This is a genomic window from Acinetobacter sp. CY79 (assembly GCF_059515845.1).
The window spans coordinates 1-115343 of sequence record NZ_JCAKMY010000006.1 but is presented as its reverse complement, the minus strand read 5'-3'; the positions used below and the strand labels follow the sequence as shown (position 1 = coordinate 115343).

Here is a 115343-nt window from a genome sequence, read left to right as displayed (position 1 = left end):
TTTGACTTGTGCCAACAGTGGATAGTAATGCTGAGTCAGAGCATCTCCATTAAAATCGATTATTTGGTTCTGATCTGTTTTAAATTGGTAGATCACTTCATCTGTCGGTATGAATTGGATTAAGGGTAATTTTTGTTGGTAAGTACCGCATTGACTCACTTGTTGAGTTGATTCAAATGCTTTTAAATTATTTTTAATTTTATAATGGTCAAGTCCATAGTTATAAATGATCCAAAATAAAATTGTAGATAAGAAAATCAGGGCGATCGAAAACTTCAGATCAAATTTGTAGTATCGACACATGATGGCAATAGCGCTAAGGCTCAATACAGCAACGATGAAGAAACTGGTTTCTAGAGTCATTATGATTATAATATCTGATAAAAATGAAAGTTTAATGGTCAAAAAAAGAGTGTATTACCACACTCTTTTAATCATTCAAAATTGAACTGTCAATCAGATCTTGTCGTATTCAAGTTCAAAGCCTGAAGATAAAGACATTGATTTAGGCTTAGAGACGCATTTCAATCCCTTGATTTGCAAGATAAGCTTTTGCTTCAGGAATCGTGTGCTGACCAAAGTGGAAAATCGAAGCAGCCAATACCGCATCTGCGCCACCGTGAATAATACCGTCGGCTAAATGTTGTAAGTTACCGACTCCGCCAGAGGCAATCGTTGGAATGGTGACACGATCATTGATTTGACGCATGAGGGCTAAGTCATAACCTGCTTTGGTGCCGTCAGCATCCATAGATGTAATCAGAAGTTCACCTGCACCGAAATCTGCCATTTTCACAGCCCACTCAATCGCATCAATGCCTGTTTCTTTACGACCGCCATGGGTAAAGATTTCCCATTTATTGTCACCTGTTTTTTTAGCGTCAATGGCTACCACGATACATTGAGCACCAAAGCGTTGAGAGGCTTCTTGAACAAATTCAGGGTTATAGATGGCAGCAGAGTTAATGCTGACTTTATCTGCACCAGCATTGAGTAGTAAACGAATATCTTCAACTTTACGGACACCACCACCGACGGTCAGTGGAACGAATACACTTTCCGCCATACGTTCAACGGTACGGTATGTGGTATCACGACCATTTGAGGTTGCTGTGATATCTAAAAAGGTAATTTCATCTGCGCCTTGTTCGTTATAGCGACGCGCAACCTCAACGGGATCACCAGCATCACGGATATCTAAAAACTGAACACCTTTCACTACTCGACCGTTATCTACGTCAAGACAAGGAATAATTCGTTTAGCAAGCATAATTTTTTCCAAAAATAACAGCCGATTATGAAACTTCCAGCTAGAGGTGCTACACCTTCTCAGTAGGAGCGGTTATTCTATCAAAATTATGTAAGTTTTTTTGCAGGTTTTGTATGTCGGTCTATACCACTTTGACTTTAAAGGAAGTTCAGGATTTTTCAGCGCCTTATGGATTAGAGGTGATTGACCTGATTCCGATTCAAGGAGGTATCCAAAATACAAACTATTTTTTGGTCTGTGACAACGCTCAGCAATATGTTTTAACGATTTTTGAAGAAATGGATCAGCAGGGGGCAGGCGAATTAATCCCTGTACTCGAACATTTAGGCAAAGCGGGTTTAGCGGTTCCCGTCCCACTGAGTCATAGTGGTCGCTCGATTCAAACTTTAAAAGACAAACCTGCACAAATCGCACCGCGTATGTTGGGTCAACATCCCATGCCATCGACCATTGGACAAGTCACTGAAATTGGTCGTGCTCAGGCGCAAATCCATGTGGCGTTAAAAGATTTCCCATTGGAGCGTGCTGAATATCGTAATCATGCGTATTGGCGTAGTGTTGCTCGAGAGATCAAGCCGACGTTGAGCCCAGCAGATACAGTGCTTCTGAATAATGTATTGGGTTTATATGATGCGTTAACAGCGATGTATCCGAACCGCCCAACTGGTTTTATTCATTCGGATTTGTTCCGCGATAATACTTTATTTGAAGATGATCAATTGACCGGTATTTTAGATTTTTATGAGTTGAATAAAGATGAATGGTTATTTGATATTGCCATTAGCATCAATGACTTCTGTACCAATTATCCTGATGTCGATTTAAATGAAGCCAAGGCTCAAGCTTTCCTTGAAGCCTATGAAACAGTTCGTCCGCTGACTTCAGATGAAAAGTCTTGTTTAGAGCTGTATTTGGCGATGGCGGCAGGACGTTTTTGGATGATGCGTTTACAAGTGGCTCAAAAAAATGCAGCACTTGGGCGTACAGGTGAGGATATTTTGCAGAAAAATCCTTTAGAAATGCGTGATATGCTGGTTGAACGCTTAAAATTTGTTACTGCTTAATAGTTTAAACTGCTTGAAAATAGGAATAGAAAACACAATGCGCGATCAAGGTCGGTTAGTAGAATGGTTTGATGATAAAGGCTATGGTTTTATTCAACCGAATGATTCATCCAAAGATCGCGTGTTCTTACATATCAAAGATTTTGCCCGTCAAGGTCCACGTCCGATTACAGGATGTGCCTTGGAGTATGTGGTGCAATTGGATGGTCAAGGGCGTTATAAAGCCAAACAAGTAACGTATTTGAAAGCATCGCAAACGCAAAAGAAAAGTCATCAACAATCAAAGCCTCAAAAAAATAAATCAGCAAATAATCTACAACCGATGCAAATTGCATGTGTCACTTACATCGTAATCATTGCCTTAATGACGATATCAGGTGTACTAAACAGTATGGTATTGCTGTTTATTAGTATCATCAATGCATTAACCTATTGGATGTATGCGCAAGATAAAGAAGCAGCGCAGTCAGGAAACCGTCGTGTTCCTGAAAATACATTGCATACTTTGGCATTTTTAGGGGGTTGGCCAGCAGCATGGTTGGCACAACAACGTTTGCGTCACAAAACACAAAAACAACCGTTTCGTAAAATCTATTTCTGTACTATAGCCTTTCATATACTGTTGATTGGATGGCTAATTTCACCATTCAATACGTTGAATTTTTAATAAGACATGATTTTTAATAAGACAAGGAGACCTAAACAGCATGCTTAAGGCTCAAGTTTAAGAAGATTTGTTTTTAAATTTATTAAAGTTTAAATACAACATACACATGCATTTACAACATAAAATGATAAGGATAAATCATGAGTTATTCAGTAGATAAAGATTCGAACAGAACGCTGACTATTGCTTTATATATTCTTTATATTGTTGCAATTTTCTCAGCAGGTATTTTGGCTATCGTGGCTTTAGTCATTAATTATATTAAAAGAGGCTCAGTTCACGGCTCAATTTTCGAAAGTCACTTTACTTGGCAAATTCGCACCTTTTGGTGGTATCTGTTCTGGAACATTATTGCTTTTGTGCCTTTTATTTTTCTATTTTTTACCAGTGATAATCCAAATGCATTTGCAGGTGTAGCTTTAGGTGCAACAACGTTTTGTATCGCTGTCATTGGTTTATCTTGGATTTGGATTGTGTATCGTGCTATTCGTGGGCTGATTAAGGTCAATGATAATCAGCCGATGTATCGTTAAAGTGTATTTATAAAATAAAAATGTGTTTATAAAAATAATACCGATCAGGAGATAAAAATGATTATTGAGCATGTGCATCTACAGATTAAAGCTGACCAAAGTACGGCATTTGAGCAAGCCTTTCAGCAGGCAAAAGAGATTATTGACCCAATGCCGGGTCTAAATGCCGTTCAATTGATTAAGAATATAAACGATGATCATCGTTATATTTTGATGATTTTTTGGGATCGTCTAGAAGACCATACTGAAGGCTTTACACAGTCTGAGGCCTATCAGCAGTGGAAAGCATTATTACATCCTTTTTATGATCCGCATCCTGAGGTTGAATATTATCAACCGTGCATGATGTTGAAGAAAAAAGAGCGCCCAGACTAAATCAAGTTTTTTTTAAAAACTTGGGGCGCCACTCACTTAAGATCACACTGAGCACAATCAAAAATCCTCCAACTAAAGCTAAAGCAGGTAATCGCTCACCTGCCAAACGTCCAAACAGTGCTGCCCAAATGGGTTCACCTGCATAAATGATCGCAGCTTGTGAAGGATCGACAACGCGTTGAGCCCAATTCATTGCCAATTGAATACAGGCACTGGCGATACCCAAAGCAACTAAAATTCCAATCAATTGCCCATTAAATTGAGGCATTGTTGTCTCGCCGAGTAGGGGAGCCATAATAAAACAAATGAGTGACGCGAAGATCAGTTGCAGTGCCGTGACTCGACGGATATTCACTCGACCTGCAAAATAACTGATGAGGATGATTTCAAAGGCAATTGCTATCGAACCTAACAGTGTGAGTATTTGTCCATAGTTGAGTTGGATTGCACCAAAGCCATTGCCAGTGAGGAAGACCAATCCAACAAAAGCCAATCCAGCACCTAACCACGTCATGATATGTGGTTTATTTTTAAAAATGAGCCACATGATGATTGGAACAAGTGGAACATACAGTGCTGTCAAAAATGCAGACTCGCTACTGGTAATGGTTTTCAATCCAACGGTTTGAGTTCCATAACCAATGGCAATCACCAGCCCAATGAAAAATCCCGCTATCCAATCTAAACGCGTAAAATCATGTAGAGAGCGATAAGAAATCAGGCTCACGGCGATTGCAGCGGCGGCAAAGCGTAAAGCCACAAATAAAACGGGACTGCTAAAATTCAAGCCATATTGAACAGTGATAAATGATCCACCCCAAATCATAGTGATGAAAATCAAGACCAGTTGTGGAGCTTTAGATTGAATCCAAGGAGAGATAGAAGAGTGCATGAACGTTGTGTTGTAAAAGTTAGAATGCGATAAGTCAAAAATAATAAAAACAAAAAAGAGGTCTTTTGACCTCTTTTGAGCACTAGCTAGAGACTATTAAAGTATAGCCCTTAGAAAGAACGATCATCCCACAAAGCTTGAGCTTCACGAAGATTTAAAGTGCCTTCATAGATCGCACGACCTGTGATCGCACCTAAAATACCTGGCTGACCTTTTAAGTTACGTACGTCATCAAGATTGGTCACACCGCCAGAAGCAATCACAGGTAGACCTGAATAAGTTGCTAAGTTCACAGTTTGCTCGATGTTGACACCTTGCATCATACCATCACGTGCAATGTCAGTATAAACGATGCTAGAAACACCAGCATCGGCAAAACGCTTCGCTAGATCAGTTGCTTTAACGTCAGTGACATTTGCCCAACCGTCAGTCGCGACCATACCATTCATGGCATCAATACCCACAATGATATGACCTGCAAATTTCTTACAGGCTTCTTCAACAAAAGCAGGCTCTTGAACAGCTTTAGTGCCAATGATGACAAAAGTCACACCCGCTTCTAAGTAATGCTCAATGGTTTCTAGCGAGCGAATACCGCCACCGATTTGAATCGGTAAATCTGGTTGTGCTTTAGCAATCGCTTCAACCACAGGCTTATGAATTGGCGTACCTGCGAAAGCACCATTTAAATCAACTAAATGTAAACGACGCGCGCCTTCATTGACCCAATGTTGTGCTGTTGCTACTGGGTTATCAGAAAAAACGGTATCGTCTTCCATGCGACCTTGTTTGAGACGGACACATTTACCATCTTTCAGGTCAATTGCAGGGATGATCAGCATGCTTTCGCTCCTGGCCTTAATTTCATTGAATTAGTTGTGTGTCATCTTAACAAAGTATTGTTAAAACGCTAAGCGTCGAATTCATGCTTTATTTTATTGGGTCGTATTCTTAGTTTTAATGAAGTATTTGGAATATGCTTAGGCAGATGTCCTAATCTTAATAATTCTTCAAACACTAAAACCGGTGCATAAGCATCCGCAGTGGCATAATCAATTTGTTCAGGACTTAAAACTTTCTTAGCCCAATTGGATGTACTGACTTTTTTACTTTTTTGAAAATGCACCTTAAAAAGCAGTGCCATGGCATTTTTGAGTCCGACTGGATTACTCAAGCCAAAAGCACTAAAGCATTTTGAAAGTTCAATGACACTATTGAGTTCAATCCCTTTTTTTCTAAAAAGATGAGCATCATTTTTCAATCCAAAACCCACTTTGATTTGATCACGACTCTCTAATATAGGCTTAAGAAATGAAAGTATTTCATCATTGACATGAAATAAATAAGCCTGTTCAGCGCTTGCAAGTTGGATAAGATGAGGGCCAGTCGAAGCTTCACCTTTGACAAAGGTGGGTTTCGACTCGCTATCAAATCCTAAAATGGCACAGGCGCTCAACTCATTTTTGATCTCTAAACATTGATCAAATGAATGGATGACCGTTATTTGATCTGCATCAAGATTTTTGAAACGTGGTAAACATTTAATTTGTTCAGACGTTGGAAGGACACCTTCTTTTGAATCCACATGATTTTGATGCATGGTCGATATTAAATTGATAGAGAATATTATTTATAGCAATATTTCATCCTATAATGGAAGGCATCATGCAGCTAATGTGCAGAGTTGAGGAAAATAATATGAATAGTCCCGATGATGATTTATTTAGTGAAGGTGCTAAACGGATTAAGCAGTTGATCAAAGAAAAAAATATTAAGCCAACCGATATTGTTAATGCGCTAGGGGTGTCTAAAGAGGCAGTGTCAAAGTGGGTGCAAGATTCAGCGACTCCGAATGCGCAGAATTTAATTGAGCTTGCAAAGCTACTCAGTGTGACTGAGCGTTGGATTGCAGAGACAAAAGATACTAAAAAATCAGAATCATTTGATCAATCGAAGCAAGGAATTTCACTGAAAGAGGCTTCAGCAGATCAACTCATTCGCGAATTGAAAGCACGTTACGCGGAATTAAATCTCAAAGCTGAAATTAAAGTAAGTGTAGAACCTATTGAAGGGGGATTTGTCTCTAAAGAGGGATTCGAAGATTAAAACAGCCCACAAAAGTGAGCTGATATGCATCTAGGTTTTTACTCTTGTTGGTGTTGTTGAATCTGTTGATATTGTTGCATTTGGGCACGTTCTACATAGTTTTGATAGCTTGGAATAAAAATTGCTGCAAGTAAACCTAAAGGGAATATTGCAATGTAGAGCCAAGCAAGAATCTTTTCCCAAGTTGCTGTTGAACGAGGTGCTCCATAATTGTTAAGACCTGCATCACCTTTGGCAAAGATTAGATAAAGTATAAGAATAAGATTAGCAACTGGGACGAGTACTAATAGCGATAGCCAGCCTGAATGATTGCGATCATGTAAACGGCGGATTGCAAATACAAAAGTAACGTAGAAAGCCCCAATATAAATAATGATAAATGGAATGAACGCTACTAGAGAGATATTTTCAGGCTGTAGAGATGTTCCAAAAATCATGGCTGTGATGCCAAGAAGCATTAAAATAATAATCGAGCTGAGCATGGTCCATCCTAAATAAGATAAACGACCAAAACGTCCTGATGCACTCAGGGGATTATCATTGGAATTATTGTGATTCATTTTTATCTTCCCAGTTGTAGAAGTGTTTTAAGAAAAGTGAATGGTTAAATTTATAATCAAGCTAAGGCTTTACCGATGCCTATCTCAGTAATAAAGGTAAAACTGTAAAAGCCAAACTCACGATAACGAATGAAGCGATAATCAGATAAAGACAAGCTAAAATGGATTCCCAAAGTTTAGTCTCTCGTTTATGTCCATATTGATTAGGGTGTAAACTGCCTGGAGCAAGTATCAAATATAGACCCGCCAAAATATTGATAAAGGGTATTACAAGTAATAAACACCACCATCCTGAATGATTGCGATCATGGAAGCGTTTGATACTAAAAAGTAGAAAAGGAATGATCCAAATAAGATTCAAAAACGTCCCTAGTGAAAAGAAATCAGTGAGATAAGCATCACTGTCCAGATCTTCAAGTGTCATTGGCGTTAAAGTGGCTATTAATATGACGATTGCGATATAAATAAGACCAAATAAGATTGACCAAGCCAAATAGTTAAAGCGACCAAATCGACCTTCTAGGCTCCAAATAGAGGGTTGAGGGGTTGAGTGTTGTTCTAAAACCATCACATCTGAAAATGGTGGTGGGGTTTGTGATGGATTATCAATTTTATGATCTTTCATTTAGGTGCCTATTTATTGTATGGAAATAAAATTTATATTTAGAAAGCAAAATTTTTTATTAGTATGAAAAATTAAATAACACGAAATAATTTCTAGAGAACTTCACAGGTCAATACATAAAAGTGACCTGTGAAGCTCAATAGCTAAGAGATTAAATCTTCCATTCCACAAAGTTTTTTAACAGTTGTAAACCAGCTGTATGACTTTTTTCAGGGTGGAATTGCGTTGCGAACAAGTTTTCTTTGTGAATCGCTGTACAGAAATCGATGCCATAGTTACATGTCGCAGCAACGATGTCTGATTGTTTTGGTTCTACATAGAAACTATGCACAAAATAGAAACGCGCATCCTGATCAATGTTATTCCACATCGGATGGTTTGGATCTACTTGATGTACTTGATTCCATCCCATATGTGGCACTTTCAAACCGTCTAAATCTGGAAAACGTTTAACCACACCTTCAAAAATACCGAGTGCATCAGCACCGCCATTTTCTTCAGAGTGTTGCATCAATGCTTGCATACCCACACAGATCGCAAGAACAGGCTTATTGAATACAGCATTTCGTACGACTTCATCAATTCCTGCTTCATGCATGCCTTGTATACAGTCACGCATAGCACCGACACCAGGGAATACAATTTTATCTGCTTGTGCAATTAACTTTGGGTCATTGGTCACATCTACAGTCGCACCAACGTGTTCTAACGCTTTGGCTGCTGAGTGAAGATTTCCCATGCCATAGTCAAGAAGGGCAATACGGGTCATTACAATGTACCTTTAGTTGAAGCAACAGTATTTTCAGCACGTGGATCAACTTCACATGCCATACGTAATGCACGCGCAAATGCTTTGAATACACTTTCAATTTGGTGATGGCTGTTTTTACCTTTGAGGTTATCAATGTGAACCGTCATCAATGAGTGATTGACGAAACCTTGGAAAAACTCAGAGAATAAGTCCACATCAAAACGACCAATCATGGCACGTGTAAATGGAATATCCATAAACAACCCTGGGCGACCAGATAAATCAACAACAACGCGGCTTAAAGACTCATCTAAGGGCGCATAGAAGTGACCATAACGGCGTAAACCTTTTTTATCACCCAATGCTTTGGCAAAAGCTTGACCGAGCGTGATACCACAGTCTTCTACCGTATGATGATCATCAATTTCTAAGTCACCGTCGCAATGGATATCAATATCAAAAAGGCCATGGCGCTTGATTTGATCGATCATATGGTCTAAAAAAGGAATACCTGTATTGAGGGTGCCTTGACCCGTACCATCAAGATTCACGCGAACACTAATTTTGGTTTCGTTTGTGTTTCTTACCACTTCACTGATACGTTGCGTCATAGACACGTTCCTCAAAAACGTTAAAAATGATGAATGTAGATACTTCGCTGGAACGAAAGTCCCAGCATATTAGATTGCTCAGGAGGGTTAATCAATGCCTATAACAGTACATGCAAAAACTTCACTGGATAATCAGGAAGTTCGTGAACAGCTTGAGCGCTTATATGACACCAGTCCAGAATTTAGTGATGGTCAGGATGCCGTTGAACAACTTGAGCAAAACCTCACACAGTATACAATACTTTACACCGCAGAATTTAATACAAAAATAATCGGTGCTGTATGGGTCACGGGACAAGGTGAAAGCCGAACGATCGAAAATATCGTGGTACATCCAGCCAACCGTGGTCGTGGTGTAGCTGAACGCTTAATCAGTGAGGTGTGCCGATTTGAAGAAGAAAAGGGGGTTCAAAAATTCGAGCCAGGCTGTGGAGCAATTCACCGTTGTTTGATGAGTCTAGAAAAAATTTAATTGATGGCATGCAATAGTTTTAAATTATCTGTTTTCGTTTTAGAGTTTCATTTAAGCGAATGAGCTAGAGACATGTTCATCTGGCCCTACTATTTTGAAAGGCAAAATTGATAGATTTGAATCTGATGGAAATTTAAGCGTTCTGACTGAGTTTGAGTAATATTTGTTTTAAAAGTAGCCACTTAAAAGGTTTTTTGCAAATCAGACTTGACGCTAACTCGCTGAAACTGTTTAATACGCGTCATCGGCGTGATAGCTCAGTAGGTAGAGCAACGGATTGAAAATCCGTGTGTCCCCAGTTCGATCCTGGGTCTCGCCACCATATTTAAAAAATCTCTGATAAATTCAGAGATTTTTTTTGCCTATAATTCGTGTATTGTTTGCCTAAATAGTATGCGAACGAATAAAATAACGCTGAATTATATTGACTAATGTGCCGAGTTACGGCTTAATACACGGCATCGGCGTGATAGCTCAGTAGGTAGAGCAACGGATTGAAAATCCGTGTGTCCCCAGTTCGATCCTGGGTCTCGCCACCATATTTAAAAAATCTCTGACAAGTTCAGAGATTTTTTTTGCTTAAAATTAACTCATTTAATGGATTTAAAGTGATTTCATTGTTGAGTCTTGGATTTTATTGAAATAAATTTTAAAGTTGTTAGACACTTTTTTATCGCAGTCGATTGCTAAGGTGTAAAGTAAGCGAAAACAATAAGAAATATATAAAATGAAAGATCTATTTTCCAGCGACAGCGTGCTGTACCGCCAAGCTAGACCGACTTATCCGAATGAGGTCATAGCAGGAATACTGAAATATGTTCCAAATACTCAATTCGCTTGGGATTGTGGAGCAGGGTCAGGGCAATTCACTCAATTAATAGCTCCTTATTTTGAACAAGTGGTTGCAACGGATCTCAGCGCACAACAATTACAGCAAGCTCCTTATTTTGATAATGTCAGCTATCAAGTCCAATCTGCTGAAAAAACTGTTTTTGCAGATCAAAGTTTTGATTTGATTACTGTGGCACAAGCTATTCATTGGTTTAACTTTGATGCATTTTATCAAGAAGTGAAGCGTACGCTTAAAAAAGATGGCGTATTAGCGGTGATTGGTTACGGCACACCGCATTTGAAGCAAATTGAGCTGCAAACTGAGCTGAGTGCCTTGTATCACCATACCTTAAGTGGTTATTGGGATATGGAACGCCGTTATATTGATGAGGAATACAAAACCATTCCTTTTCCTTTTGAAGTTGTAGCGGATCAGCAGTTCACGATGCAATTTAACTGGACCAAATCGCAATTCATCAGCTATTTAAATACATGGTCTGCAATTAAGCATTACCGAGAGCAAAATCAGGCAAAAAGACAATCTGATCTTTTAAGTTCATTTATGCAGGGCATCCATGAGGACGAGCAAATAGTTGTGGAATTTCCCATTTTTTTGAAAGTTGGCAAAATCAAAAAAGAATTAAAAACAAAAAAATCGAATATTACTCAAGCGCACCTTCAGAAAATTTTTACTCGACAAATGCTTAAGTTTTGTTAACTTAAATAGATTCTTTATTTCTTTCAAGATTTTTAGAAACTAAAAAAAACGCCCAATTGGGCGTTTTTTTATGATCTGAAATCTGAAATTAAGCAGATTTAGCTTCAGCAGCTGCAATCAGCATCTGACCTTTTTCTTCGAAGTTAGAGTGCCAAGAAAGCGCTTCACGAAGAATGTGAGGAGTTTGACCACCACGTTCGCATGCACGGTTGAAGTAATCGTTCAATGCATCTTTATACATCGGGTGTACACAGTTGTCGATAATTGCGCGAGCACGTTCACGAGGTGCTAAACCACGTAAGTCTGCTAAACCTTGTTCTGTTACCAATACGTCTACATCATGACCTGTGTGGTCAATATGAGAAGCAAATGGAACAACAGAAGAGATGTCGCCACCTTTTGCAATTGATTTGGTGACGAAGATTGCAATGTGAGCATTACGTGCGAAGTCACCTGAACCACCGATACCATTCATCATTTTCGTACCACATACGTGAGTTGAGTTTACGTTACCGTAAATATCAAACTCTAATGCAGTGTTGATGCCGATAATACCTAAACGACGAACCAATTCAGGGTGGTTTGAAATTTCTTGAGGACGCAACACAAGTTTGTCTTTGTATGCTTCAAGGTTGTTAAATACTTTTTCGCCATATTTAGCAGAAAGCGTAATTGAAGAACCTGATGCGAATTTCATCTTACCCGCGTCAATCAATTCAAACGTACAGTCTTGTAGTACTTCAGAGTACATAATCAAGTCTTCGAAGTTTGAATCTTTAAGACCAGTCAATACCGCATTGGCAATCGAACCGATACCTGCTTGTAAAGGACCTAAGTTTTTCGGTAAACGCTCTTCCGCCACTTCTTTTTCGAAGAATGCGATCAAGTGGTTTGCAATCCCTTGAGTTTCATCATCTGGTTCAGTCACAGTTGATGGTGAGTCATGATATTCGTTATTGATCACGATACCGACAATTTTAGACGGGTCGATATTAATCGCTTGAGTACCAATACGCTCATCCACTTTAGTCAATGGAATCGGTTGGCGTGTTGGACGGTACGATGGAATATAAATATCGTGTAAGCCTTCAAAAGCAGGGCTTAAGTTGGTGTTGATTTCAACAATCACTTTTTCAGCAAAAATTGCAAAACTTGCAGAGTTACCTACGGATGTTGTTGGGATGATGCCACCATCCTCAGTAATTGCAATCGCTTCAATAATCGCAATATCTGGTTTTTTCAATTGCTTGTTACGCATCTGTTCAACCGTTTCAGACAAATGCTGATCGATGAACATCACTTCGCCTTTGTTGATGGCTTTACGTAATGTGTTATCCACTTGGAATGGAAGACGACGCGCAAGTACACCCGCTTCAGTCAACTGTTTGTCTAAATCGTTACCTAAAGATGCACCTGTAATTAAAGTGATTTTAAGTGGATCAACTTTAGCACGTTTAACCAACGCCAAAGGAACAGCCTTAGCTTCACCTGCGCGTGTGAAACCACTCATACCTACAGTCATACCATCTCGGATAAATGCAGCAGCTTGTTCAGCGTTCATGACTTTGTCATGAAGGGAAGCTAATCGAATACGATCTAAAGACATAGTTTAAGCTCAATTCTTGTTCAAAACTAGACGGATTGTACCGTCCCAAAACAAGATTGTGCATGGCTGTTAGGCTAAGGTCTAATTTTTTCAGGAAATGGAGGTATAAATTTTGGTAATGATTTTTAAGTGGTTGAAATTCATTGTAATTATATAATTATAATATAAGTGTTTAAATATCAACCGTTTAAAAATTAATCACTCTGTAAAATGTTGACCTAAACTTTGTTTGATTTTTTGTAAAGGCGTGATTTGTTCGATCTCATCTTCATTTATGCTTTGCAATGGCAGTGAGATGATTGTCTCCAAACCGCCTTCAAGACGGTTTCGAATAATCAATTCGCCTTGATGAATATCGACAATTCTTTTCACGATAGCAAGACCCAATCCGCTGCCCTGAATAGTTCGTGCTGCATCACCTCGAACGAAGGGTTGCATCAGTTCTTCGATCTGATCTTCAGGGATTCCTTCACCCTGATCAGCCACTCGAATATGAACTTTTTCATTTTCAAAATGAGCTGAAATTTGAATGGGTTCAGAGCCATAGCGTTTAGAATTATTGATTAAATTACCAATTAATCGTTTGAGCGATAGACTTCGGGCTTCAATGGTGGGTAATTCTTGTGGCTTAAACTCGATTTTTAAAGGTTTGAACTGCTTTACTAATTCATTGAGTAGCGCATTGACATCGGTATCTTGAAGTTCTTCATCTGACCCGTCGCGCATATAAGAGATGAATTGATTCAAAATCGCATCCATATCTTCAACATCATAGATTAAGCCTTCTTTGAGAAAATCTTCATCAGGCATCATTTCTGCGCTTAAACGAATGCGTGTCAGTGGGGTTCGGAGGTCATGAGAAATACCTGCCAACATGATTTGACGATCACGCTCGGTTTGCTCAAGGGTGTAAATCATATGGTTGAATGCTTGGTTCACTTGGCGAATTTCAAGCGGTCCATGATTGGTTTCTAAATACGGTGCTTTACCTGTTTTACTATAATTATTGGCTGCATTCTGCAAACGACGTAGTGGACGATTCAACTGTCGAACCAGCGTTAAAATAATAATGGCTGAAATCAGTGGTACACCTAATAGCCAAGCGAGAATCAGTTCAGGGCTGTAGTTGGCATAGGTCTTAAGAGGCTCTTGCACCCAATTGCCATTCATTTCTGGAGTTTGTATCCAGATACGCGGACTTGGTTTAAATTGGAAATACACCGTGACATTCGGCACATCCAGCTCTTTTGCGAGCTTCTGCTCAATTTGATTGGTGAAAAACTCCGCAATAAATTTTTCTCTCAAATTTGGATATTTGGCTGGATCAGTAACATATTCAATCCCCACACGTTTTTTTAACCATTCATCAGTGTCAAGCTCTTGATTACCATGAAAGATCTTAAGTTCAGGGTTATTAATAATCTCAAGTTCAACCGCTAAATAGCGTGCATGTTGTTGGATTTCAGGCAGGTACAGTGTTTTCCAAAAGAACCACAGTGACATAAATAGGCTGAAAAATACGACAAACAGTACCAAGACTGTGGTACGCATGGCCGCAGAGCGGGGTTTGATTTTGTCTAGAAAGCGTTCCCACTTGGTCCGTTTCCTTTCGGAGTAGGTTTCAAAGTCATTGAATTTTTGTGGGTCAACCGGTTCTAGTTTCACACCAAATCCTATTTGTATCGTAATTATGGACTTCATCCAAATGGCATTGGATACGCGTTAAAGTCATACGCAACTGTCCGAGGCAGGAAATATTTATTCAGTCTTGTTTCTGCGACTTAGAATGAAAGGTACAGAAATACGCCGAGTTTTGCGTATGACAATGGTTTTGCTTACTTTTGCCTAAACAAAAGTAAGGCCAACCGCAGGTTAAACGTTAATTCAAAGCTTGAGTGATAAGACACCGATGTGCAAACCATTTTCTAAGTGAATTACTCAGCACCATCTGGAACGAAGACATAACCCACGCCCCAAACGGTTTGGATATAGCGTGCACGCGCTGGGTTTTCTTCAATCAAACGACGTAGGCGAGACACTTGAACGTCAATTGAACGCTCCATCGCGCCCCATTCACGTCCACGTGCTAAGTTCATCAGTTTATCGCGGGTCAATGGTTCACGTGGATGTTGAACCAAGGCCTTAAGTACTGCAAATTCACCTGTGGTTAAAGTCACGACCTGACCTTCACGGGTCAATGTGCGAGTCGATAAATCAAGTGACCACGGTCCAAAGCTGACCACTTCCATATGCTGACTTGGTGCACCCGGTACTTCACGGACTTGGCGACGGAGTACTGCACGGATACGCGCTAATAACTCATTTGGATTGAATGGTTTTGGCAAATAATCATCGGCACCAGCTTCAAGCCCTGCAATTCGATCTGAGTCACTACCACGTGCCGTCAACATGATGATGGGTGTATCGATATTTGATTGGCGTAAACGACGACAAATACTTAAACCGTCTTCCACTGGAAGCATAAAATCAAGAACGATTAAAGAAAATAATTCACGTTGTAACAAACGATCCATTTGTGTTGCGTCATGTGCCGTTTTTACAACAAAGCCTTTGTCTTCTAAAAAACGCTGTAAAAGGGTACGTAAACGTACATCATCATCGACAACTAAAATGCGTTCGACGCGGTCGGTTTCATTGTGTACAACATCTGTGTTTTCAGCAGGTACAACCAAACTCATGATGCACTCCCTTAAAGTTGTATTTATAAATATTTGTTAATCTCAGTATACTGCTTAAGTTCTTGTTAAGACTATGTATCAAATTGCTCAAAATTACAATTTTAAGGCGTTTTTGAAACCAAATAACAACATCAAAAAAACTGAGGAATCATATCTAAAGTTATAGACAACAACGTCTCATGTAGCAATGGATAAATGATGGAGAATTTGAATAAGCGATTGTTTATGCATCATTATTCTGTTTTTTAGGCGGTTATCTTAAGTTTGCTACGTAAATTAAAACAATCTAAATCAAAAGCAGAATATTACAGATACAAAATGAACCATGATGAAAGGTCCTTATTTTGTAATTTTCATTCAATTGATCGCATATTTTGTGATGCAATTTATTTTTAATCGTCAAAAAAAAGCTGAAATTTAAAGTTTAATTAAAATTTCCATTGTAAATATTCAAAACAATTGTGGATTTTATAGTCTTGGTCTTTATAATCACTAACTTTTAGTCCTTATCCTTGTGGAATTTAACACGATGACTGACTTAGTTCAGCAGTTGGCAAAAGAAATTGCCGTACGTCCAAACCAAGTAGAAGCTGCCATTAAGCTGATAGATGAAGGTTCGAGTGTTCCATTTATCGCACGTTACCGTAAAGAAGTAACCCAAGGCTTAGACGATACGCAACTCCGTCAACTTGATACGCGCTTAACGTATTTACGTGATTTATTTGAACGCCGTGAAAAAGTCATTGAATCACTGAAAGAACAAAATAAATTGACTGACGATTTACTTGCTCGAGTAAACGCAGTTGAAACTAAAAATGCATTAGAAGAAATTTACGCGCCGTACCGCCCAAAACGTACCAGTAAATCATTTAAAGCCAAAGAAGCTGGCTTAGGTCCGATTGCGACAAAAATTCTGTCTGAAAATATTGATCCTGCAGAAGCTTTATCAGGCTTTAGCCATGAAGATTATGCTGACCTTGAAAGCCAATTAGATGCGATTCAACACATCATTATTGATGAATGGGCGCAAAATATTGGATTAACCACCGAATTAAAATCAACATTTGCTAAAACCGCTGTACTTAAAAGTTTAGTGGCAAGTGAAGAGAAAAAAGAAGTTGGCAAGAAATTCCGTGATTACTTTGATTTCTCTGAAAATCTGAATAAAGTACCTTCACATCGTCTGTTAGCGATGTTGCGTGGTCGTCAAGAAAACGTATTGGGTTTAAAAGTGGATGGTCAAGATGATCTTCCATTGGCTCGCATTGAAACTGAATACGATCTTGAGTCTGTTCAACCTCAAGCCCGTCAAGACTTCCTAAAACAAACGGCAAAATTGTTCTGGTTAGGTAAAACACGCCCAGCGATTGAACACTCTCTATTAACAGAAAAACGTCTTGCTGCTGAAACTGAAGCAATGGATGTATTTGCTGAAAACTTACGTCATTTATTGTTGTCTGCACCTGCGGGCGCTCGTACAACGTTAGGCGTAGATCCTGGTATTCGTACAGGTGTGAAATTGGCTGTTGTGAATGCATCAGGTGATGTTCTTGCACATAGCACGATTTATCCATTTGCACCAAAAGAAGATAAAGCAGGTTCATTGGCTGAACTTGAACGTCTTTGCCGTGAATTCAATGTTGATTTGATCGCGATTGGTAATGGTACAGCAAGCCGTGAAACAGAAGCGGTTGTTGCTGAGATGATGGCAGCGAATCCTGATCTTAAATTGACACGTGTTTCTGTTTCAGAAGCGGGTGCATCGGTTTATTCAGCGTCTGAGTTGGCTGCGGCTGAACTTCCTGAATTGGATGTGACGATTCGTGGTGCAGTGTCTATTGCACGTCGTTTACAAGATCCATTGGCTGAGCTTGTGAAGATTGATCCTAAATCAATTGGTGTGGGTCAGTATCAACATGACGTGAACCAAACTGGATTGGCGAAAACACTTGAAGCTGTGGTTGAAGACTGTGTGAACTCTGTGGGTGTAGATGTTAATACAGCATCATCTGCAATCTTGGGTTATATCGCAGGTTTGAATAAATCAATCGCACAGCAAATCGTAGATTTCCGTAAAGAAAATGGTCGTTTTGACAACCGTCAAGCATTGAAAAATGTACCACGTTTAGGCGAGCGTACATTTGAACAAGCGGCTGGTTTCTTGCGTATTCAAGATGGATCAGAGCCATTAGATGCATCTGCAGTTCACCCAGAATCATATGCATTGGTGAGTAAAATTGCTGCAGCAAAAGCAACGACTGTAAAAGACATCGTTGGCAATACTGAAATCATTCGTCAAATTGATGCTGAAGCATTTGTTGATGACAAATTTGGTTTACCGACAATCAAAGATGTACTTTCAGAGCTTGAAAAACCAGGTCGTGATCCACGTCCAGAATTCCGTACTGCGAAATTCCGTGAAGACATTACCGATGTTAAGCAATTGACTGAAGGCTTACAGCTTGAAGGTGTTGTCACCAATGTAACGAACTTCGGTGCATTTGTGGATGTTGGTGTTCATCAAGACGGTCTAGTGCATATTTCTGAACTTGCCAATGAATTTGTTGCTGATCCACATAAAATCGTGAAGCCAGGTCAGATCGTTCAAGTGCGTGTATTACAAGTGGATGCTGAGCGTAATCGTGTGAACTTGTCTATGCGTCCTGAAGGTTCTGAAGCACCTGCAAAAGCACCGCGTCAACCGCGTCGTGAAACGCCAACAGGTGAGCAACGTACTGAACGTAAACCTCAAGCGAAACGTCCTCAACAAGCACGTCCACAAGGTGATCGTCCGCAACAGAATAAGAAGCCACAATCGGCTAAACCTCAAGAAGCAAAAATTGGTGGTTTAGGTGCATTGTTACTTCAAGCAGGGATTAAAGGTTCGAAGTAATCTTTAATGACTTAATAAGAAACCTCCCAATCGGGAGGTTTTTTGATGCTTTAAAATTCAAGCCAAAATTAATTGATCATTGGCACAATCCAACTGGTAATAATCAGCAAAATACCAAAGTGCCCGAGCTTACGAGACACTTTGACAAAAGTGGGAACAGGCTGTTCAAGCTTATGGGCATAATCTTGCAGATTTTGTGCATTGGTACTACGGCTATGCCATAGGAAAATTGCCAAGTCGATACAGATTAAAAGTGTGCCTACATCGGCAACCAAATCCATCACGACAAAATCTTGTGTATACAGCGCTATACCCATTTGATAACAAATAAAAACCGCAAAGGCGATCGCTGCATACTGTAAAAATAAAGTGAGAGTGCGCATACCAATTTAAAGATGAAAAGTTTGTAGTTTTATAACACAAAAGTAATTTTTTATATAAATTCATGTGAATGTTCTATTAGTGTGCTTACATGAACAAACCATTTAATTTTAAAAGGTTTTTTCAATGATGATTTATTTAAAAAAAATATCGTATTCATTTGTCGAACAATTTATTAAAAAAATAGAAATAATTCCGATACTAATATTGTCAAAAAAGCGGCTTTAAAATAAAGTAAAAGCTCTAAAAATGTGAATTGCGTCACATAATTTTATTTTCATATTTTTAGAATAATTACAAGCAAAATCAACTATATATATTTTGAGAAAAACAATAATGTCCCAGTCAATCCCCAAGAGAGGGTTTCATTCTAATGATCTGCTTTCAGGTCTCGTCGTATTCCTCGTTGCTTTACCACTATGTTTAGGTATTGCAAGCGCCTCCGGAGCACCTTTAATTTCAGGTGTGATCGCGGGTGTAATCGGTGGAATCGTGGTTGGATTTTTAAGTGGATCACATATCAGTGTATCAGGACCTGCAGCAGGCTTAGCTGCGATTGTACTGTCTTTACTTAGTCAACTGGGTGGGAACTATCAGGCTTTCTTGCTGTGTCTGGTCTTAGCAGGTGTCATTCAGGTGGCATTTGGTCTATTCAAGCTTGGTTCATTTTCAAACTTCATTCCAACCAACGTGATTTTAGGTCTTTTGGCTGCGATTGGTATCATTTTAATTTTGAATCAAATCCCTTATTTAATGGGGATTAAAATAGACTTATTCAAAATGCATTGGCAAAGTGGTTGGTCTGCATTAATGCCTCATTTTGACTATGGTGCAGCACTGATCGGTATCTTAAGTGTGATCATTATTTTAGCTTGGGATAAAACACCCTTAAAGAAAACGCCACTCCCTTCAGCGCTGGTGGCTGTTGTTTTTGCAGGTGTCCTAAATTATATCTTTATTCAAACGAATTCGAGTTTAGCTGTTCGTGAAGAACATTTAATACGACTTCCTAATGTCTTTTCATCTAATGAAACCATTTTTAGTTTTCCTGATTTTAGCTTTTGGAATAACGCGATTATTTATACGGGTGCGATTACATTAGCAGTCGTGGCTTCTATTGAGACTTTACTCAACTTAGAAGCGGCCGACAAAATGGACCCGCAAAAAAGAGCATCACCGCCGAACCGCGAATTATTTGCGCAAGGCGTGGGGAATACATTCTCAGGTTTGATTGGTGGCATGCCGATTACTTCCGTGATTGTGCGAAGTTCAGTGAATGCGACCAGTGGTTCTAAAACGAAATTTTCTGCTATTTTTCATGGTGTATTGTTGGCGGTAGCGCTGATCTTACTCACGCCATTGATTAATGTAGTGCCACTTTCAGCATTAGCGGCAATTTTGATTTTAACCGGAATCAAGCTGGCAAGTCCTGCACTGTTTAAACGTCTTTATAGTGAAGGCTGGAAACAATTTCTGCCATTTATCGTGACTGTAGTTGCGATTATTGCCACAGATTTATTGAAAGGTATTATGATCGGCTTGGTGGTGAGTCTGATCATTATTCTGAAAAATAATTTAAAACGTGGTGTGCGTGTGATTCATGAAACACATTTACATGGCAAGATTACACGAATTGAATTGGCTCCAAACGTATCGTTTTTAAACCGTGCAGCATTGGTTTCAGCATTGGAAAAACTAAAATCGGGTGAAACCGCGGTGATTGATGCTTCCAATACCTATTATATCGACCCCGATGTTTATAATGTAATTAAAGACTTTAAGGATGGCACGGCTCAAACCAATCACATTGAGCTGAAGTTGATTGGCTTTAAAGCGCATTATCCAGAAAGCGTAGAAGATGAATTGGATGTGAATGTCAGCACTAAAGAAGTTCAGCGTCATTTAACGCCTAAACAAGTCTTGGAATTATTAAAAGAAGGCAATCATCGCTTCGTGAATCATGAGCGCTTACATCACAATATTGCACGTCAGATTCAAGTGACCTCTCAGGCGGGGCAGCATCCTTTTGCTGTTGTTTTAGGTTGTATGGATTCTAGAGCGCCGACTGAACGTATTTTTGATGTGGGGATTGGTGATTTATTCAGCCTACGTATCGCAGGTAATATTGCGGGGCAGAAAGTCTTAGGTTCACTTGAGTTTGCTTGTAAGAGTAAGGGTTCAAAGTTAATTGTGGTGTTAGGGCATACAGACTGTGGTGCTGTGACTTCAGCATGTCAACTTTATGAGCAAAACCAAGACATTACTAAATTGACTGAAACTCCGAATGTGCAACACTTCTTAAAGCCCATTATGGAAGCGGCACATACAGTAAAAAATGAACAGCCAAGCTACCAGTTAACCAGTAATTTTGTGCATGCAGTAACGGTATTAAATGTTCAAAATAATATTCGATATATTCTTAAAAATAGCCATGTACTTAAGCAAATGGTCGATGATGGTGAGATCTGTATTGTGGGTGCGATTTATGATGTGCGCACAGGTAAAGTTGATTTTATCTAATTGCTAGATTCTTAAATCAAGTGATGAAAAACCTCCATTCGTGGAGGTTTTTTTATATTTAAGTTCAAGATACAAATAGCCGAACAAAATAACAGATCATGAGAGTACGTATGCTGATCTCAGATATAAGTACAAGTCGAGGGAAGTTCGCCTACTTTAAGGGATTTTGAATTTGAATCATGAGTTGTTTTGCATCGGTATTTGAAAATGATTTTCTCTTTGGAAATTTCAACTGTACAAAGAAACCCACGCAAATGATCCATAAACTCAGTTGTGCGAAGAAATCTAAGGATACGATTTGATGTGGAATAAGTTCAAAAATATTTACACTGACCAATAACGTACACACGAAGAAGAACAGTTTGAATAATAAAATTTTTAGCATCACGGTTACTCATGATTTCTAATCCATTTCAGTATAAAAAAGTTTTATTAAACCAAAATTAAAAAAGACCCATCATGTTGGTGATGAGTCTTCAATCATACGAATTTTATAGTTATGAACTTTTTATGATGGCGATTACCAATGTTCACCCGGAAACAAACGCGCATAAGCACGTTGCACAAAGTTTAGTTTTTCAGTTTGACCAACCGATGCTGATGAACTCGGAAATAGGTTGTAACCAATCGACATGAGTTTATTGTTGATATCAGGCGCAATGGCATAGGTAATCGAAGCCAAACGTCCAAGATGAGTCGCCACTTTCTTCGGGCGCTTCACGATCGCATATGCAATTAAATCTGCTGCTTGCTCCGGAGAAAGAGCTGGTACATATTTGTAGATCTTGGTTGGGGCGATCATGGGTGTGCGCACTAGTGGCATATAGATCGAGGTAATCGCAATCTTATGAGAATCAACCTCTGCTGATAAACAGCGACTAAAAGCATCTAGGGCTGCTTTGGATGCTACGTAAGCGGAAAAGCGAGTCGCATTTGCCAAGACACCAATTGAGCTAATATTAATGATCTGTCCTTGGCGACGACTCATCATTTGCGGCAGGATATTTAGAATTAAACGGACCGCACCGAAGTAATTCAGTTGAATCGTACGTTCAAAGTCATGAAAACGATCAGTCGATTCGTGTACAGCACGACGAATAGAGCGACCTGCGTTATTAATTAAAATATCGATATGATCGACAGAATCTAAGATTTGTTTAGATAAGTCGTCAATGGCATGCATGTCATTTAGATCACAAGGGAAAATACTGGCTTGTCCACCTTTGGCTTCAATCTCTTTTTGCGCATCAATCAATGCATCTACCGTACGAGCAACCAATAAAACATGTGCTCCAGCATCTGCAAGTTTATGAGCTGCAGTCAAACCAATGCCACTAGATGCACCTGTAATGAGGATCACTTTTCCATGGACTTTACGTTTAAAAAGCTGCTCTAGTTTTTTATTCATTGCACTATCCTTGTTCGATCCGAATTCAAATTCTGGTGATATATTTTTTAATCTAGGGCTGAGTTTTTTTTGAAAAAAACTAAATTTTATCTACAGAAGATGATAGCTTAGAAAATGAAAAATTATCAATAAGCATATGAAATAGAAAAATATTTTAGAGTAATTGCTCTAATTTAGTGTTCTGATTGATTTGGTTTATATCATAAAAAATAATGCATAAAATGAAATAATCATCTTATGCATTTCTAAGCTTAAATTGATATTTTTACTAGTTTTATTCAATTAAACTTGAGTGAGTGCCTGCTCCAAATCAGCAATTAAATCATCCGCATGTTCAATGCCAATCGACAAACGAACCATATCAATGCTGACGCCTGCAGCTTTTAATTCAGCTTCATTGAGTTGGCGATGTGTGGTTGTAGCAGGGTGACATGCCAAACTTTTCGCATCACCAATATTCACCAAACGGGTGAAGAGTTGTAGCGCATCAATAAAGCGTGTACCACCTGCAAGACCATCTTCAACCCCAAAAGAGAGAATGGCAGAAGGTTTTCCTTTGACATATTTCTGTGCCAAAGCATATTGAGGATGGTCTTTTAAACCTGCGTAATTGACCCATTTTACTTTTGGATGTGCCTTTAAGTATTCAGCAACTTTGAGCGCATTTTCAGTATGACGTTCCATCCGAAGGCTCAGAGTTTCTAAGCCTTGTAGAATTAAGAACACGTTGTGCGGGCTAATTGCTGCGCCAGTATTACGTAATGGTACAACGCGCGCACGTGCAATATACGCAGCTTCACCCAATGCTTCGACATAATTCACGCCGTGATAACTCGGGTCTGGTGTATTCAGTACTTTAAAGCGTTCAGGGTATTTGCCCCAAGGGAATTTACCACTGTCGACAATAATCCCACCAATCGAGTTACCGTGACCGCCAATATATTTGGTGAGTGAGTGAACAATGATGTCTGCACCAAAATCGAAAGATTTTTGCAGGACTGGGGTTGCAACTGTGTTGTCAACGACAACAGGAATGCCATATTCATGCGCGATTTTAGAAATTGCTTCAAGATCAATAATATTGCCTAGCGGGTTGCCAATTGATTCTACAAAAACCAATTTGGTTTTTTCATCAATCAAACCACGTAAAGCCTCGGGATCTTGATAATCAAAGAAACGAACCTCGATGCCTTGCTTGGGTAAAGTGTGTGCAAATAAATTATATGTACCGCCATACAAGGTTGATACGGAGGCAATATTATCACCTGCCTCTGCAATGGTTTGAATGGCATAGGTGATGGCTGCCATACCAGATGCTAAAGCAAGTGCACCTATACCTCCTTCAAGCGCAGCGATACGCTGTTCTAATACCGCAGTCGTTGGATTCATAATGCGGGTATAGATATTACCCTGAACTTTTAAATCAAATAAATCAGCACCATGCTGGGTATTATCAAACGAATATGACGTGGTTTGATAAATCGGTACAGCAACAGCCTTAGTGGTTGCCTCTGGGGTGTAGCCTGCATGAATGGCGAGAGTTTCGTCCTTGTATGTCATTTTAATTTCATCTTGGTGAGTTAGTTTTGAACGATATTAGCATTTATGTTGAGCAATTAAAGTCCTTATTTATTGAAATCTTTATGTTTAAAGTTGATAAGGCTGAAATATTTTTAAGTGAAAATGCATGAAATTCAATATTGATGTATTTGTTCAATTTGTGAGCGAAAAGTTTTTTACAACAAAGTGATCAACTTAATTAACATGCCTTATTTTTTTGGTGTATTCATCGTATAATACCCGATTATTTTTTCGCTCATTTGAGCCGGGGCGCTTCATCCCCGAAATTGGTTTTCTATTGAGGAGTCCTACGTGGCCCAATATATTTACACGATGAACCGTGTGTCGAAAATGGTTCCGCCTAAACGCGAAATCTTAAAAGACATCTCTTTATCATTTTTCCCAGGCGCTAAAATTGGTGTTCTTGGTTTAAACGGTGCGGGTAAATCTACCTTGCTTCGTATTATGGCGGGCGTAGACAAAGATTTCTCTGGTGAAGCTCGTGCACAACCCGGTATTAAAATCGGTTATCTTGAGCAAGAACCACCTTTAGATGAAACTAAAGATGTTCGTGGTAACGTTGAAGATGGTTTACGTGAACCACTTGATGCGTTAGCACGTTTAGACGAAGTTTTCGCTGAATATGCAGCTGAAGATGCTGACTTTGATGCGCTTGCAAAAGAGCAAGAGAAGTTAGAAGCAATTATCCATGCTTGGGATGCGCATAACTTAGGCAACCAAATGGATCAAGCAGCTGCTGCGTTAAACCTTCCAGCTTGGGATGCAGACGTTAAGTTGCTTTCAGGTGGTGAACGCCGTCGTGTTGCACTTTGCCGTTTATTGCTTTCTAAACCTGACATGTTGCTCCTTGATGAACCAACGAACCATTTAGATGCATCATCTGTATCTTGGTTAGAGCGTTTCTTGAAAGACTTCCCTGGTACTATTGTTGCGATTACGCATGACCGTTATTTCTTAGATAACGTAGCAGAGTGGATCCTTGAGCTTGACCGTGGCATGGGTATTCCTTATCAAGGTAACTACTCTTCTTGGTTAGAGCAGAAAAATGCGCGCTTAGAACAAGAGAACAAGCAAGAAGAATCTTTTGCTAAAGCACTTAAGAAAGAGCTTGAATGGGTTCGTTCTAATGCAAAAGGTCAGCAAAAGAAAAACAAAGCGCGTATGGAGCGTTTTGAAGAGCTTAACTCGCGTGAATTCCAACAGCGCAATGAAACTTCAGAAATCTACATTCCACCTGGCCCACGTTTAGGCAACAAGGTGGTAGAAGTTGAAGGTATCAGTAAGTCATTTGGTGACAAGTTGTTGTACAAAGATTTGTCATTTGTTGTACCACCAGCTGCAATTGTGGGTATTGTCGGTGAGAACGGTGCGGGTAAAACGACACTATTCCGTATGATGACTGGCGAACTAGAACCAGATACCGGTTCTGTGGTGCTTGGTGAGTCGGTTAAAGTGGCTTATGTGGGTCAGATCCGTGACACATTAGATAACGACAAAACGGTTTGGGAGGAAGTTTCTGGCGGTTTAGATATCTTAAAGATTGGCGAGTATGAAATTGCGTCTCGTGCGTACATTGGTCGCTTCAACTTTAAGGGTCAAGATCAGCAAAAGCGCGTAGGTCAATTGTCAGGTGGTGAGCGTAACCGTTTACAACTTGCGAAAATCCTACAACTGGGCGCAAACGTGATCTTACTCGATGAACCATCAAACGATTTGGATATCGAAACCTTACGTGCGCTTGAGGATGCAATTTTAGTATTCCCAGGTACTGTAATGGTAATCTCGCATGACCGTTGGTTCCTTGACCGTATTGCAACACATATCTTGTCATTTGAAGGTGAAACACCTGAATTCTTCCAAGGCAACTATGCCGAGTTTGAAGAATATCGCCGTAAACGTGATGGTGATGATTTAGTTGCTAAGCGTCAAAAATATCGCAAAATCGGGAGTTAATTTACTTCTCGATTGATAAAAAAACCAGCCTAAGGGCTGGTTCTTTTTTTAGTGCGTAGGTTGTAATAATTTAGGAAATAACCAAGTTACTCAAGGCTTTTTCAAGGATATTTTTAGCATCACGATGACCTTGGCTGGCTGCTTGATCAAGCCATTTTTCAGCCTGCGTATAGCTTCGATCTAGTCCGAGTTGCCCATTTAAATAGCTCAGCCCCATTTTATACTGTGCTTCTTTATCGCCCCTTAATGCTGCTCGTAAGTAAAACCAAACAGCATTACGTGCGTCATCTCCATTGCAGTAAGTCGCTTCATGATGACTGATACATCGATTAAAGCGCTCTTCATAATCATGTGCTTTAATTAATTCAGACATGGTTTCTGAGCTACTGTTTAAATGATTTGAGAAAATATTCTGAATATAATCTCGAATACGTTTAGAAAGAGTTGAAATCATCTATACCTCCTCGCATTCCGTGCATGGCTGGATTTTGATTGTTTATTTTTATAACTACACAGTAGTTTTAACCTAATCCATATTTTTAAACAATAAAAACTTATTAAAAATACGAGTATTTTGTAATTTAATCTTTTGGAAATAAAAACTTAAAGCTTTAATCACGACTTAATTTTTGATCCTAATCCAATATTTATTATTCGAAAAGCATATATGAAGTTATCTAAATGGAAATATTTGTGATAAGTATATCAAGCTATTCTCATCAGTATGTAAGATCAACTTTCAAATGAAAAATTATAAATGGGTATAGAGTCGATGATGGATATACATTAAGGTTATGATCATAGTCATGCGGTTGTCACTGAAAATAATGCACAAAAACTGACATTCGCTTTAATTCTCACCTCAACCTTTTTAGTCATTGAAATTATTGCTGGTTTTGTCACGCAAAGTCTGGCACTACATCTCTGATGTGGCGGATATGTTTAGCGATGCTGCTGCATTAGCTATTGCACTTGTTGCAATCAAAATTGCTAAATTACCTGCGGATAGTAAACGCACTTTTGGCTATCAGCGTTTTGAGATTCTAGCAACTCTTTTTAATGCCTTGATGTTGTTTGTGGTGGCGATTTATATTCTGTATGAAGCTTACCAGCAATTTTAATCATCCGCCAGAGATTCAAAGCTTAGCCATGATGGGGGTGGCAGTGATTTGGCTTGTGACCAGTCTCATTTCAATGAAAATATTATTCTCAAGTTCCTCAGAAAGTTTAAATATGAAAGGTGCTTATCTATTTCACAGGTTGGATTTGGGTTGATATGCTTATAGCAGTGCTTATGAGTTTTTGGGTGATTCCAAGAACTTAGATTCTATTGAAACAGAGTATTTATATTTTATTGGAAGGTGTACCCGAAGAAATCGATATAAAACATCTGCGAAATGATTTATTAAATTTAAAAGATGTTCAAAGTATTCATTAACTTAAAGTCTGGGCAATTACCTCTAAAAAATATACATCTCACTATACTTTCTTGGCGCCCTATACGAATAAAAAATGAATTTTATGCTGAAGCATCAGAAATGCTGACGTATCAACATGCCATTACAGAAATGACTTTACAGATTGAAGATGATGAATGTATTGCACAGTCACATCATCATAATGATTTGCGTAGGTGATAAGGATGCCCCTTACATCAACACTAATCTGTGTATTTAAAAAATAAACTTGAGTACCTTGGGAGGTACTCAATTACTCAAACGCAAAACTCAATTAATTTTCCCATTCATGATGACAATCGCGACACTTCCATTTTTTTTGCGATTGCATAAATGCCTGCATTGATATTTTGAAATCAGGAAGATCACGCCAAAACAGAGCACCAGCTACGATCCCCACCACAAAAACAACAACCGTTGCGATTTGTAGTGTTTGACCTGCACCATCACCAAAAATCATCATCACTAAACTGCTGACGATCAGTAGTAATAAGATGAAGATCGTAGGAATAAGTACGATTAAGCTTTTAGGTACATTGGGTCGTACAGCAGGACTGTTCGCACTTGCAAGAGGCATGATCTTGCGACTTTGGCATTTAGGGCATTGGTATTGCATGATGACTCCACAATTCTTTTGATCAATTCTATAACATTGCAGCAAAATCTAAAACTTAGAGATAAAAAAAAGCCACTGATGAGTCAGTGGCTTTTTCAGAATTTGGCGTCCCTACGGGGATTCGAACCCCGGTTACCGCCGTGAAAGGGCGATGTCCTAGGCCTCTAGACGATAGGGACAATATCGAGGCAACACCACTTCATCTTTTGGATTGAAGTACTAAGTTATTCGCTTAGCTGGTGTGAGCGCTATATTAGGGATATCGCGCTCTTCCGTCAACACTAAATTCAGTTAAGCTTCATCAACTGCATCATTTTTCGGCAGTTTTAAGCTTTGATTGAGTTTTTCCCAAACTTTTGCTTCTTTTTTGCTCGGGCCGCCAACAATCTCTAAAGCATGACGTAAACGTGCGAACGTTAAATCGGGACCAATCGTCACCATGGATTGCATCACAGGGGTTGACGAGGTTGAGCCTGCAATTGCAATAAAAAACGCTGGCATGAAATCACGAAGTTTGATGTCCATTTGATTCGCTAAATCCATAAGCGTTTGGCTGACAGTGTCGTTGTTCCAAGTGAACAGACTTTCTAAACGCCAAATCGCAAATTGTAAGCTTTGACGAACTTGTTCTTCTGACAATTTTTTGCTTTCAAACTGTTCTTTATTCAGTGTTGGGAACTGATTGAAATAGAAACCTGCCCAATTTACAGCTTCAGACAATAGATTGATGCGGGGTTGAATCGCAGCAGCGATCTGCTCTAAAGTCTGACGGTCAGACTTCCAAGCCAATAGCGTGTCTAACAACTGACCCGGCGTTAATGCTTTGATCCATTGACCATTAAGCCAATTCAATTTTTCTACATCAAAAATTGGACCGCCGAGCGAGACACGATTGATGTCAAAGTGTTCAATCATTTCAGCCAAAGTGAATTTTTCACTTTCGTCTGGCATTGACCAACCCATACGCCCAAGGTAGTTCAATAGCGCTTCTGGCAACACACCGATGTCTTTGTAGTAGTTAATCGACGTTGGGTTTTTACGTTTAGACAATTTTGATTTGTCTGGGTTACGCAGCAATGGCATGTGACAAAGCACAGGCATATCCCAACCGAAGTATTGATATAACAACTGATGTTTTGGTGCAGAAGGAATCCATTCTTCACCACGGATCACATGGGTGATTTGCATTAAATGATCATCAACCACGTTTGCCAAGTGGTAAGTCGGCAACCCATCGGTTTTGAGTAGAATTTGCATGTCGACTTGTGCCCATGGAATTTCAACTTCACCACGAAGCATATCGTTAAATTTACAAATACCTTCCGTTGGTACTTTCATACGTATCACATGCGGTTCGCCCGCTGCTAGACGCGTTTCTACTTCGTCTTGAGATAAAAGAAGACCACGGCCATCGTAACGAGGTGATTCGCCACGGGCTTGCTGTTCAGCACGCATTTGGTCTAATTCTTCAGCTGTTGCGAAACAGTAGAAAGCATGGCCTTGTTCAACAAGGTCGACTGCGTATTGCTTGTAAATGCCCATACGTTCAGATTGGCGGTAAGGTGCATGAGGACCACCGATATCTGGGCCTTCTGACCAATTCAAACCTAACCAACGCAGTGAATCTAAAATCATTTTTTCAGATTCAGGTGTTGAACGTAGCTGATCTGTATCTTCTATACGAAGAATAAACTCACCGCCATGTTGTTTTGCAAAACAGAGGTTAAACAAGGCGATATAAGCAGTACCGACATGAGGAAAGCCAGTAGGAGAGGGTGCAATACGAGTACGAACGGTCATAATCGAAAATTATTCAAAATATAAATTAGAACTATTATAACGAAAAAGCCCTGTCACTTTATGATTTATTCATCAATAAAGGACAGGGCGGATAAAAAACTTTTTGGGGGAAAAGTTTTCTAAACGTTACACTTTATTACGAGCTTTGTTGAGGGAAAATAGCCTGCACAAAACGTGAAAAACGTTGATGTTGATTCGCTAAAAAATTCTGTGTAGGTGCGGATTTTAAATTGGTTAGTGCTTTAATTTGATCGTTCTCATTTAAACTTTTATTCGCAGAGCGATCGCGCTTTTGCTGAGAAAGTGCTTTTTCAATCGGCGAGAGTTGTTTCTCAAAGCTTAAAGGAACTTCAACAGACTTTGCTGTTTTTTTTATGGCAGCAGCTTGAGTACCTTGTGTTCCAACCATACATAATGCACTTAAGCAAACGGCTGTAAAAACTTTTAATTTCATTTCCAATCAATCCCCTAATTTGTATTGTTGTAAAATTTATACTTTATGGTATCCATTCTACTCATTAATGCAAGAAAAGTACAAATAGTTCACACAAATTTACAAATGATAATCATTATTAAAGATATTTAAGAGCTCATTGCATTATTAAATTACACTTGCATTATTCTGCATAAAAAAGATGGAGATAAAATGAAGATACAATCTTGACGCAAATTTAGATGGACCTTGAATAACGAAAATAAGCATGATTGAAAACGGATATCTGAATATTTTACAAAAACTCATTTAGCTTTTAACTGTTTGAATTTAAATTTGAAAATACAAAATAGTGCAGTTCAATCGAAATAATTCAGGAAACTTATTTTGTGAATGAGTAATCTCTAATGAATTGCTGATTGAAACTGAATAGGAATGATTGAATAGATCGGAATAAAAAGTTTATGAAGGTCTTTATCCTTTTCATTCATATTCAAATCATAAAATCGTATAAGTTATATAAACTATTAAAAAAGCATAAAGTTATTTAAAAACAATAATTTAATTTCATTGATTTATTTGGCTATATTCCAGACTGTGTGAGTAATTGCAGTTCAATATGTAATTCCATATATTGGCTCTAATTTATGAAGATTACAGATTGTGTTGCTATGAAACTTCAAATCAAAACTATTTTCTCCTCATTATGTCTGGCACTAAGTTTGTCAGGCGTTGCGGCATCGACTCAAGCAGCAGAACGCGAATTTTTAAACGTGTCTTACGATGCTACACGTGAATTTTATGATGAGTTTAATGATTCTTTTGGTCAGTATTGGAAATCACGTACTGGACAAAGGGTTAATTTTAAACAGTCACATGGCGGTTCTGGTAAACAAGCGCGTTCCGTTGTGGATGGTTTAAAAGGCGATGTTGTAACACTCGCTTTAGCCAATGATATTGAAGAAATTGTAAAATCTGGTCAAATTAAGGCAGGCTGGCAAAAAGAATTCCCGCATAATTCTGCGCCATATACTTCAACGATCGTATTCATGGTGCGTAAGGGTAATCCTAAACACATTAAAGATTGGAGTGATTTAACCAAACCCGGCGTAGAAATTATTACGCCAAACCCAAAAACGGGTGGTTTGCCACGTTGGGTATACCTGTCTGCATGGGGCTATGCACTGAAACAACCTGGTGGTAATGAAGCTAAAGCCAAAGACTTGGTGACTAAACTATATCGCAATGTCAAAGTGATGGATTCTGCTGCACGTGCTTCAATGACAACATTTGCAGAACGTAAAATTGGTGATGTATTACTGACTTGGGAAAATGAGGCTTTGGTTACACAGAAAGCTTTAGGTAAAGATAAGTTTGATATTGTTTATCCTTCAATGTCGATTTTGACAGAGCCATCTGTGGCAATTGTTGATAAAACGGTTGAGCGTAATGGCAATAAATGGTTAGCTACGGGCTACATTAATTATTTGTATTCGCCACTCGGTCAAGAAATGGCAGCAAAACATTTCTATCGTCCACGCAATGCACAAGTATTAGCAAAATATAAACATCAGTTCCCAACGATTAAAACATTTACGATTGATGACGTGTTTGGTGGTTGGGCGAAAGCACAACAAACCCACTTTGTGAATGGGGCTACCTTCGATCAAATTTATAATAAGCGTTAATTCAGCCCTTAATTTTATGTTCTTAAAAGCCAATCATTCGTGATTGGCTTTTTTTATTAAAATTGATCGAGCTGTTTGTTTTTCTCAATTTTAGGTTTTAAGCGTAGAGAAATTTTTCAATATTAGGATCGAAATTTAAGATGACCCATCATTTTGTGCAAAAGTAGTGTCATGAGAAACGGTTTTGCCTATAGAAAGTAATATTTTCCTACAAAAAGACGTTTGGAGCTTTTCTAAAACAAGGTAATAATGTGCAGTTACATTTTTCATGGTTTTGAATAAACAATTATGTCGCATATTTCTGTATTACTTCACGAAACTGTTGATGCCCTCGTGGCGGATCGCAATACAGGAATTTTTGTAGATGGTACTTTCGGACGTGGTGGTCATACGCGTTTATTACTGTCTAAATTAGATGAAAATGCGCGTGTTTATGCATTCGATAAAGATCCACAAGCACTTGCTGTTGCAGCAGAACTTGAACAAGAAGATCCACGTTTTACGATTATTCATGCCAGTTTTGCAGATTTGAAAAATGAAATGAATCAACGGGGTATCGAAGAAGTTGACGGTGTGATGGCGGATTTGGGGGTATCATCACCACAACTGGATCAAGCTGAACGTGGTTTTAGCTTCATGAAAGATGGTCCACTCGATATGCGTATGGATAACTCGCAAGGTGTAACAGCAGCAGATTGGTTAGTTGAAGTGTCTGAAGAACACTTGGCCAATGTGATTTTTCAATATGGCGAGGAACGTTATAGTCGTCGTATTGCAAAAGCCATCAAAGCTGCAGGTTATATTGATACCACAGCCAAATTGGCTGAAATTGTTAAAGTTGCCCATCCGAAATGGGAAAAAAATAAGCATGCTGCAACGCGTACTTTCCAAGCGATTCGTATTGAAATTAACAAAGAGCTGGACGATGTACATGAGTTTTTACCGCAAGCGCTAGATTTGTTAAAATCTGATGGACGTTTGGCTGTGATTAGCTTCCATTCTTTGGAAGATCGAATTATTAAACAATTTATTCAAAAAGAATCGACTTTAGCAGAAGATACAGGTTGGGGAATGCCTCAGAAAATTGAAGAGACACGTCGTTTGAAAAAGATTGATCGTGTACGTGCCAGTGAAGCGGAAGTGAAAGAAAATCCACGTTCACGCAGTGCATGGCTTCGAGTGGCAGAACGCATTAATAAATAAAGGCGACGCATGAAATCTGAAATATTAGAAGAACAAGATACAAATACTTTGGCGAGAAAAAAAGTATTGGTTTACATCATCTTGACCTCGCTAATTTTAGTGAGTGCCTTTATGGTGGTGTATCAGGTGTATTTGTATCGTCATGATTTTCGTGAACTTAATACCCATATGCGTGAACGTGAAGACATTAACGCAGAGTGGGGACGTTTGCTGATTGAACAGCAAACTTTTGGTGCAACTGCACAGATTGGTACGCGTGCTGTAACGCAATTACGTATGTATTCACCACCGACTGCACAAACGGTGGTGATTTCTTTACCCACAAAACCAGAGCAAAATAAATAGGCATGCTGAATGGTCGATAAACGGACAACAAAACAACCACGCAAAAAACAGCAGTCGATTTCAGAAAAACCGACGATTGCAGTGGATATGTGGCGTTTTTATTTAATGTGGGGCGTCGTATTATTTTGCTTCGTCATGTTGGTCGCACGTGCATTCTATGTGCAAGTGATCAATAAGGATTTTTTGCAAAATAAAGCCAATGCCAAGATTTTAAGAACAGAAAAAATGAAAGCCATGCGCGGTGTGATTAGCGACCGTAATGGCATTCCTTTGGCGATCAGCACCCCGATTATGAAGGTGGTGATTGATCCACAAAATTATTATGAAACCAAAGATACCTTTGATCAAATCACTGCAGAATTAAAGAAAACACCTGACAGTCGAAAGCTTAAAAATCAGTTGCCGAAAGAAAATCTAAACTTAGATGAACTTGCTGATGCCGTGGGTATTGATCGTGCCGATTTAAAGAAACGTGTGAAAGAACGTTCGCGTTCACGTTATTTAGTTCTGAAAAAAGAAGTACCACCGCCTCAAGCAGATTTATTAGTACAGCGTAATTTTGCTGGTGTTTATGCTGAAAAGTCATATAAGCGTTACTACCCACAACCACAACCCAATGCTCAAATTATTGGTCTAACCAATACCGAGGGTACAGGCATTGAAGGTTTGGAAATGCAGCTCAATAAGCGCCTAGCAGGTGTGGATGGCGAGCAAAAACTGGTTCGTGATAAACATGGTAACCGTGTGCGAACGCCTGAAGTGATTAAAGAGGTTGAAGCAGGCGAAAACATTACCCTCAGTATCGACTCACGCTTGCAATACATTATGTATCGCGAATTGACGGCTGTAGGCGTAGCAAATAATGCACGCTCTGCTACAGCAATTGCTGTGGATGTAAAAACGGGTGAAATTTTGGCGATGACCAGTTGGCCGTCGTATAACCCGAATGATAAAAATAGTCTTTCCAATAAAGATGCGATGCGTAACCGTGGTGCTGTGGATTCATTTGAACCGGGTTCAACCATGAAGCCGTTGACCGTGGCGATGGCACTTGAAAGTGGGAAATATAAACCGAATTCTGTTGTGAATACCACACCAGGTTCAATGCGTGTGGGCAATCATACCATTCGTGATACGCATAACTATGGTGCGTTGACACTGGGCGGCATTATTCAAAAGTCATCAAACGTCGGTGTTGCGAAGATTGCACTATCACTGCCATATCCAACTCTTCCAACCTTCTACAAGCGTTTAGGTTTTGGTCAGCGTTCAGCAGTGAAATTTCCAGGCGAAAGTCCAGGTCTGATTTTGCCTCCAAGTAAGTGGAATGTCTCTGAAGTCGCAACGATGTCTTATGGTTATGGTCTGAATGCCACGGTATTACAGTTGGTTGATGCCTATGCGATGTTGGCGAATAAAGGTGTAAAAATGCCTTTAAGTCTTTACAAATTAGATGCTCAGCCAAAGGGTGAGCAGATGATTGAGCCTAAAATTGCAGATGATGTTTTATTGATGATGGAAACTGCAACTTTGCCGGGCGGTACAGCAACCCGAGCAGCGATTCCAGGTTATCGTGTTGCAGGTAAAACAGGTACGGCGCACAAGTTACGTGCAGACCGTAAAGGCTACTCAACCAATGAATATCGTGCCTTATTTGCAGGGGTTGCGCCTGTCAGTGATCCACGCTTAGCCATGATTATGGTCGTTGAAAATCCGAAAGGAAGTTATTTCGGTGGTACGGTATCCGCACCTGTATTTGCGAAGGTGATGCAAGAGTCGTTAAGACTGTTAAATGTGCCTTTAGATAAACCTTTAGATACTCCAAAAATCCAGTAAATAGGTGATGAATGTCCATTACATTTCAAGATCTTTACACCGTTGAACAAGCGCCTGAATGGATGAAATCATCCTTTCAGGGCTTTAGTCTGGATAGTCGAAAAATTACTTCAGGGCAAATTTTCATTGCCCTGACTTCATTTTCACAACCTGAAAAAACGGCAGAATTTGCACAAAAAGCACTGGATAATGGTGCATTAGCCGTGATTTCAGAAACTGAACTAGCGCTTCAACCAAGTTTAGTTGTTCCCAATCTTCGTCATGTGATGGGGCAATGGCAAAAACAATATTTACAGGCGACTGATCCTGTTCAAGCGACTCGAATTATTGCGGTGACGGGAACCAATGGCAAAACCACGATTTCACGTCTTATTGCTGAATTATTGATGTTGCAAGGTCAGAAATGTGCCGTGATGGGAACGACAGGCAACGGAATTTTACCTGAGCTTGAGTCTTCTTCGCATACCACATTAGATGCTTTACATTTACAAACAGCTTTACATGATTATGCGCAACAAGGCGCTGAGTTTGCTTCAATTGAGGCAAGCTCACATGGTTTGGAGCAGGGGCGTTTAAATGGCTGTGATATTGAAATTGCAGCATATTCCAATTTAAGCCGTGATCATTTGGATTATCACGGAACGCTTCAAGTTTATGCGGAAGCCAAAGCTGCGTTATTTAAATTTGAATCTTTAAAAGTTGCGATTATTAATATTGATGATCAGCATGCACATATTATGCTCAACGCTGCTCAGCAAAATCCGTCAAAACCACGAATTTTGACTTATTCAACGACGCAAACTGCGGATTACCAAGTTCAAAATATTCAATATAGTCTGAGTGGTGTGAACTTTAAATTGGTCACAGCACAAGGCGAATTTGACGTACATAGTCCATTGCTCGGTCATTTTAATATTGAAAATATTGTGGCCAGCCTAATTGCAGCGGAGCAGGCTGGTTTTGATCTCTGTACATTAATTGAAGTCGCACCTCAATTGAAAGGCGCACCAGGTCGTATGCAAGTGCTACGTGATGGTGAAAAGCTATTTGTGGTTGATTATGCGCACACTCCTGATGCATTAATTCAAGTGTTGATTACCTTGAAACGTCATGCTTCAAACGATTTGTGGGCAGTCTATGGGTGCGGTGGTGATCGAGATCGTGGTAAACGTCCACTGATGACACAAGCGGCTTTAGATTATAGCGATGTGGTTCTGATGACCTCAGACAATCCAAGAACAGAAGACCCTGAGCAAATTTTTGCAGATATGAAAGTAGGGATTGACTTGAATAGTCGTACCGTACATGAAATTCATGATCGCCGTGAAGCCATCAAATTTGCTGTCAAAAATGCCAAAGATGGCGACATTGTGGTGATCGCAGGTAAGGGGCATGAAAACTACCAAGACATAGATGGGGTGCGTCATTGGTTTGATGATGTCGTGGAAGTTCAATCTGCGATTGATGCTCAGCCTCACGATACACATTCAGCATATCCAGCGTAATAAGGAATCCATATGCATACTTCAACAACCAGCACGGCGACATTAGTCCCTTGGACAGCAGAACAATTAAAAGATGCAACTCAAGGGCAATGGCATAACGATAAAGTGCCTTCTGGTGAGATTAAACGGATTTTGACTGATTCACGTGATGCAGAACATGGAGATGCATTCTTAGCACTCAAAGGTGAACGCTTTGATGCGCATGATTTTATTGCACAAGTTGCAATACAGGGTTGTGAAATTGCGATTGTCAGCCAACCGATTGATGCGGATATTTGCCAGTTGGTGGTTGAGGATACGCGCTTAGCACTCGGTCACTTGGGGGCTTATCGTCGCCAAAAAAATCCGCAGTTGAAAGTGATCGCACTCACAGGCAGTAGTGGTAAGACCACCACTAAAGAAATGTTGGGCAGTATTTTAAATCGAATTGCCCCGACCTTAATCACGCGTGGCAATCTCAATAATGATTTGGGTGTCCCGATGATGCTGTTGGAGCTTCGCCCAGAGCATCAATATGCGGTCATAGAGTTGGGTGCAAGTCATCAGGGTGAGATTGATTACACCTCAAATCTGGTTCAGCCTCATGTTGCAGGGATTATTAATATTGGGACTGCACATTTAGGTGAGTTTGGCGGCCGTGATGGAATTTGTCGTGCGAAGTCTGAAATTTATGCGCATATTGCTGAGACAGGCACATCCATTGTTCCTCGTGCAGATGACTTTGCTGAAACGATTTTAAAATCCGTGGTGACAGATCAAAAGATGAGTTTCGGTCAAGGTGGGGATGTGTATGCAACTGAAATTCAACTTCATCCTCAATCTGCGACTTTTACATTGAATACACCAAATGGATCACGCCAAGTCGATTTGCCATTTGCAGGTGAGCACAATGTCCAAAATGCAACAGCAGCAACTGCCTTTGCATTGGCTATAGGAATATCTCTAGAGGATGTCGTTGCAGGTTTGGAAACTGCGACAGGCGCTAAAGGTCGTCTGAACTTTATTCAAAAAGATAAATACTTATTTATTGATGATACCTATAATGCCAACCCCACTTCGATGCGCGCGGCGGGTGAAGTCCTTGCTCAACAAGAAGGTATTCGTGTCATGGTGACAGGTGATATTGGAGAGCTTGGATCTGCTGCTGCGCGAGAACACTATATGCTCGGTCGCGATTTAGTTTCGCTTAAAGGTTTGAACTTTGTTGTCGCTGTCGGAGAATTTGCCCCTGCAGCACAAGAGGGTGCGCGTAGTACGCAATATGGTAAAAAAATGCAGGCTTTCTTAAATCAAGAGCAAGCTTTGCCATTTTTAGTTGATTTAATTAAAACACATCAGCCTCAGTCCATGAGTTTCCTATTTAAAGGTTCTCGTTATACCCATATGGAAACGTTGATGACTGAATTGATGGAGAAGATCTAAATGCTGTTATGGTTATTTGAGCAACTGGCGGGCTATCACAGCTCGTTTAACGTGGTTCGCTATTTAACGTTACGTTCATTGCTGAGTGTCTTGACAGCATTGGCGATTGGATTGGCGCTTGGACCCATGATGATTCGTAAGCTTCAAGCATTGAAGTATGGTCAAGCGGTCAGCTCTTATGCCCCTGAAGGTCATGCCAAGAAAATGGGTACACCAACGATGGGCGGGATTTTGATTCTCCTCTCCATCGGGATCTCAACATTATTGTGGGCTGATTTATCCAACCCCTATGTTTGGATCGTTCTAGCCGTGATGGTGATTTTTGGTGCTGTGGGCTGGGCAGATGACTGGATTAAAGTTCGTTATAAAGACAATGCGGGTTTACCTGCAAAGAAAAAATTCTTTTGGACTTCAGTGGGTGCACTCGGCGCAGGCATCGCGTTGTATATTATCGCCCAGCAAGAAGCAAATCCTGTCAATACTGCCAACATGTTGGATTTGCTGATTCCATTTTTAAAAGATTTTAGTATTCCATTGTCGGCAATTCCATTGGGTATTGGCTTTATTATCTTTACTTTCTTGGTGATTAACGGTGCGTCTAATGCTGTGAATTTAACCGATGGTTTGGATGGTTTGGCAATCATGCCCATCGTACTGGTTGCTGCAGGATTGGGTGTATTTGCGTATCTAGCAGGTGATGTACGTTTTGCTAATTATTTACATATTCCTTATGTGAGAAATGCATCGGAGCTTGTGGTGATTTGTGCTGCCATGATTGGTGCAGGTTTGGCTTTCCTTTGGTATAACGCACATCCAGCTCAAGTGTTTATGGGTGATGTCGGTGCATTATCATTGGGGGCAATGCTCGGTACGATTGCAGTGATGGTACGCCAAGAAATCGTATTCGCGATTATGGGGGGTGTATTTGTGGTGGAAGCGATTTCAGTTTTCTTACAGATCGGTTCATTGCGTATGCGTCAAAAGCGAGTTTTCTTGATGGCGCCATTGCATCATCACTATGAGAAAAAAGGCTGGCGCGAGACACAAGTGGTGATTCGTTTCTGGATTATCACAATTATGCTAGTAGTTTTAGGTCTAATGACTTTAAAATTACGCTAAGCCTCAATACTTGAAAAAGTCGGCAATTGCCGGCTTTTTTATTGCCACATAAAGCCAATCCTTTGGAGAAAAAGATGAATCTGCTGATGTGTCCTGTGTGTCGTAAGGCATTAGTGCTCAATGACAAAACGTGGCGCTGTGAAAGCAATCATAGTTATGATGTTGCCAAACAAGGTTATGTGAATCTGCATGTTGTGCAACATAAGCACAGTAAAAATCCAGGGGACACGCCTGAATCTGTGCAAGCACGCCGTGATTTTTTAAGTGCTGGATTTTATGCGCCATTGCAAAAAGCAGTGGTGAAGAAAATTCATCAGCTTAAAATTGAGAATCTGCTCGATATTGGTTGTGGTGAGGGGTATTACACTCATGCGATGCAAGCTGAGGCGATCCAAGTGGTGGGTGTAGATATTGCAAAAAATGCGGTGCAAATCGCTGCTAAATTAAATAAAGAAGTCACTTGGGTGGTGGGGACTGGCGCAATTTTACCTGTGCTGGATCAATCTATAGATCTATGTACCAGTTTATTTAGCCCAATTCCAGAACAAGAAATATTGCGTGTCTTAAAAACGGATGGTCATCTCATCGTGGTCACACCAGCACCTCAGCATTTATATGCGATGCGTGAAGCCTTATTTGAAGAGGTCAATCCACATGAACCACATAAATTTGTACAGCAATTAAAAGATCATTTTGATTTAGTGGACGATATCGTTATTGATGCACCCTTTGAATTAAATCAGCAAGGTTTAAAAAACTTAATTGCAATGACACCATACGCTTACAAGGCTAAACCTGAATTACGTAAAGCTTTAGAAGAAAAGCAACATTTTGCACTAGCAGCACAATTTCAAATCTTTGTATTTAAAAAGAAGCCAATTGAAGCATAAAGAACTTAAAAATAAAAAAGCCCTCATTGAGAGCTTTTTTATTGAACTTAGGATCACTGTACTTAAGATCACTGTACTTAGGACTATTGGACTTCGTTAATTAAATTTTCCAACGAATCCTGTTTTGGCGCTTCTTTTTTCGGTGTTTGGTTTAAAGCAGGCGGTGCTGTTTTAATAGGTTCCAAATCTTGTTCTTCACCTGGTAGATCATCAAAGTCACGAGTTTCATTGCGTGTTGGCGTTACAGGCGTCGGGCGATAGATCGGGCGAGCCAGAGGAGGGGATGCCGGACTTGAATCTTTTTCTACTACAGTGGCTGTAGGACTATGACGCTGATCACGAGTTAAAGGTGCTTTGGCATTTTTATCTAAAGCGACCCAAGCATGTGGTGTTCCTGCAAGTGCCTTGCTCATGAAATTGCTCCAAATAGGAAGCGCTGCAATACCACCATATTCTCGACGACCTAAAGTTGAAGGTTGATCAAATCCAACCCAAGCAACAGTCACCAATTTTCCATTAAAGCCAGCAAACCAAGCATCTTTTGCATCATTGGTTGTTCCCGTTTTGCCACCAATATCATTTCGACCTATTTTCAACGCCGCACGACCTGTACCATGCTGAATCACATCTTTCAAAATATTCGACATGTCAAAAGCAGAACTTGATTTTAAAATACGTTGCGCTTGACGGTATTGGCTTTTTTCTTCTTTGGTGAGCGTAGGTACTTTTTCTTCCTGTTCTAAAGTTTGGTTGTTCACTTCAATCACTTCATCATCAGGCGTTGCCTGTTGTTCATCAGTATTTTCTTTCACAGGTTTAATACATGAAATACATGCATATTCGGGTTTTGCTTGATAAATCACTTTACCGTAAGCATCTTCAATACGACTGATGAAATGAGGTTGGATACGAAAACCACCGTTGGCAATGGCTGAGTAACCTGTTGCCATTTGAACAGGAAGTACTTGAGGCGTCCCTAAAGCAATGGTGTAATTACGTGGAATTTGATCTTCTTGCAGGCCAAAGTCCATAAACAACTGACGGGTTCTTTCAATACCCACAGATTGTAATAAACGAACTGAAACTGTATTACGTGATAAATAAAGCGCACGACGTAATGGGATCATTCCCAAATAACGCCCATCCGAGTTACGCGGTGACCATTTTCCAATGGTGATCGGGTTGTCACTGACCATGCTGTGAGGGGTCATACCACGCTCTAAAGCCAAGGCATAAACAAATGGTTTAATAATTGAACCTGGTTGACGCCAGCCTTGTAAGGCACGGTTAAATTTAGATTGATAAAAATTATAACCACCGACAATCGCAATGATTGCACCATCATTTGGATTCATCGCGATCAATTGACCCTGTACTTTAGGCAATTGCACCAGTGCCCATGAAGTCTTTGCTTCATTTGGACGAAGTCGAACAATATCTTTTACTTTCACAATCTGAGAAGCACGACTGGGTGCACCACCTACACTATTTGCATTGCGATAGGGGCGTGCCCAAGACATGCCCGACCATGGCACAGTGACCGTTTTTCCATCTTGCATTAAGGCTTCGAAGGAATTGGAATTGACCTTGGTGACTTCAACAGGGTAAGTGTTTGCAAATGCCATGAAATTTTTCAAGGGTTCGTCATGCGCTTCTGCACCACGCCAACCATGGCGACGGTCATAGTCCTCTAAGCCACGTTGAACCGAATCTTCAGCATATTGTTGACGTTTAGAGTCAATAGTCGTATAGACCTTGTAGCCTGAATCAACTGCAAGATCACCAAACTTACTCACTAACTCAGAGCGTACCATTTCACCGACATAGGGGAATTTATTACTTAATCCTCGATCGGGCATATTCAAGACTACAGGTTCTGCCACAGCAACTTTATATTGATTTTGATTGATATAGCCGAGTTGCAACATACGTCCTAAAATCCAATTGCGACGTTCCAAAGCACGCTCTGGATTGGCAACAGGATTATATTTTGAAGGGGCTTTCGGTAAGCCAGCAATCATTGCCATTTGAGCAATAGATAAATCAGCTAAGCTTTTGTCATAGTAAATTTTAGCTGCGGCAGCAATACCGTAGGCATTTTTGCCTAAGAAAATTTTATTCACGTAAAGCGTTAAAATATCTTCTTTACTTAAGTTTTGTTCTATTTTTCGAGCCAAGAAGATTTCAGTCAGTTTACGCTTAAGTGTTCTTTCAGGCGTTAAGTAATAGTTCTTTGCCACCTGCATCGTGATTGTGGAGCCACCTGTTTGCACATCTGAGCCAGTTACGGTTTCGCTCAATGCACGCCCTAGACCTTTAAAACTAATTCCACTATGTTCAAAGAAAGACGAATCTTCAGCAGCCAGAAAAGCATGAATAAATTCTTCAGGTATTTGATTATATTCAACAGGAACAGAAAGTTTTCCGCCATATTCAGAAATAAGTTGATTATCTGCTGTATAAACTTGTAATGGCTTTAACAAAGGTGCTTTTTTTAATGAACTCATTTCTGGTAGCGATGGAGCGATGTACAAGTACATACCGTAAAAACCCATTGGTACGGTCAATAAAATTATAATAATCAGCAAAAAAAATGGATGAATGTTTCCACAACAAGATAGCTTTTTCATAACAAGTAAGTTTTAATAGGTGCTAAAGGCAAACTAATTGATGGTCAGTATAACTTCTCATTTAACGGAATGTTAGTTGAGTTTTATATCCGTAAAAAAATTAGACCGTGAGTCTTTAGTTTGTATAGTTGTTGGGGAAAAAAATAATAGGAATTGCATCGTGCTTAGACTTTATCGTAAGCCAAATAAGGGGTTAATGGGAGTAGATATTAGTTCTACTTCTGTAAAGTTATTGGAACTGTCTGTTAAAAATGGTCGCTATTGGGTAGAAAGCTACGGCTTAAGCCCGCTGATCGATGGCAGTGTGGTCGAAAAAAATATCTTAAATGTTGAAAACGTTGCGGATGCTTTAGAGCGCGCAATGAATATTGCAAATCCACAATCATCGAATGCAGCCATTGCAGTCCCAACCTCTATGGTCATTCATAAAGTGATTGAGATGGATGCTGACATGACCGACGATGAACGTGAAGTTCAAATTCGTATGGATGCTGAGCAATATATTCCTTTCCCATTGGATGAAGTCAGTCTTGATTTTGAGGTGTTGCCTGACAAACTGAGCTCATCAAGCCGTGTCAATGTCTTGTTGGTTGCGACGCGAACTGAAAATGTGGATTCTCGTGTAGAAGTTCTTGATTTAGTTGGTGTTACACCCAAAATTGTGGACGTTGAAAGTTATGCTTTAGAGCGTAGTTTTGAAGTGTTCTCTGATACTTTGCCGATTGGTGTAAATCTAGTGGGTATTTTAGATATCGGTCATACTATGACAACACTATCGGTGATGCAAAACGGTAAAATCATCTATACACGTGAGCAAGTTTTTGGCGGTAAGCAACTGACTCAAGACGTTCAAAATCGTTATGGCTTATCGTTTGATGAAGCGGGTCGTGCTAAAAAAGATCGTACTTTGCCAGACGATTACGAGTCTGAAGTATTGATGCCATTCCTAGATGCAGTTGTTCAGCAAGCTGCACGTTCTTTGCAATTCTTTTTCTCCTCTTCGCAATTTAATGAAATTGACCATATTTTGTTGGCTGGTGGTAATGCAAATATCCCAGGTCTACAAAAGTTAATGCAGCAAAAGCTCGGTTATCGAGTCACAGTTGCAAATCCATTTTTACAAATGGGTTTTTCTCCTCAAATTGATCTTCGAAAAATTGAAAATGATGCTCCATCACTCTTGGTGGCGTGCGGATTGGCATTGAGGAGTTTTGATTAATGGCTAAAATTAACTTACTCCCTTGGCGCGATGAGCTAAGAGAACAACGAAAAAAACAATTTATCACTGTTTGTATCGCTGTTGCGTTATTGGCAATTGCGACCATCTTAGCGACATGGTTCTATCTTGATCAAAAATTGAATGATCAAGAGCAAGCGAATCAATTGGTGGTCAGTACCAATCAAAATCTCGATACACAGTTGAAATCACTTGATGGTCTGCAAGAGCGCCGTAATACCGTAATTGAGCGAATGAAGTTGATTCAAGGTCTTGAAGGACAAAGACCTGTAACTGTTCGATTGGTAGATGAACTGGTTCGTATTATGCCAACGACTGTGTATGTGACTAAATTTACGCGTACAGGGGATAAATTTACAATTGAAGGAAAAGCTGAGAGTCCAAATGCAGTTGCAGAATTACTTCGTGGCTTAGAAGCTTCGCCATGGTATCGCAATGCATTCATGAACTCATTTTTAGCGGCAGCAGAAAATAAAGAGAAAGTTGCTACTTCTGTTGTGCCTCGTGTGGAAGAGTCTTATGGCACATTTGTTGTCACTGTAGATTTGGGTGAAATCGCTTTGCCAGCTCAAGATAACTCAGCGAATAAGGGGGCTGTACCATGAGTCGTGATGATTTAGATGAACTAGATTCAACATTAGATGCTCCCAAAAAGAAGCCGATGAGTGTCGATAAATTTTTTCAGCAATTCAATACGCTAGACACCAATAATTTTGGTGGTTGGCCAATGTCCGTCAAGATCACCTGCTGGATATTTTTGTTCTTTTTGGTCTGTGCAATTGGCTATTTTTTAGCAATTAAGCCCAAAATGGATGCGATAGATCGAGCGAATGCTCAGGAACAAAATTTGTTAAATGAGTTTAAAGAAAAAGATTCCAAGCTGAGGAATTTACAGCAGTATCAGGCTCAGCTACAGCAAATGGAAGCCAACTTTACTCAGCAATTACAACAATTACCGAAAGACACTGAAATTCCAAGTTTGGTTGAAGATATCAATAGAACAGGGGTTGAAGCGGGTCTCAAGTTTAAAAATATTCGTCTTGAAAATGAAGTGACGCAAGAATTCTTTATCGAACAGCCGATCTCTATTGAAGCAACTGGTGATTATCATTCATTTGGTAATTTTGTCAGTGGTATTGCAACCTTACCTCGAATTGTGACCTTACATGATTTTGAATTAAGTGCTTCGGCTTCGAAAGAAAATAAATCGGATATTCCAGCTGTAGATTACAAAATTCAGGCGAAGACTTACCGTTATGTTGCTACAGCGAATGATCTACCTGCTGCTCCAGCTTCAGCGGAAGCACCAGTTGCACAGACGACAGAGGAGCCGAAGTGATGAAAACATTAAAAAGTTCGTTATGTCTAATGACATTGGCTTTGATGGTTGGATGTGATTCTAGAATTGATGCTGTTAATCAAGAAATGGCCAATATTCGTAGTCAGCCGCCATTGCCGATTGAGCCTGCACCTGTATTTAATCCCGTGCCTGTTTTTCAATATTCAGCACAACAGTTACGTAGTCCAGTATTACCGAATTCATTGGCAAATGAGTTGAAGGTGATGTCAGGTAAACGTGTTTATCCTAACTTTTCAAGACCACCTCAGCCTTTAGAAAGCTATCCATTAGAAACGTTAAGTTTTAAAGGGAGTCTGGTCGGTAAAAATGGTCAAATTATTGCGTTAATTAATTCGCCTGACGGTGAGATTGAAAAAGTTCAACGCGGCAATTACATGGGCGTCAATCAAGGGCGTATTACACAGATTACGCCGACTCGAATTGACTTATTGGAAATCGTACCAGACGGCCGTGATGGATTTATCGAGAGACCAAGAAGCTTGGTTTTACTTGGTCCAGTCGATTAAGATAAGGAATAAAAATGAAAAATAGTGAGCATAATTTTTTGGGTGGGGAAGGTTTTTTCATGAGTTCAAAACTTCGTCAATTTGCATTGGCAACAATCAGTATTGCAATTACACAAGTTGCTACGGCACAAGTCACCATGACCAATGTCGTACCCATGCAAGTGCCTGGACAAGGGACTGAAATTCGTGTGATGTTTAATGGGTTACCACCTCAGCCACAAGCTTATCAGGTAGAAAATCCAGCTCGTTTGATTTTGGATTTTAATCAGGCGAAACAAACCTTAAGTAAAACGAGCATCCCTGTTTCAACCAATGAAGCAAGCTCAGTGGATATTGCATCTGATGATCAACGTGCACGTCTCACTGTAAATTTGAAACAGACAGGTCAATATACAACGCGTGTTGAAGGGAATACTTTCATTCTTAAGATTAATAATGACAGTGCTCCATTAGCAACTCCTGTTTTAGCTCCAGTACAACAGCAACCCACTCATGGATTGGCTGACATTGGTTTCCAGCGTGGTGGAACAGGTGAAGGACAAGTGATTTTGAATCTTCAGAGTGCTAATACACCTGTAGATGTCAAACAACAAGGAAGCAAAGTTGTTGTACGCTTCTTAGGGAATAAAATTCCAGCGCATTTAATTCGTCGACTTAATGTAAATGATTTTGCGACGCCTGTTTCTACAGTTGATGCCTATAATGATGGCTCAAATGGTGTGATTACGATTCAAGCATCGGGTAGCTATGAATATATGGCTTTTCAGGCTGAAGATAAGCTTACGATTAGTTTGAAACGACCTGAGGAGAAAAAAGGGGTTGTGAGTTCTCAAAAAACCACAAACTATGTAGGTAATAAAATCTCTCTTGATTTCCAAGACATTGAAGTAAGACGTGTTCTGCAATTGTTGGCTGATTTCACTGGAATCAACATGGTCGCGGCAGATACTGTGCAAGGAAATATCACACTTCGCTTAAAAGATGTGCCTTGGGATCAAGCACTTGATATTATTCTAAAAACTAAGAATCTCGATAAACGTCGTAACGGTAGTGTGATTTGGATTGCGCCTGTTTCTGAGCTGATTAAAGCCGAAGAAGATGAGGCGAAAGCGATTGCACAAAGCGTAAAATTGGCACCCCTTCAAACTGAATATATTCAGCTGAATTATGCCAAAGTCGCTGATATTGAAAAGTTGATTACCCAAGGTAGAAATAGCTCCAATAGTGGTAATACAAATAATGCAGGTGGTGGAAATGATCCGCTTGGGGATAGTGTTGGATCACTTTTAAGTCCGCGTGGAACAGTTTCAGTTGATCCACGGACCAATACTTTAATTGTGAATGATACAGCTCAAAAAATTGATCAAATTCGTAAGATGATTGATCTACTTGATGTATCTGTGAAGCAAGTGATGATTGAAGCACGCATTGTTCGTGCAACCACCGACTTCTCAAAAGATATGGGTGTGAAGTGGGGGGTAGCTACGACAGATCGTATTGGTAATAATGATATTATTATTGGTGGTAGTGATAAGACACTTTGGGATATTAAGACGCCAGATGATGATGGCAAAGTGACTATTGAACGCCCACAGAACTTAAACGTAGATCTTGGTGTCGCAAATGCTGCAGGTAAAATTGCCTTTGGTTTGATCAATATGTCTGATTTCATGTTGGATCTTGAGTTGTCAGCATTACAAGCTGATGGTTATGGTGAAGTGATTTCAACACCGAAAGTCTTAACTGCAGATAAACAGCAAGCTAAAGTGGCATCGGGTTCTCAAATCCCATATCAATCTGCTGAAGGCGGTGGGCAAAATGCCGTGTCTACAACTGAGTTTATTGATGCGACATTGAGCTTAGATGTCACCCCAAGTATTACCCCTGATGGTAAAGTTCAAATGAAATTGAACATTACTAGTGATACTCCAGGAGCACCAACGCCAACGGGTCAGTTGACGATCAACAAAAATGCAATAGAAACCAATGTGCTTGTTGATAATGGTGAGACCGTGGTATTGGGTGGTATTTTTGAACAAGAATCACGTTCTGTACAAACTAAAGTACCATTCTTAGGTGATTTGCCTGCGATTGGACGTTTATTCCGTCGTGATTCTAAATCTGATAGCAAACGTGAGCTGTTAATCTTTGTGACACCAAGAATTGTTAATGACAGTCAATCTAGAAATCATTAATATACTTTCAATGAAAGCAATTCAATAGGTGACTCCTTGCAAAGCAAAGAGTTTGAATCCCTACCGAATATCTATTTGGTAGGGCCCATGGGAGCAGGAAAAACAACTGTTGGTCGACATCTGGCAGATCTACTTCATCGAGAATTCGTTGACAGTGATCATGAAATAGAAAGAAAGACTGGAGCGACCATCCCATGGATATTTGAAAAAGAGGGTGAGCAAGGATTCCGTTCAAGAGAATCTTTAGTCATTGATGACTTAACATCTAAAAATAATTTGGTTGTTGCAACGGGTGGTGGTGCTGTTACACAGGCGATAAACCGTAAAAACTTAAACCAACGTGGTATCGTGATTTATCTATATACCCCTGTAGAAATCCAATTACAACGCACATACCGTGACAAAAATCGTCCTTTGTTACAGGTGGAAAACCCTGAACAAAAGTTACGTGATCTCCTTAATGTTCGTGATCCTTTGTACCGTGAAGTTGCTCATCATATTATTGAGACCAATCAAGGTGCTGCACGAGATTTGGCTCAAAAAATTTTACAATTGATTATTTCTAAAGAAATTTCAACTATTTAAAAGCGACTGGTATTTTGATCATGCAAACCCTTTTTGTTGAATTAGGCGACAGACGTTATCCTATTTTCATTGGCAGTCATTTAAATCCCAAAGAATTACTCGAACCTTATATACATGGTCAGCAGGTCATGATTGTGACCAATACAACGGTTCAGCCGCTGTATTTAGAGAAGTACGTTGCTGCTGTTGAAGCGTTAGGAAAAAAGGTTAAAACATGTGTTCTGCCTGATGGTGAGAAATATAAAAATAGTGAGCACTTAAATCTCATTTTTGATGCGCTATTAGAAGCAGGTTTTAATCGTGATTGTACCGTGCTTGCATTAGGTGGTGGTGTCATTGGAGATATGGCAGGTTTTGCATCCGCATGTTTCCAGCGTGGGGTTTATTTTATTCAAGTGCCTACAACCCTATTGTCACAAGTCGACTCAAGTGTCGGTGGAAAAACAGGAATCAATCATCCTTTAGGTAAAAATATGATTGGTGCTTTCCAGCAGCCTCAAGTGGTTCTTGCGGATATGGCACAGCTCAAAACTTTACCTGAGCGTGAGCTATCAGCGGGTCTGGCTGAAGTCATTAAGTATGCGTTATTGGGTGATATCGAGTTTCTTGCATGGCTTGAAGCACACATGGATGGGCTGGTTGAGCAAGATCCAGAGCTTTTGGCTGAAGCAGTCTATCGTTCTTGTGCACATAAGGCACGCATCGTCGCGAACGATGAAAAAGAACAGGGGGAACGCGCTTTACTCAATCTTGGGCATACTTTTGGTCACGCGATTGAATCTTATCTAGGTTATGGTGAATGGTTGCACGGCGAAGCAGTGGCTACGGGTATGGTCATGGCAGCGGATTTATCTCATTTGATGGGATGGATAAGTGAGCAAGAGCTTGAACGTACAAAAAAAATCATTCAACGTGCAAATTTACCGATAAAATGCCCACAGATTCCTTTAGATGACTTTTTAGCTTATATGTCTCATGACAAAAAAGTGCTGAATGGTCAGCTACGTTTGGTATTAATGAAAAAGCTTGGGCAAGCGATTATTACCAAAGAATTTGATATTGAACTGATGAAACAAGCGATTATTCGTAATCAAAATTAGAATAAAGGTAAGGTATGGCGACAGTAAAACAATCACATTGGCAAAGTATTCAGCATAATATTTGGTTGATTGGTGGTGTACTGTCGCTTATTTTTGCCATTATTTTTTGGATGATGACGGATACCAGAAAGCTGACAACACAGTCAAAAAAGGTTGAGGATACGCCCGTCAGCATTCAACCTGAAAAAGTCGCTGCAACCACGAATTTAGGTGGCTTAACAGAACAAGTTCGTCCATTACAAACAACGACTCGATTTATTGCATCTGGAAATCATTTGGCAGAATTTCGTGGAACGAAGTTTATTCAAGAGAATCATAAAAATTATACGGTTGAATTATTTAGATCGACCAACGAAGATATTGTGAAAAGTTTTCTTCTTAAACAAATAGATCGTAAAGGTCTCATTTACTTTCGCTTAAGTGGAGAAGATCAAGTAGAGCAGTATGTCTTGGCTTTTGGACAATTTAAGAATGAAAAAGATGCTAAGGATCAATTACAGAAACTCCCGATTCAATTTCCACCCTCAGTGAAGCCGAAAGTTGTTCAATTTAAGCAATTTGATGGATATGTGAATGATTTGGGTTCTGAAGAGTTAGTGGGATCTAATAAGATCTATGAAGTGAAATTAAAATCTGCACCTGTTCCGATTATTGATGAAAGTTTATTGGCACGATTATCACCACCATCAAATACGGTTGATCCAGCAAAGGCAACCACCAGCACCACCATTACGCGTAAAGATCAAACGGGTAAAGTTGTGGATGTACAACGCTCTCAAACATCTGTTGATACGCCTAAACAAACTGAAAATAAACCTGCAACGACTGAAAAGAGAGTGGCTGATCAGCAAATCAGTGATCCATTTAATTAAAATAGTTCTAAAATAGCGCAATTTGCTGTATATAAAATACTAATCGCCCATTTTTAGTGCGATTATGTTGTCTTAAAATAATGCAATAATAATTTACTGAATATAGATCACCAATTCTAAATTAATAAAAGTGAATTATAAGTTTGGCATAAATATTGCTTCATTAGAGCGCTGGTTCTAAGCATTGTCCCTATTATGGAGCGAAAAACTAGAAGCAGTGACCGATTAAAGGATGTATCGCTGCGTTAAATAAGTGCAATGAACACAACTTATTTTAGGCATAAATTCACAATCACGAATGAGAAATGCGAATACAAACAAGACATCGTAAATGAATAATTGAACAAGATTTGCCCCTAGGGCCATGTTGATAAGAAGGGTACGCTATGCACATGCCATCGCCTAATACTGTAGCTCCCGCTAAAGGTCTATACCAACCGGATGAGTTTAAAGATAACTGTGGTTTCGGATTAATCGCCCATATGCAAGGCGATGCGAGTCATGATTTAGTCAAGACCGCTATTCATAGTTTAAGTTGTATGACGCACCGTGGTGGTATTGCTGCAGATGGCAAGACCGGTGATGGATGTGGTCTGCTTTTAGCGATGCCTAAAGCATTCTTTCGTGCTGAAGCAAAAAAGCTCAGTGACATTACCTTAAGCGAAATCTTTGCTGTGGGTACGGTATTTCTCAATCTTGACCCTGCAATTGCGGCACATTCCAAACAAGTACTTGCAAAGGAAATCGAATCTGAAGGTTTGAAAGTATTGGCATGGCGTGTTATTCCGACCAATGTGGATGCTTTGGGATCGATCGCTTTACAATCGATGCCTGCTTTTGAGCAAATCATTGTGAATTGTCCAATGGGTGTGACTGAGGTTGAATTCAACCGTAAATTGTTCCTAGCGCGTCGTCGTGCAGAGCAGCATTTAACGCAAGACACGTCTTTCTACGTCACTACATTATGTTCGACTGTGATCAGCTATAAAGGCTTAATGATGCCTGAAGCAATCGCAGATTTTTATACTGATCTAGCAGACCCATTATTAGCATCGCATATTGTGGTATTCCACCAACGATTCTCAACCAATACGCTTCCACGTTGGCCATTGGCACAACCATTCCGTTACTTAGCGCACAATGGTGAAATCAACACGATCACTGCCAACCGTAACTGGGCAATGGCACGTACGCCTAAATTTGAAAATCCATTGCTTCCGGGTTTAACTGAGCTAAACCCAATTGTGAACCGTACAGGTTCGGACTCTTCTAGCTTAGACAATATGCTTGAGATCTTAGTGGGTGGGGGTATGGACTTGTTCCGTGCGCTACGCATGCTGGTGCCACCCGCTTGGCAAAATGTTGAAACTTTAGATGCAGATTTACGCGCATTTTATGAATTTAACTCTAAACATATGGAAGCGTGGGATGGTCCTGCAGGTCTTGTGATTCAAGATGGTCGTCATGCGATCTGTATGCTAGACCGCAATGGTTTACGTCCAGCGCGTTGGGTGATTACCAAGAATGGCTATATCACTTTAGCCTCTGAAATTGGGGTTTGGGGATATCAACCAGAAGATGTAGTGTCTAAAGGTCGTGTCGGTCCGGGTCAAATCTTAGTAATTGATACCTTCACAGGCAAAATGCTGGATACCAAAGATGTCAGCAATCACTTGAAAAAAATGCGTCCATATCGTGAATGGTTACGCGAAAATTCTGTACGTGTACACGGCAGTCCTGAGCTTGAAGAATACTTATGTGATCAAGGCTTAAAAGGCGATGATCTAAAAGCAGCTCAGAAAATGTTCATGGTGACTTTTGAAGAGCGTGATCAATTGCTTCGTCCAATCGCTGAAAGTGGTCAAGAAGCGGTTGGTTCGATGGGTGATGACACCCCAATGGCCGTATTGTCTCGTCAAGTGCGTCATGTGACGGATTATTTCCGTCAACAGTTTGCTCAGGTGACCAATCCGCCGATCGATCCTTTACGTGAATCGATCGTGATGTCACTCGAGACCTGTTTGGGTCGTGAGCAAAATGTGTTTGAGCAAAGTCCAGAGCATGCAGATCGTCTGATTATTTCAAGCCCTGTACTTTCAAATTCGAAAATGCATCAAATCCGTACGCTGGGTCGTAAAGGCTATGAGATCGCAGATATCGATTTAAACTATCCAGAAGAAGAAGGTTCTGAGGTTGCAATTTCACGGATTTGTGAACAGGCTGCACAAGCGATTCGTCAGGGTAAAACATTATTGGTGATTTCGGATCGTAAAATTCGTCAAGGTTTCTTACCTGCCAATGCGGCAATGGTCACTGGTGCAATTCATCACCATTTAATTCAAGTTGGCCTACGTACTGATGCCAATATTATCGTTGAGACAGCGCTTGCGCGTGACCCGCATCAATTTGCTGTGATTCTAGGTTTTGGTGCGACTGCGATTTATCCATATTTGGCGTATGACGTGATCAATGACTTGATTGCTAAAGGCGAGTTATTGGGTGATCCCATTCATGCTCAGGCGAATTTCCGTAAAGGCATTGAGAAAGGCTTGCTTAAAGTCCTGTCTAAAATGGGGATTTCCACTGTTGCCTCCTATCGTGGAGGTCAGTTGTTTGAAGCGGTGGGGCTTTCAGATGAAGTGGTTGCGAAATGCTTCAAAGGCGTTCCAAGTCGTATTAAAGGTGCAACATTTGTTGACCTTGAAAATGATTTGAAAAAATTGGCTGACTTGGCTTGGAAATCTCGTAAGCCAATCGAGCAAGGTGGTTTACTCAAATTCGTATTCGATAAGGAATATCATGCTTTTAACCCAGATGTGATTAATGCTTTGCATAAATCTGTACGTTCAGGTCAGTATGCTGACTTTAAAGAATATGCAGAGTTGGTGAATAACCGTCCTGTTGCAACGATTCGTGATTTACTCAAACTCAAAACAGACCATTCAATTCCACTCGATCAAGTGGAAGCAGTTGCAGAAATCCTGCCACGCTTTGATTCGGCAGGCATGTCACTTGGGGCGTTGTCACCTGAGGCACATGAAGCAATTGCCATTGCCATGAACACCATTGGGGGTAGGTCTAACTCGGGTGAGGGCGGTGAAGATCCTGCACGTTATGGCACCATTCGTAACTCGAAAATTAAGCAAATTGCATCCGGTCGTTTTGGTGTAACACCAGCGTATCTAACCTCAGCTGAAGTGTTACAGATTAAAGTTGCACAAGGTGCAAAACCGGGTGAAGGCGGTCAGTTACCGGGGGGTAAGGTCAATGGCCTCATTGCACGTTTACGTTATTCAGTGCCAGGTGTGACATTGATTTCACCTCCACCGCATCATGACATTTACTCGATTGAAGATTTATCACAGCTGATCTTTGACTTAAAACAAGTCAATCCTCAAGCCATGGTGTCAGTCAAACTGGTGTCTGAACCAGGTGTCGGTACGATTGCCGCAGGTGTGGCCAAAGCCTATGCCGATTTCATTACCATTTCAGGTTATGACGGTGGTACAGCAGCATCACCATTGTCTTCAATTCATCACGCAGGTTCGCCGTGGGAATTGGGGTTAAGTGAAGCACATCAAGCATTACGTGTGAATGACTTACGTGGCAAAGTACGTGTACAAACCGATGGTGGCTTAAAAACGGGTCTGGACGTAGTCAAAGCTGCAATTTTGGGTGCTGAAAGTTTTGGTTTTGGTTCAACACCAATGATTGCATTGGGTTGTAAATACCTTCGTATTTGCCATTTAAATAACTGTGCAACAGGTGTTGCGACTCAACAAGACCATTTACGTCAAGAACACTACATTGGTGAGCCTGAAATGTTGATTAATTTCTTCCATTTTATTGCGGAAGAAACGCGTGAATGGCTCGCGGCACTGGGTGTTTCAAGCTTAAAAGATTTGATAGGTCGTACTGATTTACTGGAAATGCTTCCAGGTGAAACTGAAAAACAGGGACATTTGGATTTAACTGCACTGCTTGAGTCACATCCTGCGGCTGAAGGTAAGGCACAGTACTGTCAAGTTGAAGGCAATGCCCCATTTGATAAAGGTGTGTTGGCTGAGAAAATGGTGGCTGAAATGCTACCTGCGATTGAAGCGGGTACAGGCGGTGAATATCATTTCACCATTGGTAACTGTGACCGTTCAATTGGCGCACGTATTTCAGGTGAAATTGCACGTCGCTATGGCAACTTAAGTATGGAAGCCCATCCGGTAAAAATGAATTTAACCGGTACTGCGGGTCAGTCTCTCGGTGTGTGGAATGCGGGTGGTTTGCATATCAAACTTGAAGGTGATGCAAATGATTACGTGGGTAAAGGCATGGCAGGTGGTCGTATTTCAATCTTCCCACCCAAAGGTTCACCATTCCAAACCCAAGAAACCGCGATCATTGGTAATACGTGTTTGTACGGCGCAACAGGTGGTAAGTTGTTTGCAGCGGGTACAGCAGGTGAGCGTTTCGCTGTGCGTAACTCAGGTGCATTTGCTGTCATTGAAGGTGCGGGCGATCACTGCTGTGAATATATGACTGGTGGTATTGTGACTGTACTGGGTAAAGTAGGTCATAACTTCGGTGCAGGGATGACCGGTGGTTTCGCGTATGTGCTGGATTTAGAGAATGACTTTGTTGACCATTACAACCATGAGCTGATTGAACTGAATCGTATCTCGACTGAAGCGATGGAAGAACATCAAGGATTCTTAAGTCGTATTTTAGATGAACACATTGCTGAAACAGGTAGTGCTTGGGCGTACAAGATCCGTAACGAGTTTGATTTCTATAGTCGTAAATTCTGGCTGGTGAAACCAAAAGCTGCCAATTTGCAGACGTTATTAAAAACAACTCAAGCTGATCCACAATAATTTCACGACGAACAGATAGACAGGCAAGTGTAGCTGATAGATAAACAGACTGCACTGACCCACGGAGAGAGACATGGCAGAGCGCCTAAACAATGACTTTCAATTTCTGGATGTCGCACGCCAAGATCCAGAGAAAAAAGATCTCAACGTCCGCAAAGCTGAGTTTGTGGAAATTTATAAACCCTTTACAACGGAAGTGGCTGCAAACCAAAGTCATCGTTGTTTAGGGTGTGGTAACCCGTATTGTGAATGGAAATGTCCAGTTCACAACTACATTCCCAACTGGTTAAAATTGATCGCAGAAGGACGTATTTTCCAAGCGGCTGAACTGTGCCACCAAACCAATACTCTGCCAGAAGTGTGTGGTCGTGTTTGTCCACAAGACCGTCTGTGTGAAGGGGCATGTACCCTAAATGATGGTTTTGGTGCAGTCACCATTGGTAATGCAGAAAAATATATTAATGATACAGCCTTCGCTTTGGGTTGGCGTCCTGATATGTCACAAGTGAAATGGACAGACAAAAAAGTTGCGATTATTGGTGCAGGGCCTGCGGGCTTAGGTTGTGCAGATATTTTGGTTCGCGCTGGGGTAAAACCAATCGTATTTGATAAGCGCCCTGAAATTGGTGGCTTACTGACCTTTGGTATTCCAGAATTTAAAATGGAAAAAGACGTGATGAAACGCCGTCGTGAAATTTTCACAGGTATGGGTGTTGAATTCCGTCTCAATACTGAAATTGGTACAGATGTCACCATTGATCAATTACTCGCAGAATATGATGCTGTATTCATGGGTATGGGTACCTATACCTACATGAAAGGTGGTTTTGCAGGTGAAGATCTTGAGGGTGTTTATGATGCGCTTGATTTCCTGATAGCCAATGTCAACCGTACTCAAGGCTGGGAAAAAGATCCATCTGAATACATTAGTGTTGAAGGCAAAAAGGTGATTGTTCTTGGTGGTGGTGACACGGCAATGGACTGTAACCGTACTTCAATTCGTCAGGGCGCAGAATCAGTAACCTGTGCTTACCGTCGTGATGAAGAAAATATGCCAGGTTCACGCCGAGAAGTGAAAAACGCACGTGAAGAAGGTGTTGCTTTTGCATTTAACCGTCAACCGATCGAAATTGTAGGTGAAAATGGCAAAGTGACCGGCGTTAAAGTGGTGACCACTCAATTGAGTGAGCCAGATAGCCGAGGTCGCCGTAGTCCTGAACCGATTCCAGGTTCTGAAGAGATTTTACCTGCCGATGCCGTGCTTCTAGCATTTGGTTTCCGTACCAGTCCTGCAGATTGGTTCACTGGTGTAAATATCGGGTTAGATGGATCTGGTCGTGTGGTGGCAGCTGAACAGCAAGAATATAAATTCCAAACTTCAAATCCCAAAATCTTTGCGGGTGGCGATATGGTTCGCGGTTCTGACTTGGTGGTAACAGCCATTTGGGAAGGTCGTCAAGCCGCTGAAGGTATACTCGATTATTTAGAGATTTAATCTAAATCTGATCAATCACTACAAAAAATCCCACATTTGTGGGATTTTTTGTAGTGATTGATCCATATTGTCCGACATTCAGCTGAACGCATGTGATATGAAGGTGGTTTTAAATATTCAATAAAAACAGTAATTAATGAATGATAAAAGCATTGAAATTGATGATTTAGTGTAGCTGTATTGGCAAAATGTTTATTTTGACGGATTCACTGATTTTTTAGGCAATATACAATTGAATCGCTTATGACAGTATATAAAAAACAAAAGTCAAAGTAGGGTACAGCGATGACACTTACTCAAGTGGCGCAAGAAAAATCATACCTAAACCGCCCGAAAGCGTTGGGTATCAAAGTCCGTCGTCTCAGTTATAATCCAAAAGCAATTAAGCGACATTTCTTTGCTGATTCTCCAGTGATGTCACATTTACTGACTGCACTCTCTTCAACCTTTCCAATAGGTGAGCAGTTCTTTGTACACAGTGTGCGTAATGTTCGTGACAAAGTGACGGATAAAACCTTGCAAGCACAGATTGCCGCGTTTATCGGTCAGGAGGCGATGCACTCTAAAGCACATGCAGAATTTAATGATGCATGGCGTCGTGACGACTACCAGCTCGATAGTTTTCAGGCATGGCTCGCACGTCGTGATGAATTTATCCGTACAGTCCATCCTAAATTACAACTTGCGATTACCTGTGCATTTGAGCATTTCACTGCATTGCTCGGTGGCTATATCTTACGAAATCCACAAGTATTAAGCACTTTAGATGAAGATGCGATGAAACTTTGGGTGTGGCATGCGATTGAGGAAATTGAGCATCGTGCTGTTGCATTTGATGTTTATCAGTCTGTGTATAAAGATGACAAGGTTCGCCGTAGCGTCATGCGTAGTGTTACGACAGGTTTTGCAAGCTTAACGTTTTATTCTGCAAGTCGTTTATTTATTCAAGATCGACGTAAAAGTTTACCGAAAGTTTCGGGCAATCTTTATGGTTTTTATCTCATCTCAAAAATGCTCATCGAGCTCATTCCTGAATATTTGTCCTATTACAAAAAAGATTTTCATCCCTCAGAGATTGATTACACAGAGATAGTGAGCTATTGGAAAGAGAAATTAGCCGTAGATTATCAAATGGAAAGTTTCCAAGAAGACTCGCAACCTGCCATGCTGTATAGCTAAGCTTGAATATCAGTGGAATAAAAAAACCTCACATTGTGAGGTTTTTTTATTCGCTTGAATGAGATTAGTTATTGAATTGATCATTTCTAAATTGTTTGATTTTACGTTGTCTCTGCCAAGGTAATGGTCGATCAATGGCTTCTGATACATCACCTGAAGTCGATCTTAAACGTAAATGAATGGCGGCCTGTGCAATAAGATTGGCTGATACGGGCGCTGTAATAAAAGCTAGTAACGTAATCAGTAATTCTGCAAAACCTAAACGACCATGGAAAGCAGCATAAATCATGGCTGCAATCAAAAAACTACCTAAACCCAAAGTACTGGATTTGGTCGGTGCATGTAAGCGCATGAAAAGATCGGGCAATTTCACCATCCCAATACCGCCCACGATGGTGAAAAATGCCCCGATGATTAAGAAAAGAGACACCAAAATTTCCATCAAGAGTTGAGTTGTCATTATAGTGCTCCTAGTCGATCACATGGCCGGTCGTGAAGTAACGCGCCAAAGCGGCGGTTGAAACAAATCCAAGCATAGCGACCAATAAAGCGCCTTCAAACATGGATGTGGTTGCCCAATAAATTCCAAGGATCACCACCAGACAGGTCGCATTTAAAAATAAGGTATCCAGTGCCAAGAGTCGGTCTACGATGGAAGGACCAATCACTAGACGGAACAAACATAGGAGCATTGAAATCGTCACTGCGATCAAGCAAATACCCAATGCATACGGCAATATGGTCATGCGTCCTCTCCTTGTTCAACACTAAAAATAGCCATTAAAGGGGCTTCATAACGTGCTTTGATCTCTAAAATATCAGCATCTGGATCATCGGTACTGAGTGAGTGAACCAAGATATCACCACGTTCTTGATCGATACCCGCGCTGACCGTTCCAGGCGTTGTGGTGATAATCATTGCAAGTAATGAATTTACTTGTTCATGATCAGTATCTAAAGGCACACGAAACCATTTAGGATGGAGTTTGTCTGTTGGCCCAAGTACCTGCTTGGCTACACGCACGTTACAGACAATAATGTCCCAGAGCACCACAAAAGCAAGCTTGATGGCCAAATCCCAATGAATATTGGGTGTGCGTACAATAAAGGGTTGAATCATTTTTGGGATGATGAGTGCCAAAATACTCGCGACGATAATATCGAATAATTCAGCACTATTTCCAAGCATCAACCAGCTCATCGCCACAATCACAGAAACAAATGGATGGGGCAAAATTCGGTAAAATAATGAATTTTTGGGTTCCATTTATTGCTCCATCGGCTTCAATTGAGACAAGTCTTGTTCTTGTTTCACGTCTTGCTCTTGTTGTTGAATTTGACGCTGTTTGTACTCAGAAATATGTTCACCGTCTAAGGTTTTTTCACTGATGATATAAGGGATCAATCGAGCATTGGGATCTGCGGATTCACCATTATATTTAGTTTCAGGTAAATAGTGAGGATCAAAAGGCTGAACACTAATCACTTTATTTTCATTGTCTAACTTCAGTACAGCATCATAATACAACTGAGGATTTTTTAACTGAGCACTGGTTTTTTCAAGGTATTGCATAATTGGATGCGCAAATACGACATACAACATTAAGCCTGAAAGCATCAGATAAATGGTTTTATCATTTCTGAGCGGTGCTCGATTGGGTAAGTTGGCATACTCTTCAAAAGCTTTTTCTTTTGGATCTGTTTCTGGCGCAGTTGACCGCCAAAACAAAACAAAACCAACGCGTGTGAATGCAATAATGCTCAGCAAACTGACGATTAAAATCGTTATGATAATGGTCAGTTGATAAGGCGAAGAATGAGAGGCTTGTAAAACAAAGACTTTACCAAAGAAGCCACTAAAAGGAGGCAATCCTGCCATCATCAATGCAATGATAAAGAAGCAAATGGACACTAAAGTGTTTTGTTTCATCACCGGTGCATTTTTGAAATGATCTTTAAATTGACCACGCTGAGAAGTAATCCAACCACTGAGTAAATAAAATGCCGCAGCAATAATGGTACTGTGTACAAGATAATAAAGTGCTGCAGTCCAAGCATCAGTGGTCATCAAAGATAAAGCAACGATGATGGTCCCAATTGAAGATAAGATCATGAAGCCAATGAAGCGTCGTAAACGCTCTGAGCCAATAGCGCCAATGACACCATAAACGGACGTGATCAAGCCAATTGGAAGCAAGATATTACTGAGAATGTTCTGAACGTATTCATCATTAAAGACCGTGCCATTTACACGCAAAATCGCATAAATGCCAACTTTGGTCATGATGGTAAAAATGGCTGCAACAGGCGTTGTGGCAACGGCATAAGTTTTCGGTAGCCAAAAACCAACAGGTAAAATCGCAGCTTTAATCGCAAATACAACAAAAAGGAGGAAACCACCTGAAACGGCCAATTGGTATTGATCAGGCTCTAATGTTGGCAAAAGTCGGCTGACATCTGCCATATTTAGACTACCCACACTGCCATAAATCATCCCTAAACCAATCAGGAATAAAGCTGATGCGAGCAGGTTAATGGTGACGTAATGCACACCCAGTTGGAAACGTACTTTACCTTGTCCATGCAGTAGTAGCACATAAGATGCCATCAACAAGACTTCGAAGAACACGAACAGGTTAAATAAGTCACCTGTTAAAAATGCGCCACACAGTCCCATCATCAGGAAATGACACATCGCGTGGAAGTATCGACCACGTTCATCCCATTCCTTACTGGCGAACCAAATTAATGGCAGGGCAAGGGCATAGGTCAGTATCAACATAAATGCCGATAGTCGATCTAATACCAAGACGATACCAAATGGTGCATTCCATTCACTGAGTTGGTAGACGATGACCTGTCCGTTATTTGCCATCAACAAATAACTGATCGCCGTAACAAAACCGAGTGACATCGAGGTGAAACTGATGCCACGACGCCAAGGTTGACGCCAGTCATGTGCTAAAGAACCTGACCCTGGATTACCCAGCAAAAGCAGTATAAAGGCTGTAAATCCGGGAATTAAAATACTCAGAATTGGAGCGTGACTTTGCCAAAATTCGATAAAATTCATCATTAAGGCTCATCCTCACGTGGATCGAAATGTATCGGATCCTCTTTGGAGTCGACATGATCTGTACCTGATTCATAGCGACTACGTAGAGCCAATTGCACAATAAAAGCAGTCGTAGCAAAGCCAATTACAATTGCAGTCAACACTAAAGCCTGAGGGAGTGGGTCAGTGACTTGAGTGGCATGGGTTAAAATGGCAGGAGAACTCATTTGAACGCGCCCCATGGCGAATAAAAATAAGTTCACTGCATAGCCAATCATTGCCAAACCTAGTACCACTGGAAATGTACGTGCACGTAAAATTAAATAAACACCTGTAGCAACCAATAGTCCAATAGCAGATGCGAGTAAAAATTCTAAACTAATCATTAATTACCCCTTAGGAACTGGACCTGTAATACTAGTGTTACGGGAGTCACCAAGGACAGAAATCATCAACATGGTTGCACCCAGTACAGTGACATAAACGCCGACGTCAAATGCAGCGGCTGAAGCCAAGTGCATTTTTCCAAGCAGGGCAGGTTCTACAAATATGTGTGCACTGGTCAGGAATGGTCGATCCCAATACCAAGCCGCAACACCGGTGAGTCCTGCAAACATGAGTCCAAATCCAATCCAGATTTCGTATAAACGACCTGATTTTGCACGTAATAACTGTTCAGCTTGATCTTGACCTAAGGCGATATATTGAATCACCAAAGCCATAGAGGTAATTAAGCCTGCGATAAATCCACCGCCCGGTAAGTTATGACCACGAAGGAAAATGTAAAGACTGACCACTAAAGCGATGGGTAATACCCATGATGCAGTAATACGAAGCATCAATGGAGAAGGATTAAAACGATAGCTTAAGCCTTGGGTAATGGTTGTACCGTGAGCACGCATACCATCCATCATGCACAGTGCGCCAATCGCAGCGATGCCGAGAACAGTGATTTCACCGAAGGTATCAAAACCACGGAAGTCGACTAGAATGACATTGACCACGTTCGAACCCCCACCGAGAGGGATGGATTGCTGCAAGAAGAACCACGAGATTGAATTATGGTCACGTGTCATGACGAGCCATGCAATCCAACCTATCCCTAAACCTGCCACAATCGCAATCAAGGCATCTCGCCAACGACGTGTTATCGAAGATTCATAAGGTGTAAGTTGAGGAAGCAGTGATAAGCTCATTAGTAGAAGAACAGTGGTTACCACATCTACCGTGATTTGCGTCAAGGCTAAATCAGGCGCTGAAAGCGTCAGGAAAACCATGGTGACGACGAGACCGACAGCACCACTGATCAGCACCGCTTTAATACGTTCGTGATGGAACCACAACATCATCCAACAAGCTGAGAACAGTAATAACCAAAGCACAATGGCAATCAATGGTGCATGAGTCAGTTCACGAGCCCCGGTACTTAAACCTTGATTAAGCAATGGAATCGATGCCATCACGACAGCGAAAATGACGATGAGTAAAAGATAAGTTTGTAGCGAGCCTGTTTCAGTTGCGCGTTTAAATTTACGTGACTGGATGAGAAGTTGTTTCAGGAAACGCTCAAATAATAATTTGCCTTGAAACGCTCCCAACGCTGGGTCCAAGTCAATATCACGGAGTTTACCGCCTTTGGCCAATGCAAAGTAGAAGATGACACCACCAACCAATGCAATCGCACTCATCAGCAAAGGCACATTAAAGCCATGCCAAATTGCGAGATGAACGCCTTCAAATGCAGGCTGATTAATACTTGCTCTCGCTCCGGCATTGACAATATTTTCAAGCAAGAGGGCAGGAATGATCCCGACTGCAATACACAATGTTGCCAATAAAATGGCAGGTGCACGCATACCGACATGCGGTTCGTGCGCATCTTTCTTTGGAACATCACGACCAATATCACCATCGAAGAATACGCCGTGAACCAAGCGCACTGAATAAGCGACAGCAAATAAACCTGCCAGCGTTGCGACAATTGCAGCAGTGACGACAAATCCACCTGATAAATTCGCTAAGAGTTCAGTAAAGAACATTTCCTTCGACAAGAAACCATTGGTGAACGGTACGCCTGCCATTGCAGCAGCCGTGATCATGGTCAATGTTGCTGTAAATGGAAGCAGTTGCCAGATGCCACTGAGTTTACGTAAATCACGTGTACCCGTTTCATGATCGATAATACCCGCGATCATGAACAATGCCGCTTTAAATGTCGCATGGTTAATAATATGGAACACGGCAGCGGCAACGGCTAATGGAGAGCCAATCCCCAATAAACAAATAATGAGACCCAAATGACTAATCGTTGAATACGCCAATAAGCCTTTTAAGTCTTCTTTAAAGATGGCAAAGAATGCTGCCATACACAGCGTGAACAAACCCACCGTGGTGACTAAATTATGGTAAAGCGCTGAACCAACAAAAATTGGCATTAAGCGTGCTAGTAAGAAAATCCCAGCCTTAACCATCGTTGCTGAATGTAGATAAGCAGACACTGGCGTTGGCGCAGCCATGGCATTTGGAAGCCAAAAATGAAATGGGAATTGCGCACTTTTGGTGAAAGCACCTAAAAGAATCAGCAATAAAATCGGAGCAAAATAAGGGCTGGCTTGGATCATTGGCCCCATAGTGACCAGTTGGTCAATTTGATACGTCCCTGTCACTTGCCCAATCAGGATAAAACCACCCAGCATGGCTAAACCGCCCATGCCCGTAATGGTCAGTGCCATACGTGAGCCACGTTGTGCAGCTTCGTAATTACTCCAATAACCGACGAGTAAGAAGGACGAAATGCTGGTGAGTTCCCAGAAAACCAAAAGAATAATTAAATTATTAGAGAGAGAAATACCCAACATCGCTGCCATAAAGAGCATGAGTAAGGCATAGAGCTTACTTAACGAATTTTTTGGATTTAAATAATAGTAAGCATAGATATAAATCAGCGTACCAATGCCTGTAATTAATAGGGCGAAAATTAAGCCCAAGGCGTCTAAGCGAAAGCTGAAATCGATTCCTAACTGCGGTAACCATTGCCAACTTTCTAATACGGGAAAGCCATCAAATACTTGTTTTGCCTGAGCCAGTAATAATCCAAAACTACTTAAACTGACCCCGATTGCCCCTAAAGCTGTTACCCCACGCGAGAATTTTTGCAGCCAAAGGACGAGAAACGTGCCAAGTATTAACGGTAACAATATAATAATCGGTAACACACTCATATCCATAGTGTTGATATAGGTCGAAACCTATGATGAGTCTTAATCTTTCAATGATTTGAGGATAGCAAAGAGACATCCAACTGCTTAAATATTGAAAGCCGAACTGTATAAATGATTTTAAGCCAAGTTGTGTTGCGCAACCTGAGAAATTAAATGTGAAAAGATTGATATTTTTCACAAAAAATGAATGTTAATGATATTATTACATGAGCAAAATAACATCAAACTTTTTTGCATTCACCATACAAGAATATCGCATTTCATTCAAAGTGTTGTGACTATTTATCTATTTTATGGTCAAAACACTTTTCATTGTTAGCGTAATTTACATTACAGTTTTTCTTTAGATAGTTGATCGTCTCCACCCAAGAGTTTGATCAACTCTTGTTGTTGTTCTGCATTTAGATTTTGAAAATGTTCAAACATTTTTTCGACGTCTGAACTCGGATCAGGTTCTTGCAGAACGTCATCGCTGATATTGAAATCTTGCCCCAATAAATTTTGATAAATAGAATCCATTGAGATTTTTGAAGAAGCTAAGTCGATTTCTTCTATGTGTTTATTTTCCAATTTTAAATATTGATATTGTTCTGCATGTTCTAACAAATCATCGCTGGTGCCTGACACGATGATTTGAATATTCGGAAAGGCTTGATTTAAACGCAATAAAATATTTTGAGTGGAATATTGATCCAATTGAGCATCAATACTGTCGATCAATAGAATGCCATTGCCCTCGAGACAAGGGAATAAACTATTCGGATTTAATAAACTTAAACGACGGACAATGTCACCCACTAGAGCAACCCAATTTTTTATGGAGTTCGACAGTTGTTGATACGCGATGTATTGATTGTTATAGCACACCATCAATTGTAATTTAGGTTGATATTCCAAATACAGATCCGTAATGTCTGGAATCACAATATTTAAAGCTTTTTTAAGCGCATTTAAACTCGGACTGTGGAGTTGCGCGTGGGCTTGAAATAAGCTTTTCGTGAATTCAATACTTTTATCATCATCTTCAATAATGCTTTGAGTTGTACTTTTTAATGCTTTGGCATCTATGAGAATTTGTTGAAATAGATTCGCAGCTTGTGCATTTTCAATATCACTAATTTCACGGAACCATTCAAAAAAACGAGCAAAAGTCGTATAGGGAAGAACAACCAGCTCATAAGCGGAATGGTTTTGAAACACGGCAGGGTTATTTTTACTGATCAAGTTCACATCATTCACAAAACGATCACTCGGATAATATGCGATCATTGGCAAACCAATGAGTGGATCTTGGGCAAAGGCTTTGTGATAGAGCTGAATCGTTTGCTCAAGTTGCAGCGTATCGACTTTACTAAAACCAATACCATTGGCTTGAATGGTTTTATATAAGCGCCACGTGCAATGACTGACATTTTTCTCTTCAGCAGTCGTGCTCTCAGGAAGCGTGCCGATATCATCAGGAATTTGAATGGTGATTTCGATCCGTGATTGAACACGATTATCGGTAATATCCGAATCAGGCATCACTACACCTGCAGTTCGCGCATCTTTAAAACGTGCAGCAAACCAAGTCAGCGATTGGTAGATATTTTTTAAGATCGCGGTTTTGCCTGATGATTGGTCACCTAAAATTAAGGTGATTGGCTTGTCTGAATATTTAAATTCGATGTTTAAGTCTGAAAAATGATGCGCATGGCGAAGACTTATTGAGTTCAGTTTCATAATAATCCTGCAAGTGAATAGCCCTGCAATTTTTTTAAATTATGCTGTAGCTTTTGTTTTAATCGATTGTTGAACAGATTTGATTTTAAGTTGCTGTATTAGATCATAAATATGATGAATATTTAAAGTACTCTTGGCACGGGTACAGGCAACATAGAGTAAGCGTAACTCTTCATCACTAATTTTGTGTTCAAGTCCATTAATTTTAAATTGGTAATCATCTTCGATATGAACACGATTCCACTCTAAACCTTTGGCTTTATGTGCGGTTGAGATCACATAATCAGCTTGCTCGATTGGGGTGATTTTCGCAAGTGCTTTTTTGAGTGGATCTGTACCATGATCATCTACCAATTTCACTAAAGGTTTGATATCACTACCATCATTGGTTTCACAGTATTCATGTACATCATGCCATGAATTAAACCAAGCCAATTCAGGAACATCGACGACTCGCTTACCTTGTTTAAGCAGACTAGCAGCATCGACAAAGCGATTGAGCTTGGCATGGTCGGCTTGCAGGCTGACTTTATCGCCTTGCACTAAGCCTGAGAGTAATAATTCCATTGCTCGTGCATTGGTACGACACAAGATTGCATCACGCATTTTGGTATGTGGTTTATTGACCACACTGGACTTTAAGTCTGGATTGCCCATTAAAGGTATGGTTTCGTTCAATCCACCGAGTAGACGATTGGCCACATCTGCAATGGCATCACCAAAACGAAATGATGTCGTCAGTCGTGATTCCGGCAAAGGCATTTGTTGCATCGCATTCACTGCACCACGCCATGCATAAATCTGTTGATGCGCATCACCGACATAGATCACTTGGGTATTGCGTTGTTTGAGTAGAATACCGAGCATCAGTGGATCAGCATCTTGAGCTTCATCAAATAGCACATAATCAGCGGGAATGAATGGATCTGATAACGCCCACAGTTTCAGATAAATATCATGACCAATCCCTGCCTGATGGTTTTGATCAATCGATTCTAACCAGCGACGTTCTACCGCAGGGTATAAATGCTTTTGAAGTGTTTCAATATCATCGGCATGCAACCAACTGGGGGCTTGGATGTGTCTTGGTGCAGGGTATTGCGAGCTGGTTGAACAAAAATAGCTCACAGCATTTGCAACCAGACTCGCTAGACGACTTGGCATGAGGGCGTATTTTTCATAACGACCACCCATGAGGCGTCGAAGAGTAATCGGCTCTAAACGATATTCTTTGGCAATAAAACTTGGACTCAAACGAGGTAAACGTAATTTATCCGTCACTCCACGTGGAACGCTTCGAAAAGCAAGAGAGTGAAAAGTACGACAGTCGACATTGCCATGAAATTTATTTTGCGCTTCAGTGGCAATGGCTTTGTTAAATGCCAAATACATACCACGGCGATGCTGCATTGCATTGCTGATTAATTTTAAAGTCGTTGTTTTACCTGTGCCTGCATAAGCAATCACTTTAAAGGATTCGCCTTTATGGGCTTGCTCAATGGCAAATTGTTGTTCAGGCGTTGCTTTTAAAATTTCAGGCACAGTAATAGAAGGTCTTTATAAGTGGATCAAAATTGAACAGCGAGTATAGCAAGAATCTTACTTGATTTGTTTCTTATGACAACTCTGAGTTTTTATAAAATAATTAAATTAGAAATCCCAAGTATTTTAGATTTTATTTTTATCATCAGTTTCATTATAAAGATTATAATTTTGACTAGTAAATGACATGATTAACATTACAAATCCAGCTTGAGTAAATATGAAATTAGTTAAGTTAAGTATGAAGGTATCTGTTACGACAGTTTTTTTGCCGAGACATTCTATATTCATGTCTTGTGGACTTACTAAATTGCAAGGTACTTGGCTAATGAGATTGAAGGCAAAAAAACAAAAAAAGGCAATGAAACCTAAACTTATACTGAATTGTAGAGTTCGCCTAAGAGACTGAGTAATTTTATTTTTTAAAGAGCCTTTAATGGGAATTATTTTACGAGCTTTATAAATACTGAGTAAAGAAAAAGTAATCATAGATATAAATAAAAAAGCATAAGCATCCCCAAGATAGCCATACCCCAAACTCTCTAACATTCTAGAAATTATGTTTAAATGTGTAAAAAAGTGAAGTTGATGAGGTATGAAAGAAATTTGGAAGTAAATGGATCCAAAGAAAATCATTGCAACAAATGGAATCATTTTTAAGTAATTCCGCTGAAACAAAGCCATTTGACATTTATATTCTTTAAAATTTTTCATTAGGTTTTTAACTGCTTATGTTTGCATTTAAGTTATTCAACTGGAGATGAATTAAAATTTACGGTAATCATTCTGTTTGCTTTTTTGAACTCGAATATAGTATGGATAAGTTACGTTTAAGTAACCGCTGACAATTAAAAAAATCACGCCAAAGCTTTGATATATTAAGAACATCAATGCAGTATGCTCTGGCCAATGCGTAAGGTGAGCTGCACATAAGAACATCAAAGATAAGAGAAACATTCCAAGCCTCATTTTCTTTGCATAAGAATAGTTATCCGGATGTGCAACAATTGGAGTAATGAAGGATCTGAATTTTAAATAATATTTTATGCACAAAAAGAGAAAAATAAGGACAGTGATGCTAAAAGTACTGGCAAAATAACTGGTCTCGGGATTCAAAGTTAAAAATTTAATTGCTGGAGATACATAACTTAAAAAATTATAACTGTTCGGGATGATTGTGATTTGATATTGAAGTAACAAGTAGGTGACTAAAAAATTAGCAAATAGAATAGGGTAGAAAGTTTTTTTAAAAAATGCGTTTCTCAGTTGGTGGTCTTGCCCCATAACGTCAATACGTTGATTTAAAGTTTGGTAATTTGGAGATCGAAGATTTACGAAGAAGTCATGGTAACTCAGATTTTCTCGTCCGAGTTTGCATTCTCTGAATGCATCAAAATAAATTATCTCTTTTTTGAAATCTATCACATAGATTTTCAGAGGTTCTGTGAAATAACGAAATAATGATGAAATTGTGCGCTCACTTAAATTATCTACAAAAATTAATGAATTAATGTTTTTTTGAATATTATTTTTTTGAATGTTAATAATTTCTTCGGATTGATTTAAAAATTTTTCCGAAAAAAATAGAAGGATGTACTCTTTATGATTTATAACGCACTTTAGCTCTGAAAAGTTTAGATCATATTTCTCTGAGACAATTTCAATTTTTAATTTGATAAGTAATTCTTTTATTTTAAGTATATGGTTTTTTAATTGCATTATATTTGTGAGCTAATAATTTATTCAATATTAACAGCATAATAGCATGAGTAAAAATATAGAAGTTAAAAGCACCATCATAGGCGCTTTTAACTTAATGATATTTGATCAATGATTACGATTCGCTTTTTCAACCAAACCAGACAATCCTTGACGACGTGCAAGTTCATTGAGTACCAATTGAATATCAAGATCGAAATAGCCGAGCATGACAATGGTGTGGAACCAAACATCTGCGACTTCATAGATCAGGTCATTTTTATTGTCTTCATTGGCTTTAGCTTTATAGTCTTTCGCTGCAATCACCGTCTCGAAACTTTCTTCACCGATTTTCTCTAAGATTTTATTTAAGCCTTTATGGTACAGCTTAGCCACATATGAAGAGTCAGGATCAGCGGCTTTACGCTCAGCCATCATTTGACCTAAGTAATTTAGAACCTCAACTTGTTCAGCTTGTGCATTGGATGCATTCATGGCTTGAGTATGTGCATTGCCAGATTTTTTACCATAGATTTGATTTGGGTCTTTAAGCTGTGCATCGACAATTTCCCAGCCATTTGGTGTGAGTTTACGATAGAAGCATGACTCACGGCCTGTATGGCAGGCGATACCACCATGTTGTTCAATTTGCAGTACGATCACATCTGCATCACAGTCTAAGCGGATTTCATGTACCGTTTGGAAATGACCAGACTCTTCACCTTTATGCCATAGCTTGCTACGAGAACGGGAGAAATAAACCGCTTGGTTTTTCTCAGCAGTTAAACTTAAAGCGTCACGGTTCATCCATGCCACCATCAAAATACGACCTGTTTGATGATGTTGAGCAATAGCAGGAATCAGTCCTTGTTCGTTAAATTTTACTTCATCGAGCCATTGCATATTGTTCATAGGATTTCACCAAAAAAATTAGAGATTAAGAAACAGCGTCCCAATTGAGGGCGCGTTGTAGTTTAAGCGATTTAAATCCACTTGCGGAAAACTTTCAGCAATTTTCAAGGTTTTGCTGAGCGCTCTTCATTTTTAAATTAAATATTGGATTGAATGAAGTTGTTGTCCTGAGCATGGGGTTTGGCAATGTCATCGTATTGCATCTGACTAAACATCCCAGATTTTAAACCCGAAACGGTCAAAGCCATTTCTTTACGAAAATAAGGTATTTGATACATCCATCCAAAACTGAGATCACGCAAGCCACCTGCCCACCAATGATCAGATTGATAAAGCGGGGTGAGGAGACGACTTAAGAATTGATAGAACTGCGTTGAGGATTTTCGATGTTGATGATACGTTTGCCAAAGCTTCGACCAATCCAAACTTTCACCTTGGCGTGAAGCTTGGATGGATTGACTCAGTGCCCATGCATCGAGCAAAGCCATGTTGGCACCTTGTCCAAGTTGAGGGCTCGTGGCATGTGCTGCATCACCAATCACACCGACTCGTCCTTCGCCCATTTTCGACATCACCACATCACGATAATGGGCAGAAAGCCATTGTTGTGAACTATTGCCCATCACGGTTCTTAACCAAGTTGCAGTGTCAGGCCATTTTGAATCGATTTGTGCAAGCCATTGTTGACGGTCAATTTGACGTCTTAAGAAATGCCCAAGCATCGGTGTTGGCATACTCCAAAAGACACTTGATAGTCGCTTATGCGGAGCTGAAGGGACAGCACCTGTCGGTAGAATACCGAGCATGAGTTGAGATTTTTCATGAAATTGATGCAGGATTTCAGGATCAAGATCGAGACATTCCGGGACAATCGTCCACTTTGCACCCCAAGGGTAGGCTTGATCAACTTTGACCCAGTCTTTAGGACGTAAACCACTTCTTGAACCATTGGCAATAATGATTCCATCAAACTGTGCGTCAAATTTTACGCCAGCTTGAGTGCCAAAGATCTGAATACCATCTGAGCGTTCAAGATAATGACTAATCTCGGTATTCATTTGCCATTGAATCAGGTCTGAATATTTTTTGGCTTTGGATTCAAGCACATGACATAGAGTCGCACGGTGAATGCCGAGACCGTAAAATGCTGGATTGGCTTGTTGATAGTGACTATTGACCAAGAGTTTTTGATTGGGTAATCGACCTTCTAAACCTTTAACTCGAGCCCCTAAAGTTAAAGCATGATCAAGAATACCCAAATGCTCAAAAACGGCTAAACCAGCAGGTTGTAATAAGAGTCCAGCACCCACAGGTTCAAGTTCAGTGACTTTCTCAAACAGCGTGACTTGAATGTTTTGCTTCGCCAATAAAATTGCGCTTGCGATTCCCGCCGTTCCAGCGCCAATAATCGCAAAATGGATTGATTTCATTGTTATTTCTATATTCTATTTTATGGCTAATGTAACAAAAAAGAAGGTAATTACCTAGTCATCCAATGGCTTAGATTTTTAGATTACACGACAAAAAATATTAGTGAATGTTGGATTAAATATTAATTCCACTTATCTGTTTTTAACTATTCGATATAACAATAGATTTCTAAATGTATTTTTAGAGTACTTGCATCACATCCGCAAAACGCTGCTTTTCAACCAATTCTAAAAATTCATCACCTAAACGCTGGCTTTCAGCGATTGATTGTTTCCACATGTGAATACGTTGCTGTTCAGACAATCCTTTCAATACAAAATCTTTACGGTCAGGTAAACGACCTAAAGGTAGAGAATTTAAGTAAGCTTGAGAGGGTGAAATCAATACGGTTCGTGACTGATTTACAGGATTCGATTTTCGAGATTTAAACATCTTGTCAAACCAACCCGGTGTAATGCTATCGGTAAAATGTGGATACAGCACTACACCTTTGCTTTGGAACGGTAAGTCAATGTGATAATCAATCAGACCACCATCGCGGTAAGCTCCTTGAGGTGCATCGACAATATTTCGAACAGCAGGGGTCACACCCGGGATTGAGCCTGATGCCATCAGCCAGTCGGCAACGTTGTCTTTATGGAAATGAATATAATGCGTTTTAAACGCATCATCTTGTATTTGAAATTGTAGAAACTGGCTCGGCTGACAAATCACACGCTGCATAAATTTATTAAGATGCTTTCGAGAAATCGCATTACTGCCTACAATTCCCAATAGCGAACTATACAACGCCAATTTATGATCACTTTGAAATAAATGTTCCGCTTTAGCTGCAATAATCGTCAAATGATAATCAGGATGATCCACCAGTTGCTGTGTTTTATTTTCAAGAATACCCGCCAACATATCGCGAGAAATTTTTTCAATCTCCGCTATTTTCATTTTTTTATGAAAAGGCAGATATGTGTACAGCTCGGCGAGTTTTTCAGGACCAGCTTTTTCACCTTGCGCCACAATACCAGCAAAGCGCCATGCACCCACAGATGAGCCAATGAGGAAGCGACGTTGTTTTGCTTGCGGTAAAAAATCGCCAAAGATCGCTTGATCAAGCCCGGTTAAACCAATACCTTTTGGTCCGCCTGCAGCCCCCGGAATGGTATCGACATGATGTGCTTGCAACCCTTCTTTTAAAATCAATTGACGTGCTTGATCACCGACACGGATATCCAAAACTTTGGCAGATTTTTTAAGAATTTGGGTCATTCAAGAACACTCTCTCAATATAAGTTGCCAATTTTAAAGAATTAAAAGCTTACAACAATGGCAATAAAAAGCAGTTCATGACTTTGAAGTCATTGCATATTGTTTGGATTTTAAAATTTAAATATTTCAAGCATCAACATGTGAACCATAAAAAAGCCCAATCAATTTCTAGGATTCATTGGGCTTTTGATCAGTCATCTAGGTTCTAATCGCTGACGATTTTTTAAATTAGAAATTTATTTAGCCACACGCCAAATCGCGATGAAGCTTACCAATATAATCAGAATAACTGAAACATACCAAGGCGCAATCACAGCAATTGACAACAAAATTGCCATGAGACTTCCAAAAATCCAGCTTCGCTTTTGCTGCTGTTCCATTTGCAAGCGCATCGTCTGTAGTTCATTGAGCTGTTTCGCATGCCAAGCAGACTGATTTTTTAAACCATTGAGACTATCAATCATCAACGTCGGTAAGTCTTGTGCACCCAACAATAAATCTGGAATCTTTTGACCTAATTCTTTTAGATTCTTCTGTGGGTTCATTTGTGCTTTCACCCAATCCGTGAGGATCGGTTTCGCTAATTTCCAAATATCCAATTCAGGATAGAGGTCTGTACCGAGGCCTTCAACGTGGACTAAAGTTTTCAGTAACAGCATCAATTGTGGTGGAATTTCCAAGTGAAAACGACGTGCGATATCCATCACTTGAATCAGAATTCCTGCAAAATCCAATTCATGCATCGGTTTAGAAACCATTGGACCGACTGTGCGACGCATTTCACGTGCCAAGACATCTTGATCTGTACCCGGTGGAATCCAACCGGCTTGATGCACAATGAGGATTAACTGCATGAAGTCACTATTCATGACCGCCAAAAGCATACGTGCAATGGTCATTTGGTCATGTTTAGACAGTTCACCCATGATTGCGCAATCAAGAGCAATAAAGCGTGGATTATTTGGATTAATGGTTTCTACAAAGACATTTCCCGGATGCATATCGGCATGGAAAAAATTATCGCGAAACACTTGGGTAAAGAAAATCGTTAAACCCTTTTCAGCCAAATCCTTGCGATCCATGCCCAACTGATCAAATGTCGCGATATCTGAAATGGGCACACCCGTGATCCGCTCTGCAACCATGACATCTTTACTGTCCATATAGACCTCAGGCACATACATCATGCTTGAACCGGTAAAGTAGTGGCGCATTCGGCGAGTGTTTTCTGCTTCTAAAGTCAAATCAAGCTCATTTAAAATGATTTGACGATAGTCTTGAATAATCTCTGAAAGGTGCAACGCGCGTGCAGCTTCAAGACGCTTTTCTAAAAAAGCACCGAGCCATTCTAAAATTTCAAAATCTTGAATGATTTGCGCACGAATATTCGGTCGAGTGACTTTAACCACAACTTCACGACCATCATGTAGCGCTGCGGTATGCACCTGTGCGATAGAAGCGGCTGCTAAAGGTTGATCATCAAAACGTGCAAATAAGGTATTTACGTCAGCCTTTAATGATTCCTGAATCCGCATTTTTGCGACATCATGACCAAAGGGTTTGACACGGTCTTGTAGAAGAACCAATTGTTGCAAGAGCTCAGGTGGAATCAAGTCACGACGTGTCGAGAGCAACTGCCCCATTTTAATGGCAAGTGGGCCCATTTCTTCCAAAGCTTCTTTGAGCTTTAAAGGGTTCTTGCGCTCACGGCTCGACCATGCAGCAGGGTGCATATGAATCAGCTTAATGATCGGACGTGCTTTTGCAGGGATGTCTTCCGCAGGGATTAACGTGTCGAGTCTATAGTGCGCGGCGATGCGCCAAAGTTCGAGTAGACGTGTAATGTGCGGAATCATATGTGCATTTACCTAGTTTGATGTGAGGTTACGTGGGATTAAATTGAGCTTTAAGTTGCTGAATCTTAGCGTCTAAACGGTCAATATTTTGCGTAAGTTGACGTGTCTCGTGATTGAGATCATCCATTTGCCAGCGTGGTGCGAATAGTCCGCTGTCTTCTTTGAGAAAGTCTTCAGCAAAAAACAAATGACTGTCGAAAGACTTTAATAATTGTTTGGGTGCGAGTTGGATTTTGCCAATTTGACTCGCCAAATTTGGACCAATCCAAGGACTCAATTGCGAAGCCAAATCAGGCTCAGCTTGTTGAATAATCCGTTGAATATTTTGGAGCAGTTGATAGTCACCCTGCACAGGAATATTACCGACATCGTCTGCCAATAACAGTTTGGCAAGTTCAATCACATTGCTCACATGCAACGTTGCATTGGCTTCGGTTACGGTATTGACTGAATCAAATGGACGTTGTTCAAAAATAGAAGAAGCTTCGGTATGACCCGTGACTGTGGGCTCTAAGCGAATTTTCTCGTTGTCGAAAAATACATCCACAGAAAGCTGGGGTGAATCGATCACCACGCGTAGCATTTTGTCTTGTAATTCATTGAACTGGATGCGAGTAATCGCATCCAAATTGATACAATGATGAATGAAGCGTTCAACTGCACCTAGTGCCAGAATCGACCACATAACGATACCTTGTTGACCTTATGCTTAGAACTTAAAGTTTGAAACCACGGTGTACTGCAACGATACCCGCAGTCAAGTTATGGTAATCACAGTTTTGGAATCCTGCATTTTCCATCATGCCTTTTAAGGTACGTTGGTCTGGATGCATACGAATCGATTCAGCCAAATACTTATAACTTTCTGAGTCATTGGCAATGATTTTCCCCATGATGGGTAAAGCCGTGAATGAATACAAATCATACAATTTTGAGAATGGTTCAAAGACAGGCTTAGAAAACTCTAAAACCAGTAAACGACCACCTGGCTTAAGTACACGGTACATTGCAGCGAGGGCTGCATCTTTATCGGTCACGTTACGTAGACCAAAAGAAATCGTCAAAAGATCAAAACTGTTGTCTTCAAAAGGCTCTAAAGTTTCCGCATTTGCCAATACGAAATCAACGTTGGTACAACCTGCATCGATTAAACGATCACGACCAACATTCAGCATAGATTCGTTAATATCAGACAGAACCACATGACCTGTTGGACCGACTTCACGGCTAAACACTTTAGCTAAATCACCTGTACCGCCTGCGATATCCAGTACACGTTGACCACGACGAACACCTGACATATTAATCGCAAAGCGTTTCCATAGACGGTGAATACCGAATGACATCAAGTCATTCATGATGTCGTATTTCGCTGCAACTGAATGGAAAACTTCAGCCACTTTTTGCGCTTTTTCTTCGCTATTCACAGTTTGAAAACCGAAATGTGTAGTTTCACCCACATTTCCAGTGTTTGCGCCACGCGGTAAATTATATTTTGGAACAGAACCTGTTACAGGCGTATCAGTCAATTTTTGTTCTAAAGATTGTTGTTGACCTTGTGGAGTGCCTGTTGGTAATGGCTCAGTTAAAAATGGACTCACTTTGTCTGCACTTTTTGCCGTCTCAGTTTGAGCAGTAGGCTGTTGATTTTCGTTAGACATTCGAGTCGCTCCTGAACACAAATAATGGTTAATCGTTGTTAAATTGCATGATGACAGATTCTTTCATTTTTTACAGCGTTGATCATGCAATTGCTATGAATAATATACAGAAAAATAAAGGTCTTTTTCGCCTGTAATTGAATTGTTCTGATGCTTCCAATTGAGCTGGTTGAACACAATGCGATAACGAGTTGGTATCAGCACTCTGCTCTTGTGCACAAAACCTTATCATATTCTAAACGGATTGGGTTGACCTGAATGTACATTGTCCACAATCATGCGTTCTTTTTCAGTAAAACTGTGGATAAATGTCGCTGCCGACTTTAAAGGCTTCATGGCAACAAAACCTTCACCAATAAAATCGTACATCAGCTCAAAACGATATTTGCTTGCTGTACCTTTACACATTTTAAAAGCAGTGTGCATGATGAAAGAGCGCATGTATTTATCGAGACTGATGCCCAGTTCATCGAGTAAATCGAGTTGCTGTTTGCGAGCAGTCGATTGATCGAGCTTTACCAAAGTTTGACGCATCATTTCATCATCAATCGCTTGATCTGCTGGATAGTCTGTTAATAATTGTTGTGCCACTTGCTCATCGAGTTGCATCGCAAGCACAGCAAGACCGACAGACTTCAAACCTGTTTGAATGGCATTTTCAGGAATGATTTTCTCTGCTTTATGCGCATAGTTGAGTAGTCGTTCAATTTGTAAGGCTAATTCATCAAACTCAGGGCCACCGTATAAACGGTTAATAAAATATTGCGCCATAAGCTGATTTTTAGGTTGATTGAACAGTTCTTGATGGGTATTTAAAATTCTCGACTTGAGCCAGTTTTGAGCATCAGTTAAGCGCTGTTTTAACAGTGGATCTGAATGATAGTTTAATTGTTTATATTGTTCTAAAAGATCATCTAATGCAGCAAGTTTGGACATGTGGAACTCAATAAATATCGAAATATAAAGATGCTTAACTCAGCATAATTTGACTTAAATAAATGCGCTATGACAAATCAGCAGCAATACAAAATTAAATCGTCAATGAAAAGTCATCTTTGAATTGCAATTATTGTACATCAAGTTTCATCAAACCATGGTCAGTTGCGTATACTGATCTAAAGATATAAAAATAGAGAAAAGCATGACGGCTAAACGCATAGAAAAGTTGAAAGATGACTCAAAAGATAAGGTTAAAGATGAGCCTGAAGCTCAGCTTGTAGCAACATCTTTAAATCAGCCAGAAGATTTAAGTTTGCAACTGATCGAAGCTCAATACGCGCTCAAAAATACCAAAGCAAAAAAGAATGCGAAAAGCTTGGTCATTCTAGTCAGTGGTATTGAGCTTGCGGGTAAAGGGGAGTCTGTAAAACAACTGCGTGAATGGGTCGATCCTCGTTATTTACGTGTTAAAGCTGATCCACCGCATTTGATGAATACCACGACACCTTTTTGGCAACCCTATGCGCGATATATCCCTGCTGAAGGGCAAATGATCGTCATGTTTGGTAATTGGTATAGTGATTTGTTGACCACGACTTTACATGTTTCAAGCCCGTTTGATGAAACCATGTTTGATGCTTATGTTCAGCGCATGAAAGAGTTTGAGCAGGATCTTAAAAATAACCATGTCGATGTGATTAAAGTTTGGTTTGATCTGTCATGGAAATCTTTGCAAAAACGTCTCGATAAAATGGATGCGTCAGAACAACGTTGGCACAAATTACATGGACTCGATTGGCGTAATAAAAAACAATATGACAATGTGCAAAAGCTTCGTCAGCGTTTTACTGATGATTGGTTGATCATTAATTGTGAAGATGAAGTTCAGCGTGATCAAACGTTTGCAACGCATGTATTAGAGCATTTAAAACATTTACCGAACCATCCACTGAAAGTTCGGAGCAAATGGCAACAAGCGGTTGTGCCAGAGGCCTTATTACAACCCGAGAGCATTGTTTTAGAAGAAACCGAATACAAAGCAGAACTGAAAAAACTCACCAAAAAAGTCGCCGAAGCATTACGCCTAGATGGTCGCAAAACAGTGATTGTGTTTGAAGGTATGGATGCGGCAGGTAAAGGTGGAGCGATCAAGCGCATTGTTAAAAAACTTGATCCCCGAGAATATGGGATTTTTAATATCTCAGCACCTGAAAAATATGAATTAGCACGACCTTATTTATGGCGTTTTTGGAATAAATTACTCGAAAATGAAACGATCTCGATTTTTGACCGTTCTTGGTATGGACGCGTTTTAGTTGAGCGTGTAGAAGGTTTTGCTTCCGATGTGCAATGGAAGAGGGCGTATGATGAGATCAATCGCTTTGAAAAAGACTTATCGGATACGCAAACGGTTGTGGTGAAATTCTGGTTGGCGATTAGTAAGGACGAACAAGAAGCCAGATTTAAAGCGCGTGAATTAACACCGCATAAGCGCTTTAAAATTACTGCTGAAGATTGGCGTAACCGTGGACGTTGGGATGACTACTTAACGGCAGCGGCGGACATGTTGGAAAGAACCGATACGGATTATGCGCCGTGGTATGTGATTGCAACCAATGATAAATACTCAGCAAGGATTCAAATCTTAAAAGCCCTGCTGAAACAGTTGAAGGCGGATTAACAGATTGTATCGTTGTATTCCCCTGAACCAAATGAATAACAAGTGAATCAAAAATCAACAGCATAAAAAAGCGGATCATCTATCCGCTTTTTTATTTTTTATCATCGAGTCACTTAGCCAATAACCACTTAGCTCACGACTTTCGCTGTTTGCTTCTGCTGAATGCTTTTAGCAAGCTTATAACTTTCTTCAACATGCGCTTCGGCTACTTTTTTCATAATGATATAACCGAGGCTCGCCGCAATAATAGAACCGCCAAGTGGAATGAACTTCGTCACTTGCTTAGTGATAATCTTAGAGGCCATATTATTCAAAGATAGTTTAGCCGCGGTACGTGCAGCCACTAAGCCTGAAAATTCAAAGCCACGTTTACGCAATTCGCTCCAATGTACTTTTTTGGTTTTCGGATCATAGACACTGATTTGTTCAGGCGAAAGACCAAAGCGCGTATTGATTTCAGGGATGAGAAGAGACAGCATACCGACATCAATCACTACATCTAAAAAGGGTACAGGAATGACGGCAACGCCTGCGGACACATAAGAGCGCTTTTTGACTAATTCAAGACATTCTTCACGGATTTGTTCTAAATTTAAATTCGGATCTAATGTGTCAGGAATTTTATCGATTTTCATAATACATTACCTTTGGTATCTATCTGATTGTTATTAAGTAAACCATGAATATAGTGTGGTTTATTTGAAAGTTTTATTCAGTCGCTTGAATAAAAGTGCCATACTCAGTTTAAGATGTATAGTGATTTATGTTTATGGTTTTGTTCACGAATGATGATGATCTTGTGTGAATAAAATAAAGAGGAACTATGGGGATTCATGTTATTCAAAGCCAACGGATCGATGTGTTGGTACAAGGTGTATTACACAGTATTCATAAACCTTCAAAGAATCCTTTAAATGTCCTTAAAAAAGAGCACTTTATTGTCCCTAGCCCTGCGATTGAGACATGGCTGACTCAGACCATTGCCGAACAGCATGGGATCAGTGCCAATAGCCAATTTCATCAGCGTATTCGTGGTTTTCAGTGGTATTGCTACCAACAGGTACTCAGCGATAAAGACCATGTGCGTAAAGCCAATATTCCACGCTTGATGATGAAGTGGCGAATTTATCAAACACTAAAATCCTATATTGAATCTGATGAAAATAGCTTAGAGATTGAGCACCCTTTATATTCCATTATTCAACGGATCTATGACAGTGCGGGTCAGCTTGAACATAGCTTAGAAAAGCAACTCAAAAAACAGAGCATGTTGTATTGGGTGGCGGAACAGGTCTCTAAATTATTTGGTAATTACATGCTATATCGTGGTGATTGTCACCGTGGTTGCGAAGGTGAGTGCCGTTGTCCACAGAATTGGTTAATGCAATGGGGTGCCAATCAGCCGCTTGATATTGAACACCTATTTCCTCAAAACCCAGATCAAGATATTTCGTTTAAATTTGATCAAGCTCAAAAACTAGAAGCTTGGCAGCGTTGGCTTTGGCAGCATACTTTTCACGATGATTTTGTGGAAATGCAAAGCATTGATCATGAGTTTTGGAAAGTCATGGATGATGATGCCTTACGTCCTGAGGCACTCAAAGCATTACCCAGTCAGGCGATTGTTTTTACGGTATTAGATTTGCCACCGTCGCAGTTACAGTTCCTCAGGCGTTTAGGACAATACATTGATATTCTGATTCTGCATTACAATCCATCACAAGAATATTGGGCGGACAGTGTCGATCCAAACTGGAAAAAGCGTTACGACTTGAGTGTTAAAGAGCGCTTTATTGCCAAAAATCCAAACGCTTCAGATGAAGAAATCCAGCAATTTTTCAAAGCATTTACACTGAATTTTAATGCAGAAGTTCGCGAATCTAGACATCCATTACTCACCCGTTTCGGTAAGCAAGCCCGAGATCACTTTTCGATTTTATCGAACTTGTCATCGGGAGAAGAAGGGCAATGGGTCGATGCATTTGTCGATGAATATCCCAACCATTTATTGGGTAAAGTGCAATCCGATATTTTGTATTTGGTCGAGCCTGAGAAACAAGGTTTTGAACTTCGCGCAGATGATGATTCTATTAAAATCCATGTCTGTCATTCAGGTTTAAGACAGCTTGAAGTACTGAAAGAACAGCTCATTCACTGGTTATCTCAGGGGACAGCAGAACAGCCACGCCGACCGAATGATATTTTGGTTTTAGCACCCGATTTAAAACAAATGGAACCGTTGATTCGAAGTGTGTTTCCACAGAGTACCCTGCAAGCGGGTGTCTATTTACCTGTAAAAATTGCAGGGGTAACTCAGATTGATGTCAACAATGCATGGCGTGCAGTACTCGGTCGAATTCAACTGGTCAGTGGTCGCTTCAGTATTGAGGATTTTTCTGATTGGCTGAGTTTAAATGCCACGCAAATTCGTTATGAACTTGATATTGATATGACTGAGCGCATGATTGAGCTCTTGATCAATGCGGGCTTTAAGCGTGGTTTGGATGCTGAACACTTACAGCAAAGTTTGAGTATAGAAGATACTGACTATCGTTTTAGTTTGAAGTTTGCTTTAGATCGTTTGGCTTTAGGTGTTGCTGTGCCTGAACATACGATCTTTGGTGAGACTTTGAGTTTCGCTGAAGTCCTCAGTGCTGACTTTGAATTGATCGCCAAACTGATCGAAATCTATCAGGATTTTGCAGTCCGCCGTGATTGGTTAATCATGCATGAGAAGGGACAGCGTAAACCTGTTGAGCAATGGTTAGAGATTCTAAAAGCAGAAATTGAAGAGTTTAGCCAAGCTGGTGTCGATGCCTTGCAAGCTGTGCATCAAGTGGTGCGAAAGCAATACACCATGCTGACGTTGTCTTATAACTACGAAATGAAAGAAAAAGGCAATGCGACGCAACATGCGTTATATGACATTCAATTGCCTTTGCCTTATCTGCTACAAGAGATTCAAAGTAGTTTAGAAAGCCAACTGGAACAGGCTTTGCCAACAGGTCAAATCACCTTTAGCCAAATTGGACATATTCGTCCTGTCCCTTATAAATTGATTGTGATGCTGAATCTGGATAGCGGGAAATTTCCAAATCGTAACACCCAAGTCCCTTTCGACTTGATGGGATTACTCCGTCCACAATTGGGTGATCGCTCTCGTTTAGAAGATGATCAAGGTGCATTTCTGGATGCATTGCTCTTAGCACAAGAGAATCTGTGGCTGTTTTACAATGGATTTGATGTCAGTGATGGCGAAGTCCGTGAACCCTCAAGCGTATTACAGGAGTTGATCAGTCATTTTGCACTTATTACAAAAAAAGCCGACACAGTACAAGATAATTTAAAGACCGAATCTGATCCAATGATCAATGTGGAAGGTATTGACGTCCCTGCACAACTTCATCAGTTGTATCAAGTGCATACACTACAACCCTTTGATCCAGTCGGTTTTCAAGCTGAACCATCGACACGCTATCAAGATCAGTGGTTTGGTGTGGCACAAAAAATTATCAAAGCCACAGGGCAACGTGAACCTTGGATGAATGGAGTTTATCCAGTTGAAACATCAAGTTTGGTCGTCTTAGAAGGTAATCAGTGGATGCAGGATGTAACGTTCCCTGCAAGACTTTATTTAAAGACTTTAGGTGTTGAAAATCTAAAGACATCAGATCTACCAGCACAACAAGAACCCTTAGTTTTGGATGGCTTGGGGCGCTATGCCATTCGAGATTTTTTACAAGATCAAGATTCAGAAACCTTAGACCCTCGTGTTTTGCAAGATCGCTTACCTATTGGTAAAGTGCAGCATAGTGCATTGCAGATGAGTCTGGCGGAACAGCAACGACTGAAACAACGCTTACAACGTTACGCGCCTGAACAGACTGCGACGACTCAACGCCAGTGGCGTGTTGATGAACACATCATCATGAATATCAAGGTTCCTGTGCAAGCGGTAAAGGAATGGGTGAGCCTCAGTGCTGCCAGTGCGCGCGCTAAACGCCGTACGCAAACGTGGCTAGAATATTTATTGTGGGTCAGTTATTTAAACTTAAAAGATGAACAAGCGACGCAGTTAAAGCGGATTTCGATTTTTAGTGATGTGACGTTGATTCAATCTGGAGTGACTACACAACAGGCTAGGGCGTATTTACAACATTGGTTCAAAGCGTATCAATATGGGCAAACTCAGCCCTTGGTGTTGCCTGCAGCACTACTGATGTTATTGGCTGAAAAAGGCAAAGAGCTAGAATGGCAGAGTGATGAAATGGGTAAGGCGAGCATTGCCAATTTTAGTGATCTAGGTAAAGAATGGGATAAAAGTGATTCATTCTTACCATTCTCATTAGAAGAGATGGAGTGGAGTCGTAAGCATCGCGATTGGCAATTTATACTGGATGAGCAAGATACCACGGCACTGTTACAGCATGCTTGCGATGAGTTTGCTTATGATTTGTATCAGCCGATTTACCAATACCAAATCGCAGTTGAGGATTAAATCGTGAATCAAGCGCAGCGCTCAGAAAATCAGCTCTCAAAAAATCAGGTCTCAACACAACCGATTGTCGATATGCATTTTACAGGTTTGCATTGGATTGAAGCTTCAGCAGGAACAGGCAAAACCTATACTTTATCCAGCCTGATGGTGCGGATTCTACTTGAGAAATATTTACCCAATCAGGTCATTGCCACCACCTTTACGCGAAAGGCAGCGGCAGAATTACAAAGTCGTGTTCGACTCAGATTGATTGAAGCACAGCGATATTTTGAAGCCTGTCGTGAACTGACCGAGCATGAGGTTATTGCCAAAGCAAACTCAGAATCAGATCCGCTATTTGCAACATTACTCACCACTTTTTCAAATCGAATTGCCTATGCTTGCGAGCGGTTAAAATTGGTAATTGATCAGTTGGATGAACTCTTTGTTGGGACGTTGGACAGTTTCAGCCAAAAGTTATTGCGAGAGTTTGCTTTTGAAAGTGGCAAAATTGAATATGCCACCATTACCGATGATGCCAAAAGTTATAGTTATCAATTGATTCACGATGTATTAAGAGAGTGGATTCAAGCACAATCTCAGCCAACCATTGATTATTTACTGTTAAATAAAAAGCTGAAATCTCAAGACAGTTATGTCTCTGTGGTGGAGTCGAGTCTGAATTTCACTTCTGCTTATTTTCAGCCTATTCCACCACCACAGGTGGATTTAACAGAATTTGAACAACACATGGATCAATTGATTCATATTGATTTATCTCAGTCTGTAACCTTGTCTGAATATTATTTGGAAGACGGGCAATATTTCAAAATTTTAGCTAAAAGATGGCGCGATCAACTGGCTTTAAAAAGGTTGCTTGAACACGATTTACCGTATTTCATTGAAATGTTGAAAATACAGCGGAGCAATGCGCTGTTTGCCTCAGAATTTGAAGGCGTTTTAAAGTCGCTTTCAGATTTGGTGAACAAAAAGCCTTTAAATAAATGCCCTGAAGATGTAGCAAGTCAATTTGAATCCCATGCCATTATTCGTGCTTTAAAGCAGTTTTTTGAAGCATTTTCAAAGCTGGCAACAGATCTTGAACAGCTCGATAGTTATTTGAAATATCATCTTGCCACCGAAGTGAAAAAGCGCTTGCCTCAAGTATTACAACAAAAAGGTGAAACGACTTTTGCACAGCAAATTCGCACATTAGCCGAATCACTACAAGGCGATCAAGGGCAACGCTTTGCAGCCTATGTACATGCACGTTATCCGCTGATTTTAGTCGATGAATTTCAAGACACCAACCAAGATCAAGATGATATGTTGGCGCAAATTTGGCGTCATCCTAGTCGGGTCAAAAAAGGCTGTATGATCATGGTGGGCGACCGTAAACAAGCGATTTACGGCTTTCGTGGTGGCGATATGCTGACGTTCTTAAAAGCACATCAAGATGTGTTTGGCAAAGAAGGACATGCATACAATTTGATTTATAACCATCGCTCCGTTCGAGAGTTGGTTGAAGTTGTGGGTGCTTTATTTCAACGACAGCCTGATTTTGGCGAAATGGTGATTTATCAACCTGTTCAAGCGGGTAGTCGTCCTCATCCAGCTTTAGTCGAGCAAGGGCAGATCAATCCAATGCCACTTCGTTGGATTCAGCTTGAAGATAAAGACACAGAAGCAGAGCAAGTGGCTTGGCAGATTCGTCATTTACTCAATCTCGCCAATCAAGGGCAACTGTATTTAAATGACCCAAAGACCAATCAAACACATGTCTTAAATGAAAGCGATTTTGCGGTGTTGTCCAAAAACCATGATGGCTTAGATAAAACCCAATCTGCTTTGGAATACTTAGGTATTGCTTATAATCGACCTTCGAAAAAAAGTGTATTTGAAAGCCAAATTGCGCGAGATGTGGGGGCTTTGCTTACGGCAATTATGCATCCTTTCGATGAAGCCAAAGTCAAACGCGCTTTATTGAGTCGGTTGTTGGGCTTCAATTTACAAAAGTTGATTCAACTGGAATTACAGACTGAAGGCTTAAGCCATTATATTGAACAGTTTGATTTGATTCGGGAGCTTTGGCTCAATCAAGGCTTCCTAACGGCATGGCAATATTGTCTCAACGCTTTTAAAATTTGGAACACAATCGTTGAAAAACAAAGTCGTGATAATGAGCGTGCTGTAGTCAACCTACGACACTTAACTGAAGTTCTCAGTCAGCACAGTGAAGATTATCAAGGTGCCCAAAACCTCTATCATTGGTATCTCAGACAGTTGACTGAACCGATGCAACGCGAATGGGAAATGGAGCGTAAGCTGTCCAATGAAGCGGGCGTGCAGTTGATGACGATTCATCAATCCAAGGGTTTAGAATTTAAAATTGTGTTTTTATTGGGTGCGGACAAAAGCGCCAACGAAATGAATAAAGCGCTTAATTTTTCTAAGATTGAACAACTTAATCCGAATACTGGCAAGATGGAAGAACGCCGTGTTGTTGCAATTCACGATAAACAAAATATTGATGAACGTGCCGCGGAACAACACGCCGAACGACATTTGGCAGAACAAAAACGCCTGTGGTATGTCGCTTTAACTCGAGCTAGCCATCGAGTCTATGCCATGCTCAGTGATGTCAAAGGAACATCCACATCTGCCTTAGCTTTTTGGCGCGGTCAAGGTACAGAGACCTTTCAGCATCCACAGAGTGATATAGCGCCATTAATCACATCACGTCCTCCAAAAGTAAGTGCTATTGAGGAAAAAATAGTACCTAACGTAATTGCAAATCCATTTCCTCAACAACGATTTTATCCAAAGTCCAAAACCAGTTTCAGTGCTTTAGCACAGCATTTGACGCGCCAACAAATTCAAGATGCATTGGCGGTTTCAGAGCAAGAGATGGGTCGTGCAGATGATGAAATTCAGCAAATGATTGTTGAAATAGAACAGCCTCGTCAGCCCATCGCTTGGATTAAGGCTCATTTCCCAATGGGGACTTTAGCAGGGAGTTTCTTACACGAAATTTTTGAGCATCTTGATTTTCAAGATTCACAATTATGGAGTTTAGAAATACGACGCCGTTTTAAAAATGATTATGCGACCTTGTGGAACGAATTGCTGGATAAAGTTAAATCCACTTTTCCAGAACACCAATCAGCAGAAGACTTTATTTTGAATGCGATGGTGGACTGGCTGAAAGAAATTCTAGCGACACCTGTATTGAGTGAATCTGAACCACAAGTACAAGCATTCGAGCAACTTGACTTAAATTTGAGTGATTCAAATGAGATAAAATCAAAAGGTGATGGTCAATTTAGATTGAATCAATTGAGCGTACATGAACGTTTAGCTGAATTTCCATTTTACCTTGCATTATCAGATCGCGTATTTGCGATCCAGCGAGTGCATCAGTTGTTTCGTGAGTATGGGATAAGCATGCCCGAGTTTAAAGAAGCCAATGCTGCTCGCTATTTGAAAGGTGAAATTGATTTAGTTTTCTATGACGGCCATCGTTACCATATTGCAGATTATAAGAGTAATTTCTTAGGCTTAGATGCTCAAAGTTATGATTCAATGGCGATTCAACAAAGTATGACGCATGCCAGTTATTGGTTGCAGGCAGCACTATACCTCGTCGCATTACACCGTTATTTAAAGATTCAACTTGAAGATTATGATCCTGAGCGTGATTTGGGTGGGGCAAGCTATTTATATTTACGTGGTATGAATGGACACGCAGGGCAGGGTTATTTTTATTGGCAACCGAGTATTGAATTCATACTGCGACTTGATGCTATTTTAGGTTGTTTGGTTGAGGAAAAAGTCAGCTAAATTACAGCCTTTTTTAAATGATATAACTATTAAACATAAACTTAGGTTGTGGATAATAGTGTTGGTAAATATGTTTATAACTTTGAGGATAACTGTGTGGAAAATAGACAAAAAGTAGAGATTCAGACACCGCAATGGATTGCGACTTGGGCTGAATTCATGCTTAAACAGTCATCTCCACAGTTAAAATTAAATGAAGATTCACTTAATTTAATAGAACAGATTTTACTTGCAACGACACGTGGTGATAGTTGTTTAGCCAAAGCACATTTTAGCCCTGAATTACTGGGTCATTTGGCCATTGAAGATGTATTGGCTACGCACACAGTCGCTCCTTTTATTTATGATCAAGAACACTTTTATTTATATCGTTATTGGCAATTGGAGCAGCGTTTAGCGTTGCAGATTCAACGATTAAAATCACAGAATATTGAAGAGATTAAAATTAATCAGTTTGATCATCTACTCGAAGATCAGCATCAAAAAAATGCCTTGAAAATGGTGGTGAAACAAAGCCTCAATATTATTACGGGTGGCCCAGGAACAGGTAAAACCTATACATTGGCACGGATTATTGCAGTGTTAAATCATGCAATGCCGAATATCCGAATTGCCATGGCAGCACCAACAGGAAAAGCGGCTCAACGGATGAAAGAAGCATTACAAAACTCTTTTAATGATGAAAGTCTGAATGCGATGGGCTTGGTTTCGGATCATTTAAAACAACAAGATACAGTTACGATTCATCGCTTATTGGGACTCGGAACACGCTATCAACCAAGATTCCATTTGAAGCAACCCTTACCTTATGATGTGGTTGTGATTGATGAAGCATCCATGTTGGATTTGAATCTTGCAACATTGTTGTTGGAAGCCATACCAGATCAATGTCGATTGATTTTATTGGGGGATGCCAATCAATTGGCGTCTGTTGATGTCGGTTCGGTACTTGCAGATTTAAGACAAGTAAAAGCACTCGACGAAAATCATGTCAATTTGGTTACCAGTCGAAGATTCAAAGCGGGTGCACTGATTGGCGAGTTAGCAGGTTTTATTCAAACGCCACGAGATGCTAAAACCCCACATCGGGAAGTCTTGGATTCATTGCAAAGCAACATTGTTCAAGCCACTGAAATTAAATCTGTTCCTCTTCTGAAAGAGATGTCAGATGTCGTGCAACTGGAGTATCTACCCGATCAGATCAATTCAGAGGCTTTACAGCATTATTATGAAAAACTGAGTTGGGGTTTTTATGCTTATTTTGGTGCTCTAAAAAAGTATATGGAGAGTGATGATCCAAATGCTGATGTTGAGCAAGTTATTCAAGCCTTTGACCAGTATCGTATATTAACTGCGATTCGGCATGGTGATTTTGGCTTAACTAAAATGAATAATGCGATGCAAAAGTCTTTACTGGATCAGCTGCCATTGTTAGTCAAACGAGGGGATTGGTATGTCGGCAGACCTGTAATGATGAGTTATAACGACTATCAAATAGGGCTCTCGAACGGTGATATTGGTCTTTGTTTTAAGCATCGAACCAATCCTGCCGAGTTTGAAGTTTATTTTCCAAGTTTAAATAAGTGGATTCCCGCGACTCGGTTACCTAAATCGATTGAAACAGCCTTTGCAATGACTATTCACAAATCTCAAGGCTCTGAATTTACACATACGGCAGTGGTCATGGATGAAGCATCGACAAAACTCCTTAGTCAAGAGCTTATTTATACCGCCGTGACGCGTGCGAAATCAGTGGTCAGTTTATTGGTAAATTCAAATGCTTTAGCCCAATCATTTCTCATAAAAACAACAAGATCGAGTGGTTTGGTAAAGAAAATTAATCACTTAATTTGATCAAATAAATGAAAACACTCTCAGTCTTGTAAGAAATAACGTACAAGGATTCGAGAAATTGACGCATAGAGCTTCCGCATTTTTTTTGCGATGATTGATCCTATAAACAGTTCAACACGGAATGTTGAATAAAATCGCATAATTAGAATAACTTAAAGTCGAGAGACTGCGAACTTACACTGACAGTAAGTAAATAAGAGGAAACTTACAGCCGCTAAGCCTTGTAGTTTTGGGAGAGACTACAGGGCTTTTTTATATCTGTTTATTTTTCAATTCAGGTACATTACTTACACTCTGTACGCATTTTCTTACATTAAGATACGAAAAATGCGACTTGTGTATCATTTTATTTGTGGCATAATGAGCACATAAGGAAATGCAGTATTAAGAACACGGAACGTATTCATAATAAGAGTGAACAATCACTGATAATAACGATATAGATAATATAACCATAATTAAAAGATAAGAACCTACAGCGCAGAAAAAGCCCTAAGAGAAATCTTAGGGCTTTTTCACTATTCACGTCTTTGTACATACTGAATCAATATGATTATTTTTCAAAAAAAAATAAAAGTTATTGATTAATTTATTTTTTTATTTATGGAGTAGTGATTTATTCTGAGTTTGTTGATCAGTTTTTTTTAAACCAGCTCTGTTTCATTTCGATCAGTACCAAATAAGGCACGACGTTTGTCTTTAGGAATTTTTGGGCATTGAGTTGATATTTGATACAGCACATTCGCTAAGGCTGGTAAATGTGTTCCTACAACAGCTTTACCCGTATTCAGCAATGCAACGCTAATATCTCGCTCAGGGTCAGCCCAACACAGGATATTTGAAAAACCTAGATGACCAAAAGCTTGCCCTGAATTTGGACCAAATATTCCAACAGGATTACTGCCCAACATCGGTCCAAGGGCGTAACGCATGGGTGCCAGTAAGTTACGATCAATGGAGGTTTTTGATGTTGGCAATGTTGAACGAAACACTGTTTCAGGGCTTAAAATTTGTTTGCCTTTATAATTTCCACCATTGAGCAACATTTCAAAAAAACGATTGGCTTGTTCTGCACTGGTATAAATATTTCCTGCGGGACAAACGGTATCCATAAAACGCGGATCATTGGTCACATCGACTGCAAGTTGTAAGCCACCACCCAGTACACGGTTCAGATAAAGATCTGTGCCTAATTTTGGATGCATGCCTGTTGGATAGTTGGTGGCGACCTGATCTCGGAACTCAGGCTTTAAACCATAATTAAAAAAATCCATTTCCATGGGTCTTTCAATATTCTCATGCAAAAACTGACGAATATCTTGTCCAGTTACACGCTCAACCAATTCACCTAAGATATAGCCAGCGGTTACAGCGTGATAAGCCAATTGATTGCCACTATAAGAAATAGGTTTAGCTGCATATAACAGTTTTAAAATCTGTTCACGGTCAAATAAAAGCTCAGGTGTAACTTCAGTTTCGATATTGGGGATACCCCCACGATGCGAGAGTAAATGGAAAATCGTGGCACGACGTTTACCATTGGCAGCAAACTCAGGAATATAATGGCTTACAGGGTCGAATAGATTGATTTTGCCTTGTTGATTGAGTAAATGAACCAACATCGCATTCACAATTTTAGAGGCAGAAAAAAGACAAATCGGTGTATCTGGATTGGCAATAACAGCATCATCAATCGATTGACTTTTTGTGACTGCATGCTGGTAACCAATACTGCGATTAATCATCACTTGGCCTTGGCGACGAATACATAAGCTGATCAGCGGATGATTACCTGATTTATAAAGTGATTCGACACTGTGCCAAATTTTTTGAACTTGTTGTTCTGTCATACCACCCATTTCGGCTGAAACTTCATGTTTAGTTTGGGTAATGCTGTTTAAATCTTGCGGGACATAATAAGTATTAGTTGAAAATAACTTCACGAAAATTCCATGCTATTTGTTTTTATTAAATTGGAGTGTGCGCTGAGTTTAAGCTTTTGTCAGTGTCTATAGCGCTCGTGGCCAGTGACATTTTTGCAAACAAGATCATTGAAGCAAGATAAGTGCGGATAACTTTGCAATCTGAGGGTAGTTCCTTTAAAATAGTTGACTGCTGTAGTGATGCACGGCAGTCAACTTGGCTTTGAAGAGTGAAGTTGATTTGTATCAAATACTTAACATATAAGCATCTCGGAGAAATCGAATGGCTTTAACAAATGCAGATCGCGCAGAGATCATCGCTAAATTCGCTCGCGCTGAAAACGACACTGGTTCACCAGAAGTTCAAGTAGCTCTTTTGACTGCACAAATCAATGATTTGCAAGGTCACTTTAAAGAACATAAACACGACCACCATAGCCGTCGCGGTTTGATCCGTATGGTTAACCAACGTCGTAAGCTTCTTGATTACCTTAAAGGTAAAGACGCTACTCGTTATGCTGCATTGATTGCTGCTTTAGGTTTACGTCGTTAATTCGATTAAACTTTTATTTTCGGACTATTGCATGTTACGTGCTGTAATACTGAAAACTAGAGTCTATCTAGCTTGGTCTAGATAATAGGGAAGGGGCGATGTTTCGCTCCTTCTTTGTGTCTTAAATTCATATTTTACGCGATATGAGTATTTTAATTGTCTAGTGAGGTCGGCTTCTAAGCTTTGTCATTTATAATCGAGCTCAGGGTTTCTGAGTTGTGAATGCCAAACCTTAGGGGTCTCCACTAGAAGAAAATCGGGAAACATAAAAATATGTCGATGTTTAATATTATTCGTAAAGAATTCCAATACGGTCAACACCAAGTTGTTTTAGAAACTGGTCGTGTTGCTCGTCAAGCCAATACTGTTGTGATCACAATGGGTGGAGTACAAGTTCTTGTTGCAATCGTAGCTCAGCCAAAAGCAAAAGCAGGTCAAGACTTTTTCCCATTGACTGTTAACTATCAAGAAAAACAATATGCAGCGGGTCGTATTCCAGGTGGGTATGGCAAGCGTGAAGGTCGTCAGTCTGAATCTGAAACGCTTATTTCACGTTTGATTGACCGTCCAATTCGTCCATTATTCCCAGAAGGTTTCTACAACGAAATCCAAGTAACAGCGACTGTTATTTCTTCTGATAAAACGATGGATGCTGATATTGCTGCAATGCTCGGTACTTCAGCTGCAATGTCAATTGCGGGTGTTCCATTCCGTGGTCCGATTGCAGGCGCACGTGTTGGTTTAATCAACGGTGAATACATTCTTAACCCGAACCACGAACAAATGAAAGAGTCTGATCTTGATCTTGTTGTTGCGGGTACTGAAGCTGCTGTACTTATGGTTGAATCTGAAGCGAAAGAGCTTTCAGAAGACCAAATGCTAGGTGCTGTGCTTTTCGGTCATGACGAAATGCAAATCGCGATTCAAGCGATTAAAGAATTTGCAGCAGCTGCGGGTGCAGTTGAATCAACTTGGGTTGCTCCAGTTAAAAATGAAGAACTTTTGGGTCAGTTAAAAGCTGCATTTGAAGCAAAAATCTCTGAAGCGTATACCATTGCTGTTAAGCAAGACCGTTATGCTGCATTAGATGCACTTCATGCCGAAGCTGTTGCTCAGTTCGTTCCAGAAAATGACGAAACGGGTATTGCTGCTGAAGTTGACGAATTATTCGAAGACCTTAAATACCGTACAGTTCGTGACAACATCTTGTCTGGTAAACCACGTATTGATGGTCGTGATACGAAAACTGTTCGTGCAATCGATGTTCAAGTGGGTGTATTAGACCGTGCTCACGGTTCTGCATTGTTTACACGTGGTGAAACTCAAGCGTTGGTTACAACGACTTTGGGTAATACTCGTGATGCGTTGATGGTTGATACGCTTGCTGGTACTAAAACTGATAACTTCATGCTTCATTATAACTTCCCTGCATACTCTGTAGGTGAAACTGGTCGTGAATCTGGTCCTAAACGTCGTGAAATCGGTCATGGTCGTTTGGCACGTCGTGGTGTTCAAGCGGTTCTTCCACCAGCTGATCGCTTCCCGTACGTGATTCGTATCGTATCTGACATCACTGAATCGAACGGTTCATCTTCAATGGCTTCTGTATGTGGTGCTTCATTGTCACTTATGGATGCAGGTGTTCCACTTAAAGCGCCAGTTGCGGGTATCGCAATGGGTCTAGTGAAAGAAGGTGAGCGTTTCGCAGTGCTTTCTGACATCTTAGGTGATGAAGATCACTTAGGTGATATGGACTTTAAAGTAGCAGGTTCTGCAAACGGTATTACTGCACTTCAAATGGACATCAAGATCGAAGGGATTACTGAAGAAATCATGGAAGCTGCATTGAACCAAGCTTATGCTGGTCGTATGCATATCTTGAATGAAATGAATCAAGTGATTTCACGCGCTCGCCCTGAAATTTCGATGCACGCGCCTACATTCCAAGTGATCAACATCAACCCTGATAAGATCCGTGATGTGATTGGTAAAGGTGGTGCGACGATTCGAGCGATCACTGAAGAAACTAAAGCTGCAATTGATATCGAAGATAACGGTACAGTTCGTGTATTTGGTGAAACTAAAGCTGCTGCTGCCGCTGCTGTTGCAAAAATCCAAGCACTGACTGCTGAAATCGAACCAGGTACAATCTACATGGGTAAAGTGATCCGTATCGTTGAATTCGGTGCGTTCGTCAACATCCTTCCTGGTACTGATGGTTTACTTCACATCTCTCAGATTTCAAACGAACGTGTTGCGAACGTAACGGATATCTTAACTGAAGGTCAAGAAATCAAAGTACAAGTGGCTGACGTAGACAACCGTGGTCGTATTAAATTAACAATGAAAGACATTGAACAAGCTTAATCCCTTGATCTGTTTACACTGTTATTGAAAAAAGCCTGCATCAAGCAGGCTTTTTTTATGGCATGATTTCGCCTAAGACTTACTCGAATATTCCTGACAACGTCACTATGCAAACTTATTATTTTTATCAGCATCAGACTGAACATTATATTTATGTGACTAAAACAAAAATACAGGATCAAGAGCCTGAATTTATTTGGGTGGATTGTTTACGCTCAGATGTCATCAATCGATCTGAGGAATGGAATAAAGACATTCATCAGCGTACGTCACTCGTTCTAAATGAATTTCATATCCGCGATATTCTAAATTTAGAACATCCATGTGTATTCGATACCATGGACGATTATGATTTACTCATTTTTAGAAAACTCATTACGCCTGAAGATAAAGTCATGATCAGTGACCAAGCTTTAGAAAAGCATGAAAGTCTTTTCGGCTTATCGACCACGCCAACCAGTTTTATTATTAATCCGCAAGTTTTAGTCACGATTCGTGAACAAGGCAATAAAGCGATCGAAAACTTTATCGCTCGGATTGAAACAATTGTGTGTCGTGCAATAGAAGAGCAGAACAAGCCTCGAAAGTTGGCGATAACACCAATAGATCTTACGCTTCGATTATTGAACACCATGGTTGATGGATATTTAGATCTGAGAGTGCCTTTAACAGCACGAGTGGAATATTGGCAGCAACAACTATTGCAGGGGCATCGTCGTTTTACTCAATGGAATCAGCTCTTACAAGAAAACATGGCATTTCAACAAGTTGAAAATATTTGTGAAGAGCAAATTGAAACTCTACAAGAACTTCGTGATGAAATCGTAGATAACTATCCGCATTTGAAAGGCAAAAAACAGGCTGAAAAGCAAGATTTGGTTTTGGTTCGTGTTGACGATTTAGTCAGTCATATTGAGCGTATTCAAAAACATACGACTCGATTAGGAAATTCGATTCAGGCGGCGATTGATTTGCACTTTTCAGCAGTCGCCAATCAAACCAATGAAAATATGCGGATTCTCGCTATCATTACTGCGATTTTTGCACCATTAACGTTGCTCACAGGTATTTACGGAATGAACTTTGCCGCTATTCCGGGACTGCATGATCCAAAAGGATTCTGGATCATGATCGGCATTATGTTGTTAACCACTATTGTACTCATTATCTTCTTCTATCGCAGACATTTGGTGGGTCGTGGTGAACGTAGTGTGATGGATATGTTAGCCCAACAACATAAGGATCAACATGTAAACTTTTTCTGGTTTTTAGACTATGAACCGATTAAAAAAACCATGAAAGAAGTTGAAAAAATCACACGATTCAAATAATCGACGATAATCGAATCATTTAAATTGGACTCTGAACAGAGGTTGCTTTTAAAATCTGATAAAGATGGTCCTTCAACTTTAATTTTTTACGTTTTAATAGTTCGATGTCATCATTGATATTGATCAGATTCACAGGATCTTGTTCAAGCTGTGTGATCTGACGATTCAATTCATCATGATCTTCCATCAGTCGTGCAAAATGGACATCTTCATTGGCCAATTTTTGCATTAAATCCCGATATTCAGGGAACATATTTTTTAGTTTTTTATTCAAATTTTTGCTGTTCATATCGCTGTCATTACCTCATTCAAAGAATCAATCATAGAGCATGGATCAAGCACTGATTTTAAAAAAATCAGATGTGTCTAGCTGGTGGTGATCAGCTATGGGTCATTTGTACGTGTTTAACTTCTTTACGCAATTGCTGAACTTCATCGATCAAATCTAACATCATGGCGACCGCAGAAAGACTGGCATCGAAATCACGCTGTAGGCGATAAGCACGGCGTGCACGCGATAATTCATCACCAAAAAATTGATGAATGCGTGTTTCCGAGCGAGCAGGGAGGATTTCATATTCCAAAAGTTGTAGAACCCATTCAGGGCTTTGTCCACATGCTTGGGCAAAATGGGTTAAATCGAAAATATAATGTTCATCGACAATTTCAGCTTCTAAACATCCATCTTTAATGACTTCACGATAATGAATAGTGGTCATGATTACTCTCCTTAATTCGATCTCGGATTAAAGTGTGAAAATGCTTGGGCAAAATCCTGATAAGCATTGATCTGCTGTTCGGTTTCAGCTTTCGGATAAACGATATTCAGAACCAAATAAAGATGCCCCGGTGTTTTAGAAGGAATACCTTTGTCTTTTAGGCGTAACTGTTTTCCATAGACAGTATTTTTAGGAATGCTGACTTTTACTTTTCCAGAAGGGGTCATTACTTCAATGTCTTGACCGAGTGCCGCTTCCCAAGGGCTAATATTAATATTGTAATAAATGTCAGCACCTTCAACTCGAATTTGATCAGTATTGATATATTGAATTTCAATATATAAATCACCTGCTTCACCGCCTTGAATGCCTGCTTGACCTTGCTTGGCTAAACGGATTTGTTGACCTTCTTTCATGCCTTTGGGGATTTTGACTTGGAGTGTTTTTCGCTGAACTTCAGGTTTACCGTAAGCGTTGTATGTTGGAATTTGAAGGGTGATGGTTTGTGTTGCTCCTTCGAAAGCCACACTCAGATCCACTTCTATGCGCGCATGTTGGTCTTCGCCTTTGAAGCTAAATTGTTGTGATTGGCGTTCATAGTGTGATTGTGAACCACCAGATTGATATCGACCACCACCAAAGCCTTGACCAAAACGACCAAATAAATCTTCAAAGCCTGAAAAATCGTGAGATTGATTGGAGCTGTCAGACGAATAAGATGCGCCGCCTTGGTTGAACTGATCAAAACCTTGAGGATGATCAAGTTCGAAATCATATTGTTTCTTCTTTTCGTCATTACTCAGAACATCGTAGGCCACATTAATCGCCTGCATTTTTTCTTCTGCATCCGTTTCTTTACTGACATCAGGATGATATTGACGCGCAAGTTTACGATACGCTTTTTTGATATCCTGTGGACTTGCATCTCGTGAAACGCCGAGTTCTTCGTAATAGCTTTTTGCCATAATTTATCTATTTTTTTTGATCAAGTTTTATTCATTATTAGCTGAGTTTGCTGTACTACAGTATTATTTCTTGGTGTTTAATTGTTTCTAATTTTTTCAATACGCTGATCTGACCTCAATGTCATTCATATTCCTTCCATTTCCCAGAAAATCATTTGCAAATAACGTGCTGATAGATCAAATGCTCAGCAACAATCCTTATAATTTTTTCGTCTCAAATCTCCTGTCGTTATTCTTGATAAAAAAATGAGTAAGACCATGCTTACTCATTTTTGTACAGAATACAATCAAATTTTGATGAATTGTATATTTAAGTTATTGTTTAAATTAACTTAAATGTTCGCCAAATAAACCTAAAGCTTCTTCTGCTGTAAAGCTATAGCGAGTATTGCAGAATTGGCAATCCATGGTAATGGGATTTTGTTCTTCCAGTGTCTCTTTGACAGACTCTACACCGATTTGTTCAAGTGCAGTAGCACAACGTTCTTTTGAACAAGTACAACCGAAGTAAAGTTTTTCAACTTCAGGAAGGCGGACTTCTTCTTCGTTATATAAACGATAAAGAATTTCTTGTGCATCCAATTGCGTCAATTCATCTGCTTTTAAGGTTTCTGTCAGCATGGTGAGGCGTGGCCAAATATCTTCATCAACGCGTTGTTGCTCTTCTTCATTATTACGGGGTAATAATTGAATCAATAGGCCACCAGCACGTTGAGCAGAACTTGCCAAAACAATACGCGTCGGAATCTGTGCAGACAAATCGTAATATTGCATTAGGCATTTTGCTAAGTTCGGCTGATCTAAAGGCACGATCCCTTGATAACGCTCACCAAGCTCAGGCTCAATATTTATAAACAGCACAGGGCTGACGAGCGTATTCAGTACTGTACTGCTATTTTCAGCAGTATTAAAATGAGGATCTGCCTCATAATCAGCCAGAGCACGCACTTCGCCGTTATGATCACATTCAGCCATCGCCCATTTCAACGTGCCCGATGCTTGAATTTGGAGGCTAATACGTCCTTTAATTTTAAGCGTACTTGCAAGGAGTGCGGTCGCAGTTAACATTTCACCCAAAAGGACTTGGATGGCAGGTGCATAATCACGCTGAGACAAAATAGTTTGTAATGCTTCTTCTAGATGAACGACTTCACCACGAACAGGACTGTTTTCAATATAAAAACGTTGACGTAAATCTGACATAAAATTCTCCAAATCCCTGCTTAGATGGTGACGAAATTGTAAATCACAAGTTAATTTTCTTCATCACGACAGACATTAATTTGATCTTGGGGAGGATGGTCTCGAGTACCTGTGAATTTAGACGCGTCGGCATGATATCTATAGACATCGGGTCCAAGCGCTAAAGTCGAATGATGCTCATGAAGGTTCTTTGAATCACTTTCAAAAATATGTTCCAACTCTGCAATAAAGCCACGATAGCTTTCATACACTTTCTGTTCATCCGTGTATATTCGCTGCTGTTCTGCAATCAGTTTCTCATCATAGTCACGGAACAGCTCAATGCTTTCTCGTGCTTGTTCTTCAGGAATATCCAATAAACATAATGTTCGATATGCCATGCCGAGCGATGATAAATAGGTTTCACGCCAAATGTATTCAATACCTAAATCTTTGAGCAGATGCATATGATAGCGGTCACGTGCACGTACGATTAACATCAGACTTGGATAGTTCAATCGAAGGTGTCGTGCCACATTCATAGAGACTTCTACATCATCAATTGCCAATACAAAGACTTTGGCATTAAGGATGCCTGCGGAGCGTAATAGCTCTGGTTGAGTGGCATCTCCATAGTATAGCTTACCGCCGTATTTTCGAACAAAATCGATCCGTTCTAAATTGTTATCAATTGCGGTAAAGGGTAGGCGATGCATATGTGCCAAACGAGCAATAATTTGTCCAACTCGACCAAAACCTGCAATGATCATATGTGGATGTTCATCTGGAACATCATCATACTCTGGGGCTTCCGTCTGTTGATCTAAACGCGGAACTAACCATTTAGTCACGATCCAAAATAGAATAGGCGTCAACGCCATAGAAACCGTCACGATCAAAGTCACAGGGTTCATAATGGCATCGCTAATCACTTTCTCACTTTTTGCAACCGCAATAATGACATAAGCAAACTCCCCTCCTTGGGCTAAACACACAGCGGTTAAAACACTTTGTTTCCAGTTGTATTGATAATATCGTGCAATCCCAAGCATGATGAGCGCTTTCAATAACATCAATAACAAAGCACCACCAATAATAATCAGAGGCTCTTCGACAATTAATGCTAAAGGTGTGGTCATCCCAACCGTCATAAAGAATAGACCGAGTAATAACCCTTTAAATGGGGTAATACTGGCTTCTAACTCATGTCTAAACTCAGAATCTGCTAAAAGCACACCGGTTAAAAATGCGCCTAAAGTTGTGCTGATGCCGAGTACATCCATCAGTACGACGACAGCCAGTACAATAAATAAGCCTGCGGCCGTCACCAGTTCAGTTGCACCACTTTTGACAATGAATCTAAAGAAAGGTCGCATGACGTAGCGGCTAAATAAAAATAAACCTGTAAATGTGGCAACAATGGCGGCAAAGTAAGCAATACCGTGATGCGTCGATTCTGTGCCAGCCAAGAGAGGAATAATCGCAAGCAGTGGAATCGCGGCGATATCCTGAAGCAGTAAAATTGAAAAAGACTGCTGACCATAGGTGGTATTGAGCTGTTGTTTTTCTGAAAGAAGTTGTAGGACGAAGGCTGTTGAAGACAGCGCCAGTGCAAAGCCAATCACAAAGCTGGCACTTAAGCTTTGTTGAAACAGCAACCAAATCGTTGCCATCAAGATCACGCCTGTAATGATGACTTGTGAACTACCAATGACAAAAATTGAACGTCGCATTTGCCACAACCGTTGTGGACGCAGCTCAAGACCAATCAGAAACATCAATAAAATCACACCGAATTCAGCTAAGTGCGAAATGGCAGTGGTGTCTTGAGCAATATTAAATGCACTTGGCCCAAGCAAAATGCCTGTAAAAAGATAGCCCAGTACGGTTGCAACGCCGAATCTTTTTCCAAGTGGAACAAGAATTAATACAGCGCCTAAGAAAATCGTTATTTGAAGCAAAAGCGACATCGGCTCTTCCTAAGCATCATCATGATTGGTCTTTAGAAATTGTAATCTTGAAAAGTATGCATGTGTATGAAAATTTGTGTGATTCATTTTTATTGAACTCATGTAAATAATAATGATGATTTACATATGATTTAGCCATCTCTATGAAACTAACTCAGTTCTTGTGGATCGACATCAATGGTCAGTTTCATTATAGATGGCTTGTAGAATAAAACGTGTTGCCACCATTCACGAACGTAAAAGTGTAGTTTGGCACGGTCACCCGATAATAAAACCACATGTGCTTGGAAGCGACCTGCCTTACGTTCCATCGGTGCTGGAATGGGTCCCCAGATATCAATCAAATCACCTGAATGCTGACGTAAAAGTTGAGTCATTTCGTTCAAGAATTTTTGATTCTCTTCTTGGCTTTTAGATTCACAGCGGAGCATGACTGCATAACGATAGGGTGGAAGCAGTGCAATCTCACGATCATGCAAAGTTTCTTTAGCAAAGGCTCGATAGTCTTTGGTGATTAAAGTATTTAATAAAGGATGATCAGGTCGGAGCGTTTGTAAAAAAACTTCCCCTTTTTTGTCACCACGACCTGCACGACCTGCCACTTGAATAATGAGCTGAGCGGTGCGTTCCGTGGCACGAAAATCGACACTGAGTAAGCCTGAATCGATATCTAGAATCGCAACTAACGTGACATAAGGAAAATGATGACCTTTCGCGAGCATTTGTGTGCCCAATAAAATCATGGGTTCACTTTTGTGGATTTGATCGTAGATTTTTTGCCAACTTCCGACACGACTGGTGGAGTCACGATCGACACGAACAATATTTTGATTGGGAAAAAGCTCATTCAGACTTTCTTCAACCTTTGCTGTTCCCATGCCGATTGGCTTTAAAGTGCTTTGATTGCATTGAGGACAGGCATCAGGAAGTCGGTTGATTGTTCCGCAATGGTGACAGTGTAAATGCTCGTACGGTTTCTTATGCAGAGTAAAGTGTGCATCGCAATGAGGGCAACTGGCTTGCCATGCACAGCTTTCACAAATTAGAACAGGGGCGTAACCACGTCGATTTAAAAAGATAAGGACTTGTTCTTTCTTGTCCAGTCGCGCTTGAATTTCTTTAATCAGGGTTTCACTGATGCCATGCTGCTTTTTCGCAATTTTGAGATCAATCAAATGCATTTTAGGCATGATGGCACCGCCTGCACGGTGATTTAATTCTAAATGCGTTAATTTACCCTGTTCGGTAAGATGAAAACTATCAATACTTGGGGTCGCTGAACCCAACACAATCGGGCATTTTTGCAGATGTGCACGATACATTGCGACATCGCGTGCATGATAGCGAAAGCCCTCATGCTGTTTAAACGATAAATCATGTTCTTCATCTAGAATGATCAGCCCCAAATTTGGCATCGGGGTGAAGAGCGCTGAACGTGTACCAATAATAATCGACGCTTTGCCAGTCTGTGCATGTTGCCATGCTTGAAGACGCTTACTGTCGTTCAGACCTGAATGAAGTAAGGCGATGTTGCAATGAAAACGGGACTGAAAACGGCTGATGGTTTGTGGGGTCAGGCCAATTTCAGGCACTAAAACCAGCACTTGTTTGCCTTGTTTTAAAACCTCATACATGGCCTGCAAATAAACTTCTGTTTTACCACTGCCTGTTAAGCCATCGAGTAGAAAGGCCTGATATTTTTTTAAGGATTTAACAATACTTTGAATCGCAACTTTTTGCTCTTTATTGGCGGTTAACGGCATTTGAGCCAGTTGCACAGGTTCTGGTGTGAAATCTTGTGGTTCAAGCTCACATTGGATAATGCCTTTTTTTTCGATTGCTTTGAGTGTCGCTGTTTCCACACCACTCAAATTTAATATGGTCTCCGCCGTTCCATATGGATGTAGTTTTAAAATTTTATAAGCATCTTGTTGTTTTAGGGAGCGTTTGAGTTTGTCTTGCGCATCTGGATCAATGATTTTCCAATTCAATGCGAGCAGGTTGTATGGCTTACCTTGACGTAATAAAGTCGGAATCGCACTATGCATGACTTCGCCAATCGGAAATTGATAATAAGACGCTGACCATTTCACTAAATTTAAAACTTGATCATCTAAAATGGCATGATCATCCAAAAGTTTGGTAATGGCTTTAAGTTTAAATCGGGGATCAAGCGGTGCATCCAGAGGCAATTTTTCTGTGATTAAACCCACGAGATTTTGTCTGCCAAAAGAGACAGAAACACGAGCCCCTATAGCCGCTTGATCATACTGTTCAGCAGAGACTTGGTAGTCAAAACAATCATAAAGATGCACAGGCACTGCGACGCGAATGCGATAGATGGCTGGGCTTATTTCTGTTGTATTTGACATAAATAGAGTATAACTCGCTGAGTTAAAATTGATCGTTAAGCTGAAAGGCTTATGTTAAAGTAAATGATCATTTGTAAAGATTGAATATGAATGATTTTAGTGGTCTGACGCAATACCGAAGACAAATTAATTGGACATACTAGAGCATTATAATGCCTGCATATCAATATACCGCTGTAGATGAATCAGGGAAACAGCAGAAAGGCGTGCTAGAAGGTGATTCAGCACGGCAAATTCGGCAACAACTCAGGGACAAACAATGGATCCCAATTCATGTTGATGCTGTTGAATCGAAAGATAAACAACAATCCACAAGCATCTTTCGTAAAAAATTTACAGCCTATGATTTGGCATTGATGACACGTCAACTGTCAGTTTTAGTTGCAGCAGGTATTCCACTTGAAGAAGCCTTGCATGCGGTAACCAAACAAAATGAAAAAGCGCATATTAAAAATTTGATGGCCTCTGTCCGTTCAAAGGTGATGGAAGGGCATTCCTTAGCTCAAGCGATGCAGCAGTCGAGTAGTTTTCCTGATCTCTATATTGCAACGATTGCAGCAGGAGAGCGTTCAGGTCATTTGGATTTAATCTTAGATCAGTTAGCCGACTACACTGAAAACCGTTTCGCGATGCAAAAGAAAATTCAAGCGGCAATGGTCTATCCGATTATTTTGATGTTGATGTCATTTGCTATTGTGATGGGGCTGATGACTTATGTGGTTCCAGACATTGTCAAAACCTTTGATCAAAATAAAGATGCTTTGCCTTGGATCACGGTTGCCTTAATGAAATCAAGTGACTTTATTCGACAGGCTTGGCCATTTATGTTGGTATTTTCAGGTCTTGGTATTTTCCTATTGATCCGTTTTTTAAGAACATCGGCAGGACACTATGCTTTTGATCGCTTAACGTTGAAATTACCACTCTTTGGAAAGCTCTCAAAGGGGATTAATGCGGCACGTTTTTCCAGTACTTTATCTATTTTGACTCAATCAGGTGTACCTTTGGTCGATGCATTAAAAATTGGTGCTGCGGTCAGTAATAATTGGGTTATTCGGGATGCAGTCAATGTTGCAGCGGAAAAAGTCACGGAAGGTGGTAACTTAGGAACGCAGTTAGAACGTTGTGGTTATTTCCCCCCGATGATGGTGCAAATGATCAAAAGTGGTGAAACATCGGGAGAACTCGATCGAATGCTAGATCGAGCTTCAATCATGCAGGATCGTGAAGTCACAACCTTGATTTCTACACTCTTGGCGCTACTTGAACCTTTAATGCTGGTATTGATGGCAGGAATAGTCTTAGTGATTGTGATCGCAGTGATGTTGCCAATCGTCAATATGAATAATATGATTTAATCAATTCGCAATGGATATGTGCCAATATTGAATAATAGATAGAAGTTTTGATTGAAAGACTGATGAAAAGAATCATTGAAGAATTTGACGTTATATAGAGAGAAATTGAATGCAATACAAAGCGATGCAAGGTAAGCAATCAGGTTTTACTTTAATTGAAGTGATGGTTGTGATTGTGATTTTAGGTGTTTTAGCGGCACTGATTGTACCAAACGTCATGGGACGTGGTGAAAAAGCCAAAGTCGATACCACCTTGATCACCTTAAAAGGGGTAGCGGGTGCATTGGATCAATACAAATTAGACAATAACCAATATCCGTCTATGCAAGATGGTGGTTTGGATGCATTAGTCAATCAACCTGCATCTGCAAAAAATTGGTTGCCAGGCGGTTATGTCAAAGGTGGATATCCAAAAGACAGTTGGGATAACGACCTGCAATATGTCATTCCAGGTTCTGAAGGACGTACCTTTGATTTATATTCTTTTGGTGCGGATGGTAAGCAAGGTGGTGAAGGAAATGATGCAGATATTTTCTATACACCTTAATTGAAAATCATTCTGATTTACTTGGCATGGAAATAATCACTTCATTTGATCGAATTAATAAATACCAAATGAAGTGATAATGTTTATCATTTAATTTAAAAATATAAATAATTGATTTTTATTGAAATTAAAATAATATCTACCTGAGAGTTATAATAAGAATCACTCCCATATTTAATAGTTACAACAAAATTAAAATATGGATAAATATAGACTTTTTATTTTTTAAAATCCTTGCATAATAGATCGTAATATATAGGAATTTGATGGAGGGGGTTAAATGAAAGCATTATTTATCGCAGATGAAATCAATCAATTTCATTGGTCAATGCTAAAATCCGTTCTATTGATTCTTAGCTTATTACCACTGAGCCAATTTTTTATCAGCTTGTGGCAGCACACAGATGGCAGTAGCCAAATCATGGTGGGATTTATGGCGATTAGTGTGTTTAGCGCGATCTCTATAATCAGCTTTTGTAGTGCTTTGAATGCAAGTGTGATGAATATTCAGCAAGATGAACAACCTGCTGCATTTGAACAGGCGGTCGTAAAACTTTATCGTTATGTGCCAATGTTAAGTTTGGCTGTGATGATGTCTTATTTAGCAACTCAGTTCTAATGACATATTTTAAAGTTGCTTCTATTGCGAAAAGGATGAGTTTAAAAAGATTTTGCTAAAGCTCATGCAAAAACCCGAAGATTAATCTTCGGGTTTTCTATTGGTTTATGTTTTATTTCAGCGGATCGATTAACGTCTTGATTTAAATGAAACGTCAACTTTACGTGGACGGTAAATCCAACCGATTGCTAAAAGTAATGATGAGAAGATCAGGATAGGCCAATCACTTAAACGATTGTATAACGTCCGACCTTGCATCGCAGGTAAATCGCCACGTAGAACCGCTCTTTCATCCATAGGGGCTTGTTTAACAATATGCCCGTGATGGTTAATAAATGCCGTCACGCCTGTATTGGTTGCACGAATAAACCAACGACCATTTTCTTTAGCGCGCATTTGAACCATTTGTAAGTGTTGTAACGGCCCCGCTGTCCCTTTAAACCACGCATCATTTGAAACGGTGACGAGGAAATCGCTGTTCGTTGCATTGCGACGCGTTAAGTTCGGATAAGCCACTTCGTAGCAAATGGCCGCCGCTAAATTTCTGCCTTTAATTGAAAAGGGTTGCTGATTACGATCACCGCGTGAAAAACCACTCATGGATGGATCATTTTGAAGGGCAGGAAGCACCCAGCTTAAAAAACCAGACAGGGGAATGTATTCACCAAAAGGCACTAAACGTTGCTTTTTATACAAACCAGACGCATCACTGCCAGATGCCATCATGGCGTTGTAATACATGGGATACCCTTGTTGTTGAGACTCTTCAAGATCCCAATAGGGGATGCCTGTCACCCAAGCGGTATCCGTGGTTTTGCCTTGTTGATCAAGCGCTTTCAAAAATGGTTCAATGTCCGTTTGGAACAGTGGGATAGATGATTCAGGCCAAACAATAAGATCACGTCCCCATTCACTACGACTGAGCTCGGCGTAGATTTCCAAAGTTTTAACTTGGTATTCAGTCAGCCATTTTAAATCTTGCGGAATGTTGCCTTGAATTAAAGAGACTGAAAGTGGTTTTTCAGCTTTTTCTTCCACAAATTGAATAAAAGAGACTGCCCACGCACCAACAATTAAAAAGAGTGAAATGAATGCCCATGCATATTTTTTTCGCAGTATTTCAACCAATGCACATGCCAATAAAATAACCACAAAAGACACGGCATAAACACCAAAAAGCGGTGCGTAGTTATCGAGTAAGCGTTCGGTAAATGCATATCCTGCGAACAGCCAAGGAAAACCTGTAAATACCCATGTTTTTGCCCATTCAAAGAGCACCCAAATTGGCGCAAAAGTCAGCGGTGTTTCTGGGAAGAAACGTCGGTATAACCAAGTTTGAAATGCGGTAAATAGACCCATCAAAAGTGCCATGAGGACAATCATCAACACACTTAAAAATGCATGGGTATCGCCGTAGACATGGATTGAGGTATAAAGCCAAAAAGCACCGACAAACCAAAGACCAAAGCCATAAGACAGACCAATGGCAAAAGCTTGCTTCGCTGTTTTTTGCTGCAAAACAGCATAGAGCAAAGCTGGAGAAAGAATGGCTAACCACCACCAATGAAAGGGTGCTAATGCAAAACTAAAGATTGCCCCTGATATCAGGGCAATCAATAGTGGAAAAATAAAAGGAAGTGGTTTTTGTTGTTTTGAAGAATTTAACTGTTTGTCAAAAAAAGCGCTCATTTACGTACGGCTCGAATCAGATGAATAGTGCGGGCATCTGCTTCGATAATGGTGAATTCCCAATTATCGAGTTCAATCACTTGCCCTTGTAGATCACTTACAAGACCAATTTCTTGAAGCAACAGACCGCCCATAGTCTCTACTTCATCATCAGAAAAATCAGCATCTAAAATATTGTTGAAATGTTCAATTGGTGTAAGTGCCTGAACCATCCACGTATTTGCTGTTTCAGGAGATTGATCGGGAATAATATAGTTGGCTTCTTCATCGGTATTGTCATGCTCATCTTCGATTTCACCGACAATTTCTTCCAAAATATCTTCTAAAGTGACCAATCCAGAGGTTGTGCCATATTCATCAATCACAATGGCAATATGGGTCTGCGTATTTTTCAACATACGGAGTACTTGGTCAGAGCGAGCGCTTTCTGGAACGAAAATAGGTTGGCGCATGAGGGCATGCACAGTGATGGTTGAATCACGGTGACTTAAAAATGGCAGAAGATCTTTAGCCAGTAAAATACCCACCACATTATCAGGCTGATCTGTTGAGAAAACAGGGAAGCGTGAGTGAGCTGATTCAATTAAAACGGGCAATATATCAAGAAGATCATCATCTTCCTGTAAGCTGACCATTGAAGTGCGTGGAGTCATCACTTCACGAATTTTAGTTGCTGGAAGTTCAAAAATACCTTCAAGCATTGCAACGGTATCTGGCTCAAGTAATCGACGAGAATCTTGTACGATTTTTAATAGTTCATCTCGGGTTTCTGGCGCTGTACCTAACCATTTGCGTAAACCGCGCATACCCCATGATGTACCTGACTCATCTTGCATGATCTTTCCTGAAGACTCTTGAAATAAAAATAATATTTTTATCATACCTTAGAAAAAAAAGAAGTCTATGCATAAACTTGAACAGTAGTCGGAATGATTCAATTGCTTTGAAAAGCAAGGTTCATTTCAAGTACACAATAAACTCAGTTTAGAAAAGTACATGATTCATAATAAAAAATCTTTAGTTAAATGACTTAGGAGAGAAAGCATATCGAAATAAGTTTATCGATGAATATGTGGTTCATTCACTTAACAGTTTGCATGCTTTTATTGAGTACTATGGAAATAGAAAATTTTCATAATTCATCAAAATTTATTTTTAAACTCAATATTGCAGAAACTGATCAGCTGTAAATTGATGGAGTGGTTGTAGTGTTAGGCTATGTTAGAATAGTTTGATTTTTAATTTGAGTGAAACCATGACAGATTCAAATGCTACGCCTGCCATTCAAATCAATACACGTGGTTTACGTTGCCCTGAACCCGTGATGATGTTACATCAAGCGATTCGAAAATCTAAATCGGGTGACATTGTTGAAGTTTTTGCTACAGATAATTCTACATCGTGGGATATCCCAAAATTTTGTATGCATTTGGGACATGAATTGCTCCTTCAAGAAGAGTGCTTAGATGTTGATGGAAATAAGGAATTTCATTACTTGGTTAAGAAGGGATAATCAAATTATTTGTTATTGAGAAAAGGCACTCTTGAGATGGAAGAATAACCCAATCAAAATAAGGGTTGGTTGGCTTTTTAAATTTATTGATCTAATCAATTTACATAAAACTCTTAATTTTTAAACTAGTTCTCTTATTTTTTGTTTATAATAACCTCAAAATATTTTAATAATAATTAATTTGGCTAATGAATAGTTTTTTAAACAACATTAATAGCGTTTTAGATGGTTTGGGTATTGGCGTAAAAAAACGAGCAATACACGTACAATTCTCCAATCCAAGCTTAAATCAAGAAGTCTTTCTGCAACGCATAGACGGGCAACACACGCTGAATGAAGGCATCCAAGCAGAACTGATCTGCCTATCCACCAATGCCACCATCTCCCTCAAAGCATTTATTGGTTGCCAAGTCGCTGTGGACCAAGTCACCGATCAAGGCAAACTGTTCCGTACCACAGGCATTATCACCGAAGCAGCCCAAGGGCAAAGTGACGGTTCACTGACCCTGTACAAACTCAATTTAGCAGATGCAACCGCACTGTGGCACAAACGCCGCAACAGTCGCGTGTTTATGAACAAATCTGCTGTAGATGTCATTGAAACCCTGTTCCAAGAATGGCAAAACAAAAGCCCACTGTTTGCCTCAAGTCTCAGTCTTGATCTGAGTGGACTGAAACAACAATACGACGTCCGTCCCTTCATCATGCAAAGCAACGAAACGGATTACGACTTCCTGACCCGCCTCATGCGCAGTGAAGGCATCAACTGGCTAGTGGACGAAGCACAACACCAAGTGCCGGCATCCACAAGCCCGATCGAAGCGCAAAAACTCCGCCTGATTGACGACAACAGTCAATACCAAGCACTGGAACGCAGAAACATCCGCTTCCACCGCAGCAGTGCCACCGAAAAACAAGACAGCATCACCAGCTTTATCGGACAACGCAGCATCCAACCGACCGCAGTCCACGTGCAACGCTGGCAAGCCGATGTGCTGGAACAAGAAGAAGGCGCAGGTACAGTCCAAAGCAAACACCAACACAGCAGCAACCAAGACAATGCCAGTCTCGCACTCGAACAAGCCTGGCACTTCAGCCCAGCGTGGATGCAAGACCTCAAAGGCGAAGACCAAGCCACAGCCTCAGGCAACAGCCAGATCGAAAAGCTGAACCAAAACCTCAGCAACTACTATGATACCCAAAGCAAACAATTCATTGCCAGCTCCACCGTACGTGATACCCAAGTCGGTTACTGGTTCGAACTCAACGAACACCCAGAGATCGACCAACACAGCGGATCAGACAAAGAATTCCTGATCACAGGCAAACAATACTACAACCAGAACAACCTACCCAAAGACCTGACCGATCAAATCAACCAACTGATCAAACAGAGCAATTGGAACAGCAACTTCAAACGCGAACACCACCAAGAAGAACGCCAAGGCAACAGCCTGATCTTGCAACGACGCAATATCCCGACAGTTCCAGAATACAATCCACTGCAACACCGCCCAGCAGCACACCCGCAACGTGCCAAAGTGGTAGGGCCAGAAGGCGAAGAAATCCATGTCGATGAATGGGGACGCATCAAAGTCCGCTTCCTATTCTCGAGACAAGAAGATAACCAAGCCGATGGAGGCGCAGGATCAAACAACAACGATACCGACTCCGCATGGGTCGATGTACTCACCCCATGGGCGGGCGAAGGCTATGGCGCACGCTTCCTACCCCGTATCAACGAAATTGTGGTCATCGACTTCTTTGACGGCAACATCGACCGACCCTTTGTGATCGGACGCATCCATGAGGCGCAGCGCAGTCCAACCCAATTTGATATAAAGGGCCAACTGCCTGACACCAAAAAGCTCGCAGGGATCCGTTCCAAAGAAGTCGGCGGTGCAGGCTATGGACAACTGCGCTTTGATGACAGCACCGGGCAAATCAGCACCCAACTGCAAAACAGCCATGGTGCAAGTCAGCTGAACCTCGGTAACCTCAGCCATCCCAAAGAGACAGAGACCAGTGAAGGACGCGGCGAAGGCTTTGAACTGAGAACCGATCAATGGGGTGCGGTACGGGCAGGTCAAGGCTTATTGCTAAGCACACACGCCCAAGGCGAAGCCAGTGGCAATCACCTCGATGCCAATGAAGCCAAGAGTCAGCTTGAAAGTAGCTTAAACAACTCAAAAGCCTTAAGTGAAGTGGCGAAGAATCAGCAGACGGATCCTTTAGAGAACCTAGATCAATTAAAAGCCTTTGTTTCTCAGCTTGAATCTGATTCATCAGAGGGCGGTAAGAGCAAGGCTGATGCTTTTAAATCTGCGCTGATGTTATTGGCATCGCCAAATAGTATTGCATTGGCATCCAATGAAGATATTCATTTATCGGCAGAACGTTACTTAAATTTAAATGCGAGTGACAGTATTAATCTCAGTACGCAAAAGTCTTTGATTGGACATGCACAATCTAAAATTAGTTTATTTGCGGCGCAAGAAGGGGCAAGGCTTTATGCAGGTAAAGGGAAAATTGAGATTCAAGCACAAAGTGATGGTGCTGACTTGATCGCTCGTAAAGGGATTCAAATCATTTCTACAGAAGATAAGATTGAAATTAAAGCTAGCAAAAAAATTGTGTTAATTGCAGGTGGGTCGCAGATTGAGATTAGTAGCAGTGGTGTCTTGCCGACGACAAGTGGGAAGTTTGAAGTGAAGGCGGGGCAGCATTTGTTTACTTCGAGACAAGATGTTTCACATAAATTTAAAGCACTACCTGAACTAAATCTTGAAAAAGTAATTTCAGGTAAATTTTGGTTTTCTGGATAATAATTAGATGTATAGAATCGTTCCACCAATAGCTAATATAAGCAATTCAAAAAAGTTAACTATTCAAGATATGTTTAATAGTGGCGGCCAAGATAACTTTTTAATTGGTAAAAATAAAATGTTACACGGCGGTGTACATTTGAAAGGTTCAAATAGTCAGAATTATGTACAAGCGATCGCTGATGGTAAGATTATTGCTTATAAAATAGATTCTACTTACAAAAAATACAATCCTGATCCTAAAAATTCATCTTTGCAATTAGAGTTTTCTAGTAGTTTTATTCTCATTGAGCATAATTTTGAATATTCCACTGATCTAGAAATTACAAATGTATTTCGAGGGTATAAATTTTATAGCTTATATATGCATTTAGCGCCAAAAACAGATTATTTTGATGGCAATGGAGTAAAAAATAGCAAAAAAATTCCTTATCTTTTTTCAATGAAACAAAATTCAGCTGTTTTAAAGATACATAATGGAATGTTAACGATTGGAGAAAAAATAGATTTTGGGAAAAAAGCTGTATATCAAGGTGATTTTCTCGATGCAAAAATTGCATCTAAAGGACTAGATCTTTGGATTAATAAGAAAAATATTAGATTTTATAAAAAATCATCAAGTGATATGACATTAGCTGATAATTTGGATTATGTGTTTCTTAAAACTGAATCAAATCCCAATAATTTCTTAAGCACAATACAATTTGATAAAGTTGTAGATTTATCTAGCAATCCAATTCCAATTAAATCGGGTGATTTAATTGGATACTTAGGAAAAAATATTGAAGATAATAACAAGACTCAGGATGGAGTAATTCATTTTGAAATTTTTTGTGATAGTAAAAATATTAGCTTTTTAGAAAATAAAAGTATATTACAACATTTTACAAATTCTGATTTAACTACAATGATAAACACTGATAGTTTTCTGGGAGGGTTATTTTATAAGGAGAAAAGAGGGCAAAGTATACTAAATAATTATGATGAAATTACATATATAGGTAAAAAAAAGGTAGATTATGAAGAGTTTAATTTTTCGAATTCGTCAACGCAATTAATCAATGCAAATAACTATCCAAAAGTTTGTACTGATATGGACTGGTTATATGGAAATAATCCATGGAGTAAAATTAATTATTTAGAGTTTTGTGATACGGATTATACGGCTGATATAGAAAATAAAATAAAAAAATTAAGCCCGAGTAAACAAAAGCAGTGGTTGTTTGTGGAAACTCACTCTGAATGGGCAAAAATAAATATTGAGAAAAGATATGCAGTATTAAAAACTGGTAAAAAAATAAATGCGAAAATAAAAATCCCCCAAATGAATGGTAATGAATTCAATAACTTTATTGATTACGCTTCAGAGTTTTGTTTTTGGGAAGAAGTGAAGACATTACCTGCTTTTGATAGTATTGTGAATTTTAATCCAATCTATTTCTTGGAAAGGTTAGATCGGTGTTTTAGTCCTTTATCTTTTATTAGTTCAGATGATATGTTTGAATACCTTAGATATGTGGTTAATAATTCACAAATTTTAATTCAAGAAAGATTAGATCAATTAAAAAATTGGAAAGCTAATAGATTTTCAAAAACATATACTATTTCTAATGAATTTAAAAAATGGTTTGGTTATCAATTAAATGTAATTGTTAATCCAAATACGCATCATACTAGTACTCCAGTAAATAATGTTCCGACCATAGATTTGGCAGTTACACATATTATTGATGTTTTAGAAAAAATTAATAATTTTTTTAAAAGTATAGAATTTAAGAGTTTTGTTAGTGGTATTGGAATTGATGAAAATTATGAAAATACGTATGCGTATGTATTTTCTCATGCTAAATTGAATAGACCAATTTTTTTAGCGTATTGCTTAGTAAAAAAAGATATTAGATTAAATAATGGGAAATATATATTTGATTTAAATATAAATAATTTTACCGAAGAAGCTGTTAATACAATTTGCCACGAATTAAGTCATTTTGACGACCTTGGAGGTTTGGATGATGTATACGCAATTATTAATGGTATACAATTTGGTCCATATGGAGATAAATCTTGTGAACAATTAGCTTCATATCACCCAAGTGCTAGTTTGATAAATTCTGATAATTTGAGTTTTTTTATTCAAGGAAATAATTTTAAAAATGAAATTACTCTTGTTTAATATTATATTTTTTATATTTTTTATATTTTTTATATTTTTTATGGAGACTTCTATGGCTAAAAATTATGAAATTAAATATAATGGGAATAACTTTAATATTCCTGAAAATTTACTAATTATTAGTGATACTGAAAAATTTAAAATAAATAGTAATTTTTCAAAATTAGACATTATAAAACTTGATGAAATAATGAATCTTGCATATTTACCATTAAATTTAAAAGTTTCAGGTAGTTTTGAAAAGGATTATTTAAATATTGAATTATTAATTGAGAATTTTACTAATGAAAAGTGGTTTATTCCATCGCCATTAATGTATCATGGAAATCGTTTTTTAACTCTAGCTGATGATTCTGGGGTATATTACTATCCAAGTATTGAATATAAAAATCGTGTTGTGACGAATGATGAGACATTTTTTTTGGTAGAAGAAAAAGATATTATAAAAATAAATTATAAGCTAAATTTAACAGAAAGATTATGTACTCATGTCACTAAAATTTCTGTTAATCATAGTTTTTCACCTAAAATGTTAACTACTGATAAGTATATTTTAGAAACAAAATTTATTAGAGCAGCTGTAAAATCTGAAAATTTTCTAAATATTGATTGTAAAAATAAATTAATAGATAGTTTTGTTAATAAATAGTATTTATTAACATTTTTCTAAGTGAAATAACTTAATGTTATTTTTTGATTTGAAGATACCTGTACATGGTATTTAGTATGTAGGTCACCCTGTATAGCTAAAAAACCAATATGAGCTACAATAGAAAAAACACTAAGATTTAGGATCATGCCAAAAACATATTCTGTCGATCTACGCGAAAAAGTCATGCAGTTTTATAAAGAATCACAGCATAAATCCAAAACGTGTGAACTATTTAATATTGCAAGAACCACCCTAGATGATTGGATCCTACTCGAACAGCAGACTGGTCAGCTCAAACAGCCTAAACCTCAAAATGCAGGACGCCCTTCGAGGATTCGAGATCTTCAAGCCTTTGAGCACTTCGTAAAAAATACACCTTTTACTCAGGCGAAAGATCTTGTCCCTCTGTTTGAACAACAATTCGGTTATACCGTTGGCTATCATGTCATTTTAAAAGCCCTTAATAAGATGGGATGGACGCGTAAAAAAAGAGTTTTATTTACAGACAAGCCTGTAAATTAAGTCGTGCTGTATTTGAATGGTTCCTACCTCAATGGAAGAAGCAATATGGCGAGGA

At 39.9% G+C, this 115343-nt stretch carries 91 protein-coding genes, 3 tRNA genes and 2 pseudogenes (1 of these 96 running past the window's edge); 47 read left to right on the top strand and 49 right to left on the bottom strand.

Annotated elements, in window-relative coordinates; all coding sequences use genetic code 11:
* Both AC5YCE_RS03600 and hisF read right to left on the bottom strand, forming a co-directional pair.
* A protein-coding gene (locus AC5YCE_RS03600; RefSeq protein ID WP_496171080.1) for a hypothetical protein crosses the window boundary here: on the bottom strand, positions 1-363 show its 5' portion. The gene continues 99 nt to the left of window position 1, outside the view; 363 of the gene's 462 nt are visible here — the first part of the coding sequence; it begins with the start codon at positions 361-363; its stop codon lies beyond the left edge, outside the window.
* Between the two features lie 148 nt (positions 364-511).
* Complete coding sequence (hisF, locus tag AC5YCE_RS03595; protein WP_496124613.1) at positions 512-1270, bottom strand: imidazole glycerol phosphate synthase subunit HisF; 759 nt, start codon at positions 1268-1270, stop codon at positions 512-514.
* Positions 1271-1383: 113 nt separating this feature from the next.
* Between hisF and AC5YCE_RS03590 the strand changes: the two genes are divergently transcribed.
* The 4 genes from AC5YCE_RS03590 (at position 1384) to AC5YCE_RS03575 (ending at position 3909) form a co-directional block, all read left to right on the top strand.
* A complete protein-coding gene (locus AC5YCE_RS03590; RefSeq protein ID WP_496171079.1) occupies positions 1384-2334 on the top strand; it encodes a homoserine kinase in 951 nt (316 codons plus the stop codon).
* A 37-nt stretch (positions 2335-2371) separates the two neighbouring features.
* Entirely contained in the window at positions 2372-3001 is a 630-nt protein-coding gene (locus AC5YCE_RS03585; RefSeq protein WP_496171078.1) for a DUF1294 domain-containing protein, read from the top strand.
* Positions 3002-3141: 140 nt separating this feature from the next.
* On the top strand, positions 3142-3534 hold the full coding sequence (locus AC5YCE_RS03580) for a DUF4870 family protein (RefSeq protein ID WP_496171077.1): 393 nt from the start codon (positions 3142-3144) through the stop codon (positions 3532-3534).
* A 57-nt stretch (positions 3535-3591) separates the two neighbouring features.
* Positions 3592-3909, top strand: a complete 318-nt coding sequence (locus AC5YCE_RS03575; RefSeq protein WP_496171076.1) for an antibiotic biosynthesis monooxygenase family protein — start codon at positions 3592-3594, stop codon at positions 3907-3909.
* Between the two features lies 1 nt (position 3910).
* On the opposite strand, the gene AC5YCE_RS03570 is transcribed toward AC5YCE_RS03575, so the two are convergent.
* The 3 genes from AC5YCE_RS03570 to AC5YCE_RS03560 form a co-directional block, all read right to left on the bottom strand.
* A complete protein-coding gene (locus tag AC5YCE_RS03570; protein WP_496171075.1) occupies positions 3911-4801 on the bottom strand; it encodes a DMT family transporter in 891 nt (296 codons plus the stop codon).
* Between the two features lie 110 nt (positions 4802-4911).
* A complete protein-coding gene (hisA, locus tag AC5YCE_RS03565) occupies positions 4912-5643 on the bottom strand; it encodes a 1-(5-phosphoribosyl)-5-[(5-phosphoribosylamino)methylideneamino]imidazole-4-carboxamide isomerase (protein WP_496171074.1) in 732 nt (243 codons plus the stop codon).
* Between the two features lie 68 nt (positions 5644-5711).
* A complete protein-coding gene (locus AC5YCE_RS03560) occupies positions 5712-6401 on the bottom strand; it encodes a 3'-5' exonuclease (RefSeq protein ID WP_496171073.1) in 690 nt (229 codons plus the stop codon).
* Between the two features lie 98 nt (positions 6402-6499).
* On the opposite strand from AC5YCE_RS03560, the gene AC5YCE_RS03555 reads away from it, so the two are divergent.
* On the top strand, positions 6500-6907 hold the full coding sequence (locus AC5YCE_RS03555; protein ID WP_496171072.1) for a helix-turn-helix domain-containing protein: 408 nt from the start codon (positions 6500-6502) through the stop codon (positions 6905-6907).
* Positions 6908-6945: 38 nt separating this feature from the next.
* Here the strand turns inward: AC5YCE_RS03555 and AC5YCE_RS03550 are convergent, their stop codons facing one another.
* The 4 genes from AC5YCE_RS03550 to hisB form a co-directional block, all read right to left on the bottom strand.
* The gene (locus tag AC5YCE_RS03550) at positions 6946-7467 is read right to left on the bottom strand and encodes a DUF805 domain-containing protein (RefSeq protein WP_496171071.1); all 522 of its coding nucleotides are present in this window, start codon (positions 7465-7467) and stop codon (positions 6946-6948) included.
* Between the two features lie 79 nt (positions 7468-7546).
* Positions 7547-8092, bottom strand: a complete 546-nt coding sequence (locus AC5YCE_RS03545) for a DUF805 domain-containing protein (protein ID WP_496171070.1) — start codon at positions 8090-8092, stop codon at positions 7547-7549.
* Between the two features lie 151 nt (positions 8093-8243).
* Positions 8244-8861, bottom strand: a complete 618-nt coding sequence (hisH, locus tag AC5YCE_RS03540) for an imidazole glycerol phosphate synthase subunit HisH (RefSeq protein ID WP_496171069.1) — start codon at positions 8859-8861, stop codon at positions 8244-8246.
* Positions 8861-9454, bottom strand: coding sequence for an imidazoleglycerol-phosphate dehydratase HisB (gene hisB / locus AC5YCE_RS03535; protein ID WP_496124625.1), 594 nt, complete (start codon positions 9452-9454; stop codon positions 8861-8863). The genes hisH and hisB overlap by 1 nt, the downstream gene beginning before the upstream one ends.
* A gap of 94 nt (positions 9455-9548) precedes the next feature.
* Between hisB and AC5YCE_RS03530 the strand changes: the two genes are divergently transcribed.
* The 4 genes from AC5YCE_RS03530 to AC5YCE_RS03515 all read left to right on the top strand — a co-directional run bounded on the left by AC5YCE_RS03530 (position 9549) and on the right by AC5YCE_RS03515 (position 11475).
* A complete protein-coding gene (locus AC5YCE_RS03530) occupies positions 9549-9926 on the top strand; it encodes a GNAT family N-acetyltransferase (protein WP_496124626.1) in 378 nt (125 codons plus the stop codon).
* 246 nt (positions 9927-10172) lie between these two features.
* Positions 10173-10248 (top strand) — tRNA-Phe (locus tag AC5YCE_RS03525).
* Between the two features lie 141 nt (positions 10249-10389).
* Positions 10390-10465: transfer RNA gene (locus tag AC5YCE_RS03520), tRNA-Phe, on the top strand.
* 188 nt (positions 10466-10653) lie between these two features.
* The gene (locus AC5YCE_RS03515; protein ID WP_496171068.1) at positions 10654-11475 is read left to right on the top strand and encodes a class I SAM-dependent methyltransferase; all 822 of its coding nucleotides are present in this window, start codon (positions 10654-10656) and stop codon (positions 11473-11475) included.
* 88 nt (positions 11476-11563) lie between these two features.
* Here the strand turns inward: AC5YCE_RS03515 and scpC are convergent, their stop codons facing one another.
* The 3 genes from scpC to ompR all read right to left on the bottom strand — a co-directional run bounded on the left by scpC (position 11564) and on the right by ompR (position 15780).
* Positions 11564-13081 carry a succinyl-CoA:acetate CoA-transferase ScpC gene (gene scpC / locus AC5YCE_RS03510; protein ID WP_496171067.1) on the bottom strand — a complete coding sequence of 506 codons (1518 nt, stop codon included), beginning with the start codon at positions 13079-13081 and terminating at the stop codon, positions 11564-11566.
* Positions 13082-13279: 198 nt separating this feature from the next.
* A complete protein-coding gene (locus AC5YCE_RS03505; RefSeq protein WP_496124629.1) occupies positions 13280-14746 on the bottom strand; it encodes an ATP-binding protein in 1467 nt (488 codons plus the stop codon).
* A gap of 269 nt (positions 14747-15015) precedes the next feature.
* On the bottom strand, positions 15016-15780 hold the full coding sequence (ompR, locus tag AC5YCE_RS03500) for an osmolarity response regulator transcription factor OmpR (RefSeq protein ID WP_496124630.1): 765 nt from the start codon (positions 15778-15780) through the stop codon (positions 15016-15018).
* Positions 15781-16309: 529 nt separating this feature from the next.
* Here ompR and AC5YCE_RS03495 point away from each other — a divergent pair.
* On the top strand, positions 16310-18673 hold the full coding sequence (locus AC5YCE_RS03495; protein ID WP_496171066.1) for a Tex family protein: 2364 nt from the start codon (positions 16310-16312) through the stop codon (positions 18671-18673).
* Positions 18674-18741: 68 nt separating this feature from the next.
* Here AC5YCE_RS03495 and AC5YCE_RS03490 read toward each other — a convergent pair whose 3' ends face one another.
* Positions 18742-19056: a hypothetical protein gene (locus AC5YCE_RS03490; protein ID WP_496171065.1), complete on the bottom strand. Its 315-nt coding sequence runs from the start codon at positions 19054-19056 to the stop codon at positions 18742-18744.
* A 334-nt stretch (positions 19057-19390) separates the two neighbouring features.
* Here AC5YCE_RS03490 and AC5YCE_RS03485 point away from each other — a divergent pair, with 334 nt between their 5' ends.
* Positions 19391-21574, top strand: coding sequence for a SulP family inorganic anion transporter (locus AC5YCE_RS03485; protein ID WP_496171064.1), 2184 nt, complete (start codon positions 19391-19393; stop codon positions 21572-21574).
* 151 nt (positions 21575-21725) lie between these two features.
* On the opposite strand, the gene AC5YCE_RS03480 is transcribed toward AC5YCE_RS03485, so the two are convergent.
* From AC5YCE_RS03480 to AC5YCE_RS03470, 3 genes are all read right to left on the bottom strand, one after another.
* Complete coding sequence (locus AC5YCE_RS03480) at positions 21726-21959, bottom strand: hypothetical protein (RefSeq protein WP_496124634.1); 234 nt, start codon at positions 21957-21959, stop codon at positions 21726-21728.
* Positions 21960-22094: 135 nt separating this feature from the next.
* Entirely contained in the window at positions 22095-22982 is an 888-nt protein-coding gene (locus AC5YCE_RS03475; protein WP_496124635.1) for an SDR family NAD(P)-dependent oxidoreductase, read from the bottom strand.
* Between the two features lie 282 nt (positions 22983-23264).
* Complete coding sequence (locus tag AC5YCE_RS03470; protein WP_496171063.1) at positions 23265-24542, bottom strand: O-acetylhomoserine aminocarboxypropyltransferase/cysteine synthase family protein; 1278 nt, start codon at positions 24540-24542, stop codon at positions 23265-23267.
* Between the two features lie 312 nt (positions 24543-24854).
* On the opposite strand from AC5YCE_RS03470, the gene ettA reads away from it, so the two are divergent.
* Complete coding sequence (gene ettA / locus AC5YCE_RS03465; protein ID WP_496124637.1) at positions 24855-26516, top strand: energy-dependent translational throttle protein EttA; 1662 nt, start codon at positions 24855-24857, stop codon at positions 26514-26516.
* A gap of 70 nt (positions 26517-26586) precedes the next feature.
* Here ettA and AC5YCE_RS03460 read toward each other — a convergent pair whose 3' ends face one another.
* Positions 26587-26970, bottom strand: a complete 384-nt coding sequence (locus AC5YCE_RS03460; RefSeq protein WP_496124638.1) for a tetratricopeptide repeat protein — start codon at positions 26968-26970, stop codon at positions 26587-26589.
* Positions 26971-27354: 384 nt separating this feature from the next.
* Between AC5YCE_RS03460 and AC5YCE_RS03455 the strand changes: the two are divergent.
* Positions 27355-28153 (top strand): annotated as a pseudogene (locus tag AC5YCE_RS03455) (cation diffusion facilitator family transporter).
* Positions 28154-28247: 94 nt separating this feature from the next.
* Here the strand turns inward: AC5YCE_RS03455 and AC5YCE_RS03450 are convergent.
* From AC5YCE_RS03450 to AC5YCE_RS03435, 4 genes are all read right to left on the bottom strand, one after another.
* Entirely contained in the window at positions 28248-28589 is a 342-nt protein-coding gene (locus tag AC5YCE_RS03450; RefSeq protein WP_496124639.1) for a zinc-ribbon domain-containing protein, read from the bottom strand.
* 103 nt (positions 28590-28692) lie between these two features.
* Positions 28693-28768, bottom strand: a tRNA-Glu gene (locus AC5YCE_RS03445).
* A gap of 112 nt (positions 28769-28880) precedes the next feature.
* Positions 28881-30389: a glutamate--tRNA ligase gene (gene gltX, locus AC5YCE_RS03440; RefSeq protein WP_496171062.1), complete on the bottom strand. Its 1509-nt coding sequence runs from the start codon at positions 30387-30389 to the stop codon at positions 28881-28883.
* Between the two features lie 136 nt (positions 30390-30525).
* The gene (locus AC5YCE_RS03435) at positions 30526-30843 is read right to left on the bottom strand and encodes a DUF4179 domain-containing protein (protein ID WP_496124641.1); all 318 of its coding nucleotides are present in this window, start codon (positions 30841-30843) and stop codon (positions 30526-30528) included.
* A 650-nt stretch (positions 30844-31493) separates the two neighbouring features.
* Between AC5YCE_RS03435 and AC5YCE_RS03430 the strand changes: the two genes are divergently transcribed.
* The 8 genes and pseudogenes from AC5YCE_RS03430 (at position 31494) to AC5YCE_RS03395 (ending at position 40830) form a co-directional block, all read left to right on the top strand.
* Entirely contained in the window at positions 31494-32510 is a 1017-nt protein-coding gene (locus AC5YCE_RS03430) for a sulfate ABC transporter substrate-binding protein (RefSeq protein ID WP_496171101.1), read from the top strand.
* A 288-nt stretch (positions 32511-32798) separates the two neighbouring features.
* Entirely contained in the window at positions 32799-33713 is a 915-nt protein-coding gene (gene rsmH, locus AC5YCE_RS03425) for a 16S rRNA (cytosine(1402)-N(4))-methyltransferase RsmH (RefSeq protein WP_496171061.1), read from the top strand.
* Between the two features lie 9 nt (positions 33714-33722).
* A complete protein-coding gene (ftsL, locus tag AC5YCE_RS03420) occupies positions 33723-34058 on the top strand; it encodes a cell division protein FtsL (protein ID WP_496151460.1) in 336 nt (111 codons plus the stop codon).
* 9 nt (positions 34059-34067) lie between these two features.
* Positions 34068-35902 (top strand): annotated as a pseudogene (ftsI, locus tag AC5YCE_RS03415) (penicillin-binding protein PBP3).
* A gap of 3 nt (positions 35903-35905) precedes the next feature.
* Complete coding sequence (locus tag AC5YCE_RS03410; protein WP_496124644.1) at positions 35906-37399, top strand: UDP-N-acetylmuramoyl-L-alanyl-D-glutamate--2,6-diaminopimelate ligase; 1494 nt, start codon at positions 35906-35908, stop codon at positions 37397-37399.
* 12 nt (positions 37400-37411) lie between these two features.
* Positions 37412-38821: a UDP-N-acetylmuramoyl-tripeptide--D-alanyl-D-alanine ligase gene (locus AC5YCE_RS03405; protein ID WP_496124645.1), complete on the top strand. Its 1410-nt coding sequence runs from the start codon at positions 37412-37414 to the stop codon at positions 38819-38821.
* Complete coding sequence (gene mraY, locus AC5YCE_RS03400; protein ID WP_496171060.1) at positions 38822-39940, top strand: phospho-N-acetylmuramoyl-pentapeptide-transferase; 1119 nt, start codon at positions 38822-38824, stop codon at positions 39938-39940.
* Positions 39941-40014: 74 nt separating this feature from the next.
* Complete coding sequence (locus AC5YCE_RS03395) at positions 40015-40830, top strand: putative RNA methyltransferase (RefSeq protein WP_496124647.1); 816 nt, start codon at positions 40015-40017, stop codon at positions 40828-40830.
* Between the two features lie 83 nt (positions 40831-40913).
* Here AC5YCE_RS03395 and ponA read toward each other — a convergent pair whose 3' ends face one another.
* Positions 40914-43460, bottom strand: a complete 2547-nt coding sequence (gene ponA, locus AC5YCE_RS03390) for a penicillin-binding protein PBP1a (protein WP_496171059.1) — start codon at positions 43458-43460, stop codon at positions 40914-40916.
* A 160-nt stretch (positions 43461-43620) separates the two neighbouring features.
* Here ponA and AC5YCE_RS03385 point away from each other — a divergent pair, with 160 nt between their 5' ends.
* The 11 genes from AC5YCE_RS03385 to AC5YCE_RS03335 all read left to right on the top strand — a co-directional run bounded on the left by AC5YCE_RS03385 (position 43621) and on the right by AC5YCE_RS03335 (position 58857).
* Positions 43621-44679: a pilus assembly protein PilM gene (locus AC5YCE_RS03385; protein ID WP_496124649.1), complete on the top strand. Its 1059-nt coding sequence runs from the start codon at positions 43621-43623 to the stop codon at positions 44677-44679.
* Positions 44679-45302, top strand: coding sequence for a PilN domain-containing protein (locus tag AC5YCE_RS03380; protein WP_496171058.1), 624 nt, complete (start codon positions 44679-44681; stop codon positions 45300-45302). Before AC5YCE_RS03385 ends, AC5YCE_RS03380 begins: the two co-directional genes overlap by 1 nt.
* Positions 45299-46036, top strand: coding sequence for a type IV pilus inner membrane component PilO (locus AC5YCE_RS03375; protein ID WP_496171057.1), 738 nt, complete (start codon positions 45299-45301; stop codon positions 46034-46036). The genes AC5YCE_RS03380 and AC5YCE_RS03375 overlap by 4 nt, the downstream gene beginning before the upstream one ends.
* Entirely contained in the window at positions 46036-46563 is a 528-nt protein-coding gene (locus AC5YCE_RS03370; protein WP_496124652.1) for a pilus assembly protein PilP, read from the top strand. Before AC5YCE_RS03375 ends, AC5YCE_RS03370 begins: the two co-directional genes overlap by 1 nt.
* A gap of 14 nt (positions 46564-46577) precedes the next feature.
* Positions 46578-48758, top strand: a complete 2181-nt coding sequence (locus tag AC5YCE_RS03365) for a type IV pilus secretin PilQ (RefSeq protein ID WP_496171056.1) — start codon at positions 46578-46580, stop codon at positions 48756-48758.
* Between the two features lie 36 nt (positions 48759-48794).
* Positions 48795-49343: a shikimate kinase AroK gene (gene aroK / locus AC5YCE_RS03360; protein ID WP_496124654.1), complete on the top strand. Its 549-nt coding sequence runs from the start codon at positions 48795-48797 to the stop codon at positions 49341-49343.
* A 20-nt stretch (positions 49344-49363) separates the two neighbouring features.
* Entirely contained in the window at positions 49364-50443 is a 1080-nt protein-coding gene (gene aroB / locus AC5YCE_RS03355) for a 3-dehydroquinate synthase (RefSeq protein ID WP_496171055.1), read from the top strand.
* A gap of 14 nt (positions 50444-50457) precedes the next feature.
* A complete protein-coding gene (locus tag AC5YCE_RS03350; protein ID WP_496171054.1) occupies positions 50458-51315 on the top strand; it encodes a hypothetical protein in 858 nt (285 codons plus the stop codon).
* A 392-nt stretch (positions 51316-51707) separates the two neighbouring features.
* Complete coding sequence (gene gltB, locus AC5YCE_RS03345; RefSeq protein ID WP_496171053.1) at positions 51708-56183, top strand: glutamate synthase large subunit; 4476 nt, start codon at positions 51708-51710, stop codon at positions 56181-56183.
* A 73-nt stretch (positions 56184-56256) separates the two neighbouring features.
* Entirely contained in the window at positions 56257-57678 is a 1422-nt protein-coding gene (locus tag AC5YCE_RS03340; protein ID WP_496124658.1) for an FAD-dependent oxidoreductase, read from the top strand.
* Positions 57679-57963: 285 nt separating this feature from the next.
* Positions 57964-58857, top strand: a complete 894-nt coding sequence (locus AC5YCE_RS03335; RefSeq protein WP_496171052.1) for a metal-dependent hydrolase — start codon at positions 57964-57966, stop codon at positions 58855-58857.
* A gap of 64 nt (positions 58858-58921) precedes the next feature.
* Here AC5YCE_RS03335 and AC5YCE_RS03330 read toward each other — a convergent pair whose 3' ends face one another.
* The 17 genes from AC5YCE_RS03330 to AC5YCE_RS03250 form a co-directional block, all read right to left on the bottom strand.
* Positions 58922-59317 carry a Na+/H+ antiporter subunit G gene (locus AC5YCE_RS03330; protein WP_496124660.1) on the bottom strand — a complete coding sequence of 132 codons (396 nt, stop codon included), beginning with the start codon at positions 59315-59317 and terminating at the stop codon, positions 58922-58924.
* A 10-nt stretch (positions 59318-59327) separates the two neighbouring features.
* On the bottom strand, positions 59328-59603 hold the full coding sequence (locus tag AC5YCE_RS03325; protein ID WP_496124661.1) for a monovalent cation/H+ antiporter subunit F: 276 nt from the start codon (positions 59601-59603) through the stop codon (positions 59328-59330).
* Positions 59600-60124, bottom strand: a complete 525-nt coding sequence (locus AC5YCE_RS03320; RefSeq protein WP_496124662.1) for a Na+/H+ antiporter subunit E — start codon at positions 60122-60124, stop codon at positions 59600-59602. Before AC5YCE_RS03320 ends, AC5YCE_RS03325 begins: the two co-directional genes overlap by 4 nt.
* Positions 60125-61933 carry a monovalent cation/H+ antiporter subunit D gene (locus AC5YCE_RS03315; RefSeq protein ID WP_496124663.1) on the bottom strand — a complete coding sequence of 603 codons (1809 nt, stop codon included), beginning with the start codon at positions 61931-61933 and terminating at the stop codon, positions 60125-60127.
* Positions 61933-62298 carry a Na+/H+ antiporter subunit C gene (locus AC5YCE_RS03310; RefSeq protein ID WP_496124664.1) on the bottom strand — a complete coding sequence of 122 codons (366 nt, stop codon included), beginning with the start codon at positions 62296-62298 and terminating at the stop codon, positions 61933-61935. The genes AC5YCE_RS03315 and AC5YCE_RS03310 overlap by 1 nt, the downstream gene beginning before the upstream one ends.
* Before the next feature lie 3 nt (positions 62299-62301).
* On the bottom strand, positions 62302-65139 hold the full coding sequence (locus tag AC5YCE_RS03305; protein WP_496171051.1) for a monovalent cation/H+ antiporter subunit A: 2838 nt from the start codon (positions 65137-65139) through the stop codon (positions 62302-62304).
* Between the two features lie 324 nt (positions 65140-65463).
* Positions 65464-66855 (bottom strand): ATP-binding protein, encoded by a 1392-nt coding sequence (locus AC5YCE_RS03300; protein WP_496171050.1) that lies wholly within the window; start codon positions 66853-66855, stop codon positions 65464-65466.
* A 39-nt stretch (positions 66856-66894) separates the two neighbouring features.
* Positions 66895-68397: a UvrD-helicase domain-containing protein gene (locus tag AC5YCE_RS03295; protein WP_496171049.1), complete on the bottom strand. Its 1503-nt coding sequence runs from the start codon at positions 68395-68397 to the stop codon at positions 66895-66897.
* Between the two features lie 126 nt (positions 68398-68523).
* A complete protein-coding gene (locus tag AC5YCE_RS03290) occupies positions 68524-69111 on the bottom strand; it encodes a hypothetical protein (protein WP_496171048.1) in 588 nt (195 codons plus the stop codon).
* A 51-nt stretch (positions 69112-69162) separates the two neighbouring features.
* The gene (locus AC5YCE_RS03285; RefSeq protein WP_496171047.1) at positions 69163-70116 is read right to left on the bottom strand and encodes a hypothetical protein; all 954 of its coding nucleotides are present in this window, start codon (positions 70114-70116) and stop codon (positions 69163-69165) included.
* A gap of 108 nt (positions 70117-70224) precedes the next feature.
* Complete coding sequence (hisIE, locus tag AC5YCE_RS03280; protein WP_496171046.1) at positions 70225-71007, bottom strand: bifunctional phosphoribosyl-AMP cyclohydrolase/phosphoribosyl-ATP diphosphatase HisIE; 783 nt, start codon at positions 71005-71007, stop codon at positions 70225-70227.
* A gap of 137 nt (positions 71008-71144) precedes the next feature.
* Complete coding sequence (locus AC5YCE_RS03275) at positions 71145-72437, bottom strand: FAD-dependent oxidoreductase (protein ID WP_496171045.1); 1293 nt, start codon at positions 72435-72437, stop codon at positions 71145-71147.
* Between the two features lie 181 nt (positions 72438-72618).
* The gene (locus AC5YCE_RS03270; RefSeq protein ID WP_496124670.1) at positions 72619-73701 is read right to left on the bottom strand and encodes a patatin-like phospholipase domain-containing protein; all 1083 of its coding nucleotides are present in this window, start codon (positions 73699-73701) and stop codon (positions 72619-72621) included.
* A 236-nt stretch (positions 73702-73937) separates the two neighbouring features.
* Positions 73938-75557: an ABC1 kinase family protein gene (locus tag AC5YCE_RS03265; RefSeq protein WP_496171044.1), complete on the bottom strand. Its 1620-nt coding sequence runs from the start codon at positions 75555-75557 to the stop codon at positions 73938-73940.
* Between the two features lie 28 nt (positions 75558-75585).
* The gene (locus AC5YCE_RS03260) at positions 75586-76242 is read right to left on the bottom strand and encodes a ubiquinone biosynthesis accessory factor UbiJ (RefSeq protein ID WP_496171043.1); all 657 of its coding nucleotides are present in this window, start codon (positions 76240-76242) and stop codon (positions 75586-75588) included.
* Between the two features lie 31 nt (positions 76243-76273).
* Positions 76274-77218: a bifunctional demethylmenaquinone methyltransferase/2-methoxy-6-polyprenyl-1,4-benzoquinol methylase UbiE gene (gene ubiE, locus AC5YCE_RS03255; protein ID WP_496124673.1), complete on the bottom strand. Its 945-nt coding sequence runs from the start codon at positions 77216-77218 to the stop codon at positions 76274-76276.
* Between the two features lie 228 nt (positions 77219-77446).
* A complete protein-coding gene (locus AC5YCE_RS03250; protein ID WP_496171042.1) occupies positions 77447-78154 on the bottom strand; it encodes a DUF8198 family protein in 708 nt (235 codons plus the stop codon).
* A 205-nt stretch (positions 78155-78359) separates the two neighbouring features.
* Between AC5YCE_RS03250 and pap the strand changes: the two genes are divergently transcribed.
* Positions 78360-79838, top strand: coding sequence for a polyphosphate:AMP phosphotransferase (gene pap / locus AC5YCE_RS03245; RefSeq protein WP_496171041.1), 1479 nt, complete (start codon positions 78360-78362; stop codon positions 79836-79838).
* A gap of 128 nt (positions 79839-79966) precedes the next feature.
* Here the strand turns inward: pap and AC5YCE_RS03240 are convergent, their stop codons facing one another.
* Complete coding sequence (locus tag AC5YCE_RS03240; RefSeq protein ID WP_496124676.1) at positions 79967-80473, bottom strand: hypothetical protein; 507 nt, start codon at positions 80471-80473, stop codon at positions 79967-79969.
* A gap of 188 nt (positions 80474-80661) precedes the next feature.
* Here AC5YCE_RS03240 and AC5YCE_RS03235 point away from each other — a divergent pair, with 188 nt between their 5' ends.
* The 3 genes from AC5YCE_RS03235 to recD all read left to right on the top strand — a co-directional run bounded on the left by AC5YCE_RS03235 (position 80662) and on the right by recD (position 90009).
* Entirely contained in the window at positions 80662-84336 is a 3675-nt protein-coding gene (locus tag AC5YCE_RS03235) for an exodeoxyribonuclease V subunit gamma (protein ID WP_496171040.1), read from the top strand.
* A 72-nt stretch (positions 84337-84408) separates the two neighbouring features.
* Positions 84409-88155: a UvrD-helicase domain-containing protein gene (locus AC5YCE_RS03230; protein WP_496171100.1), complete on the top strand. Its 3747-nt coding sequence runs from the start codon at positions 84409-84411 to the stop codon at positions 88153-88155.
* 96 nt (positions 88156-88251) lie between these two features.
* Positions 88252-90009, top strand: a complete 1758-nt coding sequence (recD, locus tag AC5YCE_RS03225; protein ID WP_496171039.1) for an exodeoxyribonuclease V subunit alpha — start codon at positions 88252-88254, stop codon at positions 90007-90009.
* A 644-nt stretch (positions 90010-90653) separates the two neighbouring features.
* Here recD and AC5YCE_RS03220 read toward each other — a convergent pair.
* Complete coding sequence (locus tag AC5YCE_RS03220) at positions 90654-91952, bottom strand: serine hydrolase domain-containing protein (protein WP_496171038.1); 1299 nt, start codon at positions 91950-91952, stop codon at positions 90654-90656.
* A gap of 262 nt (positions 91953-92214) precedes the next feature.
* Here AC5YCE_RS03220 and rpsO point away from each other — a divergent pair, with 262 nt between their 5' ends.
* The 3 genes from rpsO (at position 92215) to AC5YCE_RS03205 (ending at position 96182) form a co-directional block, all read left to right on the top strand.
* Entirely contained in the window at positions 92215-92484 is a 270-nt protein-coding gene (rpsO, locus tag AC5YCE_RS03215; RefSeq protein ID WP_496124680.1) for a 30S ribosomal protein S15, read from the top strand.
* Between the two features lie 279 nt (positions 92485-92763).
* Positions 92764-94851: a polyribonucleotide nucleotidyltransferase gene (gene pnp / locus AC5YCE_RS03210; RefSeq protein ID WP_496124805.1), complete on the top strand. Its 2088-nt coding sequence runs from the start codon at positions 92764-92766 to the stop codon at positions 94849-94851.
* A 107-nt stretch (positions 94852-94958) separates the two neighbouring features.
* Positions 94959-96182 carry a magnesium transporter CorA family protein gene (locus AC5YCE_RS03205; RefSeq protein ID WP_496171099.1) on the top strand — a complete coding sequence of 408 codons (1224 nt, stop codon included), beginning with the start codon at positions 94959-94961 and terminating at the stop codon, positions 96180-96182.
* A gap of 19 nt (positions 96183-96201) precedes the next feature.
* Here AC5YCE_RS03205 and AC5YCE_RS03200 read toward each other — a convergent pair whose 3' ends face one another.
* The 6 genes from AC5YCE_RS03200 to AC5YCE_RS03175 all read right to left on the bottom strand — a co-directional run bounded on the left by AC5YCE_RS03200 (position 96202) and on the right by AC5YCE_RS03175 (position 103390).
* Positions 96202-96471, bottom strand: coding sequence for an HP1242/YdcH family protein (locus tag AC5YCE_RS03200; RefSeq protein WP_496124681.1), 270 nt, complete (start codon positions 96469-96471; stop codon positions 96202-96204).
* 91 nt (positions 96472-96562) lie between these two features.
* The gene (locus tag AC5YCE_RS03195) at positions 96563-96901 is read right to left on the bottom strand and encodes a chaperone modulator CbpM (protein ID WP_496124682.1); all 339 of its coding nucleotides are present in this window, start codon (positions 96899-96901) and stop codon (positions 96563-96565) included.
* An 11-nt stretch (positions 96902-96912) separates the two neighbouring features.
* On the bottom strand, positions 96913-97866 hold the full coding sequence (locus AC5YCE_RS03190) for a DnaJ C-terminal domain-containing protein (RefSeq protein WP_496171037.1): 954 nt from the start codon (positions 97864-97866) through the stop codon (positions 96913-96915).
* 327 nt (positions 97867-98193) lie between these two features.
* Entirely contained in the window at positions 98194-99069 is an 876-nt protein-coding gene (gene hslO / locus AC5YCE_RS03185) for an Hsp33 family molecular chaperone HslO (RefSeq protein ID WP_496171036.1), read from the bottom strand.
* 50 nt (positions 99070-99119) lie between these two features.
* A complete protein-coding gene (locus tag AC5YCE_RS03180) occupies positions 99120-101018 on the bottom strand; it encodes a monovalent cation:proton antiporter-2 (CPA2) family protein (protein ID WP_496171035.1) in 1899 nt (632 codons plus the stop codon).
* Between the two features lie 149 nt (positions 101019-101167).
* Positions 101168-103390: a primosomal protein N' gene (locus tag AC5YCE_RS03175; RefSeq protein WP_496171034.1), complete on the bottom strand. Its 2223-nt coding sequence runs from the start codon at positions 103388-103390 to the stop codon at positions 101168-101170.
* Between the two features lie 152 nt (positions 103391-103542).
* Between AC5YCE_RS03175 and gspF the strand changes: the two genes are divergently transcribed.
* The 3 genes from gspF to AC5YCE_RS03160 all read left to right on the top strand — a co-directional run bounded on the left by gspF (position 103543) and on the right by AC5YCE_RS03160 (position 105914).
* The gene (gene gspF, locus AC5YCE_RS03170; RefSeq protein WP_496171033.1) at positions 103543-104748 is read left to right on the top strand and encodes a type II secretion system inner membrane protein GspF; all 1206 of its coding nucleotides are present in this window, start codon (positions 103543-103545) and stop codon (positions 104746-104748) included.
* A gap of 109 nt (positions 104749-104857) precedes the next feature.
* On the top strand, positions 104858-105295 hold the full coding sequence (gene gspG, locus AC5YCE_RS03165) for a type II secretion system major pseudopilin GspG (protein WP_496124688.1): 438 nt from the start codon (positions 104858-104860) through the stop codon (positions 105293-105295).
* A 280-nt stretch (positions 105296-105575) separates the two neighbouring features.
* The gene (locus AC5YCE_RS03160) at positions 105576-105914 is read left to right on the top strand and encodes a hypothetical protein (RefSeq protein WP_496171032.1); all 339 of its coding nucleotides are present in this window, start codon (positions 105576-105578) and stop codon (positions 105912-105914) included.
* Positions 105915-106043: 129 nt separating this feature from the next.
* Here the strand turns inward: AC5YCE_RS03160 and lnt are convergent, their stop codons facing one another.
* Together lnt and AC5YCE_RS03150 are read right to left on the bottom strand one after the other, a co-directional pair.
* Complete coding sequence (gene lnt / locus AC5YCE_RS03155) at positions 106044-107603, bottom strand: apolipoprotein N-acyltransferase (RefSeq protein WP_496171031.1); 1560 nt, start codon at positions 107601-107603, stop codon at positions 106044-106046.
* On the bottom strand, positions 107600-108439 hold the full coding sequence (locus AC5YCE_RS03150; protein ID WP_496124691.1) for a CorC family transporter: 840 nt from the start codon (positions 108437-108439) through the stop codon (positions 107600-107602). The genes lnt and AC5YCE_RS03150 overlap by 4 nt, the downstream gene beginning before the upstream one ends.
* Positions 108440-108858: 419 nt before the next feature.
* On the opposite strand from AC5YCE_RS03150, the gene tusA reads away from it, so the two are divergent.
* From tusA to AC5YCE_RS03125, 5 genes are all read left to right on the top strand, one after another.
* The gene (tusA, locus tag AC5YCE_RS03145; RefSeq protein WP_496171030.1) at positions 108859-109116 is read left to right on the top strand and encodes a sulfurtransferase TusA; all 258 of its coding nucleotides are present in this window, start codon (positions 108859-108861) and stop codon (positions 109114-109116) included.
* A 188-nt stretch (positions 109117-109304) separates the two neighbouring features.
* Positions 109305-111941, top strand: coding sequence for a type VI secretion system Vgr family protein (locus tag AC5YCE_RS03140; RefSeq protein WP_496171029.1), 2637 nt, complete (start codon positions 109305-109307; stop codon positions 111939-111941).
* 7 nt (positions 111942-111948) lie between these two features.
* On the top strand, positions 111949-114114 hold the full coding sequence (locus AC5YCE_RS03135) for a M35 family metalloendopeptidase (RefSeq protein WP_496171028.1): 2166 nt from the start codon (positions 111949-111951) through the stop codon (positions 114112-114114).
* A 52-nt stretch (positions 114115-114166) separates the two neighbouring features.
* Positions 114167-114763: a hypothetical protein gene (locus AC5YCE_RS03130; protein WP_496171027.1), complete on the top strand. Its 597-nt coding sequence runs from the start codon at positions 114167-114169 to the stop codon at positions 114761-114763.
* A gap of 147 nt (positions 114764-114910) precedes the next feature.
* Complete coding sequence (locus AC5YCE_RS03125) at positions 114911-115288, top strand: IS630 transposase-related protein (RefSeq protein WP_496171026.1); 378 nt, start codon at positions 114911-114913, stop codon at positions 115286-115288.
* The last annotated feature ends 55 nt before the right edge of the window (positions 115289-115343 follow it).

Bases quoted from the DNA above. Each gene is read 5' to 3' on its own strand.
- hisF (WP_496124613.1), bottom strand. From the start codon at position 1,270: ATGCTTGCTAAACGAATTATTCCTTGTCTTGACGTAGATAACGGTCGA.
- AC5YCE_RS03590 (WP_496171079.1), top strand. From the start codon at position 1,384: ATGTCGGTCTATACCACTTTGACTTTAAAGGAAGTTCAGGATTTTTCA.
- AC5YCE_RS03585 (WP_496171078.1), top strand. From the start codon at position 2,372: ATGCGCGATCAAGGTCGGTTAGTAGAATGGTTTGATGATAAAGGCTAT.
- AC5YCE_RS03580 (WP_496171077.1), top strand. From the start codon at position 3,142: ATGAGTTATTCAGTAGATAAAGATTCGAACAGAACGCTGACTATTGCT.
- AC5YCE_RS03575 (WP_496171076.1), top strand. From the start codon at position 3,592: ATGATTATTGAGCATGTGCATCTACAGATTAAAGCTGACCAAAGTACG.
- AC5YCE_RS03570 (WP_496171075.1), bottom strand. From the start codon at position 4,801: ATGCACTCTTCTATCTCTCCTTGGATTCAATCTAAAGCTCCACAACTG.
- hisA (WP_496171074.1), bottom strand. From the start codon at position 5,643: ATGCTGATCATCCCTGCAATTGACCTGAAAGATGGTAAATGTGTCCGT.
- AC5YCE_RS03560 (WP_496171073.1), bottom strand. From the start codon at position 6,401: ATGCATCAAAATCATGTGGATTCAAAAGAAGGTGTCCTTCCAACGTCT.
- AC5YCE_RS03555 (WP_496171072.1), top strand. From the start codon at position 6,500: ATGAATAGTCCCGATGATGATTTATTTAGTGAAGGTGCTAAACGGATT.
- AC5YCE_RS03550 (WP_496171071.1), bottom strand. From the start codon at position 7,467: ATGAATCACAATAATTCCAATGATAATCCCCTGAGTGCATCAGGACGT.
- AC5YCE_RS03545 (WP_496171070.1), bottom strand. From the start codon at position 8,092: ATGAAAGATCATAAAATTGATAATCCATCACAAACCCCACCACCATTT.
- hisH (WP_496171069.1), bottom strand. From the start codon at position 8,861: ATGACCCGTATTGCCCTTCTTGACTATGGCATGGGAAATCTTCACTCA.
- hisB (WP_496124625.1), bottom strand. From the start codon at position 9,454: ATGACGCAACGTATCAGTGAAGTGGTAAGAAACACAAACGAAACCAAA.
- AC5YCE_RS03530 (WP_496124626.1), top strand. From the start codon at position 9,549: ATGCCTATAACAGTACATGCAAAAACTTCACTGGATAATCAGGAAGTT.
- AC5YCE_RS03515 (WP_496171068.1), top strand. From the start codon at position 10,654: ATGAAAGATCTATTTTCCAGCGACAGCGTGCTGTACCGCCAAGCTAGA.
- scpC (WP_496171067.1), bottom strand. From the start codon at position 13,081: ATGTCTTTAGATCGTATTCGATTAGCTTCCCTTCATGACAAAGTCATG.
- ompR (WP_496124630.1), bottom strand. From the start codon at position 15,780: ATGAGTTTGGTTGTACCTGCTGAAAACACAGATGTTGTACACAATGAA.
- AC5YCE_RS03495 (WP_496171066.1), top strand. From the start codon at position 16,310: ATGACTGACTTAGTTCAGCAGTTGGCAAAAGAAATTGCCGTACGTCCA.
- AC5YCE_RS03490 (WP_496171065.1), bottom strand. From the start codon at position 19,056: ATGCGCACTCTCACTTTATTTTTACAGTATGCAGCGATCGCCTTTGCG.
- AC5YCE_RS03485 (WP_496171064.1), top strand. From the start codon at position 19,391: ATGTCCCAGTCAATCCCCAAGAGAGGGTTTCATTCTAATGATCTGCTT.
- AC5YCE_RS03480 (WP_496124634.1), bottom strand. From the start codon at position 21,959: ATGCTAAAAATTTTATTATTCAAACTGTTCTTCTTCGTGTGTACGTTA.
- AC5YCE_RS03475 (WP_496124635.1), bottom strand. From the start codon at position 22,982: ATGAATAAAAAACTAGAGCAGCTTTTTAAACGTAAAGTCCATGGAAAA.
- AC5YCE_RS03470 (WP_496171063.1), bottom strand. From the start codon at position 24,542: ATGACATACAAGGACGAAACTCTCGCCATTCATGCAGGCTACACCCCA.
- AC5YCE_RS03460 (WP_496124638.1), bottom strand. From the start codon at position 26,970: ATGATTTCAACTCTTTCTAAACGTATTCGAGATTATATTCAGAATATT.
- AC5YCE_RS03450 (WP_496124639.1), bottom strand. From the start codon at position 28,589: ATGCAATACCAATGCCCTAAATGCCAAAGTCGCAAGATCATGCCTCTT.
- gltX (WP_496171062.1), bottom strand. From the start codon at position 30,389: ATGACCGTTCGTACTCGTATTGCACCCTCTCCTACTGGCTTTCCTCAT.
- AC5YCE_RS03435 (WP_496124641.1), bottom strand. From the start codon at position 30,843: ATGAAATTAAAAGTTTTTACAGCCGTTTGCTTAAGTGCATTATGTATG.
- AC5YCE_RS03430 (WP_496171101.1), top strand. From the start codon at position 31,494: ATGAAACTTCAAATCAAAACTATTTTCTCCTCATTATGTCTGGCACTA.
- rsmH (WP_496171061.1), top strand. From the start codon at position 32,799: ATGTCGCATATTTCTGTATTACTTCACGAAACTGTTGATGCCCTCGTG.
- ftsL (WP_496151460.1), top strand. From the start codon at position 33,723: ATGAAATCTGAAATATTAGAAGAACAAGATACAAATACTTTGGCGAGA.
- AC5YCE_RS03410 (WP_496124644.1), top strand. From the start codon at position 35,906: ATGTCCATTACATTTCAAGATCTTTACACCGTTGAACAAGCGCCTGAA.
- AC5YCE_RS03405 (WP_496124645.1), top strand. From the start codon at position 37,412: ATGCATACTTCAACAACCAGCACGGCGACATTAGTCCCTTGGACAGCA.
- mraY (WP_496171060.1), top strand. From the start codon at position 38,822: ATGCTGTTATGGTTATTTGAGCAACTGGCGGGCTATCACAGCTCGTTT.
- AC5YCE_RS03395 (WP_496124647.1), top strand. From the start codon at position 40,015: ATGAATCTGCTGATGTGTCCTGTGTGTCGTAAGGCATTAGTGCTCAAT.
- ponA (WP_496171059.1), bottom strand. From the start codon at position 43,460: ATGAAAAAGCTATCTTGTTGTGGAAACATTCATCCATTTTTTTTGCTG.
- AC5YCE_RS03380 (WP_496171058.1), top strand. From the start codon at position 44,679: ATGGCTAAAATTAACTTACTCCCTTGGCGCGATGAGCTAAGAGAACAA.
- AC5YCE_RS03375 (WP_496171057.1), top strand. From the start codon at position 45,299: ATGAGTCGTGATGATTTAGATGAACTAGATTCAACATTAGATGCTCCC.
- AC5YCE_RS03370 (WP_496124652.1), top strand. From the start codon at position 46,036: ATGAAAACATTAAAAAGTTCGTTATGTCTAATGACATTGGCTTTGATG.
- AC5YCE_RS03365 (WP_496171056.1), top strand. From the start codon at position 46,578: ATGAAAAATAGTGAGCATAATTTTTTGGGTGGGGAAGGTTTTTTCATG.
- aroB (WP_496171055.1), top strand. From the start codon at position 49,364: ATGCAAACCCTTTTTGTTGAATTAGGCGACAGACGTTATCCTATTTTC.
- AC5YCE_RS03350 (WP_496171054.1), top strand. From the start codon at position 50,458: ATGGCGACAGTAAAACAATCACATTGGCAAAGTATTCAGCATAATATT.
- gltB (WP_496171053.1), top strand. From the start codon at position 51,708: ATGCCATCGCCTAATACTGTAGCTCCCGCTAAAGGTCTATACCAACCG.
- AC5YCE_RS03340 (WP_496124658.1), top strand. From the start codon at position 56,257: ATGGCAGAGCGCCTAAACAATGACTTTCAATTTCTGGATGTCGCACGC.
- AC5YCE_RS03335 (WP_496171052.1), top strand. From the start codon at position 57,964: ATGACACTTACTCAAGTGGCGCAAGAAAAATCATACCTAAACCGCCCG.
- AC5YCE_RS03330 (WP_496124660.1), bottom strand. From the start codon at position 59,317: ATGACAACTCAACTCTTGATGGAAATTTTGGTGTCTCTTTTCTTAATC.
- AC5YCE_RS03325 (WP_496124661.1), bottom strand. From the start codon at position 59,603: ATGACCATATTGCCGTATGCATTGGGTATTTGCTTGATCGCAGTGACG.
- AC5YCE_RS03320 (WP_496124662.1), bottom strand. From the start codon at position 60,124: ATGGAACCCAAAAATTCATTATTTTACCGAATTTTGCCCCATCCATTT.
- AC5YCE_RS03315 (WP_496124663.1), bottom strand. From the start codon at position 61,933: ATGATGAATTTTATCGAATTTTGGCAAAGTCACGCTCCAATTCTGAGT.
- AC5YCE_RS03310 (WP_496124664.1), bottom strand. From the start codon at position 62,298: ATGATTAGTTTAGAATTTTTACTCGCATCTGCTATTGGACTATTGGTT.
- AC5YCE_RS03305 (WP_496171051.1), bottom strand. From the start codon at position 65,139: ATGGATATGAGTGTGTTACCGATTATTATATTGTTACCGTTAATACTT.
- AC5YCE_RS03300 (WP_496171050.1), bottom strand. From the start codon at position 66,855: ATGAAACTGAACTCAATAAGTCTTCGCCATGCGCATCATTTTTCAGAC.
- AC5YCE_RS03290 (WP_496171048.1), bottom strand. From the start codon at position 69,111: ATGAAAAATTTTAAAGAATATAAATGTCAAATGGCTTTGTTTCAGCGG.
- AC5YCE_RS03285 (WP_496171047.1), bottom strand. From the start codon at position 70,116: ATGCAATTAAAAAACCATATACTTAAAATAAAAGAATTACTTATCAAA.
- hisIE (WP_496171046.1), bottom strand. From the start codon at position 71,007: ATGAACAATATGCAATGGCTCGATGAAGTAAAATTTAACGAACAAGGA.
- AC5YCE_RS03275 (WP_496171045.1), bottom strand. From the start codon at position 72,437: ATGAAATCAATCCATTTTGCGATTATTGGCGCTGGAACGGCGGGAATC.
- AC5YCE_RS03270 (WP_496124670.1), bottom strand. From the start codon at position 73,701: ATGACCCAAATTCTTAAAAAATCTGCCAAAGTTTTGGATATCCGTGTC.
- AC5YCE_RS03265 (WP_496171044.1), bottom strand. From the start codon at position 75,557: ATGATTCCGCACATTACACGTCTACTCGAACTTTGGCGCATCGCCGCG.
- AC5YCE_RS03260 (WP_496171043.1), bottom strand. From the start codon at position 76,242: ATGTGGTCGATTCTGGCACTAGGTGCAGTTGAACGCTTCATTCATCAT.
- ubiE (WP_496124673.1), bottom strand. From the start codon at position 77,218: ATGTCTAACGAAAATCAACAGCCTACTGCTCAAACTGAGACGGCAAAA.
- AC5YCE_RS03250 (WP_496171042.1), bottom strand. From the start codon at position 78,154: ATGTCCAAACTTGCTGCATTAGATGATCTTTTAGAACAATATAAACAA.
- pap (WP_496171041.1), top strand. From the start codon at position 78,360: ATGACGGCTAAACGCATAGAAAAGTTGAAAGATGACTCAAAAGATAAG.
- AC5YCE_RS03240 (WP_496124676.1), bottom strand. From the start codon at position 80,473: ATGAAAATCGATAAAATTCCTGACACATTAGATCCGAATTTAAATTTA.
- AC5YCE_RS03235 (WP_496171040.1), top strand. From the start codon at position 80,662: ATGGGGATTCATGTTATTCAAAGCCAACGGATCGATGTGTTGGTACAA.
- AC5YCE_RS03230 (WP_496171100.1), top strand. From the start codon at position 84,409: ATGCATTTTACAGGTTTGCATTGGATTGAAGCTTCAGCAGGAACAGGC.
- rpsO (WP_496124680.1), top strand. From the start codon at position 92,215: ATGGCTTTAACAAATGCAGATCGCGCAGAGATCATCGCTAAATTCGCT.
- pnp (WP_496124805.1), top strand. From the start codon at position 92,764: ATGTTTAATATTATTCGTAAAGAATTCCAATACGGTCAACACCAAGTT.
- AC5YCE_RS03205 (WP_496171099.1), top strand. From the start codon at position 94,959: ATGCAAACTTATTATTTTTATCAGCATCAGACTGAACATTATATTTAT.
- AC5YCE_RS03200 (WP_496124681.1), bottom strand. From the start codon at position 96,471: ATGAACAGCAAAAATTTGAATAAAAAACTAAAAAATATGTTCCCTGAA.
- AC5YCE_RS03195 (WP_496124682.1), bottom strand. From the start codon at position 96,901: ATGACCACTATTCATTATCGTGAAGTCATTAAAGATGGATGTTTAGAA.
- AC5YCE_RS03190 (WP_496171037.1), bottom strand. From the start codon at position 97,866: ATGGCAAAAAGCTATTACGAAGAACTCGGCGTTTCACGAGATGCAAGT.
- hslO (WP_496171036.1), bottom strand. From the start codon at position 99,069: ATGTCAGATTTACGTCAACGTTTTTATATTGAAAACAGTCCTGTTCGT.
- AC5YCE_RS03180 (WP_496171035.1), bottom strand. From the start codon at position 101,018: ATGTCGCTTTTGCTTCAAATAACGATTTTCTTAGGCGCTGTATTAATT.
- AC5YCE_RS03175 (WP_496171034.1), bottom strand. From the start codon at position 103,390: ATGTCAAATACAACAGAAATAAGCCCAGCCATCTATCGCATTCGCGTC.
- gspF (WP_496171033.1), top strand. From the start codon at position 103,543: ATGCCTGCATATCAATATACCGCTGTAGATGAATCAGGGAAACAGCAG.
- gspG (WP_496124688.1), top strand. From the start codon at position 104,858: ATGCAATACAAAGCGATGCAAGGTAAGCAATCAGGTTTTACTTTAATT.
- AC5YCE_RS03160 (WP_496171032.1), top strand. From the start codon at position 105,576: ATGAAAGCATTATTTATCGCAGATGAAATCAATCAATTTCATTGGTCA.
- lnt (WP_496171031.1), bottom strand. From the start codon at position 107,603: ATGAGCGCTTTTTTTGACAAACAGTTAAATTCTTCAAAACAACAAAAA.
- AC5YCE_RS03150 (WP_496124691.1), bottom strand. From the start codon at position 108,439: ATGCAAGATGAGTCAGGTACATCATGGGGTATGCGCGGTTTACGCAAA.
- tusA (WP_496171030.1), top strand. From the start codon at position 108,859: ATGACAGATTCAAATGCTACGCCTGCCATTCAAATCAATACACGTGGT.
- AC5YCE_RS03140 (WP_496171029.1), top strand. From the start codon at position 109,305: ATGAATAGTTTTTTAAACAACATTAATAGCGTTTTAGATGGTTTGGGT.
- AC5YCE_RS03135 (WP_496171028.1), top strand. From the start codon at position 111,949: ATGTATAGAATCGTTCCACCAATAGCTAATATAAGCAATTCAAAAAAG.
- AC5YCE_RS03130 (WP_496171027.1), top strand. From the start codon at position 114,167: ATGGCTAAAAATTATGAAATTAAATATAATGGGAATAACTTTAATATT.
- AC5YCE_RS03125 (WP_496171026.1), top strand. From the start codon at position 114,911: ATGCCAAAAACATATTCTGTCGATCTACGCGAAAAAGTCATGCAGTTT.